Annotated in this window: 95 protein-coding genes, 4 pseudogenes and 1 riboswitch; of the genes and pseudogenes, 52 read left to right on the top strand and 47 right to left on the bottom strand. The window is 60.4% G+C overall.

Features of this window, described 5'->3' with window-relative positions; translation table 11 throughout:
* On the bottom strand, positions 1-1,182 hold a 1,182-nt coding region (locus tag I6E42_RS08160; protein WP_235371421.1), incomplete at its 3' end, for a sugar phosphate nucleotidyltransferase.
* A gap of 142 nt (positions 1,183-1,324) precedes the next feature.
* Between I6E42_RS08160 and I6E42_RS08155 the strand changes: the two genes are divergently transcribed.
* The 6 genes from I6E42_RS08155 (at position 1,325) to I6E42_RS08135 (ending at position 5,130) form a co-directional block, all read left to right on the top strand.
* Entirely contained in the window at positions 1,325-1,543 is a 219-nt protein-coding gene (locus I6E42_RS08155; protein WP_235371420.1) for a DUF1653 domain-containing protein, read from the top strand.
* Entirely contained in the window at positions 1,540-1,872 is a 333-nt protein-coding gene (locus I6E42_RS08150; RefSeq protein ID WP_235371419.1) for an arsenate reductase family protein, read from the top strand. The genes I6E42_RS08155 and I6E42_RS08150 overlap by 4 nt, the downstream gene beginning before the upstream one ends.
* A 124-nt stretch (positions 1,873-1,996) precedes the next feature.
* Complete coding sequence (locus I6E42_RS08145; protein WP_235371418.1) at positions 1,997-2,629, top strand: TetR/AcrR family transcriptional regulator; 633 nt, start codon at positions 1,997-1,999, stop codon at positions 2,627-2,629.
* A complete protein-coding gene (locus I6E42_RS12910; protein ID WP_412761297.1) occupies positions 2,619-2,786 on the top strand; it encodes a hypothetical protein in 168 nt (55 codons plus the stop codon). The genes I6E42_RS08145 and I6E42_RS12910 overlap by 11 nt, the downstream gene beginning before the upstream one ends.
* Complete coding sequence (locus tag I6E42_RS08140) at positions 2,762-4,000, top strand: MATE family efflux transporter (RefSeq protein WP_412761296.1); 1,239 nt, start codon at positions 2,762-2,764, stop codon at positions 3,998-4,000. The genes I6E42_RS12910 and I6E42_RS08140 overlap by 25 nt, the downstream gene beginning before the upstream one ends.
* Positions 3,997-5,130, top strand: coding sequence for a transglutaminase domain-containing protein (locus I6E42_RS08135; RefSeq protein WP_235371417.1), 1,134 nt, complete (start codon positions 3,997-3,999; stop codon positions 5,128-5,130). The genes I6E42_RS08140 and I6E42_RS08135 overlap by 4 nt, the downstream gene beginning before the upstream one ends.
* A gap of 10 nt (positions 5,131-5,140) precedes the next feature.
* Here I6E42_RS08135 and I6E42_RS08130 read toward each other — a convergent pair whose 3' ends face one another.
* Positions 5,141-5,905: a tRNA 2-thiocytidine biosynthesis TtcA family protein gene (locus I6E42_RS08130; protein ID WP_235371416.1), complete on the bottom strand. Its 765-nt coding sequence runs from the start codon at positions 5,903-5,905 to the stop codon at positions 5,141-5,143.
* 344 nt (positions 5,906-6,249) lie between these two features.
* On the opposite strand from I6E42_RS08130, the gene rplM reads away from it, so the two are divergent.
* Complete coding sequence (gene rplM / locus I6E42_RS08125; protein WP_235371415.1) at positions 6,250-6,681, top strand: 50S ribosomal protein L13; 432 nt, start codon at positions 6,250-6,252, stop codon at positions 6,679-6,681.
* A 16-nt stretch (positions 6,682-6,697) separates the two neighbouring features.
* The gene (gene rpsI / locus I6E42_RS08120; protein WP_235371414.1) at positions 6,698-7,102 is read left to right on the top strand and encodes a 30S ribosomal protein S9; all 405 of its coding nucleotides are present in this window, start codon (positions 6,698-6,700) and stop codon (positions 7,100-7,102) included.
* 13 nt (positions 7,103-7,115) lie between these two features.
* On the opposite strand, the gene I6E42_RS08115 is transcribed toward rpsI, so the two are convergent.
* Positions 7,116-7,439, bottom strand: a complete 324-nt coding sequence (locus tag I6E42_RS08115) for a hypothetical protein (protein ID WP_235371413.1) — start codon at positions 7,437-7,439, stop codon at positions 7,116-7,118.
* 576 nt (positions 7,440-8,015) lie between these two features.
* Here I6E42_RS08115 and I6E42_RS08110 point away from each other — a divergent pair.
* Positions 8,016-9,992 carry a TRAP transporter fused permease subunit gene (locus I6E42_RS08110; protein WP_235371412.1) on the top strand — a complete coding sequence of 659 codons (1,977 nt, stop codon included), beginning with the start codon at positions 8,016-8,018 and terminating at the stop codon, positions 9,990-9,992.
* A gap of 738 nt (positions 9,993-10,730) precedes the next feature.
* Here the strand turns inward: I6E42_RS08110 and I6E42_RS08105 are convergent.
* The 3 genes from I6E42_RS08105 to I6E42_RS08095 all read right to left on the bottom strand — a co-directional run bounded on the left by I6E42_RS08105 (position 10,731) and on the right by I6E42_RS08095 (position 12,532).
* Complete coding sequence (locus tag I6E42_RS08105; protein WP_459559321.1) at positions 10,731-11,105, bottom strand: thioredoxin family protein; 375 nt, start codon at positions 11,103-11,105, stop codon at positions 10,731-10,733.
* A gap of 10 nt (positions 11,106-11,115) precedes the next feature.
* Positions 11,116-12,078: a permease gene (locus I6E42_RS08100; protein ID WP_235371411.1), complete on the bottom strand. Its 963-nt coding sequence runs from the start codon at positions 12,076-12,078 to the stop codon at positions 11,116-11,118.
* Between the two features lie 139 nt (positions 12,079-12,217).
* Positions 12,218-12,532: an ArsR/SmtB family transcription factor gene (locus I6E42_RS08095; protein ID WP_235371410.1), complete on the bottom strand. Its 315-nt coding sequence runs from the start codon at positions 12,530-12,532 to the stop codon at positions 12,218-12,220.
* 224 nt (positions 12,533-12,756) lie between these two features.
* On the opposite strand from I6E42_RS08095, the gene I6E42_RS08090 reads away from it, so the two are divergent.
* Positions 12,757-14,145: an NAD(P)/FAD-dependent oxidoreductase gene (locus I6E42_RS08090; protein WP_235371409.1), complete on the top strand. Its 1,389-nt coding sequence runs from the start codon at positions 12,757-12,759 to the stop codon at positions 14,143-14,145.
* A gap of 403 nt (positions 14,146-14,548) precedes the next feature.
* On the top strand, positions 14,549-15,922 hold the full coding sequence (mnmE, locus tag I6E42_RS08085; RefSeq protein WP_235371408.1) for a tRNA uridine-5-carboxymethylaminomethyl(34) synthesis GTPase MnmE: 1,374 nt from the start codon (positions 14,549-14,551) through the stop codon (positions 15,920-15,922).
* A gap of 344 nt (positions 15,923-16,266) precedes the next feature.
* Here mnmE and spoIID read toward each other — a convergent pair whose 3' ends face one another.
* The 21 genes from spoIID to I6E42_RS07980 form a co-directional block, all read right to left on the bottom strand.
* A complete protein-coding gene (gene spoIID / locus I6E42_RS08080) occupies positions 16,267-17,328 on the bottom strand; it encodes a stage II sporulation protein D (protein WP_235371407.1) in 1,062 nt (353 codons plus the stop codon).
* A 59-nt stretch (positions 17,329-17,387) separates the two neighbouring features.
* Positions 17,388-18,335 carry an L-lactate dehydrogenase gene (locus tag I6E42_RS08075; RefSeq protein WP_235371406.1) on the bottom strand — a complete coding sequence of 316 codons (948 nt, stop codon included), beginning with the start codon at positions 18,333-18,335 and terminating at the stop codon, positions 17,388-17,390.
* A 131-nt stretch (positions 18,336-18,466) separates the two neighbouring features.
* Positions 18,467-18,778, bottom strand: a complete 312-nt coding sequence (locus I6E42_RS08070; RefSeq protein ID WP_235371405.1) for a YbjQ family protein — start codon at positions 18,776-18,778, stop codon at positions 18,467-18,469.
* Complete coding sequence (locus I6E42_RS08065) at positions 18,759-19,025, bottom strand: hypothetical protein (RefSeq protein ID WP_235371404.1); 267 nt, start codon at positions 19,023-19,025, stop codon at positions 18,759-18,761. Before I6E42_RS08065 ends, I6E42_RS08070 begins: the two co-directional genes overlap by 20 nt.
* Positions 19,006-19,260, bottom strand: coding sequence for a hypothetical protein (locus tag I6E42_RS08060; RefSeq protein WP_235371403.1), 255 nt, complete (start codon positions 19,258-19,260; stop codon positions 19,006-19,008). The genes I6E42_RS08065 and I6E42_RS08060 overlap by 20 nt, the downstream gene beginning before the upstream one ends.
* Positions 19,244-19,897 (bottom strand): MerR family transcriptional regulator, encoded by a 654-nt coding sequence (locus I6E42_RS08055; RefSeq protein WP_235371402.1) that lies wholly within the window; start codon positions 19,895-19,897, stop codon positions 19,244-19,246. The genes I6E42_RS08060 and I6E42_RS08055 overlap by 17 nt, the downstream gene beginning before the upstream one ends.
* 165 nt (positions 19,898-20,062) lie before the next feature.
* Positions 20,063-20,779, bottom strand: a complete 717-nt coding sequence (locus I6E42_RS08050) for a sulfite exporter TauE/SafE family protein (protein ID WP_235371401.1) — start codon at positions 20,777-20,779, stop codon at positions 20,063-20,065.
* 21 nt (positions 20,780-20,800) lie between these two features.
* Positions 20,801-21,487, bottom strand: a complete 687-nt coding sequence (gene tsaA, locus I6E42_RS08045) for a tRNA (N6-threonylcarbamoyladenosine(37)-N6)-methyltransferase TrmO (protein ID WP_235371400.1) — start codon at positions 21,485-21,487, stop codon at positions 20,801-20,803.
* Between the two features lie 192 nt (positions 21,488-21,679).
* Positions 21,680-23,038, bottom strand: a complete 1,359-nt coding sequence (locus I6E42_RS08040; protein ID WP_235371399.1) for a penicillin-binding transpeptidase domain-containing protein — start codon at positions 23,036-23,038, stop codon at positions 21,680-21,682.
* The gene (locus tag I6E42_RS08035; RefSeq protein WP_235371398.1) at positions 23,025-24,788 is read right to left on the bottom strand and encodes an FtsW/RodA/SpoVE family cell cycle protein; all 1,764 of its coding nucleotides are present in this window, start codon (positions 24,786-24,788) and stop codon (positions 23,025-23,027) included. The genes I6E42_RS08040 and I6E42_RS08035 overlap by 14 nt, the downstream gene beginning before the upstream one ends.
* Before the next feature lie 224 nt (positions 24,789-25,012).
* On the bottom strand, positions 25,013-25,651 hold the full coding sequence (locus tag I6E42_RS08030; protein WP_235371397.1) for a sortase: 639 nt from the start codon (positions 25,649-25,651) through the stop codon (positions 25,013-25,015).
* Between the two features lies 1 nt (position 25,652).
* On the bottom strand, positions 25,653-26,612 hold the full coding sequence (locus I6E42_RS08025; RefSeq protein ID WP_235371396.1) for a pilin N-terminal domain-containing protein: 960 nt from the start codon (positions 26,610-26,612) through the stop codon (positions 25,653-25,655).
* A gap of 111 nt (positions 26,613-26,723) precedes the next feature.
* Positions 26,724-27,560 (bottom strand): class C sortase, encoded by an 837-nt coding sequence (locus I6E42_RS08020; protein ID WP_235371395.1) that lies wholly within the window; start codon positions 27,558-27,560, stop codon positions 26,724-26,726.
* 95 nt (positions 27,561-27,655) lie between these two features.
* A complete protein-coding gene (locus I6E42_RS08015; protein ID WP_235371394.1) occupies positions 27,656-29,278 on the bottom strand; it encodes a SpaH/EbpB family LPXTG-anchored major pilin in 1,623 nt (540 codons plus the stop codon).
* A gap of 85 nt (positions 29,279-29,363) precedes the next feature.
* Positions 29,364-34,754, bottom strand: coding sequence for a DUF7601 domain-containing protein (locus I6E42_RS08010; protein WP_235371393.1), 5,391 nt, complete (start codon positions 34,752-34,754; stop codon positions 29,364-29,366).
* A gap of 59 nt (positions 34,755-34,813) precedes the next feature.
* On the bottom strand, positions 34,814-35,413 hold the full coding sequence (gene lepB / locus I6E42_RS08005) for a signal peptidase I (RefSeq protein WP_235371392.1): 600 nt from the start codon (positions 35,411-35,413) through the stop codon (positions 34,814-34,816).
* Positions 35,413-35,703, bottom strand: a complete 291-nt coding sequence (locus tag I6E42_RS08000) for a DNA repair protein (protein WP_235371391.1) — start codon at positions 35,701-35,703, stop codon at positions 35,413-35,415. The genes lepB (I6E42_RS08005) and I6E42_RS08000 overlap by 1 nt, the downstream gene beginning before the upstream one ends.
* Before the next feature lie 93 nt (positions 35,704-35,796).
* Positions 35,797-35,883, bottom strand: a riboswitch (cyclic di-GMP riboswitch).
* A gap of 326 nt (positions 35,884-36,209) precedes the next feature.
* Positions 36,210-36,773 carry a pyridoxal 5'-phosphate synthase glutaminase subunit PdxT gene (gene pdxT, locus I6E42_RS07995; RefSeq protein ID WP_235371390.1) on the bottom strand — a complete coding sequence of 188 codons (564 nt, stop codon included), beginning with the start codon at positions 36,771-36,773 and terminating at the stop codon, positions 36,210-36,212.
* A 1-nt stretch (position 36,774) separates the two neighbouring features.
* Positions 36,775-37,650: a pyridoxal 5'-phosphate synthase lyase subunit PdxS gene (pdxS, locus tag I6E42_RS07990; RefSeq protein WP_235371389.1), complete on the bottom strand. Its 876-nt coding sequence runs from the start codon at positions 37,648-37,650 to the stop codon at positions 36,775-36,777.
* 166 nt (positions 37,651-37,816) lie between these two features.
* Positions 37,817-38,749, bottom strand: a complete 933-nt coding sequence (gene cysK / locus I6E42_RS07985; protein WP_235371388.1) for a cysteine synthase A — start codon at positions 38,747-38,749, stop codon at positions 37,817-37,819.
* Between the two features lie 286 nt (positions 38,750-39,035).
* On the bottom strand, positions 39,036-39,578 hold the full coding sequence (locus I6E42_RS07980) for a hypothetical protein (protein ID WP_235371387.1): 543 nt from the start codon (positions 39,576-39,578) through the stop codon (positions 39,036-39,038).
* A 72-nt stretch (positions 39,579-39,650) separates the two neighbouring features.
* Between I6E42_RS07980 and I6E42_RS07970 the strand changes: the two genes are divergently transcribed.
* The 3 genes and pseudogenes from I6E42_RS07970 to I6E42_RS07955 all read left to right on the top strand — a co-directional run.
* Positions 39,651-40,910: a VirB4-like conjugal transfer ATPase, CD1110 family gene (locus I6E42_RS07970; protein WP_459559322.1), complete on the top strand. Its 1,260-nt coding sequence runs from the start codon at positions 39,651-39,653 to the stop codon at positions 40,908-40,910.
* Positions 40,907-42,466: pseudogene (locus I6E42_RS12855) on the top strand (C40 family peptidase); the annotation flags it as partial. The gene I6E42_RS07970 and the pseudogene I6E42_RS12855, both read left to right, overlap by 4 nt.
* A gap of 550 nt (positions 42,467-43,016) precedes the next feature.
* Positions 43,017-43,214, top strand: a pseudogene (locus I6E42_RS07955) (TnpV protein); the annotation flags it as partial.
* A gap of 67 nt (positions 43,215-43,281) precedes the next feature.
* Here the strand turns inward: I6E42_RS07955 and I6E42_RS07950 are convergent.
* Positions 43,282-44,202 (bottom strand): annotated as a pseudogene (locus I6E42_RS07950) (SNF2-related protein); the annotation flags it as partial.
* Between the two features lie 293 nt (positions 44,203-44,495).
* Positions 44,496-44,621 (bottom strand): annotated as a pseudogene (locus I6E42_RS07945) (TnpV protein); the annotation flags it as partial.
* Positions 44,622-44,634: 13 nt separating this feature from the next.
* Between I6E42_RS07945 and I6E42_RS07940 the strand changes: the two are divergent.
* The 4 genes from I6E42_RS07940 (at position 44,635) to I6E42_RS07925 (ending at position 47,355) form a co-directional block, all read left to right on the top strand.
* Positions 44,635-45,123, top strand: a complete 489-nt coding sequence (locus I6E42_RS07940) for a DUF3849 domain-containing protein (protein ID WP_235371386.1) — start codon at positions 44,635-44,637, stop codon at positions 45,121-45,123.
* 2 nt (positions 45,124-45,125) lie between these two features.
* Positions 45,126-45,464, top strand: coding sequence for a plasmid mobilization protein (locus tag I6E42_RS07935; RefSeq protein WP_235371385.1), 339 nt, complete (start codon positions 45,126-45,128; stop codon positions 45,462-45,464).
* Between the two features lie 101 nt (positions 45,465-45,565).
* Positions 45,566-45,856: a CD1845 family protein gene (locus I6E42_RS07930; RefSeq protein WP_235371384.1), complete on the top strand. Its 291-nt coding sequence runs from the start codon at positions 45,566-45,568 to the stop codon at positions 45,854-45,856.
* A gap of 74 nt (positions 45,857-45,930) precedes the next feature.
* Positions 45,931-47,355, top strand: coding sequence for a relaxase/mobilization nuclease domain-containing protein (locus tag I6E42_RS07925; protein WP_235371383.1), 1,425 nt, complete (start codon positions 45,931-45,933; stop codon positions 47,353-47,355).
* 249 nt (positions 47,356-47,604) lie between these two features.
* Here the strand turns inward: I6E42_RS07925 and I6E42_RS07920 are convergent, their stop codons facing one another.
* Complete coding sequence (locus tag I6E42_RS07920) at positions 47,605-47,967, bottom strand: helix-turn-helix domain-containing protein (RefSeq protein WP_235371382.1); 363 nt, start codon at positions 47,965-47,967, stop codon at positions 47,605-47,607.
* 133 nt (positions 47,968-48,100) lie between these two features.
* Here I6E42_RS07920 and I6E42_RS07915 point away from each other — a divergent pair, with 133 nt between their 5' ends.
* From I6E42_RS07915 to I6E42_RS07885, 8 genes are all read left to right on the top strand, one after another.
* Positions 48,101-48,652, top strand: coding sequence for an SLOG family protein (locus tag I6E42_RS07915; protein ID WP_235371381.1), 552 nt, complete (start codon positions 48,101-48,103; stop codon positions 48,650-48,652).
* A gap of 257 nt (positions 48,653-48,909) precedes the next feature.
* A complete protein-coding gene (locus I6E42_RS12745; RefSeq protein WP_268841933.1) occupies positions 48,910-49,035 on the top strand; it encodes a hypothetical protein in 126 nt (41 codons plus the stop codon).
* Positions 49,036-49,182: 147 nt separating this feature from the next.
* Entirely contained in the window at positions 49,183-49,434 is a 252-nt protein-coding gene (locus I6E42_RS07910; RefSeq protein WP_235371380.1) for a DUF2442 domain-containing protein, read from the top strand.
* A gap of 73 nt (positions 49,435-49,507) precedes the next feature.
* On the top strand, positions 49,508-52,255 hold the full coding sequence (locus tag I6E42_RS07905) for an S-layer homology domain-containing protein (RefSeq protein WP_235371379.1): 2,748 nt from the start codon (positions 49,508-49,510) through the stop codon (positions 52,253-52,255).
* Positions 52,256-52,547: 292 nt separating this feature from the next.
* A complete protein-coding gene (locus tag I6E42_RS07900) occupies positions 52,548-55,022 on the top strand; it encodes a LuxR C-terminal-related transcriptional regulator (RefSeq protein WP_235371378.1) in 2,475 nt (824 codons plus the stop codon).
* A 147-nt stretch (positions 55,023-55,169) separates the two neighbouring features.
* Positions 55,170-55,424 carry a DUF2442 domain-containing protein gene (locus tag I6E42_RS07895; RefSeq protein ID WP_235371377.1) on the top strand — a complete coding sequence of 85 codons (255 nt, stop codon included), beginning with the start codon at positions 55,170-55,172 and terminating at the stop codon, positions 55,422-55,424.
* Positions 55,425-55,520: 96 nt separating this feature from the next.
* Positions 55,521-55,685, top strand: a complete 165-nt coding sequence (locus tag I6E42_RS07890) for a hypothetical protein (RefSeq protein ID WP_235371376.1) — start codon at positions 55,521-55,523, stop codon at positions 55,683-55,685.
* Position 55,686: 1 nt separating this feature from the next.
* Positions 55,687-59,556, top strand: a complete 3,870-nt coding sequence (locus I6E42_RS07885; RefSeq protein WP_235371375.1) for an S-layer homology domain-containing protein — start codon at positions 55,687-55,689, stop codon at positions 59,554-59,556.
* 238 nt (positions 59,557-59,794) lie between these two features.
* On the opposite strand, the gene I6E42_RS07880 is transcribed toward I6E42_RS07885, so the two are convergent.
* Positions 59,795-60,121, bottom strand: a complete 327-nt coding sequence (locus I6E42_RS07880) for a helix-turn-helix domain-containing protein (protein WP_235371374.1) — start codon at positions 60,119-60,121, stop codon at positions 59,795-59,797.
* Positions 60,122-60,582: 461 nt separating this feature from the next.
* Here I6E42_RS07880 and I6E42_RS07875 point away from each other — a divergent pair, with 461 nt between their 5' ends.
* From I6E42_RS07875 to I6E42_RS07855, 5 genes are all read left to right on the top strand, one after another.
* Positions 60,583-61,074, top strand: coding sequence for a hypothetical protein (locus tag I6E42_RS07875; protein ID WP_235371373.1), 492 nt, complete (start codon positions 60,583-60,585; stop codon positions 61,072-61,074).
* Positions 61,075-61,613: 539 nt separating this feature from the next.
* Positions 61,614-61,838 carry a DUF6870 family protein gene (locus tag I6E42_RS07870; protein ID WP_091131528.1) on the top strand — a complete coding sequence of 75 codons (225 nt, stop codon included), beginning with the start codon at positions 61,614-61,616 and terminating at the stop codon, positions 61,836-61,838.
* A 128-nt stretch (positions 61,839-61,966) separates the two neighbouring features.
* Positions 61,967-63,625, top strand: coding sequence for a recombinase family protein (locus I6E42_RS07865; protein ID WP_235371372.1), 1,659 nt, complete (start codon positions 61,967-61,969; stop codon positions 63,623-63,625).
* A 3-nt stretch (positions 63,626-63,628) separates the two neighbouring features.
* On the top strand, positions 63,629-65,290 hold the full coding sequence (locus I6E42_RS07860; protein ID WP_235371371.1) for a recombinase family protein: 1,662 nt from the start codon (positions 63,629-63,631) through the stop codon (positions 65,288-65,290).
* Positions 65,272-66,798 (top strand): recombinase family protein, encoded by a 1,527-nt coding sequence (locus I6E42_RS07855; RefSeq protein ID WP_235371370.1) that lies wholly within the window; start codon positions 65,272-65,274, stop codon positions 66,796-66,798. Before I6E42_RS07860 ends, I6E42_RS07855 begins: the two co-directional genes overlap by 19 nt.
* Before the next feature lie 105 nt (positions 66,799-66,903).
* Here the strand turns inward: I6E42_RS07855 and I6E42_RS12905 are convergent, their stop codons facing one another.
* The 7 genes from I6E42_RS12905 to I6E42_RS07825 form a co-directional block, all read right to left on the bottom strand.
* Positions 66,904-67,152: a hypothetical protein gene (locus I6E42_RS12905; protein ID WP_412761294.1), complete on the bottom strand. Its 249-nt coding sequence runs from the start codon at positions 67,150-67,152 to the stop codon at positions 66,904-66,906.
* A 17-nt stretch (positions 67,153-67,169) separates the two neighbouring features.
* Positions 67,170-68,036: a TAXI family TRAP transporter solute-binding subunit gene (locus tag I6E42_RS07850; protein WP_235371369.1), complete on the bottom strand. Its 867-nt coding sequence runs from the start codon at positions 68,034-68,036 to the stop codon at positions 67,170-67,172.
* Positions 67,984-69,015, bottom strand: coding sequence for a sulfatase (locus I6E42_RS07845; protein WP_235371368.1), 1,032 nt, complete (start codon positions 69,013-69,015; stop codon positions 67,984-67,986). The genes I6E42_RS07850 and I6E42_RS07845 overlap by 53 nt, the downstream gene beginning before the upstream one ends.
* Positions 69,016-69,205: 190 nt before the next feature.
* Positions 69,206-69,619, bottom strand: a complete 414-nt coding sequence (locus I6E42_RS07840; RefSeq protein WP_235371367.1) for a HutP family protein — start codon at positions 69,617-69,619, stop codon at positions 69,206-69,208.
* A 499-nt stretch (positions 69,620-70,118) separates the two neighbouring features.
* Positions 70,119-71,681: an HAL/PAL/TAL family ammonia-lyase gene (locus tag I6E42_RS07835; protein WP_235371366.1), complete on the bottom strand. Its 1,563-nt coding sequence runs from the start codon at positions 71,679-71,681 to the stop codon at positions 70,119-70,121.
* A gap of 312 nt (positions 71,682-71,993) precedes the next feature.
* Complete coding sequence (locus I6E42_RS07830) at positions 71,994-73,652, bottom strand: sigma-54 interaction domain-containing protein (protein WP_235371365.1); 1,659 nt, start codon at positions 73,650-73,652, stop codon at positions 71,994-71,996.
* Between the two features lie 93 nt (positions 73,653-73,745).
* Positions 73,746-74,630, bottom strand: a complete 885-nt coding sequence (locus I6E42_RS07825) for a LysR family transcriptional regulator (RefSeq protein WP_235371364.1) — start codon at positions 74,628-74,630, stop codon at positions 73,746-73,748.
* 169 nt (positions 74,631-74,799) lie between these two features.
* Here I6E42_RS07825 and I6E42_RS07820 point away from each other — a divergent pair, with 169 nt between their 5' ends.
* The 3 genes from I6E42_RS07820 (at position 74,800) to I6E42_RS07810 (ending at position 78,867) form a co-directional block, all read left to right on the top strand.
* Positions 74,800-75,984, top strand: a complete 1,185-nt coding sequence (locus I6E42_RS07820) for a Gfo/Idh/MocA family protein (RefSeq protein WP_235371363.1) — start codon at positions 74,800-74,802, stop codon at positions 75,982-75,984.
* 66 nt (positions 75,985-76,050) lie between these two features.
* On the top strand, positions 76,051-77,985 hold the full coding sequence (locus tag I6E42_RS07815; RefSeq protein WP_235371362.1) for an oxidoreductase: 1,935 nt from the start codon (positions 76,051-76,053) through the stop codon (positions 77,983-77,985).
* A gap of 48 nt (positions 77,986-78,033) precedes the next feature.
* Positions 78,034-78,867 (top strand): sugar phosphate isomerase/epimerase family protein, encoded by an 834-nt coding sequence (locus tag I6E42_RS07810; protein WP_235371361.1) that lies wholly within the window; start codon positions 78,034-78,036, stop codon positions 78,865-78,867.
* A gap of 203 nt (positions 78,868-79,070) precedes the next feature.
* On the opposite strand, the gene I6E42_RS12850 is transcribed toward I6E42_RS07810, so the two are convergent.
* Positions 79,071-79,907, bottom strand: coding sequence for a GGDEF domain-containing protein (locus tag I6E42_RS12850; RefSeq protein ID WP_235371360.1), 837 nt, complete (start codon positions 79,905-79,907; stop codon positions 79,071-79,073).
* A 242-nt stretch (positions 79,908-80,149) separates the two neighbouring features.
* On the opposite strand from I6E42_RS12850, the gene I6E42_RS07800 reads away from it, so the two are divergent.
* From I6E42_RS07800 to I6E42_RS07715, 18 genes are all read left to right on the top strand, one after another.
* Positions 80,150-81,178, top strand: coding sequence for an acyltransferase family protein (locus tag I6E42_RS07800; protein WP_235371359.1), 1,029 nt, complete (start codon positions 80,150-80,152; stop codon positions 81,176-81,178).
* Between the two features lie 121 nt (positions 81,179-81,299).
* Positions 81,300-82,076, top strand: coding sequence for a TIGR00282 family metallophosphoesterase (locus I6E42_RS07795; RefSeq protein ID WP_235371422.1), 777 nt, complete (start codon positions 81,300-81,302; stop codon positions 82,074-82,076).
* 34 nt (positions 82,077-82,110) lie between these two features.
* The gene (locus tag I6E42_RS07790; RefSeq protein WP_235371358.1) at positions 82,111-82,338 is read left to right on the top strand and encodes a PF20097 family protein; all 228 of its coding nucleotides are present in this window, start codon (positions 82,111-82,113) and stop codon (positions 82,336-82,338) included.
* 34 nt (positions 82,339-82,372) lie between these two features.
* Positions 82,373-83,461: a metallophosphoesterase family protein gene (locus I6E42_RS07785; RefSeq protein WP_235371357.1), complete on the top strand. Its 1,089-nt coding sequence runs from the start codon at positions 82,373-82,375 to the stop codon at positions 83,459-83,461.
* Positions 83,458-85,716, top strand: coding sequence for an AAA family ATPase (locus I6E42_RS07780; protein WP_235371356.1), 2,259 nt, complete (start codon positions 83,458-83,460; stop codon positions 85,714-85,716). The genes I6E42_RS07785 and I6E42_RS07780 overlap by 4 nt, the downstream gene beginning before the upstream one ends.
* 91 nt (positions 85,717-85,807) lie before the next feature.
* On the top strand, positions 85,808-86,461 hold the full coding sequence (gene lepB / locus I6E42_RS07775) for a signal peptidase I (protein WP_235371355.1): 654 nt from the start codon (positions 85,808-85,810) through the stop codon (positions 86,459-86,461).
* A 174-nt stretch (positions 86,462-86,635) separates the two neighbouring features.
* Positions 86,636-87,028 (top strand): zinc ribbon domain-containing protein, encoded by a 393-nt coding sequence (locus tag I6E42_RS07770; RefSeq protein WP_235371354.1) that lies wholly within the window; start codon positions 86,636-86,638, stop codon positions 87,026-87,028.
* Between the two features lie 10 nt (positions 87,029-87,038).
* Complete coding sequence (locus I6E42_RS07765; protein ID WP_235371353.1) at positions 87,039-87,863, top strand: purine-nucleoside phosphorylase; 825 nt, start codon at positions 87,039-87,041, stop codon at positions 87,861-87,863.
* A gap of 17 nt (positions 87,864-87,880) precedes the next feature.
* Complete coding sequence (locus tag I6E42_RS07760) at positions 87,881-89,194, top strand: amidohydrolase family protein (RefSeq protein ID WP_235371352.1); 1,314 nt, start codon at positions 87,881-87,883, stop codon at positions 89,192-89,194.
* A gap of 105 nt (positions 89,195-89,299) precedes the next feature.
* Positions 89,300-91,156 (top strand): putative polysaccharide biosynthesis protein, encoded by a 1,857-nt coding sequence (locus I6E42_RS07755; protein WP_235371351.1) that lies wholly within the window; start codon positions 89,300-89,302, stop codon positions 91,154-91,156.
* Between the two features lie 87 nt (positions 91,157-91,243).
* Positions 91,244-92,038, top strand: coding sequence for a nucleoside triphosphate pyrophosphohydrolase (mazG, locus tag I6E42_RS07750; RefSeq protein ID WP_235371350.1), 795 nt, complete (start codon positions 91,244-91,246; stop codon positions 92,036-92,038).
* 77 nt (positions 92,039-92,115) lie between these two features.
* Entirely contained in the window at positions 92,116-92,391 is a 276-nt protein-coding gene (locus I6E42_RS07745; RefSeq protein ID WP_235371349.1) for an HU family DNA-binding protein, read from the top strand.
* Positions 92,392-92,482: 91 nt separating this feature from the next.
* Complete coding sequence (locus tag I6E42_RS07740; RefSeq protein WP_235371348.1) at positions 92,483-92,710, top strand: hypothetical protein; 228 nt, start codon at positions 92,483-92,485, stop codon at positions 92,708-92,710.
* A complete protein-coding gene (locus I6E42_RS07735) occupies positions 92,689-92,931 on the top strand; it encodes an RNA-binding S4 domain-containing protein (protein WP_235371347.1) in 243 nt (80 codons plus the stop codon). The genes I6E42_RS07740 and I6E42_RS07735 overlap by 22 nt, the downstream gene beginning before the upstream one ends.
* 2 nt (positions 92,932-92,933) lie before the next feature.
* A complete protein-coding gene (locus tag I6E42_RS07730) occupies positions 92,934-94,016 on the top strand; it encodes an FAD:protein FMN transferase (RefSeq protein ID WP_235371346.1) in 1,083 nt (360 codons plus the stop codon).
* Positions 94,013-94,390: a NusG domain II-containing protein gene (locus I6E42_RS07725; RefSeq protein ID WP_235371345.1), complete on the top strand. Its 378-nt coding sequence runs from the start codon at positions 94,013-94,015 to the stop codon at positions 94,388-94,390. Before I6E42_RS07730 ends, I6E42_RS07725 begins: the two co-directional genes overlap by 4 nt.
* A complete protein-coding gene (locus I6E42_RS07720) occupies positions 94,371-94,886 on the top strand; it encodes a Gx transporter family protein (protein WP_235371344.1) in 516 nt (171 codons plus the stop codon). Before I6E42_RS07725 ends, I6E42_RS07720 begins: the two co-directional genes overlap by 20 nt.
* A gap of 263 nt (positions 94,887-95,149) precedes the next feature.
* Entirely contained in the window at positions 95,150-96,505 is a 1,356-nt protein-coding gene (locus tag I6E42_RS07715; protein WP_235371343.1) for a C-GCAxxG-C-C family (seleno)protein, read from the top strand.
* A gap of 125 nt (positions 96,506-96,630) precedes the next feature.
* Here I6E42_RS07715 and I6E42_RS07710 read toward each other — a convergent pair whose 3' ends face one another.
* The 8 genes from I6E42_RS07710 to I6E42_RS07675 all read right to left on the bottom strand — a co-directional run.
* Positions 96,631-97,413 carry a helix-turn-helix domain-containing protein gene (locus tag I6E42_RS07710; protein WP_235371342.1) on the bottom strand — a complete coding sequence of 261 codons (783 nt, stop codon included), beginning with the start codon at positions 97,411-97,413 and terminating at the stop codon, positions 96,631-96,633.
* Positions 97,414-97,650: 237 nt separating this feature from the next.
* The gene (locus tag I6E42_RS07705) at positions 97,651-99,501 is read right to left on the bottom strand and encodes a glycoside hydrolase family 13 protein (protein WP_235371341.1); all 1,851 of its coding nucleotides are present in this window, start codon (positions 99,499-99,501) and stop codon (positions 97,651-97,653) included.
* 122 nt (positions 99,502-99,623) lie between these two features.
* Positions 99,624-100,562: a uridine kinase family protein gene (locus I6E42_RS07700; RefSeq protein WP_235371340.1), complete on the bottom strand. Its 939-nt coding sequence runs from the start codon at positions 100,560-100,562 to the stop codon at positions 99,624-99,626.
* 58 nt (positions 100,563-100,620) lie between these two features.
* Positions 100,621-102,129 carry a coproporphyrinogen dehydrogenase HemZ gene (hemZ, locus tag I6E42_RS07695; RefSeq protein WP_235371339.1) on the bottom strand — a complete coding sequence of 503 codons (1,509 nt, stop codon included), beginning with the start codon at positions 102,127-102,129 and terminating at the stop codon, positions 100,621-100,623.
* A gap of 69 nt (positions 102,130-102,198) precedes the next feature.
* Positions 102,199-102,813: an MBL fold metallo-hydrolase gene (locus I6E42_RS07690; protein ID WP_235371338.1), complete on the bottom strand. Its 615-nt coding sequence runs from the start codon at positions 102,811-102,813 to the stop codon at positions 102,199-102,201.
* Between the two features lie 38 nt (positions 102,814-102,851).
* Positions 102,852-103,298: a D-aminoacyl-tRNA deacylase gene (dtd, locus tag I6E42_RS07685; protein ID WP_235371337.1), complete on the bottom strand. Its 447-nt coding sequence runs from the start codon at positions 103,296-103,298 to the stop codon at positions 102,852-102,854.
* 75 nt (positions 103,299-103,373) lie between these two features.
* Positions 103,374-105,614: a RelA/SpoT family protein gene (locus tag I6E42_RS07680; protein WP_235371336.1), complete on the bottom strand. Its 2,241-nt coding sequence runs from the start codon at positions 105,612-105,614 to the stop codon at positions 103,374-103,376.
* A 103-nt stretch (positions 105,615-105,717) separates the two neighbouring features.
* A partial coding sequence (locus tag I6E42_RS07675; protein ID WP_235371335.1) for a single-stranded-DNA-specific exonuclease RecJ occupies positions 105,718-107,252 on the bottom strand: 1,535 nt, incomplete at its 5' end.

Here is a 107,252-nt window from a genome sequence, read left to right as displayed (position 1 = left end):
CCCCAGCACCCCCCGGATCACCCCGCCGTCTCCGAAGCGGAGGACGCCCATCTGGCTTCCGCAGGTGACGGATCGGAACAGGCGGCATCCCGCCGGGGCGGTCTGGCCGGGCCACAGCCGCACCCGCTCCAGCAAAACGGCCCCCTCCTCCGCCAGAGCGTGTTCCCCCAGCACTGTGCCGGGGCGCAGCTCCGCCCCTTTGCGGACGGAGGCTCCCCGGCACAGGATGGCCCCGTCCAGGCGCGTCCCGGGCCCCACACAGGCCTCCTCCAGCAAAACGGACCGGCGGAGAACGCTTTTCTCCTCCGCCTTGGCTCCCCGGTCCAACACGGCGCAGGGCCCCAGTTCTGCCCCCGGTCCCACAGACACCCCCGGTCCCAGCCAGCAGGGAGGCGTCAGGACAGCGTCTTCCGGCACCGGCCCGGCGGACCAGATCCCCTCTCCCCGCCGGGGCAGGCCCAGGTCCAGCTCCACCTTGCCGGCCAGGGCGTCCCCCACACAGCTCAGGTAGGCCCCGCAGTCCCCCATGTCGCACCAGTAGCCCTCCAGAGGGCAGCCGTAGAGGGGCGCGCCTTCCTTTAACAATGTGGGAAACAGGTCCTTCCCGAAGTCGAAGGATTTCCCTTCCGGGACCCGGTCCATGGCGGCGGGGGAGAGGAGGTAGATCCCCGTGTTCACCTGGTTGGTGACCACCTGGCCCCATGCGGGCTTTTCCACAAAGCGCTCCACCTTTCCCGCCGGCCCGGTGACCACCAGGCCGTACTCCAGGGGGGTGCTGTGGGCGTACAGGGCCAGGGTGGCTGCCGCGCCCCGCTCCCGGTGGAAGGAGGCCAGCCGGCCCAGGTCCAGGTCACAGACACAGTCCCCGCTGATGACCAAAAAATCCTCACGGCCCAGATGGGACATGCAGTTTTTCACGCTGCCCGCCGTGCCCAGGGGTTCCTCCTCCACAAAATAGGTAAGCCGGACCCCAAAGCGCTCCCCGTCCCCAAAATAGTCCGTCACCGCCTGGGGCTTGTAGCACAGGGTGACGCAGATGTCGGTGATCCCGTGCCGCTTCAGCAGGGAGAGGATGTGCTCCATCACCGGCCTGCCGAACAGGGGCGTCATGGGCTTGGGCATGCCCAGGGACAGGGGGCGCAGGCGGGTGCCCTCTCCGCCGGCCATGATGACAGCTTTCATGTGTGCGACCGTCCTCCCATCGTTGTGGCTTATGACGGTTAGTATGGCTGTTTCCCGGCCTTTCATCCCGTTCGAAACAGCCCTTTTCAGCAGCGGTCAACCATGGTATACTATTTTAAAAATCGCAGGGGAGGCGGAGCGGATGGAGCTCAAACCGGGCCGTTACCGGCACTTCAAGGGGAAAGAATACCAGCTGCTGGGGGTGGCTACCCACTCGGAGACAGGGGAGCCCATGGCGGTGTACCGCGCCCTGTACGGGGAGGGCGGCCTGTGGGTCCGGCCCGCGGCCATGTGGAGCGAAACCGTCACGCGGGAGGGCTATTCCGGCCCCCGGTTCGTTTTGATGGAGGAAACAACATGAACATCCAAATTTTCGGCAAAAGCAAGTGCTTCGACACCAAAAAGGCAGAGCGGTGGTTCAAGGAGCGGCGGATCAAATTCCAGGCCGTGGACCTGAAAAAATTCGGCATGAGCCGGGGAGAGCTGGCCAGCGTGAAAAACGCGGTGGGCCTGGAGGCCATGATCGACCCCGGCCACCCCGACGCCGCCCTGCTGTCCTACCTGGCCTCCGACCAGGCCAAGCTGGACCACCTCTTTGAAGACCCCTCCCTGCTGCGCACCCCCATCGTCCGCAACGGCAAGCAGGCCACCGTGGGGTACCGCCCCGAGGTCTGGGAGAGCTGGCAATAGGGGAGTCCCATTCCGGACACAAAAAGTTTACAACTGCCCAAGGGCAAAAGAATTGACCACCCGGTCTGTTTGTGGTATCACTCCTAAACAGGCCGGGTGGTCTATTTTTATAAGGGAGGCTTTTATGAAGCGGGAAGAAAAAAACGCCCTGTCCCGGCAGCGCATTCTGGACGCCGCCATGGAGGAGTTTTCCGCCAAGGGGTACGATGGGGCGTCCTTAAATACGGTCTGCGGAGAAAAGGGCATCTCCAAAGGCATCATTTACCACTATTTTAAAGACAAGGATGAGCTGTACCTGCTGTGCGTGGAGGCCTGCTTCGACGCCTTCACCGCCTATTTAAAGGATGCGGCCGCCAGCCTGTCCGGCCCGGCCCGGGAGCGGCTGCGGGCCTATTTTGACGCCCGTCTGCGCTTCTTCGCCGACCATCCCCGGTATCTCGGCATCTTCGCGGACGCGGCCCTCGATCCCCCCGCCGGCCTGTGGGACCAGATCGCGGACCGCCGCCGGGCTTTTGACGAACTGAACATCTCCGTCCTCACCGGCCTGCTGGACAGCGCTCCGCTGCGGGCGGGCCTCTCTGTGGAGGCCGTGGTGGAGGACTTCCGGCTGTATCTGGACTATTTCAACATCCACTACCGGGCCGCTTTCCGGGGCAAGGCCTCCCCGCAAGAGGCCCTGTTGAAACACGAAGAAAGGTGTCACCGTCAGATCGATATTCTGCTCTACGGTGTAATGGGTGAACCACATGAAACGTGATCCTTCTGAATCCAAAGAGTCCCTGCTCGCCTCCGCCGCCCCCTCCAAGGCCATCGTCAAGCTGGCCATTCCCGCCACCCTGGCCCTGCTGGCCAAGGCGGTGTACAACATCGTGGACACCGCCTATATCGCATGCTTGACAACGACATCGCCCTGACGGCGGTGGGAGTCACCGTCCCCCTGCTGCTCATTATGGTGTCCATCGAAAACATCTTTGCCGCCGGCGCCGCCGTTCTGGCCGGCCGCCAGCTGGGCGCCCAGGACAGGGAGGGCGCCAGCCGCACCGTCACCACCATCATCGGCCTGTCCATCGGGCTGGGTATTTTGCTGTGCGTGGGCGGCATCGTCTTTATTGATCCCCTGATGCGGGCCTTCGGCGCCTCGGAGGCCTCCCTGCCTCTGGCCAAGGACTATGCCTTCTGGATGTTCGTGGCCGCCCTGGCCAACCTGCCCGCCCAGAGCATGAACTGCGCGGCCCGGGCGGAATCCTCGGTGAAGATCTCCTCCATCGCCGTCATCACCGGCGCTGTGATGAACATCATCCTGGACCCTGTCTTTATGTTTGACTGGGGGCTGAATATGGGGGTGGAGGGCGCCTCCCTGGCCACCACCGTCTCCCAGTTCATCACCTTCTTTATCCTGATCTGGTTCTACGCCAGTGGCCGCTCCATCATCAGGATCAAGGTCCAGGCCTTCCGGCCCAGCTGGGCGCTGATCAAGACGGTGACGCTGATCGGTATTCCCACGGCGGTCATTCAGATCTGCCTGTCTGTGGCTTCCTCCCTCACCAATATCGCCGCCTCCTCTCTGCCCCAGTCCGACGAGATCATCGCCGCTTACGGCGTGGTCCAGCGGCTGGTCCTCATCGGCTGCTATGTGGTCATGGGCTTCATGCAGGGCTACCAGCCCGTGGCCTCCTACGCCTTCGGTGCCAAGGAGGAGGACCGGTTCCACCAGTCGGTGCGTTTTGCCCTGAAGGGCGCCCTGCTGCTCACCGTCCTGGTGGCCGCCGCCTATATTCTCCTGTCCAAGCCCCTGATCCTGCTGTTCAACCGCAATCCCGTCATTGTGGACTTCGGCCGGCAGCTGCTGGCCTCCCAGGTGGCCCTGTATCCCGCCTTCGGCCTGTGCTATATGATGACCATCACCTTCCAGACCATCGGCTCCTCCCGGATGGGGCTGTTCCTCTCCCTGCTCCGCCAGGGTCTGTTCTATGTGCCCTTCATTCTGACCCTGCCCAAGGCCCTGGGGGTTACTGGCATCTACTTCTCCCAGCCCGCCGCCGACGTACTCACCATCCTGGTCTGCCTTTGCCTGATCCGGCCCATGAAGCGCATGGCCTCAAAGAACATGGGGGAACAGGTCCTATGACGAAAGATCCCCGCGCCGCCCTCTGCCTCCTGGTTCTGCTGTGCCTGGGAACTTTGGCCGGATGCGGTGCGCAGACCGGAGCCGCCGCTTCCTCCCCTGACCCAGATGGGCTTTCCGCCTCCTCCCAGCCCCCGGCGGAGAGTTCCCAGCCAGAGCCGGAATTGCCCGGCCCCGGGGAGATCCTGCCCGTCTCCGGCCCGGAGGCCATCCAGGAGGAGCTGACCCAAGCCATCCGCCAGCTGCGCCAGCCCCGGACCATGGACATCTCAGCCGCCGGTCTGAAACAGCCGGAGCTGGATGTCAAAAACCTCTACTATCAGGTCACGGCCCAGGCCCCCGGACTGAAATACGCCTACGACCTGACCGTCCAGGTCCGTGAAAGCCGACTGTCCTGCACCCTGCACTACATGCCCTATAAGGCCGGCATCTTCCCAGAGGGCTTTGACGGGGCAGAGGTATCCTCTCTCAAGGAACTGATCGACACCGCGAAGGCCCACATGGGGCCGGACCCGGTGCCCGTCCGCATCACAGACACAGCCCTGGACCCCGATGCCATGAACCGGGCCCTGCAGCAGGTGGGCGGCGGTTACCTCTACTGCGCCCTGAGTCCGGACGGCTCCGAGCTGCGGTACAGCGCCCCCATGGGCATGACGACGGAGGACTGTCTGGAGGCTTTGAACCAGGTCGGGGAACTGGCTGACCAGGTGATCGCCCAGGTGGTCACGCCGGACATGACCCAGCGGGAGCAGGCCCAGGCCCTCTACTCCTATGTGACAACCAATGTGACATACGACCAGAGGTATGTCTCCGGCAAGGACGGTATGCCCTATGAATCCCAAACCGCCCTAGGCGCCCTGCGGGACAAGACCGCCATCTGCGGCGGGTACTCCAACGCGGTGAAGCTGCTGTTTGAGCGGGCGGGCATCCCCTGCTTCAATGTGACCGGAAGTTATTTCGGGGAAAATCACATGTGGAACATCGCCAAACTGGATGGGGAATGGCTGTGGTTCGACGCCACTGCCGACCGGGGCAGCACCGGAGAATTCGGTTTCCTCCGGTTCGCCTTGGCTGAGCTGGACCCCACCAAATACCGCTGGAACGAAAACGAGGTCAGTCCTCTTTTGGACTGACCTCGTTTTATCACTCTTCCAATTCCTCCGGCAGGGGCCTTCTCCGGTGCTCCACCGGCCCCCATTCGGGCAGGGGCAGCCGCTGCATGGCCCCGAAGGCCCGGGCCTTCAGGCCGGGGTAGCGGCCCTGGAGCTCGTAGACCAGCTCCTTGATCTCCTGACGCTTGGTGTTGCCGTCGGCGGGACAGGGGTTGAATACCACCGGGAAATTCAGCCGCTGGGCCGTGTGGCGGATCAGGTTCTCCCCGCAGTACAGCAGGGGCCGGATCTGGGTGATCCCCGTCCGGTCCAGGTAGGTAACTGGCTGGAAGCAGGACAGCCGCCCCTCAAAGATCAGGGACATAAAAAAGGTCTCGATGGCGTCGTCGTAGTGGTGGCCCAGGGCGATCTTGGTGATCCCCCGCTCCAGCATGGCATTGTGGAGGGCTCCCCGGCGCATTTTCGCGCACATGGAGCAGGGGTTCTTCTCACGGCGCAAATCGAAGATCACGTGGTGGATCTCGCTGTCCAGCAGGGTATAGGGCACGTCCAGCTCCCGGCAGAACCGGGCCACCTCCGTGAAGTCCATTCCCGGCCGGCCGTCGGCGTGGCCCATGTCCAGGGTGAAGGCCTCCACCGTATAGGGCACGGGGTAAAATTCCCGCAGCTTGGCCAGGGCCGCCAGCAGGGTCAGGGAGTCCTTGCCTCCCGACACTCCCACAGCGATCCGGTCGCCGGGCTGGATCATATCGTAGTCCTCCACGCACCGGCGGGTCAGAGATAAGATCTTGTTCATGGACTGCCTCCTGTTCCGTGTAAAATATCACACATATCGGGCAAAACCGGGAGAAAAGCGGGAAAACTCCGGACTTTTCTTTTGGTTTTTCCCTGTTCTCCCCATTTCTTCGAGAGAAAAAACAAAAATCGAAAGCGAGATTTCAAGAGATTTTAAGAGTATTTGAAAGAAAACGGGAGATTTCAACGTGGTAAATCAAAATTTTCTCAAAAATCCGTTGACACCCGGATACCTCCGTACTATAATACAAAACGCTCCGCTTGTACAGTGCCGGGGCGAACTATTTTTTCACAAACCAAGTGGTTGAGATAAGTTATCAGTAGAGGAAAATGGAGGTTTCACCTATGTCCACTTTCATGGCAAACAAGGGGAACATCGTGCGGAACTGGTATGTCCTGGACGCCGCCGGTAAGCCCATGGGTAAGACCGCTGCCCTCGCCGCCGACCTGCTGCGCGGCAAGCGGAAGCCCGAGTACACCCCCCACGCCGACTGCGGCGATTACGTCATCATCGTCAACGCCGAGAAGGCCGTTCTGACCGGCAAGAAGCTGGATCAGAAGTACTACCGCACCCACTCCGGTTGGGTGGGCGGTCTGAAGGAGACTAAGTACCGCACCCTGATGCAGACCAAGCCCGAGCTGGCCATGAAGCTGGCCATCCGCGGCATGATGCCCCGCAACATCATCACCAAGGACTCCCTGACTCGCCTGCACATCTACCGCGGCGGCGAGCACGAGCACGCTGCCCAGAAGCCCCAGGTCTGGGACGCCGAGTAAGAGGAGGATTTAGATCATGTATAAGAGCAAGAAGCCTTATTTCTATGGCACCGGCCGCCGGAAGTCCTCCGTGGCCCGCGTCCATCTGTTCCAGAACGGCACTGGCGCTATCACCATCAACGGCCGTGACATCGACGAGTATTTCGGCCTGGAGACCCTGAAGCTGCTGGTCCGCCAGCCCCTGGTCGCCACCGAGCAGCTGAGTAAGGTGGACATTGTCGCCACCGTCACCGGCGGCGGCGTCACCGGCCAGGCCGGCGCCATCCGCCACGGCATCGCCCGTGCCCTGCTGCTGGTCAACGAAGAGTACCGCCCCATCCTGAAGGCCGCCGGCCTGCTGACCCGCGACCCCAGAATGAAGGAGCGCAAGAAGTACGGTCTGAAGGCCGCCCGTCGCGCTCCCCAGTTCTCCAAGCGCTGAGTTTTCCTTTGCATTACCGAGAGTGCCGCCCATGTGGGCGGCACTCTTTTTGCTTCCGCTCATATGCCTTCAGGCCGTACTTCTCCCCGCCGATGAGCTTTTCCACGATGGCCACGCCCAGGGCGCAGAACTCGGCGCGGATGATGGCCTGGGTACAACTGGACTGGAACTGCTGGGGCACAACGCCCAGGTCAATGGCATTGCCCACAACGTTCTTGGCCCAGGAGGAGGGAGTCTCGCCGGTAAACTGGCGGGTCTTCTCACGGCCTGGGATGATGTAGTGGTGGCCGTCCTGGTAGTAATGGCGCTCGATGTCGCCGAACTCATCCTCGTACATGGCACGGGTGCAGCCGCTGTCAGCGACCTGAGTGGCTTCGGCGGGGATCTCAATTCCGGCGATGTTGGCATCGCCGTGGTCCCCATATAGGCCATGTCCTCCCAGAAATCATTGAGATAGAATCTACCGCCGCCGCGAAGTCCGTCACGGTCCTGGATAGGCAGATGGCAAGGCGAGAACCAAACGTGGGATCATTTCATTTCAGTAATGGTGCGGTCATCTAAAATGTAAACCAAGGACATCCTTGAGCCATTAGTCAGTACCCGCAAAATCGTCTTGACGGATATTTCAACATATAGAGTCCATTCAGCCGTTGGGGGCGCATATGTTGCGGAAGAGCGAAAAACGAAAGTTACAAAAAGATGTCGCCCCCGTTTTCTCTCTTTTTTGCTCAAATAAGCAGATGTGCTGCAGCAAGAAAATATCCAAAACAAACGAAAAATTGTGAATAAAGTGTGAAGGATTCGGTTGACAAAATTTACATTAACTGCTAAAGCATCTTCATGGTTTTAATTTATTAGTGTGATAAAAATTCTTTATGGAGCGACTCAGGAATACGGCGAAGGGAGAAATTTTATGAGTGAAAAGCCTGTAAAAGAAATTGATGTGGAATCTCTTGATGCTGAACTAGCTGCTGCCCGAGAAATTGAGAAGAACAAGAACACATTCTGGAGCAAACTCACCGCGCTGTTCGCGCTGGCCATGGCCATCTTCCACATAGTTACCGTTTTCTACCCCTTGGGCGTTATCCCCCAGCGCGGCATCCATACCGCATTTGCTTTTACGATCCTTTTCCTGAGTATGCCCATTTCCGATCATCTAGGCCAGAAGCTCAAGGCCAATGCCGGGTTCAAAAAGGTGGGCCGTGTCATCGATGTTGGCCGTGTCATCGCCTTCTGGGCCGCCATTTACATGTGCTGCTATGAGTACGACCACCTGGCCGACCACCTGGGCATCCCCACCATGACTGCCGCCGTGGCAGGCGCCATCCTGCTGGTGCTGGTTCTGGAGGGCACCCGCCGCTGTCTGGGCAGCATCATGCCCATTCTGGCCTCCCTCTTTGTCGTCTACGCCCTCGTAGGCCAGTATATCCCCGGCCGTCTGGGCCACCGCGGTTACAGCTTTGTCAAGATCTGCCAGTACCTGGCTGTTGACCTGGACGGTATCTTCGGTACCACCATTTCTGTTTCCGCAGGCACCATCTTCATGTTCGTCATGTTCGGCGCCTTCCTGGAGGCTTCCGGCTGCTCCCAGTTCATCAACGACCTGGCTCTGTCCCTCACCGGCAAGCTCCGCTGCGGCCCCGCTCTGGCGGCCGTTGTCGCTTCCGCTCTGATGGGTTGTATCAACGGTTCCGCCGTGGCCAACGTTGTCGGCACCGGTACCTTCACCATTCCTCTGATGAAGAGCCGCGGCTACTCCAGCGAGTTTGCCTCCGGCGTTGAGTCCGTCGCCTCCACCGGCGGCCAGATCCTGCCTCCCGTCATGGGTTCCGGCGCCTTCCTGATGGTTGTGTTTACGCTGGTTCCCTACTCTCAGATTGTTGTGGCCGCTCTGGTGCCCGCCATTCTCTACTTCCTCGGCGCCGGCATTGCCGTGTACGCCCAGGGTGAGATCGGCGACGTGCAGCTCCTGCCCGAAGATCAGATTCCCAAGACCGGCAAGGTTCTGCGCGAGGGCTGGTTCTATCTGGTTATCATCGCCGTGCTGGTCTACTGTCTGCTGATCGCCCAGTTCAGCCCCGCCCGTTCTGCTCTGTATGCCTGCGTTTCCGTGCCTGTCGTCATGATTCTCGACAAGAAGAAGCGCTTCCCCATCAGCAAGATCCCCGCGGCCCTGGTCAAGAGCGGTTACAGCGCTCTGTCCGTGGTCTCCGGCTGTGCCTGCGCCGGTATCGTGGTGGCCATGGTCTCCCGCACCGGTCTGGGTGTTGTCTTCGGTAATGCCATGATCAGCGCCGCACGCGGCAACCTGTTCCTGAGCCTCCTCTTCACGGCTATGGCCTGCATTATCCTCGGCATGGGCCTGCCTACCACCTCCGCTTACGTTATCGCAGCCGCCATTCTGGCCCCCGCCCTGGTCAAGCTGGGCCTGAGCCTGCTGACTGCCCACCTGTTCGTCTTCTACTTCGCCTGCCTGTCCGCCATTACGCCGCCTGTGGCACTCGCTGCCTACGCCGGCGCTCCCGTCGGTACCCACCTGACCGCTTCCGTCACCAAGGACTGCGTATGGCTGGCCCTGGACGACAGTGAGATCGATTGGCTGATCGAGAAGAACTCCGCCTACACCAAGAGCTTTATCCAGGCTGGCACCTACACCGGCCAGACTGAGCCCGTTCAGACCATCGGCGTTAAGGCCGGCGTAATCTGCAACGAGTCTCTGGACGAAGAGGCCGCTTACCAGATGGCCAAGTGCCTGTACGAGCAGGCTGCCGAGATGGTCAAGGGCTACGCCTTCTTCGCCGATATGGCCGATGTCAACTTCCTCGTTGACTACACTATTCCTGTCCACCCCGGCGCAGAGCGCTTCTACAAGGAAGTTGGTCTGATGTAATTTCGCGGGCGAAAACCTGCAAAGCTGCTTAGCTGAACAAAAACGTGGTGCCCGGGCCTGATTGCCCGGGCACCTCTTTTGTCTGTGCGGCTTGCGGACTCCAGCGCCCGGTGCTATACTCATGGCAGAGAACGATTCGCAGAAAGGGAGGCTCTTTATGTCCAAAAGTCTCGACCGCAAGCGCAAAAACGGTGACCCCAACAACATCAACCTCATCAAGGCCGCTCTTCTGGGCTTGGGCGCGGCAGTCTATTTTATGAAATTGAGCTGTTTGGCAAGAGCACAGTGCTGGCGGCCCTCGGCTACATCTTTATTATGTTCGCTTCCATGTACCTGGTCCGCTACCTGAATAACCGCAGAAAATGAACCATTTCCTACTAATGCAAAACTACAGCGCAGAGCCATGACTTCGCCCCTCAAGCGGCCCATTGTTCGGGCCGCTTTTAATCTTCATCCGGCAATTGTCTGCGCACCAGGCCCAGCGGAGCGGCCCCGGCGGGGAGAGGAGGCGCAAGGAAGCGGAGCTGGCGGACTTCGCGCCGGCGAAAGGCCGCCCTCCACGTTCCCCGGCTCCGCAAGCGCAACCTCTATCAAAGCCCATGAAAAGCCCCGGAAATCCAGGATTTCCGGGGTCTTTTCCATCCTTTGAGACGGGCCCCGCCTTGTTTTCGCCGGGGCTTCATGGGGGCAATCAAAGAGAAAACAATGCCGCTTTTGACCCTGCAGGGAACCTTCGCCTCAGCATTCCGGCTTGCGCAGCAGCTTCTCCACATCGGCGGCTTTCAGGACCTTGCCCATGGAGACCACCTGTTCATTGACCACAATGGCGGGCATGGACATGACGCCGTATTCCATGACCTTTTCCATGTCGGTAATATACTCCACCTCCACCGGAAGGTCCAGCGCTTTTACGGCGGCCTTTGCATTCTCATATTGCTCATGGCAGGATTTGCAGCCCGCCCCCAGAACCTTCACGCAGCAGATGCCATCTGTGGGCGCGCCGCAGCAGGATGCGGAGACCTCTCCATCCGCCTGCGTGCCCCCGCCGCCGCAGCAGCAGGCGGGCGCCTTCTTTTCTTCTTTCTTTTTCCCGAAATTGAACAGTGCCATCATGATACCTCCATTACAGAATCAAATTTTGAATGGCGTTGAAGAAATAACCCACGGCAATGATCCCTGCCGTGCAGATCGCCGCGAAGATGCCCAGCAGCTTCGGCTTTACCGCCTTGCGGAGCATGATCATGGAGGGCAGAGACAGCGTTGTCACACCCATCATGAAGGACAGCACTACACCCAGCCGCGCCCCCTTGGCCAACAGCGCCTCCGCGATGGGGATGGTGCCGAAGATGTCGGCGTACATGGGCACTCCTGCAAGTGCGGCGATGATCACGCCGAAGGGATTTCCGGTCCCAAGGACTTTCACGATCCACGCTTCGGGGATCCAGTTGTGGATCAAGGCGCCGATGCCCACCCCAACGAGCACATAGGGCGCCACCTTTTTGGCTGTGGACACCACCTGCGTCCAGGCGTAACCCATCCGGTCCCGGAAGCCCAATTCCTCCTGAGGCAGCTCCACGGCGTGGCCGCGGCGGATAAACTCCTCCACCTGGTCCTCCAGATGCAGCGTCTCGATCAGGGTGCCGCCCGCCACAGCGATCACCAGCCCCAGCACCACATAGACCACCGCTACCTTCCACCCAAAAATGCTCATCAGCAGCACCAGACTGCCCAGGTCCACCATGGGGGAGGAGATCAGAAAGGAGAAGGTCACGCCCAGGGGCAGGCCCGCGCCGGTGAATCCGATAAACAGCGGGATGGAGGAGCAGGAACAGAAGGGCGTCACCGTCCCCAGGAGGGCCGCCGCGCAGTTGGCCCCCAGCCCCCGGAAGCGGCCCAGGATCTTTTTCGTCCGCTCCGGCGGGAAATAGCTCTGGATGTAGGAAATGATCCAGATCAGAACCCCCAGCAGGACCATGATTTTGATCACATCATAGAAAAAGAAACGGATGCTGCCGCCGATCCGGCTTGCCGCATCCAGGCCGGCCGCCTCCACTATCCCGCCGATCCACCGGTCCAGCCATTTCATGCCCAGGACTTCATTTTGAAAAAAACTCCATCCCGCTTCCCATGCCCGTATCATTGTTTTCCCGCCTCCTGATAAAATCAAAAAAAATTGATTTGACTTGTCCGGAAAAAGCCATCGCCGCACCGGGATGGCTTCTCCTTTATTTGCAGCAGATTTTCCCACCGTCCTTTTCCTCCGTGACCGCCGTAATTTCTTTCAGCAGACGGATAGCCTGTTGGCTACCCTGTTGGCTGATCTGATAGTGGGTCCACTTTCCCTCCTCCCGGCTGGCGACAATGCCGGAATCGCAGAGGATCTTCATATGGTAGGAGAGGGAGGACTGGGGCATCTCCATTTCCTCGATCAGCACACAGGCGCATTTTTCCCCGCCGTGCAGCAGCTCCAGGATCCGCTGCCGCCGCGGGTCACAGAGGGCCTTGAACACCTTGGCCCGTTCCTCATATACGCTTGCCATACGCCGCCACCTCAAATCAACTTTTTTTGATTTATAATGCCCCTCAAATTCAAAAATGTCAATATGAATTTTGGGGAGCCAAACGGGTCTGAATTGCCGCCTTCCTGTCAATTCCAAGGCGGATCCCCCCTTTTCTTTTCTCTTGTTTCATGGTATACTAAAGTGTATTGTTGTGGGCTTCTGTCCCAACAACTTTGATTATTACAACTGAGAGGAGTTCCCCCATGAACGCCAACTACGACGTCGTCATCCTGGGCTGCGGCGAGGCCGGCATCTTTGCCGCCTATGAGCTGGCCCGTCTCCAACCCGGCCTGAAGGTGCTGGCCCTGGACCAGGGCCAGGACATCTATCACCGCAGCTGTCCCATTGTGGCCGGCAAGGTGAAGGAGTGCATCCACTGTCCTGTCTGCCATACCATGTGCGGCTTCGGCGGCGCCGGGGCCTTCTCCGACGGCAAGTTCAACTTCACCACCCAGTTCGGCGGCTGGCTCACCGACTTCATGGACCCCGGCAAGGTGATGGAACTCATTGACTATGTGGACTCCATCAATGTGGCCCACGGGGCTACCACCCAGTGCTTCTCCACCTCCACCCCCGAGGCCAAAGCTCTGGAGCGCCGCGCCCTGGCCTATGACCTGCACCTGCTTCAGGCCCGGTGCAAACACCTGGGCACTGAGAACAACCTGCGCATCCTCACCAACATTTACGAGGGGCTGAAGGACAAACTGGAGTTCCGGTTCAACACCGAGGTGACCACCATCGCCCAGGCCGACGGCGGCTACCGCCTCACCCTGGCCAAGGGCGGCGAGGTGTCCTGCCGCTATCTCATCGCCGCACCCGGCCGCTCCGGCGCGGAGTGGTTCTCCAACCAGTGCAAGGACCTGGGGCTGGAGCTGCTGAACAACCAGGTGGACATTGGCGTCCGGGTGGAGCTGCCCGCCACCGTCTTCGAGCACATTACCGACGTGGTCTACGAGTCCAAGTTCGTCTACCGCACCAAGCAGTACGGCGACCAGGTGCGCACCTTCTGCATGAACCCCTACGGCCACGTGGTGGCGGAGAACGTGGAGGGCATCAACACCGTCAATGGCCACTCCTACGCCGACCCCGCCCTGCGCAGCGAGAACACCAACTTCGCCCTGCTGGTGTCCAACCGCTTCACCAAGCCCTTCAACGAGCCCTACCGCTACGGCAAGCACGTGGCCTCTCTGAGCAACATGCTGGCCGGCGGCGTGCTGGTCCAGCGCTTCGGCGACCTGGTGGGCGGCCGGCGCACCAACGAGCACCGGATGGGCAAGTCCTTCGTCCGTCCCACCCTGACCGCCGCCGTCCCCGGAGACCTGTCCCTGGCCCTGCCCAAGCGGCAGCTGGACAACATCATCGAGATGATCTACCAGCTGGACAAGATCGCCCCGGGCACCGCCAACTACGACACCCTGCTCTACGGCGCGGAGGTGAAGTTCTACTCCGCCCGGCTCCAGCTCTCCGAGGAGCTGGAGACCGCCCTGCCCAACTTCTTTGCCGCCGGCGACGGCGCCGGCGTTACCCGCGGGCTGGCCCAGGCCGGTGCCTCCGGCGTTCAGGCTGCCAGAGCCATCTGCAAGCGGCTGTAACGGCGCAGCGCCCGCGGCCCCGGAACACCCATGCGCTCCACCGCCCTGTCTGTCCTTCAGGCGGGGCGGTTTCCCTTCATTTTGCGGGCGGTTCCTTCATTCCTGCCGCCCGCTTCCCGCTCTTAACTTTTATTTTTTGACACTCCCTTTTACAACTCCGTGGATGTGCCCAATCCCGTTATGCGGCGGCACTTTCCCCCGTTTCCCAAGGGTTGTCCACATTTTCCACAGGGTTTTCCACACATAGTTATGTCAACTCAAATACAACTCTCTCTCATTTTTAGTTACCATAACGCCTGTCAAGGGTAAATATTCGCCAAAAAGAAAGCAGGACACATTTTGCAGGAACTGATTCCAAATCCGTCGAAATTTGTTTCCTGAGTAAACCGGGAGGTCTTTACCGTTGGAACGTGACACCATCGCCGCCATCTCCACCGCCCCTGTTCCCAGCGCCATCGGGATCCTCCGCCTGTCCGGACCCCGGGCGGCGGAAATTGCGCAGAAATGCTTCAAACCCTTGGGGCACAAGGGTTTGACCGATTATCCGGTCCGTTATCTGGTCTACGGCGACCTGCTGGACAGCGGCGGTCAGCCCATTGACCGGGTACTGTGTACCTACAGCCGGGGGCCAGCCAGCTACACCGGGGAGGACACAGCGGAGTTTCAGTGCCACGGCTCCCCCATGGTCCTGTCTCTGGGGCTGGAGGCCCTCTTTGCTCAAGGCGCCCGCCAGGCCGGACCGGGAGAATTCACCCGCCGCGCCTTTTTAAACGGCAAGCTGGATCTGGCCCAGGCCGAGGCGGTGGGCGACCTGCTGGAAGCCCGGAGCCGGGAGGGGGCCCGGCACGCCGCGGGGCAGCTCACCGGAGCCCTGTCCCGGAAGATTGGGGACATCTACTCCGCACTGGTGGACGTGATGGCCCATTTCCACGCGGTGCTGGACTACCCCGACGAGGACATCGACCCCTTCCGCATGGAGGAGCTGTCCGAACTATTGGAGCAGCAGGCCGGGGAGCTGCGCCGTCTGCTGGCCTCCTGCCGTCGGGGCAAACAGTTGACCCAGGGGGTCCCCTGCGCCATTGTGGGACGGCCCAACGCGGGCAAGTCCTCTCTCCTCAACGCCCTGGCAGGCTATGAGCGGGCCATCGTCACCGACGTCCCCGGCACCACCCGGGACACGGTGGAGGTCAATGTAGAACTGGGCGGCTTGCCCGTCCGCCTCATCGACACCGCCGGACTGCGGGACTCCGACGACCCGGTGGAACAGCTGGGGGTGGCCCGGAGCCGGGCGGCCATGGAGTCCTCCATGCTGCTGATGGTGGTGTGTGACGGCTCCGTCCCCTTCACCCGGGAGGACGCCGCCCTGCTGGAGCAGGCCATGGCGCTGGCCCCCACCATTCTTGTCTGGTCCAAGTCCGACCTGCCCTCCGCCCCCGCTCCCTTTTTAAACCTGCCCGAAGAGTTCCCCGCCGTGTCCCTGAGCGCCCAGGAAGGGACCGGGCTGGAGGCGCTGGAGGAGGCGGTGGCCGCCCTGTTTCCCCGGGACCAGGAGGCGCCCTACGGCCAGCTGCTGACCAACCAGCGCCAGGAGGAGGCCGCCCGCCGGGCCCTGGAGGCGGTGGTCCGGGCCCGTGAGGCCCTGGAGGCGGGAGTCACCCCCGACGCCCTCCTCACCGACGCGGAGGAGGCCCTGGCCGCCCTGGGGGAGCTCACCGGCCAGTCCGTCCGGGAGGACGTCACCGACCGCATCTTCTCCAAATTCTGCGTGGGGAAATGACGACGTTGTGGATTCTTTTCTTGCAAGAACAGAATTAAAAGAACTTAATACAGTGTGCCCTGTCAGTCATGTGAAAAGTGCCGGCCAAACAGGCCGGCACTTCAACTTGTCAATAAACCCTGATTCTTCAAGGGTTCGGAGGGAAGGATAGTTTGAAAGGGAACCGTCAGGGTTCCCTTTCTTTTCAATCAGTACAAATTTGGAAACATTTTTTAATGTTTTCAAATTTGCTCAGGCTGTCGAAAAAGCTTTTTCGACAGCCTGAAGTGCCGGCCAAGCAGGCCGGCACTTGGTTTTTACGCTTAAGCCCTGACCGCATACTGCCGCCAGGAGCGGAGCAACCCTTACCACAGCTCCTCCACCGTGGTCCCGGTATAGTACCAGGTCAAAATATCCCGAAAACTTTTGCCCTCCTTTGCCATGGCGTTGGCCCCGTACTGACTCATGCCCACTCCGTGGCCGTAGCCGGTGACGTCAAATGTAAAGTTGGTCCCGTCCCAGGTGACGGTAAAGGCGGCGGACCGGAGGAAAAAGAGGGTCCGGACCTGCCCTCCGGTGAGGGTGACGCCCCCCAGGAGGAGGGAAGACACGGTGCCTCCCTCATTGCGGAAGGCCTCCCCGAACCAGGTCCCCGGGTCTCCGGACAGGTCAGCTCCGGGGTAGGCGGCCAGAGTCAGGCCCTTCACCTCCTGGGCGGACAGCACCACCTGGCTGTGGTAGTTGGGCACCTCCTCCCCCTCGGGGCTGTCCACGCTGGTAAGGTAGTCCACTCTGCGGCCCCACACCTCCACCGCGTCCACCGTCTTCCCCGGAGTGGAGGAGAAAAACAGCGCCTGGATGGGTTCGCCCTGGTAGAGGATGCCCAACCCGTCGGTCTCGGCCACCGCCCGGTCAATTTTCTCTCCATACTCCACGGCGTTCAGTCCCCACCGGGCCTCTGCCGCCGTCCGCTCCACATAGGCCTGGCAGCAGGTGCTGTCCTCGCAGATGTCCGCCCCCGGATGCTTTTCCGAGCCGGACTCCTGCTTGAGCACGGTGTAGGTGCGGGCGGCGCAGGCCTGGGCCTTCAAGGCCTCCTCCTCAAAGGAGGCGGGCATCTCCGCCGCCACCACCCCCCACAGGTAGTCTGCCATTGTCAGTTCCTCAATGGTCCCGTCGGTCTTTTGCAGCCGCACCGCCCGTCCCCTGTCCCGTGGGGAGGTCAAACGCTCCGCCTGGCCGGGGGAGGATTGACCTCCCCCGGTATCCGCGGTAGGCAGTCCCTCCGCCTGCTGGTAGATGGGTTCCCCCGACAGGATGGACACTGGCAGGAGAAACAGCAGCGCCACCATGGCCAGCGCCGCGGCCGCCACCTGCCGTCCGCCCAGCACGCCGAAAAAGCCCACCCGTGTCTTGCTCAGTTTCATGTGCCCGTCCCCCTTGTCCAGATACCACCAGCTTATGGCCGGCGGGCGGGGGATATGCCTCACAGCTTCAGGGCGGCGATGGCCTCCTTCAGCTGCCGGGCGGAGGCGTCCAGGGCCAGGCGCTCCCCCTGGCTCATGGGGACCTCCAGGATCTCCTCCAGCCCGTTGCGGCCCACGATGGCGGGCAGACTCAGGGCCAGCCCCTCCTGGCCGTACTGGCCCTCCAGCACCACAGAGATGGGGAGGACCGCGTGTTCATCCCGGACAATGGCCTCGGCAATGCGGCCCACCGCCATGGCGATGCCGTAGTAGGTGGCTCCCTTGCGCTGGATGATCTCATAGGCGCTGTCCCGGACGCTCCGGTACAGCCGCTCCATGTCTTCGGTGCGGAGACCGTCCCCCCGGAGGCAGCAGAAGTGCTCCAGGTCCACGCCGGACACATTGGCCCCGCTCCAGACCGCCAGCTCGCTGTCCCCGTGCTCCCCCACGATGAAGGCGTGGACGTTCCGGCTGTCCACCCGCAGTTCCTCTCCCAGCAGCTGCTTGAGCCGCCCGGTGTCCAGGACGGTGCCCGAACCGATGACCCGCTGGCGGGGATAGCCCGACAGACGCCAGGCCGCGTAGGTCAGCACGTCCACCGGGTTGGACACCACCAGCAGAATGCCCCCGAAGTCCCGGGCGGTGATCTCCCCGATGATAGAGCGGAGGATGGCAATGTTTTTTCCCATCAGGTCCAGCCGTGTCTCCCCCGGCTTCTGGTTGGCTCCGGCGGTGATGACCACCAGGGCGCAGTCGGCAATGTCGTCATAGTTGCCGGCAGTGATCTCCACCGGCGAGGCATAGGGCAGGCCGTCGCTCAAGTCCATGGCCTCCCCCTCCGCCTTCTCCCGGTTCACATCCAGCAGCACCAGCTTGGAGAACAGCCCCTGCTGCAAAAAGCGGAAGGCGATGGAGGCCCCCACAAAGCCGCAGCCCACAATGGCCGCTTTTCTGGGATTGACGCGCATAGTTGTGCTCCTTTCCGGTCCGGCCCTGCCAGCCGGACGCTTTCGCCTTAATTTGCCTCCCTTCCGGCGGATTATACACCAAAAAAGGACGGACCGCCTCAGGGCGGTCCGTCCTTTTTTGTAATTTTGGCTCAGCGGTACTTCACGGCGGTGCCGTAGGCGATGACCTCGGCAGCCCCCTGCATCACGGCGGAGGAGCCGTAGCGGATGTTCACCACCGCATCGGCCCCCAGGCCCTCGGCCTCGTCCACCATGCGCTTGACGGCGATCTGGCGGGCCTCGTTGAGCATCTCGGTGTAGCCGGTGATCTCGCCGCCCACCAGAGTCTTCATGCCGGCCATAAAGTCCTTGCCGAAGTTCTTGGACTGGACCACCGTGCCCTTTACCACGCCCAGGGCCTCAAATTCCTTCCCGGGGATGTAATCAATATTTACCAGCAGCATCTAATTCTCCTCCTTCAATCTCTTGAAAACGCACTTTTAGTACCAGCACAGCGGGCAGGATCAGCACCAGACACAGTACCGCCAGCACGCCAAACAGGGCCACAAACCACCAGGGCATATCCGGAATGAAGCACAGGGCGCCGAAACAGGCGGCGCTGGCCAGCTGGAGCAGGGCAAACAGCAGCACGCCCCGGACCGCCGAACGCTTGCGCGCCCTTCTGCGTTCCTCAATACTTTCTGGCTTCATCTTCCTCCCCCTTTTCGATCTCTTTCCAGCGCTGGGCCAGGGCCAGGGCGATCCCCCCGGCGATCAGGAAGAAGATCCCGGCGCACACCACAATGATCACTGTCTCTCCCCAGGTCCCGCCGCCGCCGAAGTAGTCGGCCAGCATGCACAGGGCGGTCAGCACCAGGAATCCCCCTACAACCAGGGCGGACAGGGCGGCGCCCAGCCGCTTTTTACTCTTAGTAGTTTTTTGCATCGTCGATCTCTCCTTTCCCGATCTCCCGCACCCGCTGGACCAGGGCCAGCACCACCCCCAGAATGACCGCCGCGGGAATGGCCACCAGCACCACCATCAGCGGCAGGGGCGGCGCGCCCGCCGGGTTCCGGGCAAAGGCCCAGAGCATCAGGGCCATCACCGCCGCCATCAGGGCGGTCATCAGCACCGTCACCACCACCGGGGCTACATACCGGATGGGCTTTCGGTCCCCGACCTGCTTGTTCAGGAAGGTGGTGCCGGAGCGCTCCAGCTCCTCCATCTCCGCCAGCAGGGCAGCGGCGTCCAGGTCGGCCAGCCGCACTTCCCGGTCTTTCAGTCCCCTGCACAGCTCCATGGACTGCTCCAGGTTCCGCCGCTCCCGCTCCAAAGTGACCAGGTGGCGGCGCATCCCGTCGGCCACGGTGCTGCTTCCCGCCTGCATCCGGCGGATCTCCTCCAGGGGCACACCCAGCTTCCGCAGCAGCTTGATCTGCCGCAGCACAGCCACCTCCTCCGGGCCGTAGTCCCGGTAGCCGTTCTCGCTGTTGCGCCGGGGCGACAGCAGGCCCTGTTCCTCATAGAAGCGGATATTCTTTTTTGTGATGCCCACCTGGGCCTCCACTTCGTTGATTTTCATGGGCTCATCCCCTTTTCTGGCCCTACTGTATACCTTCCACAAGGGGGAAGGTCAAGTCTTTTTTGAAAAAACAGAAAAAATAACACATTCCCGGAGACTGTACAAAAAAAGCGGCGCTTGCGCCGCCGCTTTTTTCCGGTTCTCCCGTGTCTGTCCCTGCTTCAGTTACCGCAGGATGGTCAGCACTCCGGAGATGCCCACAAAAATATAGATGATCTTTTTCAGCACATCCGTGTTCAGCCGCTCCAGGATCCGCAGGCCGCCCAGCTTGCCCAGGGTGATGGCTACCATGCCCAGCATGGTCATGGGGACCATGTCCAGGGTGTAGATACCCATGTGGAGCCGCATCAGCAGATTGACCACGGAGGTGGAGGAAAACACAAACTGGCTGCACCCCACATACTCCTCTTTTCCCTCGGTGGCCGCCAGGAAATAGATCGCCATCAACGGTCCCCCGATCCCAAACAGGCCGCTGCAGATCCCGGAGACCAGGGCGCAGACCGACGCGCTCACCGGCGTGGCCTTGACGCTCACACGCTTGGAGAAGGCGGTGAAGTAGACGGACAGGCACACCAGGAAAATGCCGAAGGCCAGTTCCAGTATGTCCAGATTCAGGCCCCCCACCATGCGGATGGTGGTCACGCTGGCCACCGTGTACACCAGCGCGGGGAGCAAAACCAGATTCCACCGGATATACCGGCGGAACCGGAAGGCCAGCGAGCTGTTCAGCGCCAGGGCAATGGCGGAGGAGAGGGCCGGCGCGGTGATCAGGCCGAAGAAATGGGGCAGCACCAGCATCATAACAATGCCCGCGCCGAAACCGGTGACCGCCTGGACCGCTCCGCCCAGCACCGCGATCAGAAATACTGCAATGAACATCATCTGTATCTTCTCTCCTTCTGTTTATCCCTCGATCCGGCACACCGTCAGCAGGTCTCCGTCCACCCGGAACCCCACCTCCAGACCGCCGAAGGACATGCCATAGACCCGCGCCGGGTCGTCCTGATACTGGGGCCGGGGGTCCTGGGCCAGCACCCCCAGCAGCGCCGCCCGTTTCTGTTCCGGCACCCGGGCCAGCAGTTCCTCCGGGCAGGCCACTTTTAAGCTGGCCTCCTTGGGCTGGGCGGCGAATCCGCCCAGGGCCTGGGGCTTACAGTCGGCGTAGGGCAGGTAGGGCTTGATGTCATAGATGGGGGTCCCGTCCATCAGGTCCGCCCCCGCCACCCGGATCACCGGGCCCTCCGGGGTATGGAGGTCCACCCCCAACAGCCGCACGCAGCTCAGGCCGATAGGATTGGGCCGGAAGGGGGAGCGGGTGGCGAACACCCCCAGGCGCCGGTTGCCCCCTAACCGGGGCGGACGCACCGTGGGGGACCAGCTCTCCCGCTTCGCCTGGGAAAACTCCCAAATGAGCCACAGGTGGGAAAATCCCTCCAGCCCACGCAGGGCGTCAGGGTTCCGGTATTCCGGTTCAAAGACCACCGCCGCCTCCAGCTCCTCCACCAGACCGCTCTGCCGTGGGATGCCGAACTTGGTGGAAAAGTCGCTGCGGATGCGGGCGATAATATTCACTTGGGCCGTCTGGGTCATGGCGTTTCCTCCCGGGCTGCAGGCGTCCGGCGCCGTCATGCCGGGCGTCTTATGTGACCTTTTATCCTTCGTAATACATTATACATAGGGCGGCAAGCAATTGCAACTGCCATTCCGGCCCTGCCGCGATCATATTCCGCCCTTTTGCCGTCATTTCGTGATAAAAGGGGCGGCTCCTGCCGCCCCTTGACCTTATTGTACCGCCGCCTTCAGCACCTTGGAGGCCACGGTCCCGGCCACCTCCGCGCCGCTTCCGCCGTTCTCCACCAGGACCACAAAGGCGTAGGGGTGTTCCTCGTCCCGGAGGAAGCCGGCGAACCAGGCGTGAGGCTTCTGGTCCGCCCCCACCTGTGCCGTTCCGGACTTGGCCCCCAGGTCCATGTCTGGGAACCGTTTAGTGCCATAGGCGGCGGAGACGTTGTTCACCATCATGTCCGCGATCTTGTCCGCCGTCTCCCGGTTCAGCAGCCGCCCGGTGGAGCGGGTGAATTGGGGGAGATCCGGCAGGCCGGGCCGGTCCACCTTCTGGATGAGGCAGGGGACCGCGGCCTTGCCGCCGTTGGCGATGGCCCCCATGTACACCATCAGGGAACAGGGGTTGACGCTGTCGTGGTACTGGCCCACTCCGGCCCAGGCCAGGTCGTTGTCCGCCACCCCCTTCAAGTCAAAAGAGCCCTTGGCGGTGGAAATGCCGCTGACGGAATAGGAATCGGTCAGCCCCGCCTTCTCCACGTACCGGTTCAGGGTATCGCCCCCCAGCTCCGCCGCCAGCTGGCCGAAAACCACGTTGCAGGAATTGGCCAGGGCCTCCGAGATGGTCTGCTCCCCGTGGGCGGCGGTACAGGTCACCATGCCGCCGCCGATCTGGGCCGAGCCCTCACAGGTCCAGGTCCGCTCCTCCAGGTCCGGGAGCTGCTCCAGGGCGGCGGCCAGGGTCACTGTTTTGAACACAGACCCCGGGGGGAAGGTGGAGGAGAGGAAGCGGTTAAGGTAGGCTCCTTCGTACTTTTCATTGGTCTCCAGGTCTTGGGGGATGCTCCGGGGGTCGTAGGAGGGGGCGGAGACCAGGCATAAAACCTCCCCTGTCTTGTAGTTGTATACCGCCACTGTGCCCTTTTTCCCGTTCAATGCCTCATAGGCCGTCTCATTCAGGCCTGCGTCAATGGTCAGATACAGGTCGCTGCCCTTCTCCGCGCCGTAGGCCCCGCCCAGCAGGGTATAGCCCGTCAGCTCCTGGGCGAAGGCACTGAGCGCCCCGGTGCTGATGTTGCCGTAGGGGTCCCCCACCACGTGGAGGGTGGCTTTCCGCCGGGTCTTGCCGTTGGTGTAGACCCGCTTGCCGTCCTGCACCGTGGACAGCATGTCTCCGTTCCGGTCCAGCACCGTGCCGCTGATGAGGGCGCCCTCGCTGTTGTACAGGTGCCGGTTGAAAGGGGAGGAGGCCCAGTGGCTCCCGTCCGCCGCGAACCGGAACAGGAACAGAGCCAACCCAGCCGCCAGAAAACCGGCCAGCACCAGGCACAGGGCCGCCCGTTTTTCAATCTTCTTCATGGCCGGAGGCCTCCTTTTTTCCGTTCTTCACCCTTCGGATGGCGAAGCTGGCCCCCTCCCGGGTGTCGGTAGCTTTCAAAAAGGCCAGCAGCCCCCAGGAGGCCATCATGGCCGAGCCGCCGTTGGACAGGAAGGGGAAGGTCACCCCGGTGAGGGGCAGCAGGTCCATGGCCCCGAACACATTCAGCCCCGTCTGGACCACCAGCAGGGAGCCGGCGGCGCAGGCCGCGATGGTGGGGAAGGCCGAGCGGCCCACCCGGCAGGACCGGGCGGCAAAAACCGCCAGGGTGAGGATAGACAGCACCGCCAGTACCGCGATGAGCAGCCCCCACTCCTCACAGAGCATCCCGAACACCAGGTCGGTGTCCGCCGCGGGGAGCTTGTAAAGCCATCCCCGCCCGGCGCCAACGCCCACCAGGCCCCCGGAGGCGGCGGCGGACATGGCCCGGGTCTGCTGGTAGCCGGTGGTGGAGGCCGCCTCCCAGGCGTGCCCCCAGGAGGCAAACCGCCGCAGGATGTAGGGCTTGAAATGCAGCACCAGCACCCCGGCAAACAGGGCCCCGCCGCAGACAAGGGACAGGGTGGCGAAGTCTCCGGAGCGCAGGTAGGCGATTACCAGGAAGGTGGCAAAAAAGATGCAGGCCGTCCCAAAGTCGCTCATCAGGGCCAGACACAACAGACAGGCTCCGGTCATGACCATGAACAGCCCCAGATTCCGCTTCTGGAATAGCCGCTCCAATCCGGCGGCCCCGGCGAAGATATAACATATCTTGGCCACCTCCGAGGGCTGGAAGGAGAAGGGCCCCAGAATGATCCAGTTGGCCGCGCCGAACTTGGTCCGGCCAATGACCAGCGTGACCGACAACAGTCCCAGGGCCAGGGCCGCCATGAGCCAGCGCATCTTCTGGATCCGGGCGGTGTCCCGCATCCAGACCCCCAGCGCCACCATCAGGACCAGTCCCAGCACCACGGCTGCCAGCTGCTTCACCATGGCTCCCGGCGCCGAGGAACCGGTGACAGCCAGGGAGAGGGTGGACAGGAAAAAGGCGATGGTCTCCATCTCAAAGCCTTTGACCCCTGCCCCCCGCAGGATCAAACAGTACAGCCACATCACCAGGGACAGGGCCAGAAACACCAGGGGGCACAGCACGTTGGGTTTCTCCCGGCTCAAAGTCAGCTGGACCGCGGCCAGAACCTGAAACAGCGTGAGCCACAGCAGGGAAGGCCACATGGAAAGGGGCCGCTCCCCACGCCGCCGGGCGGCCAGCTCCTCCTCTTCCTCCCGGGACAGGGGGAGGAACAGCAGCTCCACCCCGCCCACGGACAGGGAATCCCCCATCCGGATGGGGATGGGCTCCGTCACCGGACGCCCGTTGACCAGCGTGCCCCCTTTGGACCCCAGGTCGGTGACCTTCCACAGGCCCCGGTCATCCCGCAGCAGAGCGGCATGCTGCCGGGAGACGGTGGGCAGGTCCAGCCGCACGTCCGCCGAGGGGGAACGCCCTAAAATATTTTCCCAGTGGAGGATGGGGATGGACCCGCCTCCAGGCAGCGCCAGCTGGCCCCAGCACTCGGCGGCGTGGGGCACCCGGAGCAATCCCCGGATGGCCCGTGTCAAGATCAGCAGAGCCAGCACCGGAAAGAGGAACCGGACCAGGGCGGTATACCACTCCGCCGCCTGGGAGTGGCGCCCCAAAAGCTCCAGCAGGCGGTCCATCCCCTCCTGGGCCGGAGCGAGTATCTGATCCATAAAGTTTCCTCCTTTCAAGGGATCCCGGGGGCCTTCTTGCTTGTCACTCTCTTTGCTTAAGTCCCATTTCAGCTTTGTTGACTATATCACATCAACCTCTGAAAATCTATGGACATATTGAAAACAAATCCCCGCTTTTCCTTCCAAAAGCCCGGATTTCCCACAAAAAACACCCCCGCGGCTTGGCCGCGAGGGTGTTTCGCCTTTTCTGCTTTGGGTCTGACTTATCCCTCTGCCCGCTGACAGCGCACCGTGACCCTGGCCTGGCCGTCGTAGTTGCAGGTAAACAGAGTCAGGTCGTAGCCGCTGTGGGTCATACCTTCGACATCGGTGGCCTCGGTGGTGCAGACCTCCCGTACCTCGTAGAAATACTGTCTTCCCTCCAGGTCGGTGAACACCACGCTGTCCCCCTGGGACAGCCGGGTCATTCCGCCGAAGTGTTTCCGGTAGTTGTGGGCGGCGATCACCAGCTCTTGGTTCAGGCTGCCGGAGTAACGGCAGGGGGAACGCTTCAGCTTGGCCATGGACCAGTCGCTCTGAACGGGCAGCACCCGGTCCAGCTTCGGAATGGTCAGGACCCCCATGTAGTAGGCCCCGTCCAGCTCCGCCGCCTTGACCACTTCGGTTTCCGCTTCCCCGCCGGGTTCCTGGGGCTCCTGGTACACTGGGACCTTCCGCACCTCCACCTCCCGGCTCTGGATCTCCTGGGCCAGCGTCACTGCCGCCGATTCGCTCACCTGCCCGGCCCGGTAGTCATCCCACTGGTTATAGGCCAGCAGGCCCCCGGCACACAGCAGCAGGACCAGCCCCAGCGCCATCAGCACCTTGCCCGGGGCAATGCCGTGTTTCTTCCGTTCTCCCATCTCAGTCTTTGCCGTCAGCCTTCCGGGCCTTCTGCTCCTTCATCCAGCCCAGACTGAACAGGAACAGGCCGGCGATCGCCAGCAGAGGGATGGGCCACTGCAGCATGCCCGTCTGGGGCAGGCCGGTGGTGGGCGTCTCAGGGTCGGGGACGTCAATGGGAACTTCCGGTTCCACGGGCTGCTCCGGCTCGATGGGAGGTTCCGGCTCAAGCGGCGGCTTGGGGTCTGGAATATCGATGGGCGGAATGGGGGGCACGCCGCCTCCACCGCCACCTCCGCCGCCGGAGGGGCGCGCCTCCAGCTTGGGGTCCACTTCCATGTTGTAGTCCCAATCGGCGCCGTTTTCACTGGTCATTGGAAGATACACCAGGAAAGAGGTAATGGTATAGTAGAAATAGCTTTCCGAAGTCTGGACCACCAAATAGACGCCCACAGGCAGGTCCTCAAAATGGGCCACGCCCTTCTCATCGGTCAGGGTGGTCCAGGCCAGTATCTGGGTCGCGGGGTCAAAGGTGACCACCGGGCCGGCCGGATTCTCCGGGTCTTTGGGCTGTCCGACCTTGGCTCCGTCCACGATCTGCTTCTTGTCCAGCTTGCTGAGCCTCTCCTGGAGCTTAAGGGCCGTTTTTGTGTTCTGAGCGGCGGTCAGGCCGTTCAATTCCACCTTCCCGCCTTCGGAGGATCCAGTGGACCAGAGGGGCAGCACCAGGTCGTAGTACAGGTTGCCGTCCTCGATCCGGCCTTGGCCCACCCGATAGACGGTGATCTGGATCCCGCTCAGCTGGGCGTTGGTGGCCTTGAGCACCACGTCGATGGAGCCCCTGTCGTGTTCCAGGTCCACCGACTGGCTGGCCGAGCTGCTGCCTGAGTTACCCTCCGCAGCCGCCGCTCCGGGGATCATTGCCGCCGTCATCGCCGCGATCAGCAGCAGGGCGGTCAGCAGGTTCCACTTCTTTTTCATAAGCCTCTTCCTTTCGGTCCCGATGGCGTATCGTTTTTTAAATGGCAAGCGCGTTCCGCGCGTACAATTCCAAGTTTCCCCGGCAGGGCGTCTGAATGCAGCCCTTGCGGCTCACTTTTTGCCTTTTCCGGGCTTTTTCCTGCCGCCCCGGGTCATCAAGAGCACCAGCAGCACCAGCAGCATGGGCGCCGCCACCACGGGGGTCACCAGCAGGGTGTCCACCTGGATCGCATCAGCGGTAACCCGGGCGGAGACAGTATCCGCCTCAATGTTGTCGATCCGGTGTCCTCTCACCAGCATCCGGTGGGTGTTGATGCCGTAGGGGGTGCAGGTGACCAGCGTGCAGTAGTCCTTGCCCTCCTCGATGGCCAAATCATCCAGTTCCTCCGGCAGAACGATACGGATCTGGTCCACCTCATAGGTAAGTACCTCGTTGAGCACAAAGAGGACGAAGGTGTCCCCCGGAGCCAGCTGGTCCAGATCGGTAAACAGCCGGGAGGAGGGCAGCCCCCGGTGTCCCGTGAGGACGGTATGGGTGCTCTCGCCGCCGATGGGTAGGGAGGACCCTGGCATGACCCCAGCTCCGGCCTGGAGCACCGACTCCTCGGTGCCCAGATACAGGGGCAGGTCTACCCGGATGGCCGGGATCTCAATGTAGCCGATGGCGGTATTATTCGCTCCCAGCATATGGTGGAAGGCCTCCAACTCCGCCTCGTCGGGGGCAAAGCGGGCGGAATCGTTCCGGATGGCTCGGTTGTAGGCCCGGGCCTCCTCCAGTTCGGCGTCAAACTGGGCCGGGTCGGTATTGGCCAGGGCCGCCACATACTCCGCGATGGCTCTGGACTGGTGCTTGGAGTTGACATAGTTGGCCAGGGTGGGGTAGAGCAGCACGGAGAGGCCTATGAAGAAGATCGAAACAAGTAAGATGGTGGAAAAATGCTTTTTCATCGGTCTCTCCCTGTTGCTCCGGGGGGACCGGGGGCGGAAGCCCCCGGTCCCGGGAGGTATTTCTCTGGTATGGCGGGGCCGAAGCCCCGGGGATATTACTGGTCGTCAGACATCTTCTTCTTGGTGATCAGCAGGATAGCAGCGCCGGCCATCAGCACGCCGCCCACCACGTAGAAGATGGTGGTGCCCATGCCGCCGGTGGAGGGCAGCTCAGCGCCGGACTTGTTCTCGACCTCGATTCGGGTAGCATATTCCTCTTCGTCGATCGCGCCATTCCCATTTGTATCCTTGGCATCCGCCGGATTCAGGTGGCCAGCCTCGTCGATCACGATGGTAACCGGAGAAGCCAGCTTGTTGTAGCCGTCGGGGGCCTCAGTCTCAACCAGGTAATAAGTATCGGCGTCCAGGCCGTGGATCGTGAACTGGCCGTCATCGGGGGATGTAAAGATCGTGGCAGAATTTACCGTTTCAGTCCACTCAGTCAGCGTGTAAACATCCTCGTCTGCGGCTTTAGGAGCTACGGCATAGTATGTCTTCTTGCCATCGCTTGTTTCCACTTCTTTGTACAGCTTGAACTCCGCATTAGCCAGGCCCATCTGAGTGGTTCCATCTTGATAGAACTTGAACACATTCACATCAAAGGTCTTGGTGGAAGTGGTGGTAGCAGGGGTCTGAGTCTGCTTATCGCCGTAGGTCAGCCAAGCGCTGTTTTTATATTCCTGTTTGGCAGTAATCTTCTTGGCACCGTCAAACTTGGCGGTATAGCTGACGACCACTTCGTCGTCTTTCTCCAGGCCGGCACAGAAAGCCTCACCAAAGACAACTTCAAAGTCGCAGTTGTCGGTCAAATCATTCGTCTTTACATCGTAATTATCCGTAGCAACTGCCACGCCGTTCAAAGTGATGCCGGTTACGCTGCCAAAGGTGAGTCCTTCATCCATCACATCGTGCAGGATATAGTCCTGAGCGCCGGGGTTGGTCGTGTCCTGAACGCTGTCATCTGTGTTGCCAGTGGTCTTGCCGCCGGGAATCGTGATGGTCACCTGATAATTGATGGTATCGATGATGTCGGCAGTATTGCTGGCGCCGTAGGTGCTGGTGGAATCTTCCTGAACTTTCTTTTCGGAAGTGGGCGCGCCGTTCTTCTCGTACACGGTCACTTCGTTATTGGTGGTGTCCAGAGCGCACAGGGTACCCATAGAGGAGTCGATCAGATAGTAGCCCAGGGGCAGATTCGTAAATACAATTTTCTCAACCTTATTGGTGACAAAATCATACATGGGAGACACGGGCCCCTCAACGGCACCGATGCGATTCTCCTTGGCGTAGGCAATGGCCAACGCCGCAAAGTCAGCAGCGTTTGCGCCGTCCTTCCAGGTCACATAGCCTTGGCCATCAATGACTACATAGCCGGTATCGACAGGATCAGTTTCATCCAAAACAATCGCATCCTGCTCAAAGAAACCTGCCCACGTGGTATTCACCTTGTAGGAAAAGGCCCCGGTGGTGTTGTTATAGCTCTCCAGGTCCAGGAGGCGATAGATGGCATAGTCTTCACCCAATACCGGGTTGTCGATGGTGATGGTACCAGTCTGATAGTTCACATCCGTACTGTTATTCGTGCCATTGTTGGCTTCGACCGCGAAGGCGGGGACCATGAGGGCCATAGCCATGATGAAGGCCAGGGCCAGGGAGAACAGCTTCTTTGTGTGTTTCATTTAGGATAACTCCTTTCAGTTTCAAATACAATGTGTAATCTTGACGGATTTGCCCGCGGGGGAAGGGGTCTGCGGATGCCTGGGTTCAGCCGGCGTCAGGTCCCTCCCTTCTGCGCCGCTGAAGCATCAGCAGCACGCCCGCACCGAGCATCATCGTCATGCCCAGGAGCGTGAAAATGTGGGTGCCCGCGCCGCCCGTGCTGGGCAGCGCCGCGCCGGTGGTATTGGTAAAGTAGATGTGTGCGATCTTTTCAGCCTCGGTCTCCGCGTTCACGGTGGCCTGCGCTGTCGCGCCGTGATGTACCGTCGCGTTCTGATCCGTCTCCGGATCGGTCAGCGACCAACTGGGTGCGTAGCCGTCATAATGGGTCTCGGTCACGTTCACTGTCACCCCAACGGGGAGCCCCTGAATGGTAACCGTGGCCCCTGCGGGAAGCTGGAGATCCGTGGCGACGCCGTTCCGGAAGGTAATTGTCTCCATCGGCGGATTGGCCATCGCGGTCCCGTCGGCATTCTGATAGGCCAGTTCGTAGGTGCCCTTCAGTCCCTTGGCGGAGAGGTCAAAGGTAAAGGTGCCCGTACCGCTGCCGCCGCCGTTCAGCTTCACCGTCTTGGTGAGGGCCAGGTCTCCCGTGTGGATGGTATTGCTCAGCCCCGCGTCAATGTTCACATCGGTAAAGTTGAATTCGCCGTACCAGAACATGGTCCAGGTCGACTGCGCACGGAAGTCAATGGTAACTCCACCATCCTCCAGCGGTGTAATGGTCACATCATTGGAGAATCCACCTATCGCCGAATCAGACAGCCAATAGAAATCGCTTTCCTTGAAATTGAAACGGTTGCCTCCCGAAGCGGCTTCGCCGATCTTGAAAATCCGTGCTTTTACTTCCTGTTTTTCTTCCGCTGTCATTTCGTTCTCATAGGGCATCCAGAGATAAGCATTACCGTCACCGGAGGAACCGCCCGTACTGGAGACCACAACATAACCAGTTCCAGACAGCGTAAAGACTGCGTTGCTCTTCTTCGGATACTTGATAACGGTGGCTACGGCCTCCCCGTAATTCCGGTCGATGGTCAGATCGCCGCCGGCATTCCAGGTGAAGCCCGTGCCGGACGTCAGGATGGGTTTGCACTCGGCGGTACAGATCCCGCCCGGAGAAACCGTTTTGCAGTCCGCGCTGCACAGCTTCTCTGCCAGGATTTCAAACTGGGTGAAGTACTTCACGCCGGACAGCGTGCCGGTAAAGGCGCTGCTGTCCTCATCCCAATCCAACCGCACGGTTCTCGGGCTGCCTACCAGCGTCTTCTCCGTGCTGCCGTAGGGAATGTAGTATTCCTGCAGGGTCAGGCAGATATGGTCCGGATTGACAGGCAGGTCCACCAAGACATTCCCGTCGGCGTCCTTGAACTTCTTGGTGATGGTCACGCTGCCTGTGCTACTCCAGAAGGTATTGGTGACCTCTACCGTAACTTCGCTAGCCACCTGGCTGATCACGCCAGCCGCCGCATCACTGTTAGCGCCCGCGCCGTCCACCTCATAGGTCGGGACAAAGCCCTTCGCCCCGCTGCCGGGAATCGCATTGCCGTCGGCGTCCGTCTCTATCACGTAGAACTCGGTACCGGCCAGAATGTTCAGCTTCGCCACCTGGCCCTCCTGTAGGGCGATCAGGCCGTCCGCGCCAACCGTTTTGGTCTCCGCCGACCCGGCCGCGCTGCTCTCGTACAGCTGGTAAGTGGTTCCGGTGGGAAGGGCCGAACCCTCCGCCCCAGTCTCGTCACCCAGCAGGACCTTGAAATAGTAGGTATCAGAACTGCCTTCCGCCGGCGTTCCCCTCACCGTCTTGGTCAGAGACAGCAGACTGATCTTGCTCCAGTCGATCTTGTTGGTGAAGTCCACATAAGCTGTACCATCTCTGGCATTGATGGTTTCGCTCTCATGGCCTTCAAAAGAGACGCCATCCAGCAAGATGTCTCCCGTTTTCACTGCCTGGGTCCCGCCGTTTCCGCTGACCGTGTAGATAACGTCGCCATATTGGGTCGAGTAGTCCTTCTCGATCACTTCCTGAACGTAATATTCGCCGCTGTTTTCACTGATGTCTGAGAATACAGCGTTTTCACCGGCCTTCACCTTGAACGTTCCATCTGCGGCAACCACTCCGTCCCGTCCGGTATCTACGCCGTTGGCATAAATATCATATGAGGTCCCCGGCTTGATAAAGAGGTCGCTCGCCGCGGTCGTATCCGTCGGTGCATCTTTTTTCAGGACGCGGAAGTTAAACTCGATGTTGTTCAAATAAGCCTGGACAGGCTCCGGCACCTCTCCGCCAACGTCATAAGATTCCAGATTCTTGCCCACATAGAGCGCGTTCTTCTGCAGGTTATACATGTTGAACTCGATCCGGCAGTTAGAACCGGAACCGCCGCGCTCCAAATAGAACATATTAAAGGTATGCTTGGAGAATTCCGTGCCGTCCCAGGTTTTCTCGGCGTCTGCAAAGAGCTGGGCCAAGGTCGTATCATCTTTGCCGTCCACTTGTACCGTGCCTGTCGTGAAATTGATGGAGCCATTCAGGTTGTCATGGATGCCGCCCATGTCCAAAACAAGCACGTCGTCAATGTACACCCAGACGTCATCATCACCGGCAAAATTGAACACCATGTCTTCGCCATCGACCTGGCAGTTCTTCGGCATCATGAATTCCGTTGACACAGTCATACCAAAGTGGAAGTTGGTCGTGCTTGCGTTCTGGGCGCCGTATTGATCCAAGGGAAGGAAGTTGGGGTCAGACGCCGCTTCACCGGGATTGGCTTTGTTATAAACATTGAAATTTTGATTGGTCCCAATCACGTCTTCACCGTCGGGGATCAGCGTCGCAAAGTTCTCCGCGCTGTCATAGCGGTAATAGCTTCCATCCTGGATAAACAGGTGGTTCAGTCCCAGGTACTTGTTGACCACTCCGCCGTCTGTCGTATCCGGCGAGAACAAATAGGACAGGCTTTCCTGATTGCCAACTTTTAACTGTGGATAGCCGTCGACCAATGTCGAACTGACAAGTTTCTGCTGCAGTCCTGTGGTCCCACTATAATATACGTTGTAGGATTGGGACGTATCTCGATAATAAATCGTGTACTTGCTCGCTGTAAACGACAGTGTATGCCCATAGTTAATGTTCTTCGTGGGGTCATCGTCTCTCGCGTCATAGTCAAACAGGTTAATCGTTGCAAATTTGGAGGTGTCCGCAGTTTGGATCAAGCTCGGGTTATTGGATTCGTACACCATATAGACATGCACTGTGCCGTCTTGATTGCTTTTATCCGGCCAGTTGAGCCATTCATTGGCATAGTAGTACCAATCTCCTATTCGCTGTTTACCATAATCGTAATCATCACTAGGCTGATTGGAGTTGAAGGAAACATCAGTAGCAATTATGCCGTCATAAGTATCCAGGTGGGCGGCTGAATAGTAATAACCACTAATCGGTTTCGCATAATCCTTCAGCGCAACAGAACCATTGCCGGAGACCGGCACATCTGTTTGTGTGATATTTTCAATCTCAGTTCCGTCTTCATACACATAGTGAATGATCGCTTTTTTGCCGTTCGAATCGACCCATGTCACAGTAAAGGTCGAGAAGCTGTCCACCGTGAACTCGGCGGTGACGTCTACCATTCCGTCGGACTGGTCATCGGGTTCCTCGTCCGCGGGTTCTCCTGCGTTAGGCTCCTCATTGGGTTCCTCCACCACAGGCTCCTCGGTGGCGGGCTCCTCGGGTTCCTCCACCACAGGCTCCTCAGCGGCGGGCTCCTTGGGCTCCTCCACCACGGGCACTTCGGGCGCAGGCTCCTTGGGTTCCTCCACCACGGGCACTTCGGGCGCAGGCTCCTTGGGCTCCTCCACCGGCTCCTTGATGGGTTCTTCCTTCACCGGTTCTTCCTTAATAATAGGTTCTTCCTTCACCGGGGGCTCTTTCACCGGCTCCTCTTTGATTGGCTTTTCCTTGATCTCTTCCTTCGGGGGCTTCTCCGGCTTGATGGGGGTCACGGCGATCTTGCCGGTCTCCTTGTTCTGATCGGCCACGGTCTCCATGACCATCTCCTTGCCCACAGGGATGAAGCCCAGAATGGTGCGTTCCTCCTCCTTATGGTGCTGGACCGCCAGAGAACTCTCGTCGGCAGTGTCGGGGAGCAGGGCCTTGGCCTCGATCTTCACATAGACCCGGCCCGCATTGGGATCAGGCTCCACCTCGGCGGTGGGGTCGGCGGCGCTGGGGTCCACAAAGCGGATGTCCAGAGCCACAAAGCCGTCATACTCCAGATCCTCTTCCTGCTCCAGGCCTTCCTCGGCCTCAGCGTACCCGTCGCTGCCCTCGGCCAGCTGCTGGGCAAAAAGGACCACCTCAGTCTTAAACGCGTCTTCAGGGGCGTAGGCCAGGATGGATAGACCGTCCTCGTTTTCAAACTCATAGGCGCGGTAGCCTTCGGGCAGTTCCTCCGGGAACTGCTCCTCCAGGACCTCGTCCTCCGTCCGGATGGAGCCGGAGGACCCGGAAGATCCGGTCTCCGCGTAGCAGTTGGAGGAGTGGGTGTGCTCCGTCTTCCCGCAGGTGAGCACCTCGGCGTAGCAGGCGTCGGTATGGACGTGGCCGACGGTACAGACCAGCACGTCCTCCAGTTCATAACAGTCTTCGGTGTGCTGGTGGCCCTCGGTCTCCTCCTGGCCGCAGATGTAGCCGTAGCAGCTGTCATCGTGGACATGGCCAGGGCCCTCCTGGGCGCCGCAGGTCAGTTCGGTGCGGGATACGAGGCAGCTCTCGTCGTGGGTGTGGCCGGGGCCCTCCTCCAGGCCGCAGGTCAGCTCGGCAGTCTCCTCATAGCAGCTGTCGTCATGCTGGTGGCCCTCGTACTCGTCCTGGTCGCAGATCAACTCGCCGTTCTCATCGTAACAGCTGTCATCGTGCCAGTGGCCTTCGCACTCGTCCTGACCGCACGCCAGTTCCCGATAGGTGGTGTAACAGGCGTCGGAGTGCTCATGGCCTTCACACTCCTCCTGACCGCAGCCGTACTCCTCCACGGTGATGTAACAGCTGCCATCGTGGGTGTGGGCCTCGTACTCGTCCTGGCCGCAGATCAGGCCCCAGCAGCTGTCATCGTGGGTGTGGGAGGGCGTCTCCTCCTGGCCGCAGACCAGCTTCTCCACCTGCTCATAGCAGGAGGCGTCGTGGACGTGGGCCTCCGCCTCCTCTGCGGACTGCTCCTCGATCCCACAGATCAGCTGCCTGGCGTAGCAGTCAGCGGTGTGGACATGTTCTTCCAGTCCGCAGACCGGCTCCGCCGCCAGGGTGGCCGCCGGCTGGGACAGGGTGTACATCGTGGTGATGGACACCAGGATCGCCAATGTGGTAAATGCCGCGTATGCTCTGCGCCTCTGCTTGCGCTGTTTCGTGAAACTCCGGATCATCTGCTTCACGCTCTGCATACGCCACACCTCCTTCCCCATATATGGTAAATTTTATATGTTACAAATTTGATGGATGACTACTCCACTGTGCCCAGGACATTCAGCGGCCAGACCCGGAATACCACCCGGCCCAGCACCTGTTCCTTGCTCACCGGGCCCACCGCCGTGGTCCGGCTGTCCAGAGACACCGCCCGGTCGTCTCCCATGACGAAGACCTTTCCGTCGGGGACCTGGTAGGGCAGTTCGATATTGCACTCGCCCAGGGCTTTTTCCTTGATGTAGGGCTCCTCCAGCAGGACGCCGTTGACATAGACGTCGCCCTCCTGGCTGATGTCCACCCAATCTCCTGCGGAGGCGATGACCCGCTTGATGAGGATCTTATTATTATAGTAGAAGGCCGTGATGTCTCCCGGCTCAAACTCACTGGTCTTGACCGCCACCACGAACTGGCCGTCCACCAGCGTGGGGGTCATGCTGGCGCCGGTGATCTGGAGGACCGGCATCCAGAGGGTGGCGATCAGGATGGCCACAGCGGCCACCACTGCCAGGGAATAGACCGTCCCCCGCAGGGCCCGCCCGTACCGCTTCCGGTATTTCAGCCGGGCGATCTCCTCCTCCATCTGCTCCAGGGTGGGGTATTCCAGCGGCGCTTTGTTCGCGCGTTTTCTTCCCGGCATCACTGCGCCTCCTCATCCGTGGGCGGGACCGTCCTGGCTTTTACATTCTCCAGATACTGGTCGGCCGCCTGCTGGGCCGCCTCAAAGATGCCGCTGAGCTTCAGCGCCGCCTCCGCCAGGGAGCCGCACTCCCGGATCTTCAGTTCCCGGTCCGCCAGCCGCGCCTCCTTCTCCGCCAACTCAGCGCGGAGGCTCTGGAGCTCCCGCTCCTGTTGCGCCAGCAGTTCCAGCAGTTCCAGCTTGCTCAGCTTCCTCAGGGGATTCTTTGCCGCCTGTCGGGTCCTTCCCATGGTCCATATCCTCCAAAAAATAAAAGAGCCTGACAGCCACACTGGCCGCCGGCCCCTCTCCGTCCCAGAAAAGAGTCCCGCACCACGGGCAGCACAGGCAGCTGAACCGGCATGGCGGAACTCCGCTTTAGCCTTCGGGCTTTGCGTCCCGCGCTTTCGCGCGGTTTGCTCTTTTCTGTTCGTATTTTTCGCCGCCAGCCCTCCTCGTCCCGTATTTTACGAAACGAAAGGCGGGTATCCGCCTGGTTTTCGGGGCGGCGCTCTTTAGTTGGGTGTATTATATCATGCACTGGTTACAAAATCGGTTACATTTTGTGTTTTCTTGTTCACAGTTTTTTAAAAATTATGTACAAAAACAATCTTAAATTTTTGGTGTTTTATCTGAATTTTAAAGTTTTCCCTCCGGCGTCCCCACAGTGGCCCTGAGAAAAGCCGGGCCGGCGCAGGCTGTTTATCTCCCGCGCCGGCTCTTGTCCGCGATTTGTCCCCATGTGTGAAGTTCCCGGTCAACCGCCCACCATAGTCAGGAAATAGCGATGCACCGACAGGTCATCACTCAATTCCGGATGGAACGCTGCCACCAACTGGTTCTCCTGCCGGGCAGCCACGATATTGCCGTCCACAGTGGCCAGCACCTGGGCGCCGCCGGAGACAGATTCAATATACGGGGCTCGGATAAAGGTCAGGGGAATGGTGCCTACTCCTTTGCAGTCCGCCTCGGTATAGAAGCTGCCCAGCTGCCGGCCATAGGCGTTGCGCCGAACCGCGATGTCCATGGTCCCGAAACAGGGAATGCCTCCTTCTACCTCCTTGGCCAGCAGGATCAAACCGGCGCATGTCCCGAAAACCGGCAGCCCCGCCTGAATACGCTGCCGCAGCGGCTCAAACAGCTCCAGATCCCGCAGAAGCTTCCCCATGACGGTGCTCTCACCTCCGGGGAGGATCAGGCCGTCGAAGGGCCGCTCCAAATCCCGGGGCTGGCGAATTTCAAAATGGTCCACCCCCAGCCGGTCCAGCGTGGCGGCGTGCTCTGCAAAGGCCCCCTGGAGGGCCAGAATGGCAATGGTCATCTCATTTCCCCCGCTCCGCCATCAGCAGGGCGATCTCGCTTTCGTTGATCCCCACCATGGCCTCGCCCAGATCGGTGGACAGCTCCGCGATGCGCTTGGCGTCGGTGTAGTTGGTGACAGCCTGAACGATGGCGGCGGCGCGCTTGGCCGGGTCGCCGGATTTGAAGATGCCGGAGCCCACAAACACGCCCTCGGCTCCCAGCTGCATCATCAGGGCCGCGTCGGCGGGGGTGGCCACTCCGCCGGCAGCGAAGTTGACCACCGGCAGCTTCCCGTTTTCATGGACGTAGCGCAGCAGGTCCAGAGGCACCTGGAGTTGCTTGGCCGCCTCAAAAAGTTCGTCTTCCTGGAGGTTCTGCACCCGGCGGATCTCCGCATTCATAGCGCGCATATGGCGCACCGCCTGGACCACGTCGCCGGTGCCCGGCTCGCCCTTGGTGTGGATCATGGAAGCACCCTCGGCAATACGCCGCAGCGCCTCTCCCAAGTCCCTGGCGCCGCAGACGAAGGGTACCTTGAACTTGGTCTTGTCGATATGGTACACGTCATCGGCGGGAGACAGGACCTCGCTCTCGTCGATATAGTCGATCTCAATGGCCTCCAGAATCTGGGCTTCCACAAAATGGCCGATACGGCACTTGGCCATGACGGGGATGGTGACGGCCTCCTGAATGCCCCGGATCATCTTGGGGTCGCTCATGCGGGACACGCCCCCGGCTGCCCGGATGTCGGCGGGGATGCGCTCCAGGGCCATGACGGCGCAGGCGCCGGCGGCCTCGGCGATCTTTGCCTGCTCCGGCGTGGTCACGTCCATGATGACGCCGCCCTTCAACATCTGGGCCAGCTCCTTATTCAACTCATATCTCGTCTTTTCCATTTTATATATACCCACAAGGTTGATTGGTAAATCAATCATATCACAAATTGGTATCTTGAAAAGGTCCAGTTTCCTTTATTTTAATAAGATCAGTTCGGGCGTTGAAGCACTTGTGCGGATAAAAAACGAGACTGCCATTTCTGGCAGTCTCGCACATGCTTTTGCCTCAATCCGCGAACAGCGGGGTGGACAGGTAGCGGTCGCCGGTATCGGGCAGCAGAGCCACAATGGTCTTGCCCTTGTTCTCCGGCCGCTTGGCCAGCTGGATAGCGGCCCACACAGCGGCGCCGGAGGAGATACCCACCAGCACGCCCTCGGACTTGCCAATCAGCTTGCCGGTGGCAAAGGCGTCGTCGTTCTCCACGGCGATGACCTCGTCATAGATCTTGGTATCCAGCACATCAGGGACGAAGCCCGCGCCGATGCCCTGGATCTTGTGGGCGCCGAGGGTGCCTTTGCTCAGCACCGGGGACCCGGCGGGCTCCACCGCCACCACCTTCACATTGGGATTCTGGCTCTTCAGGTACTCGCCGGTGCCAGTGACAGTGCCGCCGGTCCCCACGCCGGCCACGAAAATATCCACCTTGCCGTCGGTGTCCTCCCAGATCTCGGGTCCGGTAGTGGCCTTGTGGACGGCGGGGTTGGCGGGATTCACAAACTGGCCGGGGATGAAGCTGTTGGGGATCTCCTTGGCCAGCTCATCGGCCTTGGCGATGGCGCCCTTCATACCCTTGGCGCCCTCGGTGAGCACCAGCTCCGCGCCGTAGGCCTTCATCAGTTGGCGGCGCTCCACGCTCATGGTTTCAGGCATAACAATGATAATACGGTAGCCACGGGCAGCGGCCACAGAAGCTAAGCCGATACCGGTGTTGCCGGAGGTGGGCTCGATGATGACGGAGCCGGGCTTCAGAAGGCCCTTGGCCTCGGCGTCATCGATCATGGCCTTGGCGATACGGTCCTTGACGCTGCCGGCAGGGTTGAAATACTCCAGCTTGCCCAGAACGCGGGCCTCCAGCCCCTCCGCTTTTTCGATGTGTACCAGTTCCAGCAGGGGCGTTTTCCCGATCAGCTGGTCAGCGGATGTATAAATTTTGCTCATGATCAATTCCTCCCGATATTGTTGAAATTTCATCCGGTTTTATGTTTTTCAGCAATACCGGCGACATCGAAAGTATGGCAGGTGACTCCTCATTTCAATACCAACCTTTCAAGTATGTTAATATGGATTATAAGCAGTGCCGCCGTTTTTGTCAAGAGTGATCTTCAAAAAATTTTGTCCGTATCAAAAAAGGGAGGCGTCTCTTTACGAAACGCCTCCCTTTTGTCTTCTCCGCTCCGTTCTTTCGGCGCAGACTTCCTAACTTATTTTTACCATGCTGCCTTCATCAATCAACAAAGCGGTTTGGGGTGTTCATGATTTCCCGCACCACTTCCGGCCGCATTAGCCCGGACAAATCGCCATCGCCGGAGGTAAAGAATCTGCGGATTTTGGTCCCGCTGAAATCAACATGATCGCATCGCGGATGAGGACATGTCTTCTCGTTTGCCATTGCTTCGCACTTTTTGCAGAAAAAGAAGGAGTTCAAAATGATCGGCTGGATCTCAAGATCTGGGAATTCCCGGAAGATTTCCTGGGCGGCATAGGGCGAATAAAAATTCCCTACGCCGGCATGGTCCCGGCCAATGATCATATGCGTGCAGCCGAAATTTTTACGCATAATGGCGTGATGAATGGCTTCTTTCGGTCCCGCATATTCCATTTCGTATTCCAGAACTGATAAGAGCGTATTGTCCTTTCGGTAGTAATGATCGATCAACGTCTGATAGGACCGTACAATTGCCTCATCTGTAAAATCCCCAGCTTTTTTCTTCCCCAAAACCGGTTGAATGAATAGCCCATCGCTGAACGTCAACGCACTCTTCTGCACATATTCGTGTCCCAAATCCGCATTGAGAAATATGTGGATGAGCTGCGGCAGATCACCCTCGCGGACGGCTCCATGTTCCGCTGCACCGGTACCCATTTGATTCTGGACGCCAACGGCAACTATGTGGAGGCAGCCAACATCCGGGCAGGCCAACAGCTCAGCGGCGGCCACACCGTTATCCGGGCGGAAACGCTGGAGCTGCCCGAGAAAATCCCGGTTTATGACATGAGCGTCCCGCACCGGCTCAACTTCGTGCTGGAGAACGGCATCATCGCCCACAACAGCGGCAAGTCCTTCAGCGCAAAGCGCGAGATCTCCAATGCGTTCCTTGTCACCCATGATGACATCATCATCTGCGACCCGGAGGGCGAATATGCGCCCCTGGTGGAGCGGCTGGGCGGACAGGTCATCAAAATCTCGCCCACTTCTCCGCACCACATCAACCCCATGGACCTGAACCTCAATTACAGCGACGATGATAATCCGCTGTCTTTGAAGTCCGACTTCATTCTCAGCCTGTGTGAGCTGATCGTGGGCGGTAAGGAGGGCCTTGCCCCGGTTGAGAAAACCATCATCGACCGCTGTGTGCGGCTGGTCTACCGGGACTACCTGAACGACCCAAGCCCGGAGAATATGCCCATCCTGGGAGACTTGTATCAGGCCCTGCGGGAACAGGAGGAAAAAGAGGCGCAGTATATCGCCACGGCGCTGGAAATCTACGTTTCCGGCTCTCTGTCCGTGTTCAACCACCGGACCGACGTGAACATCCGCAACCGCATCGTCTGCTACGACATCCGGGAGCTGGGCAAGCAGCTCAAAAAAATCGGTATGCACATCGTTCAGGATCAGGTCTGGAACCGCGTCACGGAAAACCGATTCTCCAAGTCCAACCGCGACGGCGAGAGCGGTCCTGCGGATGTGCCGTATCAGAAAGCCACCCGCTACTACATGGACGAGTTCCACCTGCTGCTGAAAGAGGAACAGACTGCGGCGTATTCCGTCGAGATTTGGAAAAGATTCCGTAAATGGGGCGGCATCCCCACCGGCATCACCCAGAATGTCAAAGACCTGCTTTCCTCCCGTGAGGTGGAGAACATCTTTGAAAACAGCGACTTCATCTATATGCTCAACCAGGCAGCAGGCGACCGGCAGATTCTCGCCAAGCAGCTGAACATTTCGCCCCACCAGCTCTCCTATGTGACCCACTCCGGCGAGGGTGAGGGGCTGCTGTTTTACGGCAACACCATTCTGCCGTTCATCGACCACTTCCCCAAGGACACCGAGCTGTATAAGGTGATGACCACCAAACCCCAAGAGGTGTCGGGCGCATGAAACGGGAACCGCGTTTACAGTTCTCCGACGTAGATCGCGCCGAGCCGAAGCTGAAAAAACCTATCCGCAAGGCTGAAAAAGCTGCGGCCAAGGCAGACAAGGCCCAGGCGAGAATCCCCAAAACCACCGCTGTCAAAAAGGAGCGCGGTTTTGACCCTGCCACCGGTAAGGTCAAAACCAGCCTCCGCTTTGAGGAAGTGGACAAGAAAAAGCCCCCCTCCAAGCTCACCCATGCGGTGCAGGATGCTCCCGGCAACACAGTTCTCACGCAATTCCACCGGGAGGTGCGTGAGAGTGAGGATGACAATGTGGGTGTGGAATCCGCGCATAAGCTGGAGGAAACCGTCGAGAACGGCGGGCGGATGGTACAGTCCGCCCACCGTTCCCATCAGCTCAAACCTTACCGCGCTGCGGCAACTGCGGAATCCAAACTGGAAAAGGCAAACCTGGATGCGCTGTATCAAAAGGCACAGATGGAATCTCCGACCAGCAACCCGATCTCCAAGTGGCAGCAGAAGCAGGCCATCAAGCGGCAGTACGCCGCTGCCAAGTCCGCCAAAACTGCTGACACGGCCCAAAAGACGGCGGAAAACACCGCCAGCGCCGCTGAGAAAGCGACCGAAAAAGTCAAGGAGGCCGGACAGTTTGTGTGGCGGCACCGGCGGGGCTTCGGTATCGTGGCCGCTCTCTTTCTGATGTTGTCCTTTTTCCTCAATGGCCTGTCCTCCTGCTCCGTACTGATGGATGGCGTCGGCTCCGGTATTGCTGCCAGCACCTATCCCTCCCGGGATGAGGATATGTTGGGTGCAGAGGCCGCCTATTGTGCCATGGAGGAGGAACTGCGGGACTACCTGGATAGCTATGAAAGTACCCACGACTACGACGAGTACCATTTCGACCTGGATGACATTGAGCATGACCCCTATGTGCTGATCTCCATTCTCACGGCGCTGCATCAGGGCGAGTGGACGCTGGCCGAAGTACAAGGTACGCTTCAGATGCTCTTTGACCGCCAGTACATTCTCACCGAGGATGTGGTAGTGGAGGAACGGTACTACACGGAAACGGACACCTGGACGGATGACGAGGGCAACACCCATACCGACACCTACCGGGTGTACTACGACTACTACATCTGCACAGTCACGCTGGATAATTTCAACTTGTCCCATCTGCCCGTCTATATCATGGGCGAGGAACAGTTGGGGATGTACGCCGTCTACATGGCGACCCTGGGCAACCGGCCGGACCTGTTCCCGTACTCCGATTATATCGACAAGTATGTCAACAACAGCTACACCGACTATGAAATTCCCCCGGAGGCCCTGGAGGATGAAGTCTTTGCAGCCATGATCGAAGAAGCGGAGAAGTATTTGGGCTACCCCTATGTGTGGGGCGGCAGCAGCCCGTCCACCTCCTTTGACTGCTCCGGTTTTGTCAGCTGGGTCATCAATCACTCCGGCTGGGATGTGGGCAGGCTTGGCGCGCAGGGACTGTGCAATATCTGTACGCCGGTTTCCGCTTCCAATGCCAAACCGGGCGACCTGGTATTGTGGAACAATCAGATGCGCCGGTATGTGCGGCAAGGCAGTAAGGGAATTGCCCTCATTGACACTACCGGCGACCGGCCCAGACTGAAATATGTATTTGATGTATCGGACACAGGCGGCGGCGAGAACTCTCGCCGCCCTTTCCTTTGGGAGTACCGGCCAGAACATCGGGACGCGGTGACGGCGGCATTGGAGCGCCGCTTTGAAGTTACCGGAGAGAACGGGCTGGCGGACCAGCTGGAGTGCATAGCGGCACAGTTGGTGGACGAGTTCTGGAACGCCCATCAACGGGACATCCTCAACATCGTTGAAGATTCCTTTTTGGAGGAATATGATGATTTCAACATCGGAGTGGCCTTCCGGAACGCTGCGGTGGTCAGCACCACCTACGTTCTCCTTTCCCGCTGCGGTATGGAGCCGGGAGACTACTTTGAGCATGAGGATTTCCTGAACGTCTTTGATTTCAACACACCTCAGACCGTCGCCGCCCTGGGCACAGCCATCAGCCAGTCCAGTGAGCAGGTCCTGCGTCAAATCGAAGTCACCATCAAGAACTATGAGCGCCAGAAGCTGGCGGAAAGGAGCGAAAGCCATGAGCGAACTGATTTACGCGAAGAACGGGGATTATCTGATTCCCGGCCTGAGACTGTCCGAGCAGGGGGCGCAGCCCCTGGGCAAGTACGGCAGGATGCGGAAGAACTACCTGAAGGAGCATCGCCCGGTGCTGTGGAACAGCCTGCTGTTGTCCGAGAAGCTGTACCCGCACCTGCGGGAGATCGACGAGGCAGCGAACCGGCGTCTGGAGCTGATGATGCCCGGGCTTATCGTACCTCCATTTCTTTCTTATGGGGCTTGTCGGGTGCGCTGTGAACCGGCAGCGTTTTCAGCTTATCCAGCACGGAGGGGCGGTTTGCTTTTGCGATTGCCTGCTCCGGCTGGTTCCGCCCTTTACTGTCCAGGTTGAGAATCAAATCCAGCTCCACCAGCCGCGCGGTCTTTTCTGCCAGCTCCTGTTCCTGGGGAAACGGTTTGCCGACCTCGGCCTTTGCTGCCTCCTGCTGGTTGTAGAGGTTTTCAAGCTGGGCCTGCACAGCGCGCAGCCGGTCCGGTGTTCTGTCCAGCGCATTTTCAATGCGGAGCAAATTGCCCTTGGCATCCGTGCCCAAATCAACCTCATGGGTCATCTGCCCTTTCAGGGTCAGGGTGTACCGTTGCCAAATCGGGTCAAAGGCGATGGACATGGAAAAGCCGCGATAGCTGCCGATCTGCACCGGCTCTTTGCCCTTGAACTCCTTGCAGGCGTCCAGCAGCGCGGCACCGGCGTTCTCCTTGTCGGTGAGCTTGTCGCCCCGAATCTCCATGCCGACAAATCCCTCCTTGGGGAGCGGATGTGCAGCGAGGGTCTGCAAGTCGGCTTCCAGCCCACGGATGAAGCCTGTGTTTTCCTTGATCTGCTCCGGAAAGTATTTCAGCAGATTGTCCTCCAATTGGAACTGCTTGCTTTGATGGGCCGCTTTCAGAATCTTCAGCTTGGAAACCTCCACATCCAAATCCATGCGCTCTTTGATACGGGGATCACCGGCACACAGCGCCTTGATTTCCGCAAAGGACAGCGCCGTGGCATCCACATCCTCACAGGAGCGGACCGGGGATTTGGAGGTCATGATTTGGGAAATGAAACGCTGCTTATTCTCAACGGTCTGCCAAAGGTAGGCGTCGAAAGTACCCTCCGTGACATAACGGCAGGACGATATGCTCCCGTTGCCGGTCTTGAGGCCGTAACCGTCGTGATAGGTTTGCTTCACAAAGGCCGCCAGCTCGGAAAAAGGCTTTTGTTTCATAAACTCGTTCACGATCTTCAAGCGGGCTTGCTCGGTGTTGCTGCCCAGCCGCAGAAGGTGGTCTATATCCTCCTGGGGCAAAGAAAAAGCGAAGGGCGCAGCTTGTGCGCTCTCCGCTTCTATAATGGATTGGATTTGTTCCGCCTCTGTGGGGAACATACTGAGCTGTGCCCCGGCCGGGGCATCAAAAAGGTTTAGCTGAACACCAGTTCCGCCAGGATGGTTTCCTCCGCCTGCGCTTTCAGTGTGTTCATCAGGCCCACCCACTTCATCGGGTCGCTGGCTTTCAATTCCTCCGTCACGCCCGCCGACTTCATAATGAAAGAGATTTCTGTGTATCAGCATACCGGCACCTATGCCCGTGAGCATGGGGAGCTGGAGCAGTTCCGTAATTCCTTCCGGGCGAATATCGCCTGCAAAGAGGCGATTGAGGCGGCCATCAGAGAACACTACCGGAACAACTGCCTTGACAGCGAAGCGCCGAAACAGGTGGTGGACCAGTTCGGCTATGATCGCGTTTTCCATGTCCTCGCCAATACGGTCAAGCAGATGGATTGGGACGGACGCATCTCCAATGACAACAAGGCGTGGGCCAAAACCGTCCCCGTTTGTGATAACAAGGATGGACTTGGCGGCGACCGTAACTGCTACTTTGTCGTGAACAGCCACCCCGGCCTAACGGACCTGTTTCTGACACAGACGCGGAAAGAATTTGCCCTTGCCCAGCAGCAGGAGAAGCCCTCCGTCCGGCAGAAGCTGAAAGCCCCGCCGGAAAGAAATGCGCCGAAAAATTCGGCGCATTTCAAGTCCCAGGAGCGTTGACCATGGCAAAGCGGAAACGGGAGATACAGTTAAAGTTCCGCGTCACGCCCCAGGAGCGGGAGATGATCGAGACGAAGATGGCCCAGCTCGGCACCACCAACATGGCCGCTTATCTGCGGAAAATGGCGATTGACGGATATGTGGTGAAGCTGGAACTGCCGGAGCTGCGGGAGCTGGTTTCTCTGCTCCGTTATTCCAGCAACAATCTTAATCAGCTGACCAAGCGCGCCCATGAAACCGGGCGCGTCTATGATGCCGACCTGGAGGACATCCGGCAGAATCAGGAGCGGCTTTGGACGGCTGCGGAAAAGATCGTCGCTGAACTGGCGGCTCTGAAATGAATGTGAGGGGCGGCACAAGCAGCCGCCCCTCTTTTCTCATATCCTTGCAGAACGCGGCAAGATACGATACGCTTATGTCAGGAAGGAAAGGAGTGTTGAAAATGAAGTCGATTTTGAAGTTTGCCGCTGCCCCCATTACCATGGCCCTGTCCATTTTCATCTGGCTGTGTGCGGGCCTTATCTCTTGTTCCGCTTTTATATTCAAGCTGGCGAGTGTGCTGCTCTCCATTCTGGCCCTGGCCGTCTTGATAACCTATTCCATCCAGAACGGAATCATTCTCCTGGTGTTCGCATTCCTGGTCAGCCCCATGGGACTTCCGATGCTGGCGGTGTGGGTGCTGGGAAAGCTGCAAGGCGTCAACGCAGCTATGAAAGGATTCATAAGAAGTTAAGGACATCTGAATCAGGATACGCGGTTCGCATCGTTATGCGGGCCGCTTTTCTTTTGGAAGGAGGGTAATCTCAGGTGGCGACCACGCGCATCATGCCGCTGCACACTGGCAAAGACCGCACGGTCGGACAGGCCATCAGCGACATACTGGACTATTCCAAGAATCCGCAAAAGACGGATAACGGCCAGCTCATTACCAGCTGGCAGTGCGACAGCAGAATCGCAGATGCGGAGTTCCTGTTCACCAAGCGGCAGTATATCCAAAAGACTGGCAGAGTGCGCAGCGAGGACGATGTGATTGCCTATCATCTCCGCCAGTCTTTTCGTCCCGGCGAGATCACCCCGGAAGAAGCAAATCGCCTGGGCTGTGAGCTGGCACGGCGATTCACCAAGGGCAACCATGCCTTTATCGTCTGTACCCACATTGACAAATCCCACATTCACAATCACATCATCTGGAACTCGACTGCCCTCAGTCAGACCCGGAAGTTCCGTAACTTTTGGGGCAGCACCCGCGCCGTGCGGCGGCTCAGCGACACCATCTGTATTGAGAATGGCTACTCCATCGTGGAGGACCCGAAGCGCCACGGAAAGAGCTACAACAAATGGCTGGGAGATCAGAAAAAGCCCTCTCACCGGGAGCGTATCTGCTTTGCCATTGACGATGCGCTGGCACAGAAGCCGGAATCCTTTGAAGCTCTGCTGACGCTGCTGCGGGAGGCCGGGTATGAAGTCAAAGGAAAGAAAGTGCCGTCCCTTATGGGCGGCGAACAGAAGAAGTTTATCCGCATGGACACCCTCGGTCCCGGCTACACCCCGGCAGATCTCCGCGCAGTCATCGCCGGTGAAATGGAGCATACGCCCCGGCAGCGCATTACTCCCAGCGCCGCACCGGAGAAGCGAAGTGGGAATCTGCTGGTAGACATTCAGGCAAAACTCCGGGCCGGAAAGGGGGCCGGTTATGCGCGCTGGGCCACGCTGTTCAACCTGAAGCAGATGGCACAGACGGTAGCCTATCTGCAAGAGAACGAGCTGCTGGACTACGACACATTGGCAGAGAAAGCCTCCGCTGCCTCTGCCCGGTATCACGACATATCCGGGAGAATCAAGGCGGCAGAAAAGCGCATGGCGGAGATCGCCGTCATGCGTACGCACATCATCAACTATGCCAAGACCCGCGACACCTATATCGCCTACCGTAAGGCCGGATACTCCAAGAAGTTTCTTTCGGAGCATGAGAGCGACATCACGCTGCATAAGGCCGCAAAGCAGTATTTCGATGCCCAGGGCGTTAAGAAGTTGCCCACCGTCAAGAGCCTGAACGCCGAGTACGCCGCGCTGATGGCTGAGAAAAAAGCGGCCTACTCCGAATACCGCAAGGCACGGGAGGACATGAAGGAGCTGCTGACCGCCAAGGCCAATATTGACCGTTTCCTTGGCACGGAGGAAGTCCATGAAGAACCGGATGCCACAAAAGAAAAAAAGGCGGAACAGCGTTGAGCTGACCGCCATAAAGCGATTTGAAAAATCGCGCAGCCGCAGGATAAGTCCTGCGTTTCAGAACACGGAAACCGTGTTCTGCGGGGATTGGGGCGGAGCCTCAACAAGCATGAAACCGTGGGTTTCCGCGAAAGCGGAAATCTGCGGTTTTCGCAAAGTGGGTCCCGCTTTGCATTGCTTGCCGCTTTCCCGTACCCTGCGTTTCCGTGTACCGGAGGAAAACAAAAGGACGGCCTGGGTAGGCCGTCATCATTTGCCCTTATTCTGCCGGTTCGCTTTCATCTGCAATTCGATATACTCACGGACACTCTCCCGGCCCTTGCGGTCCAGCGTCAGAACATCCGCCAGTAACTCGTCTGCCGTGTACCCAGCGACGATTGGCTTTTGATATTCCTCTAGGCGTACCCGGCAGGCCGTGCGCCCCAGGAGATAGTCCACAGATACCCCATAGAAGTCTGCAAGGGGCACAACATAGTGGATCGGCATTTCATATTTGCCCGTTTCGTACTTGGAATAGTATTGCTGCGAAGTGCCGAGAAGATTTGCAACATCGGCCTGGGTCATATCCCGATCCTCCCGCAGTTCCCGAAGAATCTCACAAAACGATTTCATGCGACGCACCTCCTTCTTAATGATGCGTAAAATATTATACCGTACATCATTTTCGGCTTATTGACGGCAAAATGTATTTGGCTTATAATGATTTTACTCACATTATATTTTGCTTATTCACGAAGGCGGTATTATGGAAGATTTGACTTGTGCATTTACCGGACACAGACCGTCCAGCTACAAATTCGGCTACGATGAAGAACACCCGGACTGCTGTAAACTCAAGGCCCTGATGACGATTCAGATCGTATCGCTCATTGAAAACGGCGTAACAACTTTTCTCTCCGGCATGGCGCTGGGTGCAGACATCTGGGGCGCGGAGATCGTTCTTGCCTGTAAGAAGCAGTATCCACAAAAGGGTATCAGGCTCATAGCAGTGCTGCCCTGCGAAAGTCAGGCGGACCGCTGGAGCGTGGAGCAGCGGGAACGCTATTTCAACATCCTGGCGGAGTGTGACGAAACCGTCTATATCAGCCGCCACTACACACGCGACTGTATGTTCCGGCGCAATCGCTGGCTGATCGACCATGCCAATTTCGTCCTTGCCGTCTACAATGGTTCCACCAAAGGAGGTACGGCATACACTATTAACTACGCATACGAAAAGAAACGGGCAGTCATCATCATCGACCCGGACACGCTGACTGTCCTGCCGTATACCATCCGCGTGAACAATGAGTCGTAAGAGCGCGGGACAATGCCCGCAGCTGTTTACATGGTCGCATGACATCTGCTTCGCAGCACCGCCGTACTACATAACCCCGACATGAAAGACGCCTTTGCAAATCTATTCGTCATGCTCATTGATACTGGCAAAAAGCAAGCTCTAATTTTTCTCAAATTGGGGCTTGACTTATATTACGGGTTTGCCGCTTTCTTGTGTATGGTGTCCGATCTCTTGAAATTTAAGGCATTTTCCAGCATAGTGAAATAGAATATGTAATGAGCGAGATTTCCATGAAGTCCGCCAACAACCGCTTGAACGCCGTCTATGGGAAGCTGAGTCCGGGCGGCGAGGGACGGAACAAACGTCAGGCGCTGGTCAGGCTCATCAATCACTTACAATAAAAAAATTCCATAAAAAATCTCGTAAATTTTCAAATTGGGGTATTGATTACCCTATCAAATTAAAAAATGCCATTGTATAGTGAAACTATACAATGGCATTTTTGTATGGATCGAGCAAATTGGCTTTGGAAAGGAAGGTGGTTACAGATGACAGGACCCCCCATCAAGTCTGTGGCGGCGCAAAAAGGTCACATTTTACGGGTGAACTGGGCCAACGGCAGCGCCACACTGCTGAATATGCGGCCCGTACTGCAAAGCCCACGCTTTGCAGCGGTGCGGGACAAGACGGTCTGGCGCTCTGCCGTGACGGACGGCCACACCATCCGCTGGACGGATACCGAGGGCTACACCTACGACATGGCGGAGTATGAGGTCAATCAATTTGCCAGCGGACTGTAACGCAAATCATGAAGGAGGAAAATTGATAACAGAAGCGGGAACCATGCATACAAGAAGAAATGGAGGAAACTTTATGAAACACAATGGAACCCTGCGGCGGGGACTGGGCATATTGCTGTCCCTGGTGATGTGCCTGGGCCTGCTGCCGGCCACCGCGCTGGCGGAGGAAACAGAAACAGGCAAAGCAATTCAAATTGGCACTTTGCAAATTAAGGGTGGGCAGGCCAGCAGCGTATATTTGGGGAATTACCGGCAGAGCAGCGACGGCATCAACGGCTACAACACCGATCCCATCAAGTGGCGGGTGCTGTCCAACGCAGACGGGAAGTTGTTCCTGCTTGCAGGCCAAAATCTGGACGCGCAGCAATACAACAGCAGCCATACAAGCATTACATGGGAAAAGAGTACAATCCGTTCATGGCTCAATGGTTATGGGGAAAATGAAAATACCTACAAAACGGATTACAGCAGTGATAATTTTATAGACGCCGCTTTTTCCAAGGAGGAGCAGGGCGCGATTGCGGAAACGTTTGTCTATAACGCCACGCAGTCAGATGGAAGCAGCAGCCCCAATCCCAAATACGACATACCGGGCGGAAACAATACGACGGATAAAATCTTTCTGTTATCCATAGAAGAGGCAAATAACAGCAGTTATTTCCCGAATGGAAATGACAGCCGCAAATCGATCAACACCGCTTATGTCGCAAGTCGTCATACCAATATGCATGGTGCCGGCGAGGCCGACTTTTGGCGGCTGCGTTCCCCCGGCTTCAATGATAAGATGGCAGCTCTTGTGACCGATAAAGGCGGCGTTTACTACGATGGAGGCGACGTAGATTTCACTTACGACGCGGTTCGTCCCGCTTTTAACTTAAATCTGAACTCTGTCCTCTTTACATCTGCCGCCGAGGGCGGAAAGAGCGCAAGCGGTATGGGCAGCGGTCTGGCTTCCGTTGGCGATTATACCGGCAATGAATGGAAGCTGACGCTGTTGGACAGCGACCGCAGCGGATTTACCGCAAGCACAGAGACCGTTGCCGACAATAAGGTAACGATTGCGTATTCCAATGCAACAACCGGCTCTAACGAGTACATTTCCGCCATCGTCCAGGATGCGGACGGCAGCGTTCCCTACTACGGGCGCATCGCGCAGCTGGACGGCACGACGAACACCGCCAGCGGCACGGTGGAGATCGACCTCTCCGGTATCAACATGACCGGCAAGACGCTCTGCGTGTTCAACGAGCAGTACAACGGCGATAAAATGACCGACTACGCCAGCGCTCTCTGCACGCTTTCCCTCTCCAAACCCATTTCCGGCTGCACGGTTGATCCGATTTCCAATCAGACCTATAACGGCACGCCGCAGACCCCCGCTGTGACGGTCAGGGACGGCGACGTGCCGCTGACCAAGGACACGGATTACACCGTTTTCTACAAAGACAACGTGAACGCGGGCACTGCGACTGTCACCATCACCGGCATGGGAGACTACACCGGAAAGACCACCGCGACGTTCACCATCCTTCAGGCGGACCCCATCCCCCCCACCGACCTGACCGGCATCAAGGGCAAAACCGTTAGCACCGTGCGGCTGCCCAGTGGCTGGTGGTGGGATGACCCGGCTGCCATTCTGAACGCCAGTGGGTTCTTCAAGGTCAGATACAGGGACGAAACCGGCAACTATAACGACGTGTCCGACGTGAATGTGAAGGTTACGCTGGTCGAAGGGTACACCGTCACGGCATACGGCCTTTACGGAACAACCATGGGGATCGAACCCGGTGAGACCTATACCGAGATCTTTGCCGCCGGGGAAATGGTCGGACTGCAGATCGGCAAGCGGGACGGCTACAAACTGAAAGACGTGACGCTTGTCGGGATCACGGAAGATGATCTGAGCTGGTCGGCCAAAGACCAGGAGATCAATGATCGCGGATTCCACTTCTCCATGCCCGAAAACGATGTGACGGTCACCGTCAACTGGGAGAAAACCAGCGGCAGCAGCTCCGGCGGCTCCGGCGGCGGCAGCAGCTCGCCCAGCTATTCCGTCACCGTGGATAAGACCGTGAACGGAACGGTCACCGTTTCGCCCAAGAGCGCGAGCAAGGGCAGCACCGTCACCCTGACGGTCACCCCCGACAAGGGCTACACCCTGGAGACCCTGACTGTCACCAACGCCAGCGGCAAGGAAGTCAAGCTCACGGAGAAGAATGGCAAGTACACCTTCACCATGCCCGGGAGCAAAGTTACCGTCAAGGCCACCTTCATGGAGGATAACTCCATGCTGAACTTCTTCGTGGACGTCCCGGCCGACGCTTACTACTACGACGCGGTGCTGTGGGCCGCTGAGAACGGCATCACCGGCGGCGTGGATGATACCCACTTCGCCCCCAACGCTCCCTGCACCCGCGCCCAGATCGTCACCTTCTTGTGGCGGGCGGCTGGTTCCCCCGAGCCGGAGAGCGTGAGCAGCTTCGCGGATGTGCCCGCGGACAGCTACTACGCCAAGGCGGTAGCCTGGGCCGTTGAAAACGGCATCACCACCGGCACCGGCGACGGTATGTTCAGTCCCAACGCCACCTGCACCCGGGCCCAGGCCATGGCCTTTATCTGGCGCAGCCAGAAGTCTGTCGCTGCCGACGGCGTGAATCCCTTCACCGACGTGGCGGCTGACGCCTACTACGCCGACGCGGTGCTGTGGGCCGTGGAAAACGGCGTCACCAATGGCACCAGCGACACCACCTTCAGCCCCAACAACGACTGCACCCGCGCCCAGATCGTGACCTTCCTGTTCCGCTGCCTGGGTGAGGAATAAGGCACAAAGAATCCCGTGGGAATAAAGGCGCACTTCCGTGCGTTCTGCGAGGCAAACAGCCCGGACATTTGTCCGGGCTGTTTCGCGTCACAGCAGACTCCACTCCGGCAAAGCGTGAAGCCGCGGTTTCCCGGCAATTGAAATCGCTGCATCAGCGGGCGAGCGAAGGATATGCAATCTGCAAGGACGATCCTACACTGCCGCCGCCTTGTGTATGGCTTTCAATCTCTTGCAATTCAAGGCATTTCCCAGTATAATAATATTGAGTATGTAATGAGCGGGGTGACTCGCAATGCCTTTCAAGCTGAATACAACGTATATCTCCAGCACGCTGGCTTTTAAGCTGTCCAAAATTTCCGAATATCCGGTCACTTCCATCGTGGCCCCCATTGGATACGGAAAAACCAGAGCCATCAGCTGGTGGGTAGATGATTGCCAAAAGATGAGATCGGATGCGCTGATCCTGCGGCAGACCATCGTCACGGACTCCCTGGCGGATTTCTGGCGGGGCTTTTGCCGGAACCTCCGGGAATGGCCGGAACTGGAAAAGGAAATGTCCGCTCTTGGATTCCCCGCAGACCCCCAGACGCGGCAGCTGATGATGGAACTGCTGACCGATGCGCTGGCCGGGAAATCCCACGATATTTTTTACATCATTGATGACCTGCACTTCCTGCCGAATCCCGCGTTTACATCCCTGATCCTGTTTTTGAGCGACCACCTGCCGGAGCGGACCCACATCATTCTGCTCTCCCGCAACGTCATCTTTGAACGGGCGGCACAGATGAAGCTGGGCCCCCGCCTGTGGGAACTGAATGTGGACGATCTGCGGCTGGGCGAAGCGGACATCCGGGAATACGCGCGCCGGAGCGGACAGTTTCTGAACATCCGGGATGTGAAGATGCTGGCCAGCAGTACCGAGGGCTGGTTCTCCATGGTCTATCTGAAGCTGCGGTCCTATGCGCAGACCGGCAAATGGCCGGAAAACACCGCCAATATCTATCCCCTCATCGACGAGGTGCTGTTCTGCCCCCTGGAGGCCCGCCAGCGGGAGTTTCTGGTGCGGCTGAGTGTGCCGGACGATTTCACACTGGAAGAAGCGGAGTTCCTGTGGCCGGAGGATGACACGGCGGCGCTGCTGAGCCAGCTGACAGAACAAAACGCCTTTATCACCTGTACCGACGGTGTGTACCGCTATCACAATATGCTGCGCTCCTGCGCCCGGAAGAAGTTCTTGCTGCTGCCGGAAACGGAGCAGAATGCCACCCTGCTCCGCCTGGGGCAGTGGTATGAGAAGATGGGAGAATGCTGCTTTGCCGCGGAGAGCTATGAAAAGGCCGGCAGCTGGGATGATCTCCTGCGGACGGTGGGCCAGGACCGGGGCCTGAGCTTCGGCCCCGAGCGGCTGCCGCTGATGCGCCGCTGGATGGCCAATTGCCCGGAGGAATGTCAGCTGCGCCATCCGCGGGCGCTGCTGGTATTCATGCTGCTGCTCTTTTACGGCCGGGACATTCCGGAGATGCGGCGGTATCACGGACTGTTTCAGCGCAGCATGGCACTTTGCACCGATCTTTCCCAGCAGGAGCGGGACCAGCTGGAGGGAGAGGCCCTGCTGCGCCTGTCCTTCCTGTGCTTCAACGACATCTCCGCCATGAGCGCCTATCACCGGCAGATCCGCGCCCTGATCCCCGCGGACCGCAACCCATGGACCCAGGGCTCCCCTTCCGTTCTGATGCTCTATCACAGCAAGAGCGGCAGCCTTGACCGGGAGAACGATGAGATGCGGGAATGTATGCCCATTTACAGCCGCATTGCCAGCGGGCATGGCAGCGGCGCGGCCACCATCATGCAGGCCGAAACGGAATTTGTACGGGGGAACCTGACCGACGCCGACATTCTCTGCCGCCAGGCGGAGGAGCAGGCGCTGGAGGCGGGAGAGTACAGCATTTATACCGCCGCCGCCTTTCTCTCCGCCCGGCTGGCGCTGTATGACCAGCCGCCCCGGAACGGCTTTCCCCTGCTGGACCGGGCGGCGGACACCCTGCGCCGTGCCCATCAGTACCGTTTGCTGACCACCGTGGAGCTGGGCCGGGGATGGCTCAGCGCCCTGCTGGGGCAGACAGAGCAGCTGCCCGCGTGGCTGACGGCGGAAGGCGCCAGCATGATGCAGGTGTTCCCGCTGATCGAGCCGGTCTTTCAGGTGATCGTGGGCCGCGTGCTGCTGGCGCAGAGCCAGTGGGCGCAGGTTGCGGCCCGGACGCCCCGGCTGCTCCGGGCCAGCGCTGATGCCCGGTTCGTCCTGTGCAGCATCTATGCCCACCTGCAAAACGCCGTGGCGCTGATACATCTCGGGAAGGAAGCGGCCGCACGGCAAGCGCTGCAAGAGGCGTGGTCCCTGGCGCAGCCGGACGGCATCCTGCTGCCCTTCGCCGAGAGCGATCCCTGTCTGGACACGCTGCTGGACGAGCTGGCGGAGGGGGAAACCCGGGAGCGCCTGCATACCCTCGCTGCCCGGTTCCGCGCCGGACGGGAGGCCACCCGGCAGGAACAGAACCTTCTGGAGCGGTGCGGCCTGACGGAGCGGGAGCTGGAGATCGCCTGCCTGGCGGCGCAGGGCAAGAGCAGCCGGGACATCGCCGAGATGCTGGGCGTCTCCGTGAAATCCGTCAACAACCGCCTGAACGGCGTCTATGAGAAGCTGGGTCTGGGCGGCGAGGGACGGAACAAACGTCAGGCGATGGTCAGGCTCATCAATCACTTACAATAAAAAAATTCCATAAAAAATCTCGTAAATTTTCAAATTGGGGTATTGATTACCCTATCAAATTAAAAAATGCCATTGTATAGTGAAACTATACAATGGCATTTTTGTATGGATCGAGCAAATCGACTTTGGAAAGGAAGGTGGTTACAGATGGCAGGCCCTCCACCCATCAAGTCTGTGGCGGCACACAGGGGCTATATTCTGCGGGTGGAATGGCGTAACGGCAGCGTCACACTGCTGAATATGCGGCCCGTGTTGCAAAGCCCCCGCTTTGCGGCGGTACAGGACAAGGCGGTCTGGTGCTCTGTCGTGACGGACGGCTATACCATCCGCTGGACGGACGCTGAGGGCTACACCTACGACATGGCGGAGTATGAGGTCAACCGCTTCGCCGACGGACTGTAACGCAAACGCAAATCCCCGGAAAAGCAAGAAAGGGGGAGTTCTCTGGAACGAAGGGAACTGACCGCTGTCGCGCCGCTGCCGGACCACAGATTGCGGATGGATTTCGTATCCGGGGTCCGTCTGCTGCCGAATGACCCGGCGGTCTGGAACAGCGCCGTGATGGGCGGCATCTTTGTCCGCTTCGGCCATGCGGAGATCAGCCACGATGAGCTGCTCGCCATGGCGGAGCGGGAACATTCATTACAGAAATGGAGGAAATGACATGAAACACAAGCAAACCCTGCGGCGGGGACTGGGCATACTGCTTTCCCTGGTACTGTGCCTGAGCCTGCTGCCCGCGGTGACATTGACGGCAGCAGCGGCTGATGAACACACGCACTGCATCTGCGGCAGCAAAGTGGCGGAGTGCGGTGATAAGGAAGACAGCATATGGACAGCGTGGGAACAAAGTGACTCTTTGCCCGATACTGCTGGGTACTACTACCTGACGAAGGATGTGACGCTGACAGAAACCTGGAAGCCTAAGAATAATACTTACCTCTGTCTGAACGGCAAAACCATCACGGCCAACTTTGAAGGCTCCGTCATTACGATTTCGAGCTGGAAGGACTTTTACCTGACGGACTGCGCAGATGCGGCTAACCCGGGCGTTGTGACCCATGGGATGAAAGATGATGAAACCAAGTACACCGGCTGCGGCGTAGAAATAGAGAGTAACGAGTATGCAGGAACCTTCCATATGTACGGTGGCTCCATCAGCGGCAATATCATCACGGGCGAATCAAACCAGCAGGGCGCCGGTGTGATGGTTGGGTACCAAGGCTCATTCCGGATGTACGGTGGCGTCATCTGTGACAACAAAGCTGTCTGTACCGCCGATTCCGGCTCGGCGCAGGGCGGCGGCGTGTATTCGGCCTACAAATTCTATATGTACGGCGGCAAGATCACCGGCAACGATGTCTCAGCCAGTAACCCTCAGGGCGGCGGCGTGTTTGTCAGCGGGCCGGCCTCTATGGGCGGAACACCTGTGATCGACGGAAATACCGCGACTGTGCCGGGCCAGCCGAGCAAACCCAATAACTATCTGGTATCTGATTATAGTGGCCAAGATAGCGGACTCAATATCAGATTGAGTTTGAAGGATGGCGCGCATATCGGTGTCACCAGGGATTCTGATTCCGAAGCGGACTTCGCAAGAGGCAATGGGTACACCATTAATGCTACTGACGCCAGCAAATTCGTTCCCGATGACGAAAACTATATTGTTCTGATGGGAGATTACCTATACGGTTCCCTCAAGCTGCTCGAGCGCAGCGCGGCAAATGTCGCTTCCGCGACCATCGGCAGCGAAACGACCGAGTATATGGACCTGCAGGAGGCCCTCCAGGCTGTGATTGACAGCTCCGAAAAGACCGGCACGGTCAAGCTGCTGAAAGATGTGATGCTGGCTAACAGCATCACGCTTGAGCAAGGTGTGGATCTCACCCTGGACATGAATGGACATAACCTCATCGCCAAGAAAGTGAACGCCGATAGTTTCATCACCATTGACCAAAGCAAGCTGAACATCACGGGCAAAGGTACGATAGAAACGAGCTCAACTTATAGCACGAAAGTTAATAATACGATACATGTGAAGGACGGCTCAGTCTGCACCGTAGGCAAGGATGTCTCCATCTCGAACACTTATGCCAGGGTACTTTACATGTCCGGAAATTCGGAATGCACCGTCAGCGGAACGCTGGAAGGCAGAACCGTTGCCATTGAGATTCGTGCGGGCAAGCTGACCATCGATGAACCGGCAGAACTCAATGCGTTTGGAGAATACGATGCACCCACGGAAAACGGTGTGGGAGATAGCAATATTGAGCTGGGCTGTATTGCCCTGGCTGTCTCCCCGCTTGAGAACGACCTGCCCATCACCGTGGACATCAAGGGCGGTACGTTCATCGCAGACAATATCTTTATGGAAGAAGTTGGAATGTCGCTCTATGAGGTGGACCTCTATCATTCGGAGAATCCATCCGAGAATGTGAGCATCAACATCAGCGGCGGCGAGTTTAAACACCCTGTGCAGTCGCTGAACGACAAGCTGACCCTCTCCGGCGGCAGCTTCGCCAAGCTTACAGCCAGTGAAACTCTTAGTGCGCTGCTGGCAAAGGACTATGGGTTCAAGTCCATTGACGGAAATAATATCATATTGACCGAGGGGCAGAAGGAAGTCGAAAATGTAACAGTGGACAAACTATACACCGTCAGCTTCGACGCCAACGGCGGCAGTAGCTCCATGGATGCTGTGAAAGTCGTTTCCGGTAGCTATACTTTGCCTGAATGTGGCTTCGATGCACCTCAGGGTCTGCAGTTCGTTGGCTGGGCAACCAGTGCCAACGACGAAGTAATTTCAGGCGCCACCATCACTGTGACCCAGGACACCACCCTGTATGCGATCTGGGGCATCAATTACGGTGTCACTGTCAACGGCGTGAAAGTCACCAGTCTCAATAAAGATAATGTGCTTGGCAACGACAAGGTTCAGTATGACCCGGCTACCAAGACCCTTTATGCCAAAAACCTTTATGCCGCAGACCTCACCGTCGCCGGCAACGGTTCGACGATTGTCGACATCAGCAGTACATCGAGCGCACCCGCTGTCGGTACCTTGACGGTCACCGGCGCGAAGGATGCCACCGTCACGGCGAATTCCGGTACCATGGCCACCTCTAGCAATGCGAATATCACCTGCTCCGGCAATGTGACTATCACCGGGGCTGTGACCGGTGCGCTGACCGTGACCGGTGCGGAGGACGTTACCATCACCGCGGGCTCCTGCAGCCAGTTGATCGCCGGAAAAACGGATATCTCCTGCTCCGGCAATGTGACTATCACCTGCGAATCCGGTACGGCTGTGACCGGTGCGCTGACCGTGACCGGAGCGAAGGATATTACCGTTACAGCTAACTCCAGTAACCCGACCATTACCGACACTGCGGATATCACCTGCTCCGGCGATGTGATCATCTCCAACAGCACCGGTAAGGCTGTGTACAGCAGCCTTACATACCAGAGAGCCGGCGACCACGGATACACTGTAAAAACCGGCATCAGCTTGGATGAACTGGCTGATTATGAAGTCAAAAAAGCAGGTCAGGTCTTTACCGCGACCCTCGATGCTTCTGCGGTGAAGATCAGTGTCGGTCATACCGCCGACGAATGGAAGAGCAGCAGCACCCAGCACTGGCAGGTCTGCACCGTTTGCGGAGCCGAGTTGAACCGGGCGGACCACACCTTCAGCGGCCGCACCTGCACCGTGTGCGGCTACATCAAGCCTTCCAGCGGCAGCAGCTCCGGCAGCAGCTCACCCAGCTATTCCGTCACCGTGGATAAGACCGTGAACGGAACGGTCACCGTTTCGCCCAAGAGCGCTGCCAAGGGCGACACCGTCACCCTGACCGTTACCCCCGACAAGGGCCACACCCTGGAGACCCTGACTGTCACCGACGCCAGCGGCAAGGAAGTCAAGCTCACGGAGAAGAACGGCAAGTACAACTTTACCATGCCCGCCGGCAAGGTCACGGTGGAGGCCACCTTCATGGAGGATAACTCCATGCTGAACTTCTTCGTGGACGTTCCCGCTGACGCTTACTACTACGACGCGGTCCTGTGGGCCGCCGAGAACGGCATCACCGGCGGCGTGGACGATACCCACTTCGCCCCCGACGCTCCCTGCACCCGCGCCCAGATCGTCACCTTCCTGTGGCGGGCGGCTGGTTCCCCCGAGCCGGAGAGCGTGAGCAGCTTCGCGGATGTGCCCGCGGACAGCTACTATGCCAAGGCTGTGGCCTGGGCCGTGGAGCAGGGTATTACCACCGGCACCGGCGATGGAAAGTTCTCGCCCAATGCTCCCTGCACCCGTGCGCAGAGCGTCACCTTCCTGTGGCGTGCTCAGAAGTCTCCCTCCTCCGATAGCGTGAATCCTTTCGCCGACGTGGCGGCTGACGCCTACTACAACAACGCAGTTCTGTGGGCTGCTGAAAACGGCATCACTGGCGGCACCAGTGCTACCACCTTCAGCCCCAACAACGACTGCACTCGTGCCCAGATCGTGACCTTCCTGTATCGCTGCCTGGGCTAAATCGGGAAACAACAAAAGACTTAGCCGCTGATTAACAACGGCAAAAGGAATTGAGGCGGCAAGAATAGATGTTCTTGCCGCCTCTTTCTGTATTTACACAGTGCTTCCCATGTGCTCCCGGTATCCCCCATGCAGAGCATTGGTTTCTGCATAGGTCAATGAACGAAATGCTTTCCGTTCTGCCTCAAAAATACAGCGGCGGTCAGCATTTCACTACGCTGACCGCCGCTCATTTTTCCTATTTTTTTGTTCGTATCTTCTCAGCATCCTCGCAGAGCCGGATATATCCTGCTGCTTCTTCCTCGCTCATCCCGGCAAAAAATTGCTTGACGCAGAATGGAACATCGCCTTGCGGCGTGTCGTGGATAACTGCGTCTACGCTGATTCCCAGTCTGCGCGCAAATAACGCGACAGTATCCAGCTTGGGAGTTGTTTTTCCGTTTTCCATATCAGAAATAGACCGGTCTGTTTTTCCGAGTTCTTCGGCAAGGCCGACCTGTGTTAGACCAAGTTTGCGCCGAGCCTCAGATACGGCAGCGCCAAAGTCTTTGTTCAAGTCTCGCATAGATTCACCCTTTACTATTCTAATTTGAATCAGACTTCTAAAGAATGCCGTTTCAGTTCTAATAATTAGAAGCGCAATTCAAATTATTAGCAGAGAAAGGAAGATTACTCGATGAAAAGTGAGGTATGGAATAAGGAGGACGGATAAAATAAGGTTCCTGCACCTGATCTCTATATTCTGTACGTTCCGGCGCGCAGATGGAGTGGTTCAGGGGTAGGAACGGACTGCGGGAAACCGTTAGAAGTCGGCTTCTATGACGGGGAAGTAAAAAAAGAGGGGCTTGTTGGACTCCAGCCAACAGACGCCTACACCCGAACTGGAGAAATCAAAGGCGCACAGCCGAAGCTGTGCGCCTTTGGTTTCTTCAGTCGAATTAAGTTGAAAAAAGTATATCACTGCCGGAATCCTCCCATTTCTGAAAATTTGCTTTACCACAAATTTTCAGAAATGGAGGAACGACAATGTTCAACAGAAAGAGCGACTATGCCCTTAACAAGAAGGACATCTCCGCCATTGTTTACATAGATGCGGATAAGCATATCATCCGGCTGACCCGCGAGGACTTTTCCAGCGAGGATGAGTTTCTGCGCTGGAAAAACTGGTCCGATGCGAACTATCACGAAACTGAGAAGCGGGACCACGTTCACGCCAACCACACCGTATCCATCGAGGGCCTTGCTGGTGATGGCATTTCCACTCAGGGCGTCGATGCTGTCCTGGAGGCCATCTATGACCGACAGGAGCAGGAGCGGTTGAACGCCGAGGCGGTTGCCCGCATCAAGTGCTGCCTGAGTGAAACCCAGTTCCGCAGATTGTGGCTGTTCCGCGTGGAGGGGCTGACCGTCCGGGAGATCGCCAAGCAGGAACACATCAGCTTTCAGTGCGTCCACAAATCTGTCTGCGCGGCGGAAAAGAAAATTATGAAGCTGCTTGCCAAATGGGGTGACAAATAGGTTTGAAAACGGCGAAGGGTGAAGGGACATTTTCCACGAGCCTTTCACTGATCGTTGAAAAGTGAATAGACCATGATGCAGGCACAGACCCCGCGTGATAGCGGTATAGGGCGCGCCGCCAGGACGGCAGCTTCAGGAGGTGATCTTGAACAAGCTGCCCGAGCGATCTACACAGCCTTTGACCCGGCGTGGCACACCGGGCGCGATGACAGCGCGGGCGAAATGCAACTCCAGCTACGGCCTCCCACTGACTTGAGGGGGAACGCGGCGGCACACGTTTTGTACGATGCTGCGGTGTTGGGACAGCCTCGCCAAAGGCGGCCTGCATCATGCCTCCCGTCAGGGGCGCGTGGCGAATGTGACGGATGAACAAACAGTAACTGATTGGGAGGCTGCGCCGGTGATTGCCTATGTTGTATGGCTCCACACTTTCGGCGCAGCCCTTCCTCAAAGTCAGATACCATGCGCTGGCAACATTGTCCGCCAGCGCATTCATGTGATTTTGAAGAAGCAACCCACGCTGCGGAAAGGAGATCGCCATGAATCAATTTCCCAACCATGAAACGGAAAGTGACGTCGAGGAGCTGGTTGACATCCGGGATGTCTCTGTGGACAAGACCCTGCCCAGGGAAGAACGCATTGCGTCCTTTGTCCGGCAAATTAAGAATCCGTACCGCTTTCGCTGCGGCGAGTTCGTGGTGAACGCCAGATTTACCGACAACGGCAAGACGCTGGAGGACTGTCTGCAAGGGATTCTGCGGTAAGCGACAAACTCGCGCTTTTCCGATAAAGATGCTACGATGGGTATGGAAAAGGATGCCCCCCCCTGATAACAACCTCCATACCCACTCTTTTCTTACGGCAGGCACCGGGACGAAAGGAGTACTTTTTTATGCCAAAGTACAAGGCAACGGCATATATCCGACTTTCCTATACCGATGACCGTTCCAGCGAAAGCGACAGCGTTGCCAACCAGCGCAAGCTCATTGAGAACTTCGTGGAGCGCAACCCGGATATTGAAGTCATCTCTGAGAAGATCGACGATGGTTACAGCGGCATCATCTTTGACCGCCCTGCGTTCAAGGAAATGATGCAGGATGTGACGGACGGTGTAATCAACTGTGTCATCGTCAAGGACCTGTCCCGCCTGGGGCGTGAGTACATCGAAACCGGCCGCTACCTGCGTCGGGTGTTCCCGGCCTATGGGGTGCGCTTCATTGCCATCACGGATAACATCGACACCGCCCATGAGAACAGCGGCGACGATTTGGCCGTGTCGGTGAAGAACATTATGAACGAGGCGTACTGCCGGGATATTTCCATCAAGACCCGGACTTCCCTGGATGTGAAACGGCGCAACGGCGATTTTGTCGGTGCGTTTACCGTCTACGGGTATATCAAGTCCGAGGAAAACAAAAACCGACTCATTCCAGACCCTTACGCCTCCCGCGTGGTCAAGGACATTTTCCGTATGCGGCTGGAGGGTACAAGCGCCCTGGCGATTGCCAATGAGCTGAACAGAATGGGCATCCTCTCCCCGCTGGCCTATAAGAAGAACAATGGCCTGCCCTATGCGAAAAAGGGCTATACAGACAAAGCGGACTGCAAGTGGTCGGCTACCACCATTCTGCGTATTTTGCAAGATGAGACATACGCTGGAACGCTGGTTCAGGGCAAGCAGAGTACATCCAACTACAAGATCAAGCAGAAAGAGCAGCGCCCAGCTTCCGAGTGGGTCCGTATCCCGGACGCACATGAGGCGTTGATCCCCAAGCAGGATTTTGACCTTGTGCAGCGCATCCGGGGCATGGAAACCCGTACCTCTCCGCATAAGAGTACCGTCCACCTGTTCTCCGGCGTCCTGGTCTGCGGATGCTGCGGCAGTCGCATGACCCGGAAAACCAACCATGCAAACGGCAAGGAGTACCACTATTACTACTGTCCCACCGGCAAAAAGCATGGCTGTACTTCTCCGGCCATGGTCAAGGAGAGCGATTTGACCGCCTGCGTTCAGCAGAGTTTGAAAGCCTATATTGACAATGTGGCGTCCTTGGAAACGCTGCTGGCAAAAGTGGACGAGCAGAGCATCAACCGGGCGTTGGTCAAAGAGTACAGTGACCACATCACCAGCAACGAGCGCCGCTTGCAGCAGGCGATGGAGTTCAAGGCCCGCCTGTACGAAAACCTCGTCAGCGGCACCATTACGAAAGATGAATACGCCTACTACAAGGTCAAATACACAAAGCAGGCCGACAGCGCCAAAGAGAGCATCAAGGTCTTAAAAGAGAAGATTCAGAAAGTGTTGGAGAACCAGAGTGAGCGCAATTACTGGATTTCCCACTTCACGCAGTTTTCCACGATGGAAACCCTGGACCGTAAGGCCCTCGTCCACATGGTCAAGACCATTAAGGTCATCAGCAAGACAGAACTGGACATTGACTTCACCTACAAGGATGAGTATGAACGGGCGCTGAAGGTTATCAAGATGGCCGGTTTTACCATGCAGCCGGAGGAACAGGAAGAAATGACCGAACAGAGAAAGGCAGGATAAGCCATGGCAAGAAAGAGCAGAAAAGCAGCTGCGGTCGTTGCTGCACCCGAAATCGACGTGACCTGTCACGCCGCCGTTTATGTCCGCCTCTCCGTGGAGAGCAAGTATTCCCACAGTGAATCTATCAACACGCAGCAGATGATTATTGCTCAGTATCTGGAGAAGAATCCCGAGATCAGCGTCTATGACACCTACATCGACAACGGCGCGACCGGCACTAACTTTCACCGTCCCGCTTTTCAGCAGATGCTTTCCGACATCGAGGCCGGTTGCGTCAACTGCGTCATTGTTAAGGACCTCTCCCGCCTGGGCCGGAACAGCATCGACACCGGCTATTACATTGAGCATTACTTCCGCAGCAGAAATGTCCGGTTTATCGCTATCAACGAGCAGTACGATACCGCTGACCCTGACGATGCACACTCCGGCATTATGATTCCTCTGCGGAACATGATAAATGAAGCCTACGCACTGGACATTGGCCGGAAAATCAAAGCGCAGCAGCGGCAGGCGATGAAGGACGGAAAGTTTGTCGGCGGCAGGGCACCTTATGGCTATTTGAAAGCGCCGGATGACTGCCACCAGCTCATCGTTGACCCTGTTGCAGCTCCCGTGGTCCGTCAGATATTCCAGTGGGCCTCCGAGGGAGAGGGCTTGAACACCATCGTCCTGCGTCTGAATAAGGCCGGGTACTTGGCCCCCAGCTACTATAAGAAGTCCCAGGGGACAATCTCCAACGAAAAGCTCCTGGGTAACGGCAACTGGCAGACTTGGACCGTCAAGAAAATTCTCCGGTCCGAGGTCTACACCGGAGATCTCGTTCAGGGGCAGACAAAAATCATCGACCATAGACAGGTCAAAGCTGCCAGGGACGAGTGGACAGTGGTGCGCGGGACCCATGAGGCAATCATCAGCAGGGAGCTGTTCGACACCGTGCAGAAGAATCTTGACCATGCCGCCGAAAAGCGGGAGCAAACCGAGGTCCGGCCCTATACGCCGAATATCCTCCGGGGCAAAGTGTTTTGCGCCAAATGCGGCGGGAATCTCCACCGGATGCGCTGCCCCCGGAAAAAGGATGCTGACCGCTATGCCTTCCACTGTATCAGCAACAGCCGGGTTGGAAAAGAAAAATGTCCCGGCGTATTTATCTATGAGGAATCGCTGTTGACCAGCCTTGCCGACATGATTCAGGAAGAACTCAACACGGCCCTGGGCCAGTATTCGCTCTCTCTGGCACAGACTGCCCACTTGGCATCTGAACGGGCAAAACTGAAAGAGAAGATCGCCAGCCGCAGACGCGACACCCATCGGCTGCGCGAGTCCATTCGTGGCCTTTATGAGCATCTTGTTGAGGGAATTTTGTCAAAGGATGAATACTTCTCCCTCAAAGGCAGCTATGAAGCTAAGATCGAGCAGCTTGCCGCCGAGATCGGCCAGCTGGAATCAGGGGTCACAGCCATTGACCGGCAGATCGAGGAGTACCGGACTTTGGAGAAAGATGCAAAGGACATCCGGGAAAACCGGGAGCTGACGGCAGAGCTTATCGACCGGCTGATCGACCGCATTGAAGTTTCCAAAGATAAGAAGCTCACCGTCCGTTTTAAGTTCCGCAGCGAGTTTGAGAGCTGTGAGGAGGTTTTGGAACAGTGCAGAAATATGAAATAGCCCTCTACATCCGACTGTCCATCGAGGACTACAAATACGACAGTCTGAGCATTGAAAATCAAAGCCTTGTCCTGCATGAGTTTGTCGCCTCCATGCCCGAATCTGAAAACGCTGAGGTCACGGAGTATATCGACAACGGTTACAGCGGCACGAACTTTGAGCGGCCCCAGGTACAAAAGCTGCTTGAGCTGGTGCGGGAAAACAAGATCGACTGCATCATAGTGAAGGACCTCTCCCGCTTTGGCCGCAACAGTATTGAGACAGGGTACTTCATCGAGCGCGTTTTCCCTCTGTTCCACACCCGCTTTATCTCTGTCAGCGACGATTTCGACACCAATAATTTCCGGGGCGACACCGGGGGCATGGACGTAGCTTTCAAATATCTCATCAACGAGTATTACAGCCGCGATATGTCGCTGAAAACCAAGAGCGCCAAACATGCCAAAATGCAGCGCGGCGAGTATCAGAGCAAAATCTGTCCCTATGGCTACCGCAAGAGCGATGACGGCAGAATGGAGCCTGACCCGGAGGCCGCTGCCGTTGTGCAGCTCATCTATGAACTTGCTGCCAGCGGCACCAGCGCCGCCGAGATTGCCAGGGAACTGTTTCGCAGGGGCATCCCGACCCCTGGCGAGTACAAGGCGGCCCATGGCAACCATACCCACGATATTTCCCGCACTCATGGGATATGGTGCAGCTCCACCGTTCTGCGGATTCTGGAGGACGAACGGTATATTGGGTCCTATGTCATCGGCAAAAGAGCTGTCATTGAAGTAGGCGGTTCCCGGAGCCGCATGAAAGACCGGGAGAAGTGGCATATCATTCCTGACCATCATCCTGCAATCATTGATAAGGCTCTGTTCGAGCAGGTGCAGGCCACCCAGCGCCGGTTTTCCCAGCCCCACAAAGTAAAGCATGACTATCCCCTGAAAGGCATTGTGTTCTGTGGCTGCTGCGGCCATGCGTTGTCCCGTACATTTCAGAAAACAGCGCGCTATATTTGCCGCCATTCCCAGGCAGACAAATCCCTCGACTGCTATCATGCGGCATACGACGCCGCCAAACTGGAACAGGGCGTTCTCCTGCTGATGAAGAAGCAGCTGGAGGTCACGCTGCCAGTCAATCCCGATGGCACGATTCAGCTGAAAGCAGTTGTAGAGGAACGCTCCGCATACGAACAGCAGATGGACGAACTGCTGGACTGCAAGCAGAATCTCTTTGAACAGTATCTTATGGGTGAGATTACCCTGGAATCCTATCAGGCACAAAAGGCCATATATGACGAGAGGCTGCTGCTAATAAAAAGCGCCTATGCCGCAGTCGTAGCACAGGCAAAGAAGAAGCAAGAAGAACTGGAACGGCGCAGCAACCGCCAGAACGCGGCAAAACTGCTGGAGGACGCCGACGAACTGACAACGGCTATGGTCAGTCTCCTGATTGAAAAAGTGCGTGTGTTCCCGAACAAGAAAATTGAGATTGAGTACAAGGTCCGGGATATTTTTGAATGAGGTAAAGAGTATGAGAGCTGCCTTTTATTGCAGGATCGGAGGACAGGGATACGGATTCCTCCTTCCCGAAGAAGCTGATAAGCTCCGCGAGTTTTTCGCAGAGCATCAGGATAAGCCTGCGCTTGAAAAGCCTTCAAGCGCAAGCAAAATTTTTTGTCGTGAGCTTGACATACGGGTGCCAGAGGTCATGAAACCGCATAAGGGACTGTACACACCCGTGGAAATATTTTCTACCGTCTTGGCTTGTTCCAACGTCAACCGGATCTTAGGAAACGCACGTGTATCCGTCCCTCTCTCATGGGACTCACTGTCCGCATGCCGGTTGACCAGTTTCCCGCCGTGGGGTGCAATCATAGTCCTGCCTCCCAGCCTCAGTCAATTAAACCGACTTCCTGATAGTACCGCTCAGCTCCGGGATGCAGTTCCGCCACCATGCTGCGGCACGCCCCGTCCAGGGTCATTTCTTTGGCAATCGTGGCGTGAATAGCGGTAATATCAGAAATATTTTCCCACATGGACTTGGTGATTTCATATACAACATCTTCGTCCAAATCAGCACGGCACAGGATCATATGGACAACAGAAACCGTCTCCACGTCCTTGTCCTGTCCCTTATATGTCCCCGCAGGGACCACATACTTCTGATATTCCGGATGCTCCGCACGGAACTGCTCCATGACATCCGGGTCCAGCTCCAATACGTGCATGGGGATCGAGGTCTCCACCTCCACGATCTGAGAGGCGGGCACTGCGGTCATATAAGTGGCCACATCCAACAAACGGTCCTGAAGCAGCATTGTCTGCTCGTCATAACCCACGTAGCTGATTGTGCCGCCGCCGGCGGTAATATCGTCATAGGTAATGCCATGGGCGTTCAGTAATTTTTCAACCGTTACCTGCAGCGTTCCGCCAACAATAAAGGTATTGAAATCAGCGCCTACCACGTCGTAGATGCTGTCGATCCCAGAATCGGCGGGAGCTGCAATTTCAATCGGAGACTCATAGGCGCAGGCGATCAGCCGAACATTATTCAGCGGCGTGGTAAAGGGTTCCCGGGCCCCCGCCAAAGCCGCGACCACGCCATCGTTTGTACACCAGGCAATGTCAACGCTGCCGTCCTCCAGGTTCAGCAAGTTGGTATCAGCGGCGCCAACCGTGGCGGTCAGGACCAAATCGCTGTAGGCGTCATTCACAATCTCGCCGATTGACGCCGCAATGGTAAACCATCGCCTCGCCATAGACGCCTTCAGAAGGATCATACGCCTCCAGAGGGAACAGGCTCCTCCCCTGCCAAGAGGGGTCTTGCTCCGCGCCGGCAAGCCATGCAATGGTAGGAGAGACGTCCAGCGTAGATACCAACGTATCCACTACTTTGCCTTCTGCCAGGTCAGACTGGTAAATACAGAGCGGGACATGGACCAGTTCATCAAACATCTTTCCGTCATGGGACAGGCCCCCATGTTCCCCAAACTCCTCTCCGTGGTCGGCGGTCACGATCACCGTACTGTTGTCCAAAAAACCATAGTCATCCAGCATGCCAAACAGTTCTCTGGCGGCGTCATCCACCTCCAGCGTGTGCGCGTCATACAGTTTCTTGGCCAAAGCCACTTTTTGGGGATCGCTGACATCTCGTTTGAGCACGACCTGTTTGAAGACGGCAAACATTTCATCCTCGGTAATGTCGAACGCAGGATCGATTCTCTTCCGGTACTTTTCTTCCGGCATGTAGGGCTCATGTACATCCATGTAGTGGACCCACAGGAAAAACGGCCGGTCACCGCTCTGCCTTCTTAAAAAGCTGGCGGCTTTCCGGTTGATCTCTCTGGCACGGGTGTAGGGTACCCGCTCCGTGACCTTCGCCTCCATGGAATCGTAAAACACGTCCCACCCTTTGTTCCATCCGAAAAAGCCGCACAAATAGGCGTTGGAGTGGAACGCGCCGGTGGCAAAGCCCGCTTTCTGCAACACTTCGGACACCAAAACTCTTTGTGCCGGACATTTTCCCCTGGTTTTCCCATACTCCAGATAATGCGAAGAGGACAAAATGCCCGGAAAGGCGGCCTGCGTATAGGGCCCGCCGGAATAAGCCCGGGTGAAGCGGATACTGTGCCCTTGAATCTCATCCAAAAACGGGGTGTAAGACACCGGTTTTCCATTGTAGCTTCCCCACGAATCCCGCCGCATGGTGTCAATCGTCAATAAAACAATATTTTTCATAAGGTTCTCCTTCTTAAAACCCAAATAAAACGCAAAAAGAGAAGACCTCACCACAATGGTTTAAGGCTTCTCTTCCTCACTAAAACACTTGATAAACGCTCGACGTTTACCAGCCTATTTGATTGTCTGATCTTCACTGAAACGCTGCTATCCAGCCTGCTGTCTTCTAACCTGTTGTTCGCCCTCGCGTTTACCGCGCCATGGTCCCAATTCCGACCTTTCCATGGGTGTAAGACGGATGGAACGAAGTTCGCGCGTACAGTGCAACGCAAATCCATTCCTTGTCGCTTACAATACCCGCCTTGATTTTCAAATTGGGTTTCGGTGCATTGGGTGCAGTCACGATACCGCCAAAGGCTTCCACCATGGCATGGGTAACGGAGTGAATCTGCGTGGGCACATTATCAATCACTTTTGTATTGACCGCCGCAGCTACTACATTTTTTACAATATTCTGCCGGATGCTGAGCAATGGACCGCTAACTTCTGTTGCAACGCACTGATAGCCCATGGTATTCAACTGGGTCCGCACTTCGCTCTCCTGCTCCCGCGTCTCTGACATGGCTAACCACAGTGCCGCTCTTCCAATGGTTAATTTATCCACCAATACCTCCTCCAAATTGTATTTTTTAACTGATTCACTTTAGTACATTAATATCACAGTTCAGTAATATCGTCAACTACATTTTTTGTGCGCATCGTTCATGCTTTTTGTCTATTTTGCATTATTGCCTTTCAGATATTGCATTTTCGGGAGATATCCTTCCCAGCATACACATTTTTCTTCCTGATCTCCGATCCTCCCCTGCGGCGGGCGCTTCACTCAAGCCCACAATTCCGGCCATTTCCGCGGGTATCAGTCGGAATTCCATCCATTCGGCTCCTCCTATTTTTTCTTTCCCCAGCGAAAAGAACACGGAAACATATATTCGACAAACCCAATGGCACCGCCCTGAAAATCTTCTCCCCCGAACATCCCATGTTCCCCATTCCGCCGTGGGAGCCAGCCATCCCGGATACCGGCTTCCACGGCGCAAAATGGCCAGCCGTTTACAACGGCCGGCCATTTTATGCGATAAACTTCCTTTTTCCGCGGCTGACGCTCAGAACTCCAGTTCTCCCACGGACTCCTCCACCAGATCCACCAGGGTGCAGTCCCGGACCAGGCCGAAGATGTACTCGATGTCGGGGTACAGATAGCGGTCATTGTCCACAAAGGGGACCTTCTCCCGGATCAGGTCGCGGACCTTGGCCAGAGCGGGGGAGGGCTCCATGGGCTTCAGGAAATCGACGGCCTGGAGGGCCACATAGATCTCGATGGCGGTCATGTACTGCAGCTTGTGGACGCAGTCGCAGGCCTTCTTGGAGGCGTAGTAGGCCATGGAGACAGGGTCCTCCTGGTTGGCGCAGGTGGGGATGCTGTCGATGGAGGCGGGGATGGCCAGATGCTTGACCTCGTTCATCAGACCGGCGGAGGTGTACTGGGGGATCATGAAGCCGCTGTTCAGGCCGGGGTTGGAGACCAGGAAGGCGGGCAGGCCGTCGTTCAGATTGCGGTTGACCATGCGGTCGGTGCCCCGCTCCACCTGGTTGCCCACGATGGCGCAGGCCATGGCGATCATGTCGGCGTGTTCGCCCACGAAGGTGCCGTCGAAGTTGCCAGACATGAGGGCCACGCCGCCCTGCTCCTCGTCCTCAAAGATCTCGGGGTTGTCGCTGACGGAGTGCATCTCCTCCACGATGGCCACGTTGGCCTCCTTGATGAGGCGCTTGGCGGCGGCGTGGACGTGGGGCATGCAGCGCATGACATAGGCGTCCTGCACCTTGTCGTTGACATGGGCCTCACAGATCTGGCTGCCCTCCAGCATGCGGCGCAGGTTGGAGGCGGCGGCGCTCTGCTCCTCGTGCTTCTTGTTGGCGTGGATGCGGGGGTCCAGGGCCTTGGTGGTCCCGCGCAGGGCCTCGAAGCACAGGGCGCCGGCGATCTCCACGTTCTCCATGGTGGTGATGGACTCATACAGGGCCAGCAGACCCAGGGCTGTCACGATGGTGCTGCCGTTGAGCATGGACAGGCCCTCTTTATAGCTCAGCTTCAGCGGAGTCAGGCCGTTGGCCTCCAGCACATCCTTGGCCGGAACGGGGATACCGTTCTGATAGATCTTGCCCTCGCCGATATAGGCCATGACCAGGTGGCCCTCCACGCCCAGATAGCCCACGGAGCCCTCGCCGGGGGCGAAGGGGATCAGATCCTTGTTCAGCATCTGGCGGATCAACTCCAGCGTCTCCAGGCGGATGCCCGAGTGCCCCTTGCCGGTGTTCAGAAGGGTCATCAGCATGGAGGCCCGGGTCTGCTCCCGGGTCAGGGGCTCGCCCACGGCCACAGAGTGGGTGCGCACGATGTTTTCCTGCAGGGTGCTGGCGTCCTCGGGGGAGATGGTGTAGCGGACGTTCTCTCCGAAGCCGGTGGTCACGCCGTAGATGATGCGGCCCTCCTCCAGAAATTTGTCCAGCAGGCGGCGGTTGGTCCGGACCCGCTCCTGCATCTCCTGGGAGAATTCCACTTTGGCGCCGAACTTGGCCACGGCGATAAATTCCTCCAGGGAGGGCTTGCAGTCGGTGAGGGTCACCACAGAGATGGTTCGCGCACTTTTAACAGAAAGATTCATGACGTTTCTCCTTTCATCCCGGTCCAAATATCCACTTCCCCATATACCCGCGTCCCTGCTTGGACGGCGGCATCGGGAGCGCATTCCTGTAGATTCTAAACGATATACAAGCAATCGCCGTGCCAGCTTTTCTCCCTCTGCCGGCCGCCCCTGTTTCCCTTCTGTTTTCGGCTATTTCCCGTTCCAGCAGCCCGAAACACAGAAGAATTTTTACTGTTTTTAAACGAGTCCGCCAGTGTGGACAAAAAATTTTGCACTCCTGAGCGTGCAAAATTTTTTGACTGTCAGATTTTTTGGCGCAAAATATTTTTTCTATCTGTTCAGCCCATATTTTTTCATGTAGTATTGGCAGCTCTGCCGGCTGATCCCCAGCAACTCCGCCGTTTTGGTGGCGTTTTCCCCGCAGGCCGCATAGGCCTCCCGCAGCACATGCTGTTCATAGTCCCGCACCAGGGCGTTCAGCCCCTTGCGGAGGTCCAGTCCGGTGTCCGGCTCCGCCCTCCGGGGCGCCCGTCCGCCTTCCTTTCTGCCCAGGAAGTAGGCGGGGAAATCCTCCTCCCGCAGCACGCCGTCCTCCGAGGCATTGACCGCATAGCTCAGGATGTGGAACAACTCCCGCACGTTTCCCGGCCAATCGTGTTCTCTCAGCTTCTGCCAAAAGGCGGGCTCGATCCGCTCAATGGGCCGGGCGGCGGGCTGGTTTTCCCCAATGTAATGCCAGGTCAGTTCCTCCAGGTCTTCGATCCGTTCCCGCAGGGGTGGAATCTCCACAATGACCGAGGCCACCCGGTAAAACAGGTCCTTTCTCAGCTTTCCCTGTTCGATCAGCTTGAAGGCGTCCTCGTTGGTGGAGGCGATCAGCCGGACGTCGATGGGGATGTCGGCCGTACTGCCCACCCTCCGGAGGGTCCGCTCCTGAAGGACCCGGAGCAGCTTGGCCTGCATGGCCAGACTCATGGAATTGATCTCGTCCAGAAACAGGGTCCCGTGGTTGGCCGCCTCGATGAGTCCCACCCGGTCCACACTGCCGGTAAAGGCCCCCTTGGCCGTTCCAAACAGCATTCCTTCGATCAATGACTCCGGAAAGGCGGCACAGTTGACGGCCACAAATTTTTCCTTTCTCCGGGGGCTCAAGGCGTGGATACCCTGGGCGAAGATCTCCTTGCCGGTCCCCGTCTCCCCCTGGATCAGAACGCTGTTCTCCTTGGGGGCCATCCGGGAGGCCAGTTCGATGGCGGACAGCAGTCCCGGGCTGGACCCTACCAGGTCCTGCAGGGTGTAACGGGTGTCCCGGGGCGTCTTCAGCGGCGATGGCAGGCGGCGGATGAGAATCTGCTGGATGCCGTCCAGCTCCCGCATTTTCGTTTGGACCATACCCATGTCCCACTCGAAGGAAACACAGCCCAGCAGACGCCCCTCCTCCACCACCGGGTAGGCATAATTCACCGTGGTCAGGGTCTTGCCCGTAGTGGATTTATAGGAGTCAAACCGGCCCCGCACCGGCGCGCGGGTGCGCATAGCGGTGAGATTGGTGCTGTACTCCGCGGGCACCTCAAAGATGTCCAGCAGCTTCTGCCCCTCAATGTCCCGCTCCGCCGGAATGTCCAGCATCTGCTTGCAGGCCCGGTTGGCAAACCGGAACGCGGAGTCCGCGCTGTAGAGCTCCACGCTCTCTCCCAGCTGGTCCAGCACCGCCTCCATCAGCTTTTCCCGCACATTCTCCCGGCGGAGCGCCACACATTGGAGGGACGCCGTCACGGGAAACAGGTCAAATTCAAAATAGCAGTTCTTCCAGCGCATCCGCTTGGCCCCGAAGTCCCACTCGGTCTCCGGAATCTCCCGCAGGGCAAGCCCTTTCCAGCGCTCCGACGCCTCCCGCAGCACGGCATCCCGCGGATCTCCCCGGTATTCCACGGATTGTACCACGGACTCCTGGTCCAACAACAGCAATATATCAATGACTGAGGGCATGTCCATCCTCCTCTGCCGCAAAGATCACCTGCCCGGTCCGCGCGCCCCGCCCACTCACGGATGGCGCGTTCAGGGCGCCGGCCTTTTCCCGTTTCACCACTGGTCCATCTCTTCCAGCAGGAATTTTCGGAAGGTCTGCACCGCGGGGGAGAGCCACCGGTTTTTCACCTGTCCCAAATAGAGGGGGAAATTATACTCCTCCAGCTCGTCGATGGCCAGAGCCTTCACATCCAGGTCCTCATAGTTGACCGCCGTGTTCAGGATGGCCACGCCATAATTGACGTCCACCAGGCCGGCGGCGGCGCACTCCCCCTGGATCTCGGAAAGGATGTTCAGCGGCAGTCCGCGGCTGTTGAAGATCCGGCGCAGGCTGGTGATCTGCTCGGTGGACACCACCAGGGGGTACCGGGAAATCTCCTCCAGAGAGATATGGTCCCGGGTGGACAGGGGGTGGCTGGATGACACCAGGACGATAAATTTCCGGGGCAGGATCTCCACCAGTTCCAGATTTGGGTCCGGCTGCTCCGGGGGAGAGCACAGGATGAGGTCGCACTGCCCCTCCTCCAGCATCTGGACCAGCCCGGTGGTGGAGGCCTGGGAGAGACGGATGCGGAAGCGCTGGTTTTCCGGATGGGAGGTAAAGCGGCGGATCATGTCCGGCATGATTTTCGGTCCCAGGGAGTAGATCAGCCCCAGATTGATCTCGCCGCAGCGGGGATCGGCCATGTCCCGCACATACTTCTCCCCGGTCTCCAGAGTGCCCAGTCCCTCCCGGACATAGCGGTAGTACGCCTCGCCATATTTGGTCAGCCGGATGTTGCGGCCCTGCTTTTCAAACAGGAACACCCCCAATTCCTCCTCCAGGGCGGAGATGGAACGGCTGAGGGAGGACTGGGCCACGCCCAGCCGTTCGGCGGTGGAAGCGTAGTGCTGGGACTGTGCCAGTTCCCGAAAATACAAAAGCTGCGTCAGATTCATGGTGCGTCCTCCCCTGTCCATTGGATAAGAAAAGTATAGCACAGGCCGGGAATAATAGCAATTTTGTAATGGATCTTTGTTTTCGGCGCGCTTGATTGCCGGGAGCCGGCCCGGTATGATAACACCATAATCCAAACTTGTTTGAGCTGCGAAAGGGAGCGAATTCGGTATGAACGAGTCAACCAACACCTTGACCATCGCCGTGATCGGCGCGGGCTACGCGGCCCGGCTCCACGGGGACGCCTACCGGCGGGTCTATGGGGCCACGCCGCGTCTGAAATGGATCATCGACCCGGATATGGAACGGGCGGAGAAGCTGAAGGCAGCCTACGGCTATGAATTTGCCGCCCCGGACTTCTCGTCGGCCCTGGCGGACGGCGAGGTGGACGTCATCGACATCTGCACGCCCCCCGTCTGCCACCGGGATATGATCCTGGCCGCCCTGGAGGCGGGCAAGCACGTCATCTGTGAAAAGCCCCTGCTGGGCTATTTCGGCGAGGAGGGCGACCCGGAGCCTGTGGGGCTGAAGGTGCCCAAGGCGAAGATGTACGCCAAGGTGCTCTCCGACATGGACCGGCTGGACCAGGCTCTGGCGCGGTCGGGCAAGGTGTTCTGTTACGCGGAGAATTACGTGTACGCCGCGGCGGTCCAGCGGGCGGCCCAGCTCATCGGCTTCAAAAAGAGCAAGCTGCTCTTTTTGAAGGGGGAGGAGAGCCTGAAAGGCTCCCAGGCCCGGGCCAGCGGCGAGTGGAGGAACATCGGCGGCGGTTCCCTGATCCGGGCGGGGGTCCATCCCCTGTCCAGCCTGCTGATGCTCAAGCAGACCGAGGCCAGGGCCCGGGGCGAACAGATCGGGATCGCCAGCGTGGTGGCAGACATGGGCATGGCCACCCGCAGTCTGAACCAGTACGACCACCGCTACATCGCCGCCGATCCCACCGACGTGGAGGACTACGCCTCCCTCAGCATCACCTTTACCGACGGGACCAAAGCCCAGGTCAACACCTCCGATCTGCTGCTGGGCGGCACCCGGGGCTTTATCGAGGCCTACTCCAGCGACGGCGTGCTCTACGGCAAGATCTCTCCCGTGGACGTGGTGAAGAGCTACTACCTGGACGAGGAGGGGCTGGAGGACGTGGAGTTGTCCGAAATGCTGCTGACTAAGACCGGCTGGAACCAGCCCTTTGTGGCGGACGAGACCATCCGCGGCTTCCTGGGGGAGCTTCAGGACTTTGTGGAGTGCATCCTGACCGGACGGGAGCCCATCTCCAATTTTGCCCTGGCCCGGGACACCACGAAGGTGGTCTACGCGGCCTACCAGTCGGCGGAAGAGGGCCGGCGGATCGACCTGTGACCCCTTCTCCCCGGGGCAGCTGTCCCCTGCGTTTGATGAAGTGAACTTGAAAAGGAGTTTTCTGCCATGTATGAAGCCTTGTTTCAACCGCTGAAGATCGGCGGTATGCAGTTAAAAAACCGTGTGGCCATGGCGCCCATGGCCACCGTGGCCGACCCCGACGGGGGCTTTTCCCAGGTAGTCAGCGACTACTTCACCGCCCGGGCCAAGGGCGGCGCCGGCCTCATTATGAGCGGCGCCCTGGCCGTCACCGACCGCTACGGTGCCCCGGCCAGCGGCTGGGTGGGCAGCCCCATGCACACCGCCCGCCTGACCCGCCTGGCCGACCGCATCCACCTCTACGGGGCCAAGTTCTGCCTGGAGCTGACCTACGGAAACGGCCGTTGCGGCTGCAATGACCCCAGCAAGCCCCCCTTCTCCGCCTCCGCAGTCCCCACCCTCCAGTTCCCCGACGTCCTGTGCCGGGAGATGCCTAAGGAGGACATCCGCTTCCTGGTCCGGCAGGCCGGGAAAGCCGCGGCCCAGGCCAAGCTGGCCGGCGTGGACGGCGTGGTAGTCCACGCCTACGCCGGGTACCTGCTGGACCAGTTCCAGTCCTCTGAGTGGAACCACCGCACCGACGAATACGGCGGCAGCCTGGAGAACCGGATGCGCTTTACCGCCGAGACCATCGCCGCCATCCGGGAGGCCTGCGGCCCCCAGTTCGCCGTCATCGTGAAATTCTCCGTGGAGCACCACGCCGAGGGGGGCCGGGAGCTTTCCGAGGGGCTGGAGATGTGCCGGATGCTGGAGAAGATGGGCGCCGACGCCATCATGGTGGACGGCGGTTCCTTCCCTACCCGCTGGAACCGCTGCATCCCCACGGTCTACGAGGAGGACGGCTTCTCCATCGACCTGGCCCGCCAGGTGCGGGAGGCGGTGTCCATCCCAGTCATCGGCCAGAACAAGATGAATGACCCGGCCCGGGCGGCCAAGGCCCTGGAAGAGGGCTTGTGCGACCTGGTGGCTCTGGGCCACGGCCTGCTGGCCGACCCCGAGTGGGTCAATAAGGTCCGCCGGGGGCAGTCTGATACCATCCGGCCCTGTATCGGCTGCAACGAGTGCTTCCTGGCCATCTGCTCCGGCCAGAACTTCCGGTGCACCGTCAACCCCTACGTCTCCCACGAGGCAGACCCCCATTTCCAGGTCCCCAAGGCAGAGGAACCCAAGAAGATTTTGGTTGTCGGCGGCGGTCCCGCCGGGATCGCGGCGGCGGTGCTCTCCGCCCAAGCAGGCCACCAGGTGGAACTGTGGGAGAAGGAGCGGGAGCTGGGCGGCAACCTGAACGCCGCCGGCGCGCCCTCCTTTAAGCAGGACCTGCGCAGCTACCGGGATTACCTGCTTCGCCGCCTTGCGGGCAGCAGCGTCACCGTTCGTCTGGAGCGGGAAGCCACGGTGGAGCTGGTGAAGCAGGGCGGCTTTGACCAGGTAATCTACGCCGCCGGCGCCGACGCCCGGAAACTGGACCTGCCCGGCGCGGACCAGCCCCATGTGAAGACCGCCCTGGAGATACTGCACCGAAAAGAGAAGCCGGCCGGCCACGTGGTGGTGATCGGCGGCGGACTGGTGGGCTGCGAGACTGCCCTGATGGCCGCCGAAACCGCCCAGAGCGTCACCGTCCTGGAATACATGCCCTCCCTGCCCCTCCTCCGAACCGAGGCCCGCAACAACCAGCTGGCCCTGCGGCAGATGATCGAGGCACGGAAGGTGCGTGTCGAGTGCGGCGTGGAGACCCAGTTCATCGGCGGGGACACCATCACCTACCGCCAGAACGGGGTGGAGCAGACGATTCCGGCGGACGCCGTCATCCTGTCCGTGGGCTTCCGGTCCCGCCAGGAGCTGGCCCGGGAGCTGACAGACGCCGGTATTCCGGTACAGGTGATCGGCGACGCCCAGGCCCCCCGGAAGATCCTGCATGCGGTGCGGGAAGGTCTCTCCGCCGCCATCGGTCTTTCCCTGTAAAACCCGTGACCAGCCGGACCACATAATTTTTCGAGAGGAGGCCCGCAGATGGCACGAAAATACTCCATGGCCCACCTGGGCTGTCTGAACTGGACCCCTGCGGAGATGGTCTATCACGCCAAAGAGATCGGCTATGACTACGTCAGCATCCGGACCATCAACCAGGGCATTAAGGGAGAAGCGGATTATGACTTCCGGCGCCATCCGGAACTGTTCCGTCTGACAAAACAGGCAATGGCCGAGACGGGCGTGGGCATCCACGACATTGAACTGGCCAAGATCGACGGCTGCTCGGACATCGCAAGTTATGAGCACGCCTTCGCCGCCGCCCGGGAACTGGGTGTCACCAACGTCATCAGCAGTATCTGGACCGATGACAAACCCAGGTACCTGAAGCAGTTTGAGCAGCTGTGCGGCCTGGCCGCCAAATATGACCTGCTGGTGGCCCTGGAATTTGTCACCTGGGCGTCGGTCTGGAACCTCCAGCAGGCGAAGGAAGTACTGGAAACTGTGGACTGTCCCAACGCCGGGCTGCTGGTGGATACCCTGCACGCCCACCGCTCCGGGGTGTCGGCGGCGGAGATCGCCGCCTGCCCCCGGGCATGGTTTGAATTCGCCCACATCTGCGGCGGCCCCCAGGAGGTCCCGGACCGGACCGACAAGGGGGCGCTGATCCACACCGGACGGGAGGCCCGGTACTACCTGACCGAGCCGGATAACGGGATCGACGCGGCCAGCATGATCCGGGCCATGAACGAGGACACGGTGCTCTCCCTGGAGCTGCCCCACTGGGAACGTGCGGCGGAGCTTGGGACCTTCGAGCACCAACGGCGGGTACTGGAGACCACCAAGGCGTACCTGCGGACAAACGGGATCGAATAGGCCGGCTGTCCACTGTGCGTTTCCATGGAGCCAAGGATGCTTTTTCATGCCCTGTACGTACGCCGTTCCAAGGCCCTGTCAAGGGATTCCAGACGTGTTCCCCGCTTCTCAAGGAACCCAAAACCGCACCGGGCGGGAGGCAAAGCCTCCCGCCCGGTGCGGTTGAACTATACTCATATACAGCAAGGGCAAGGACTGCACCCTCATTCCCAGCGGACGGCGTTTTTCTCCTTTTTGGCCTGGTACAGCAGTTCATCCGCCCGCCGGAGTATTTTCTGGCCCATTCCGGCCTGGCAGACTCCGCCGATGCTCACCGACAGGCGCAGCTCCGGGCACTCCTCCAGCACGATGCCCCGGACGCTCTGCCGGATGGTCTCCAGCCGCGCCCCAAAGATGTCCCGGGGAATATTGTGAAAGAGGATCAAAAACTCGTCCCCGCCGTACCGGACCACCGTGTCGGTACTGCGCACGCAGGACAGCGCGGCCCGGACGATGGCCTTCAGGGCCAGGTCCCCCACGGGGTGTCCGTAAGTATCGTTGATGCCTTTGAAATCGTCCACATCCATGATGGCCGCCGACCAGTCCTGCTCCAGCGCCACTAGCTGGTCCTCATAGTACCGCCGGTTGTAGGCCCCGGTGAGGGGATCCACATAGAGACGGCGGTTATAGCTGTTGATGGTCTCCGCGAACTCGCTCTGCCCGTAGGCCCCGAACAGGGCCTCGTCGGTGATGTGGGACACCATCTCCAGCACGAAGGGGACGTCCTCCACCTCCAGGTACATGGCCACCACATGATATACCTCATGGCCGATAAATTCAAACTTGGTCAGCTTGCCCTTCTGGGCGAAGGCCTTGGCGGAGATGCAGTTTTCACACCGGCTGGTCTTGTTCCACACGGCGTAGCAGCGGTAAGGCTCGGGGATCAGCTCTCCCTGCCCGTCCAGGGCGTACTGGGTGGTCACGGTCACATCCACCAGCCGCACAATGTCAAAGACGATCTTCAGCTGGCCCATCAGTTCCTTGACTTCGGTTTTTGTCACGCCCCCGCCTCCTTCCCGTGTTTTTTGACCTGTCTCGTGCTTACCTTATCATAAACCCTCCCCAAATTCAAGGACTTCCCCGGTTCAGCAAAGTTTTTTCCTGGTTTTCGCTGTTTTTTCCCCTCTTTTTTCCATAACGATTGCCAACCGGCCTCCTATCTTTTATAATGGACCGTGTCCGCCGGTCCGCGCGGTAAAACAGGGCGGACACACGGGATGTTTTTCCCGGAAAGGAGGCCGCCATGGGCTACTCCCTTTTAAGCAAATACCGCTCTGAGCTGATGGGCGCGGCTATGCTGTGGGTCATGCTGTTCCACGCCTTCGACCTGGACCTGGGCCATCCACTGCTCAACGGCATCCGGGCGGCGGGTTTTGGCGGAGTGGACATCTTCATCCTGCTGTCCTCCATGGGACTTGCCATGTCCCTGGCCCGCCGGGAACAGGACTACTCCGCCTTTATGGCCCGGCGTGCCGCCCGGATCCTGCCCGCCTACTACCTGGTCATGGTCCCTTACACCCTGTACCTCATCCTGGCCCAGGGCAAGCACTGGTCGGCCCTGCTGTGGAACAGCACCCTGCTCTACTACTGGATGCGCTCCTCCGGGGCCTTCAACTGGTATGTGGCCGGGGCCATGACCTTCTATGCCGTCACGCCCCTCTGCTTTCGCCGGCTGCGCCGTTCGGCCCACCGGGAAGGGCTGACCGCCCTGGCTGTTCTGGCGGGGCTGGCGGTATGCCAGGTCCTCACCCACGAGGGCTACTGGTACGCCACCGACTTTTTCTACCGGGTCCCCGTCTTTTTTCTGGGGCTGCTCATGGGCCTCTGGGTGCTGGAAGACCGGAAGCTCACCGGCCGCTCCCTGGCCTTTTGGGCCGCTGCGCTGGTCGCCGGCCTGTGCTACGGAGGGGTGAGCCTCACCGCTCCCTGGATCGACTGGCCGGTCCACTTCCCCCTGTGCCACCTGTTTTTGCTCACCACGGTACCTATGTGTCTGGTCCTGTCCTTCTGTCTGGAGCTGCTGCCCCTGGGTTGGCTGCGCCGCTTTTTGAGTCTGGTGGGTCGAAACAGTCTGGAGATCTATCTGCTCAACGTCAGCCTTTTTTCCCAGACGGAGCTGCTGCGGAAGCTGGTCTGCTTCGGCCCCAGCAACCGGCTCTATTTTCTGGTCATGTTCGCCGCCAATATCGCCCTGGGCTGCCTGCTCCGCGCCCTGGTGGAGGGCCTGCGGCAGCGGCGGACGGCCCGCCCGGCGGTGGGCGGCGCTGCATAAGGCAAGAGGGACGGCAAACGCCGTCCCTCTGTTTTTTACTCAGTTGCTTATTTTGTGGGAATCCTTTATAATGAGATGTTCAAACAAGACTTACGGAGACATCTCCGGGGAGGATAAGATCATGCTGCTGAAAATTTTAGCCGTGGGCGACGTGGTAGGGGAGGGGGGCCAGGACATTCTGGCCCGGCGCCTGCCCGGATTACAGCAGGAGCTGGGGGTCCACTTCACCGTGGTCAACGGGGAGAACGCCTCCGGGGTGGGCATCACCCCCCGGCAGGCCCGGGGCATCCTGGACGCCGGAGCGGACGTCATCACCCTGGGCAACCACACCTGGAACCGCATCCAGATCGGAGAATTTCTGGACAAGGAGCCCCGCATCCTCCGTCCCGCCAACTATGCCGGGCGGGTGCCGGGCCGGGGCATGGGGGTCTACCCCTGCAAGGGGCTGCGCATCGCCGTGCTCAACCTCATGGGGCGCATCGAGCTCAACCCCAACCTGGACAGCCCCTTCAAGACCGCCAACGCCCTGCTCCGGGAGGGCAGCTGGGACCTGGCCCTGGTGGACTTCCACGCCGAGGCCACCAGCGAGAAGGGGGCCATGGCCTGGCATCTGGACGGCCGGGTCCAGGCGGTCTGGGGCACCCACACCCATGTGCCCACCGCCGACGGCCAGATCCTGCCCAAAGGCACCGGCTTCATCACCGACCTGGGCATGACCGGCCCCAGCCGCTCGGTGCTGGGCATCAAACCGGAGCACTCCCTCAACCTGTTCCTGGGGGGCCTCCCCCGGCGGTATGAGGAGGCGGAGGGCCCCTGCAAGCTCAACGCCTGCCTGTTCACCATCGACACGGAGAAAAAGCGCTGCGTGGACGTCTGCCGAACGGACCTTGCGGAATAAAACATCTGCCTCGAACCATGAAAGGAGGATCATCATGAATTGTCCCTTCTGTGGAAAAGAGCTTCAAAAAGGAGGCATAATCGCCGGTGGACCGGTGGCCTGGTTTCCCGAGCGGGAATTCAACCGCGATTTGTTGAGCAAGCTGGGTTTCTACGGCCATGGAAAAACCTTTGGTAAGTTTGTTCCCATTGTCAACCAGATCAAAATCCCCAATGCTTATTACTGTGATACCTGCGGCAAGGTGATGGGGGCATTTGACTGACTTTTCTAATGGTAGAAAGGCAAGGAATTGACCTATGTTAAAACTAATCCACGGGGCTGACTTCCATCTGGACAGCCCCTTTTCCGGCCTGACCCCCGAGCAGGCCGCCCGGCGGCGGGAGGAGCAGCGGGAGCTGCTGGACCGCCTGGCCCGGCTGGCCCGGGACAAGGGGGCCGACCTGGTGCTGCTGGCCGGGGACCTGCTGGACTCCCAGCGCTGTTACCGGGAGACCGCCCAGGCCCTGGCCCGGGCGCTGGGGGACATCCCCTGCCCGGTGTTCATCGCCCCGGGTAACCACGATTTTTACGCGCCCCAGTCGGTGTACGCCACCCTGGACTGGCCGGACAACGTACATATTTTCCGGGACCCGGACATGGAGCGGGTGGACCTGCCGGGGCTGAACTGCGCGGTATACGGCCGCGCCTTCACTGCCCCCCACCAGGAGTCCGGCCCCCTCTGGGGCTTCCGGGCCGACCGGAGGGAGGGCGCGCTCCAGCTCATGTGCCTCCACGGCGACCTCACCCCCCAGAGCCGCTACGGCCCCCTTCTCCCGGAGGACATTGCCGCCAGCGGCCTGGACTACCTGGCCCTGGGCCATATCCACCAGGGCACCGGCCTGCGCCGGGAGGGGGACGTCTTCTGGGCCTACCCCGGCTGTCCCGAGGGGCGTGGGTTTGACGAGCTGGGGGAGAAGGGGGTCCTCTATGTGGAGGCGGAGCCGGGAAACGTGTCAGCCCAGTTTGTCCCCCTGTGCCGCCGCCGCTATGAGATCCTGACGGTGGACGTCACCGGGGCGGAGAGCGCCCTGGCCGCCGCTGCCGCCGCCCTGCCCCAGGACACCCAGAACGACATCTGCCGGCTGATCCTCACCGGGGAGGGGCCGGCCCCCGATCTGGCCGCCCTGGAGGCCGCCCTGGCCCCCCGGTTCTACGGCCTGACCCTGACGGACCGGACCCGCCTGCCCCAGGACCTGTGGGCACGCCGGGAGGAGGACACCCTCACCGGGCTGTTCCTCCGGGCCATGTGGGACAAGTGCCAAGCGGCGCCCGACGATCAGACCTGCCAGTTGGCGGCCCGGTTCGGCCTGGCCGCTCTGGAGAATGGGGAGGACCTGGCCCTATGAAGATCAAATCCATGACCGCCACCTTCGGCAAGCTGGACCATGCCCGGCTGGAGCCGGCGGCTGGCCTCAATCTCATCCACGCCCCCAACGAGGGGGGCAAGTCCACCTGGGCCGCCTTCTGGAAGGCCATGCTCTACGGCATCGACACCCGGGACCGGGACAAGAAGGGCTATCTGGCTGACAAGAACCGCTACCAGCCCTGGTCGGGCGCCCCCATGGAGGGGGAGCTGACCCTGGAGTTCCAGGGGCGGGACATCACCATCCGCCGCGGGCCCAAAGGGAACACCCCCTTCGGCGCCTTCTCCGCCGTCTACACCGGGACGGAGGAGCCCGTCCCCGGCCTCACCGCCGGCAACTGCGGCCAGCTCCTCACCGGGGTGGGCCGGGAGGTCTTTGAGCGCTCCGCCTTCATCGGTTCCGGCGGCTCCCTGGCCGTCACCGCCGCCCCGGAGCTGGAAAAGCGCATCGCCGCCCTGGTGTCCTCCGGGGAGGAGGACGTGTCCTTCTCCCAGACCGAGGCCCGTCTGAAGGAGTGGCTCAACCGCCGGAAGGTGAACCGGAGCGTGGGCCTCATCCCCAAGCTGGAGGGGGAGCTGGACCAGGTCCAGAACACCCTGGCGCAGTTGGACGAGGCGGGCAGCCGCATCGCCCGGCTGGAGGCGGAACGGACCGCCCTGGAGGGGGAGCGGACCGAGCTGGCCGCCGAGCAGGAGACCCACCGCCGCCTGGCCCGGAAGGAGCTGAACCGCCGCTTCGCCCAGGCCGGGGAGGAGCTGAACGCCGCCCAGGCCCAGCTGGCTGCCCTGGAGGAGGAGGCGTCCAAGTACGGCGCGCTCCCTGACAAGGAGGCCCTGAAGCGGGCCCAGGGGGAGCTGCAATACTTAAAGGTGCTGGACGAGGAGATCAAACAGGGGGAGGAGGCCCTGAAAGAGGCCGACGAGGCCTACGTCCAGGCCCAGATCGCCGCCCAGGATGAGCATTTCACCGGACTGTCCGGGGAGGAAGCGGCGGAACAGGTCGCCCGCCAGTTGAGGGCCGCCGAACAGAACCGTATCCAGGCCGCCGCATGGAAGCGCCGGGGCTGGCTGTCTCTGGCCCTCACCGCTGTGCTCCTTCTGTCCCTCCAGTTCATCTTTGCCTCGTTGGGCGGCTGGCGTCCCGCCGCCTGGTGGTTTGCCTATGGCCTGCCCCTGCTGGCGGTGGCCCTGTTCCTTCTGGGGGTCTATTGCCTGTCCCGGGGGAAGCGGAGCGTACAGGACGGCCGGGCCGTCTTTGCCCGTTACCAAGTCCAGTCCCAGGAGGAGCTGGACGCCCTGGTCCGGGACTACCGGGCCCGCTGCGAGGCGGCAGAGGAGGCCGCCCGGCAGTCCAAAAACCTCCGGGGCACCCTCAATGACCGGAAGGCCCGCCGGGACAACAGCCGCGCCGATCTGCTCAGCTTTGTCCACACCTTCGCCCCCCAGGCCTCCGGGCTGTTCGGCTGCTCCGCCGCCCTGTCCCGGGCGCTGAATCTGGACCACGACCTGGCCCTGGCCCGGGAGCGGGTGGAGGAGCGCCGCCGCCGCCGGGAGGACCTGGCCGCCCAGGGGGGCCGGGACTACGACACCCTGGAGCTGATCTGCCCGCCCCAGCGCTCCCCCCAGGAGACCGACCGGGCCCTGGCCGCTGTCGCCGCCCGGCTGGACCAGACCAACCAGGCCCTGCACCAGGCCCTGGGCCGCCGGAAGGCCCTGGGCGATCCCGCCGCCCTGGCCGCCCGCCGGGAGGCGCTGGAGGAGGAGCTGGCCCGCCGCCAGCAGGAGTATGAGGCCCTGACCTTAGCCATGGACACCCTGCGGGAGGCCAACGCCCGGCTCCAGGAGCGGTTCTCCCCGGAGCTGAACAAGCTGGCCGGGGAATACATGGCCCGGCTCACCGGGGACCGCTACGCCGCCGTCACCCTGAACCGGGAGCTGGAGGGGGCCGCCGCCCGGCCCGGAGATGTGCTGCCCCACAGCGCCCTCTGCCTGTCCCGGGGGACCGCCGACCAGCTCTATCTGGCGGTGCGGCTGTCGGTGTGCCGCCTGTGCCTGCCCGACCAGCCCCCCATCTTCCTGGACGACGCCCTGGCCGCCTTTGACGACCAGCGGCTGGCCCTGGCCCTGGGCCTGCTGCGGGAGCTGGCTCAGGAGCAGCAGATCCTGCTGTTCACCTGCCAAAAACGGGAGGGCGAGGCCCTGTCCGGGGCACAAAACGTCACCTATCTGACCCTGTAACAGTTGCTTTTTGCCGGAAAAAGGCATATACTATCTCTCACGAACGCCGGCCCCGGCCGGCCAGCCCCTGGAGGGGAAGGAGGACATACCCTTGGCAGAAGAATTTGACGACCTGTTCCCCAACGGGGAGGGTACCCCGGAGGTCCGGCCGGAGGGGCGTCCCACCCAGTCCCCCGCAGCGGAAGCTCCCGGCGGGGAGGAGCCCCGCCGGCCCGGCGCCGACCTGTTTGAATGGCTCCAGATGATCATGGGCTGCGTGCTGGCGGCGGTGGTGCTGTTCAACTGCTTCGCCCGGCTCACCCGGGTGGACGGGAACTCCATGGACAACACCCTGAAAGACGGCGAGCTGATGTGGGTCTGGTCCCTGGGCTACCAGCCCAAGCAGGGGGACATTGTGGTACTGAACAAAAAGACCGCCTCCTTCCTGCGCGAACGGGCCATCGTCAAGCGGGTCATCGCCGTGGGCGGCCAGACGGTGGACGTCGACTATAACACCGGCACCGTCTATGTGGACGGCCAGCCCCTGGACGAGCCCTACATCAAGGAGACCATGTACAACACCGGCGACCCCAATATGCAGGGCACCCACTGGGAGGTCCCCGAGGGCTCCGTCTTCGTCATGGGGGACAACCGGAACCGCTCCACCGACAGCCGGGACCAGCGCCTGGGCACGGTGGACGAGGACTATATCCTGGGCAAGGCGGTCTTCGCCTTCTGGCCCCTGTCCCGCTTCGGGGCGCTTTAAGCCCGCGTGTGCTCCGGCTCCCGCCGTCTTCTCCGGAAGGCGGCGGGGCTTTTTTCGCCCTTCTGGCCCCTTCCCGCTCCCATACGCCCCCTTTTTATTGCAATCCCCACGGCTTTGGTGTAAAATATATGATGCCTAAATTTTGGAGCCTCTAGCATGGAAAGGAGCGGTCCCATGGACGAGAAGGTAAAAGACCTGCTGGACAAGATCCGGGGCGCGGCCGACGTGGCCGCCGACGCCTGCGCCGACACCGCCCGGGTGGCGGGCCGGAAGGCGGGACAGATGGTGGACGTGGCCAAGCTGAACGTCCAGCTCTTTGATTTGAACGGAGAGTTCAACGACACCCTGCGCCAGCTGGGCCAGGTGATGTACGACACCCACCTGGGCCGGGAGGCCGAAAGCGGCACGGTGACCGGCCTGCTGGACCAGGCCGACCAGACCGCCGCCAGGATCGCCGAGGTGAAGGACCGCATCGCCGCCCTGCGCCAGACCCAGACCTGCCCCGCCTGCGGGGCTCCCTGCGGAAAAGAGGATAAATTCTGCCGCCGCTGCGGCGGCGCCCTATAAGGAGTTTGGGATGGATTATACGATGGAACAATACCGGGAGAGCGCCCAGGCCATCCGCTCCCGGCTGGGGGATTTTGTCCCCAAGGTGGCCATGGTCCTGGGCTCCGGCCTGGGCTTTTTGGGGGACGAGGTAGAGGACCCCATCGCCGTGGATTACAAGGACATCCCCCACTTTAAGGCCTCCACCGCCCCCGGCCATAAGGGGCGGCTGGTCTTCGGCACCCTGGAGGGCCGGAAGGTGGCCGTGATGCAAGGGCGGATGCACCACTATGAGGGCTACTCCTACGAGGAAGTTTCCTACGCCGTCCGGGTGCTGCGGCTGCTGGGCTGCGACACCCTCATCGTCACCAACGCCGCCGGCTGCGTCCGCACCGACTGGCAGGCCGGGGACCTGATGCTCATTACCGACCAGATCAAGATGTTCTCCGAGTCCCCCCTCAGGGGAGAGAACCTGCCCGAGTTCGGCGTCCGGTTCCCCGACGCCTCCCACCTGTATACCCCCCGGCTCCGGGAGCTGGCCCGGGAGACCGCCCGGGAGCTGTCCATCCCCCTGCGGGAAGGGGTGTACTTCTACTGCTACGGCCCCCAGTATGAGACCCCCGCCGAGATCCGTGCCGCCCGCCTTCTGGGGGGCGACGCGGTGGGCATGTCCACCGCCCCCGAGGTCATTGTGGCCGGCCACTGCGGCATGGAGGTGCTGGGGCTGACCCTGCTCTCCAATATGGCCGCCGGCATTCTGGACCAGCCCCTCTCCGAGCAGGAGGTGCTGGACGCCGCCGAGGCCGCCCGGGAGAAGTTCTCCGCCCTGGTGCGGGCCTGTCTGAGAAAACTATAACCATTGGGAGGCGCCCTATGTCCATCCTCTTTACCAACGTCACCGCCGTCACCATGGACCCGGCCCAGCCCCTGCTGAACAGCGCCTATGTGTCCGTGGAGGGGACGAAGATCGCTTCCGTGGGTACGGAACGCCCCGCGGGGACTTTTGACCGGGTCGTCGACTGCGCCGGCAAGGTGATGATGCCCGGCTTTGTCAACACCCACACCCACATCCCCATGACCCTGCTCCGGGGCTACGGCGGGGGGCACAACCTGCAAAGCTGGCTCAACGACTATATCTTCCCCGCCGAGGCCAAGCTGGACGACCGCTGCGTGGCGGCGGGCACCGGCCTGGGGTTGGCGGAGATGATCGCCTCCGGAGTCACCTGCATCGCCGACATGTATATGCGCACCGGGGTCATCGCCCAACAGGTGCTGGAGGCGGGCATCAGCGCCAACCTGTCCTGCGGCGGGGTGTACTTCGGGGACCCCAAGGACTTCAGCGAGGACACCTGCGGCGACTGCCGCAACCAGCGCGCCCTCACCGAGGAGTGGCACAACGCCGGGGAGGGCCAGATCCGTGTGGACGCCTCCATCCACGCCGAGTACACCTCCAGCGCCCCCCTGTGGCGGTGGATGGCCGATTACGCCCAGGCCCACGGCCTGCGGATGCACGTCCACATCTCTGAGACCCAGTCGGAGCACGCCGACAGCCTGGCCCGCCACGGCCTGACCCCCATCCAGGCCCTGGACCGATACGGCGTGTGGGAGAACGGCGGCATCGCCGCCCACTGCGTCTACACCACCCCCGGGGACTGGGCCCTCATGGCCGCCAAGGGCGTCTCCGCCGCCCACAACCCCTACTCCAACCTGAAGCTGGGCTCGGGCATCGCCCCCGTCCCCGCCATGCTCCGGGCCGGGGTCAACGTGTCCCTGGGCACCGACGGGGTCAGCTCCCACAACAGCACCGACCCCTTCGCCGACCTGAAGCTGGCCGCCATCCTCCACAACGGGGTGGCCCGGGACCCGCTGGCCGTCACCGCCCGCCAGGCCCTGGAGATGGCCACCGTCAACGGCGCCCGGGCCCTGGGCCGGACGGACACCGGGGTCATCGCCGCCGGCAAGACCGCCGACCTCATTCTGGTGGACTTTACCGCCCCCAACCTGATCCCCTGCCACGACGTGGAGGAGAATCTTGTCTTTTCCGCCCACGGCAGCAACGTGGTCATGAATATGGCCCGGGGCAAGGTCATATATGAAAACGGGACCTTCCTCACCCTGGACCTGGAGAAGATCCGGGCCGAGGTGGAGGGCTACGCCCTGCCCCACATGTTCGGAGGCAAGGCGTAGGGGCGCATCATGATGCGCCCGCAGGCGGCAAAGGCCGCCCCTGCGCAATGCCGCCGCAGGCGGCACCATAACTCTGAACTCCTAACTCACCCAAGGAGGATGCCTATGCCTCAGCGTGACACCGCTCCCCGCCGGTCCGGCGGGCCAAAACAGAACACCTTTTTCGGCGGCGCGGCCATTCTGGCCGCGGGCATTCTGATTGTCAAGCTCATCGGAATGTTTTACAAGATCCCCCTCATCAACATCATCGGGGACCAGGGCACCGCCGACTTCAACAATGCCTACAACATCTACGCGGTGCTGCTGACCATCTCCACCGCCGGCCTGCCCGTGGCGGTGTCCAAGCTGGTATCCGAGGCCAACGCCCTGAACCGCCGGGCCCAGGTGCGGCGGATCTTCCGGGTGGCGCTGCTGCTGTTCCTCATTCTGGGCACCCTGTCCTTCCTGGTGATGTACTTCCGGGCCGACTGGCTGGCCGGACTGATGAACGACTCCAAGGCCGCCGCCGGCATCCAGGCCCTGGCCCCCGCCGTCATCTGCGTGGGCTGCCTGGCCGCCTTCCGGGGCTACACCCAGGGTCACAGCAACATGACCCCCACCTCCGTCTCCCAGATCATCGAGGCCCTGTGCAAGCTGGTGGTGGGCCTGGGACTGGCCTGGTGGCTGGTCAAAGCGGGACAGCCCGCCGAGGTGGCCGCCGCCGGCGCCATCACCGGCGTCACCGTGGGCACCATCGTGGCTCTGGCCTATATGATCCTCAGCTTCACCTTTTTCCGCAGCCAGGAGCCCCGGCTGGCCGATGACGTGCCCGACGCCGCCGGCTCCATCTTGAAGGACATCCTGCGCATCGCCATCCCCATCACCCTCAGCTCCTCCATGGTGGGCATCGTCACCGTCATCGACTCCTCCCTGGTCCAGGGCCAGCTTCAGCGGGTGCTGCTGGAGAAGCCCGACTGCTGGGCCCTCTACGCGGAGTTTGTGGACTTCGCCCCCCTGGAACAGGCCATCTCCGCCTGGCGGGACTCCCTGGCCGCCGGGACTGCCGGGACCATGGCCGCTCTGAACCAACAGGTGGAACCCCTGCTGGCCCAGCTGCAGAAGGACCCCCAGGCTGTGCTCTCCGCCGGGGACCAGGCCGCCCTGGCCCTCCGGGACGCCCTGGAGTCCATCAGCCGCGCCCTCTACGGCAATTACAGCGGCGCGCTGAACATCTACAACCTGCCCACCTCCCTCATGGCAGCTATCACCGCCTCCGTCATCCCCGCCGTCTCCGGCGCCCTGGCCCGCCGGGACCGCCGGGGAGCCGCCGGGATCTCCGGCTCCGCCCTGCGGATCACCGCCCTGCTGGCCTTCCCCATGGGGGTGGGCCTGTTCGTCCTGGGCACCCCCATCATGCGTCTGCTGTTCCCCAGCCTCACCACTCAGCTGGCCGGCCCCCTGCTGTCCACCCTGGGCCTGGCCACGGTGTTCGTGTGTATGATGCTGGTGTGCAACTCCATTCTCCAGGCCCACGGCTTTGTCAACCTGCCCGTGATGGTGATGGTGCTGGGGGGCGCGGTGAAGATTTTTACCAACTACAACGTGGTGGCCATCTCCAAGGTGGGTATCTTCGGCGTACCCATGGGCAACATCCTGTGCTTCGGCCTGTGCCTGGCGCTGGACCTGATCGTCATTTCCCGGGTCATCCCCAAGCGGCCCCAGTACCTGCCCATTTTCCTGAAGCCTCTGGCCGCCTCCGCGCTCATGGGCGGCGGGGCCTGGGCGGTGTACGGCCTGCTGTCCCGGCTGCTGGCCCGGGGCGGTGAGCTGAGCCGCACCGGAAACGCCGCGGCCACCCTGACCGCCATCCTGGTGGCGGTGGTCATCTACGGCGTTCTGATCATCGCCCTGCACGCCATCTCCCGGGAGGACCTGTCCCTGATGCCCAAGGGCGACAAGCTGGCCCGGCTGCTCCGGCTGTGATTTTCTCCTACTTTTTGGAAGAAACCGGGGGTTTTCTCCCCGAAACCGCATCATTCCCAAAAAACATCTTGATAAGGAAGCGAAACTGTGGTAAATTTTCAACGTATGGACCGTTACGGCATGGATGACCTGATCCGGATCATGGAACTGCTGCGCGCCCCCGGGGGCTGTCCCTGGGACCGGGAGCAGACCCACCAGTCCATCCGCCGCAACATGCTGGAGGAGGCCTACGAGGTGGCCGAGGCCATCGACCAGGAGGACCCCGCCCACCTGAAGGAGGAGCTGGGGGACGTGCTGCTCCAGGTGGTGTTCCATTCCCGCATGGCCCAGGAGGCCGAACAGTTCACCTTTGACGACGTAGTGGACGGCATCTGCCAAAAGCTGGTCTTCCGCCACCCCCATGTGTTCGGCACCGTGGACGCCCAGGACAGCGACAAGGCCCTCACCACCTGGGAGGCCCAGAAGCGGGAGGAGAAGGGGCAGAAAACCGCCTCCGACACCCTGGACGCCGTGGCCCGGTCCCTGCCCGCCCTGATGCGGGCGGAGAAGATCCAGGACAAGGCCCGGAAGGCGGGCTTTGACTGGAACGCGGTGGGTCCGGTGCTGGACAAGATCTCCGAGGAGACGGAGGAGCTGAAGCAGGCCGTCCGGGACAACACCAATATTGAGGAGGAGCTGGGCGACCTGCTCTTTGTCACCGTGAAGGCCGGGCGTTTCCTGGGGCTGGACAGCGAGCTGGCCCTCCACGCCGCCTGCGAAAAGTTCATCCGCCGGTTCCGCCGGGTGGAGGCGCTGGCGGACAAGCCCATGGACCAGCTGGACCTCCCCGCTCTGGAGGAGCTCTGGCGCCAGGCCAAGGCCATGGAACGGGAAGAAACTTAAAATCCCTGCCAGGGATTTAAGTATATTTTTGACATGCGCCCGCAGGCGCGATCCCACTTCACAGGAGGAAAACGATAATGAACAAAACCGAACTCATCGCCGCTGTCGCTGAGAAGGCCGACCTGTCCAAGAAGGACGCCGAGGCCGCCGTTACCGCCGCCATCGACGCCATCACCGCCGCTCTGAGCCAGCAGGAAAAGGTGCAGTTGGTCGGCTTTGGTTCTTTTGAGGTCAAGACCCGCGCCGAGCGGGTGGGCCGCAATCCCAAGACCAAGGAGACCATTAAGATCCCTGCCTCCAAGACCCCCGTGTTCAAGGCCGGCAAGGCTCTGAAGGACGCCGTGGCCCAGTAAGATTCATAGAGCAACAAAAAGCGGGGACGCTGTGTGACAGCGTCCCCGTTTGGATTCACCGGCGCGTATCTTTGAAACAAAGGAGTTTTCCATGCGACTGGACAAATGGCTGAAGGTCTCCCGGCTCATCAAGCGCCGCACCGTGTTCCCACAAACGCGGGGCGTTTGTGGGGGCCCTTGGCCATTTCAATTGCGGCGGCCGGAAATGAATTCCGTCCGCCTGCGCCGCAAAGGCGGCGGCTCGCTTCCGCTCGCGTTGGCCACGGCGCGTATCTTTGAAACAAAGGAGTTTTTTCCATGCGACTGGACAAATGGCTGAAGGTCTCCCGGCTCATCAAACGCCGCACCGTGGCCAACGAGGCCTGCGACAACGCCCGGGTCACCGCCAACGGCCGGCCGGTAAAGGCCAGCTACGACGTGAAGGTGGGCGACCTGCTGGAGCTGAAATTCGGGGAGCGGACCCTGAAGGTAGAGGTACTGGTGGTGGCGGACAACGTGGGCAAAAACGACGCCGCCGCCATGTACAAAGAGGTGCTTTGACCATGGGCCTCCTCCCACACAAGAAGGCCCTTTGCCGCCCTCTGGCCCTGGTCCTGACCTGCGCCCTGATGTGCGCTCTGGGGGCGGGCTGTCAGCAAACGGACGAAAAGCATGAAACCACCATTTTTGCCATGGATACTGTCATGACCTTGACGGTATACGGCGATGGGGAGCGGATTGGCGGCCAAGAGGCTCTGGATGAAATGGTAGAGACCATCTATCTGCTGGAGAGCCGGCAGGATGCCACCCGGGAAGACAGCGAAATCGCCCGCCTGAATCAGAGCGGCGGAGAGACGGTGCCGCTCAGCGGAGAGACGGCCGATCTGCTCGGTCAGGCGCTGGAGCTGTGCGCCCTCACCGGCGGAGCGCTGGATATCACAGCCTATCCCGCCGCGGAGACTTGGGGGTTCACCACGGGGGAGTACCGGGTACCGTCTGACGCGGAGCTGGAAGAACTGGCCGGGCGCATTGACTATACCCAGGTGCAACTTGGGAGCAGCGGCGAGCTTCTCCCCACCGCCACCCTCGCCTCTGACGTCGAACTGGATCTTGGCGCGGTGGCCAAGGGCTATGCCGGAGAGCAGCTGGGTGCGTATTTGAAGCGGGTGGGCATCACCTCCGCCCTTCTGGACCTGGGGCAGAGCACCATCCAGGCGGTGGGAGGCAAGCCCGACGGCTCCCCCTGGCGCATCGGCATCCAGGACCCGGCGGGGGAGGGCTACCTGGGGGTGCTGGAGCTGGAGGATCAGGCCATGGGCACCTCCGGGGGGTACCAGCGGTACTTTGAGGAGGACGGGGTGCACTACTGGCACATCATCGACCCGGCCACCGCCGCCCCCGCCCGCTCCGGTCTGGCCTCGGTGACGGTGGTGGGCCCCTCGGGGCTGACCTGCGACGGCCTGTCCACCGCCCTGTTCGTCATGGGGCTGGAGGAGGGGACCGCCTTCTGGCGCGCCCACCGGTCGCTGGACTTTGACGTCATCTTTATCTCCGACGACGGCTCCGTTTCGATCACGCCGGGGCTGGAGGGCTCCTTCTCTCTGGCCGATGGGTATCAGGACCGGGAGGTGACCGTCCTGTCATGAACAGAACCGCCAAGCTGATCCTGGCCCTTCTGGCCCTGCTGACCGCCGGCTCCGCCGCCTTTCTGGTCCTCCGCCCCTCCGGGGAGGACCACCCGGTGGCCTCCATCACCCTGGACGGCAGGTTGGTGGAGGAGATCGACCTGACAAAAGTACAGGAGGCCTATTCCTTCACCCTGGAGGGGGAGAGCGGCCTGACCAACACCATTCTGGTGGAGCCGGGCCGCATCCGGGTGGACCACGCCGACTGCCCCGACCAGATCTGCGTCAACCAGGGCTTTATCTCCGACGGCACCGAACCCATCGTCTGCCTGCCCAACAAGCTCATCATTCAAATCACGGGAGGAGGGGAGGCCCTTGACGCCGCCGCCGGTTAAAGGGACCAGACGCATCACCCTGCTGGCCCTGCTCACCGCCATCGCCCTGACCATTTTTATGATCGAGGCCCAGCTCCCCGTTCTGGTCCCCATCCAGGGGGTCAAGCTGGGGCTGGCCAATATCATCACCGTCTATGCCGTCTTTGTCCTGGGGCCGGGGGACGCCCTACTGATCCTCTGCGCCCGGGTGTTTCTGGGGGCGGTGTTTTCCGGGCAGATGATGACCCTGCTCTACTCCATGGGGGGCGGCCTGCTGGCCTGGCTGGTCATGGTCCTTCTGCGCCGCCTCCTGACCCGGGACCAGATCTGGCTGTGCAGCCCCGTGGCCGCCATCTTCCACAACCTGGGCCAGCTGCTGGTGGCCGCCGGGGTGATGAAGACCTGGGCCGTCATGGCCTACCTGCCCTACCTGCTCCTGTCCGGCATTATTACCGGCCTGTTCACCGGCCTGTGCGCCCAGTTCCTCATCAGCCGCCTGGACCGGCTGGGTCGCTGACGGGGAGGGCCGCCGGTAAGCACAGTAACCCTGTTTTTGTGCCAGAACGCTCATTCATTCCCAAAACAGCCATTTTTATAAATGGCTGTTTCTTTTTACCTCCTTTTCCACAAAAAATCCGGCTGTCCCGGCGGCCACACATTGCATTTCCCCTCCGCCCGTGATAGAATGTCCTCACAACATATGGGCCTGGAGGGGCCCTTCCTATGAGGACGCGCCGCCGCCGGGTTCTCCAGTGGCCGGCCACAAGGGGAGGAGATCACATGTCGCTGAAAGAGAGAGCGGGGTACTACTACTTTACCCTGGATAAAAGCTGCGCCGAGGCTGTGCTGCTGGCCGCCAACGAGGTCTACAGCCTGGGTCTGACTGAGGCCGAGATCGGCCTGTTCGCCGGCTTCCGCACCGGCATGGGCTGCGGCAGCACCTGCGGCGGCCTGTCCGGCGCCATCGGCGTTCTGAGCAAGAAGTACGGCCAGCGGGAGGATTTCAAGGAGCTGTGCGCCAGGTTCGTGGACGCTTTCCAGACCAAGCTGGCCTGCGGCTCCATCGACTGCGCCACCCTGGCCGCCCGGTACAAGACGGAGGCTGGCCGCTGCCGCGCCGCCGTGGAGCTGACCGCCGAGGCCCTGGAGGAGTTTATCGACGGCCTGGAGGGCAAGCCCGCCGCCGGAGGCGAGGACTGCACCCTGCGCCCCGAGGACATCAAGCGGGTCAAGGGGCTGGGCTTCCTCCAGCACAAGGGCACCAACAAATTCAACGGCCGGATCATCACCCGGAACGGCCGCATCACCGACGAGGAGTGCCGCGTCATCGCCGAGGCCGCCAAGCTGTACGGCGACGGCCACATGATGTTCACCACCCGTCTGACGGTGGAGGTTTCCGGCATCGACTATCAGGACATCGACGCCTTCCGGGCCTATGTGGGCAAGGTGGGGCTGGAGACCGGCGGCACTGGCAGCAAGGTCCGCCCGGTGGTCTCCTGCAAGGGCACCACCTGCCAGTACGGCCTGTACGATACTTACGCCCTGAGCAACGAGATCCACGACCGGTTCTACAAGGGTTACCGGGACGTATCTCTGCCCCACAAGTTCAAGATCGCCGTGGGCGGCTGTCCCAACAACTGCGTCAAGCCCGACCTGAACGACCTGGGCATCGTGGGCGCCCGGGTGCCCGGCTACGACGCGGACCAGTGCCGTGGCTGCAAGATCTGCCAGCTGGAGAAGTCCTGCCCCATCCACGCCGCCAAGCTGGTGGACGGCAAGCTGGTCATCGACCCCAACCTGTGCAACAGCTGCGGCCGCTGCGTGGGCAAGTGTCCCTTCCACTGCAACGACGAGGGCGCTTACGGCTGGAAGATCTTCGTGGGCGGCCGTTGGGGTAAGAAGGTGGCCCACGGCAAGATGCTGAACAAGATCTTCACCGACAAGGAGGAGGTCATGGCCGTGGTGGAGAAGGCCATTCTCCTGTTCCGGGACCAGGGCAAGTCCGGCGAGCGCTTCGCCGACACCATCGACCGCATCGGTTTCGAGAATGCCCAGGAACAGCTGCTGGGCGACGGGCTGCTGAAACGGAAGGCCGAAATTTTGGGTCTGAACGTGGTGGGCGGCGCCAGCTGCTGAACGATGATACGAATAAGGGACTGTCCTGCCGGACAGTCCCTTTCTGTGTTATCTGCGTAAATCATGATCCGGCAGCCGGTTTTGGCAACCAGCCGCCGGGTTCTTTTGTCAACTGTAAGTTGTGGTCATTGGGGCTCTAGAAGTTCGGGGTTTTCAGTTTGAATGATGCCCTCCGTATCAATAGGATCAATAGGGCATACCTCCCATCGGATCCCGGGGCCGGTGGGTTCGGCTGAAAACAGCGGCTGGGCGCTGCTTACTTTGCCCTTGGAATAGGTAAAGATAATATTTACCAGTCCATGGTAGGAAAAAGGGATATCCTCCAGACAGAAAGTGGCGGCGCCTCGTCTCAGCGTCACAGGGGTTTCGACGTCATAAAGCGTCGGAACCGTTCCGCTGAGCCGCTCATAGGAGCGGGTCCTGACGCTGATCTCCCACCCCTTCAGCTCCTCGACATCCGCCAAAGAAAAGGCCACATCCACCGTCATACTCTCGTAATCGGGAAGAAAGGCATATTCAATGTCGGAAGCAGGCCAAACAGGCGCCTGGGGCGGATCTAAAATATCCATCACCTGGCGGCGGAAGTGGATGGTAAACCCCAGAGATACCACCGACACCAAAATCAGCGCCGCGCACAGCCCGGCCAGCCAGCGGATCAGCTCCCGGTCCCGCTGGGACCGGTCGTCCTGGGGCAGGGCCTCCTCCTTCGGCACCTCCACCTGAAGCAGTTCGTCGAGAGACACCCCGAACAATTTGGACAGGGCGATGAGCTTGTCCACCTCGGGGACCGCGCCGTCCATCTCCCAGCGGGAGATAGCCTGGCGGGACACCCCCAGTTTTTCCCCCAGGGCCTCCTGGGACAAGCCCTGCTTTTTCCGCAGCTCCTGAATGCGCTGGCCCAGGGTCATGGGATCACGTCCTTTCTTGTATGGGGTAATTTTACCTGTGCATGCGGGCGGACGCAGGCCGCCCCTACGGAGCATGGGGCCATAGGGTAGGGCGGGGGCTTGCTCCGCCGCTTTCCGTGGGGCGACCCTCTATTTTCATGCTCCAGTGTAGCACAAAAGGGACGGGCTGTCTGCCGCCCGTCCCTTCCGGTTTGTCAATCTGTGGTTGCGTTCCTTGGGGCCCAACGGTTCTCGGGCTCACTTCACCTGGAAGGCCGCGCCCGACTGGGGCGGGACCGTCATCACGGCGCCGCCCTCCTCCACATCCACATGGGCCCGGCCCAGCAGAGGCTCCAACGCGCCCAGGCATCCCAGCTCCAGCCGCTGGGGCTCCTCACTGTTGTTGAAAGCGCACAGCACCGTCTCCTGCTTGTCCCCCCGGGTGAAGGCCAGCACCGGGCCGCGCCCGGCCACATACCGGATGTCTCCGTCCCTCAGGGCGGAGTGGTCCCGGCGCAGGGCGCCCAGGGCCCGGAACCAGTCGATGAGTTCCCGGTCCTCATGGCCCCAGGGGTAGGTCTGGCGGTTGAAGGGGTCCTCAAAGCCCTCCATCCCCGCCTCGTCCCCATAGTACACCGTGGGGGAGCCGGGGAAGCAGAACAGCAGGAGGGAGGCCGCCCGCAGCAGGTCCTTGCCCCGGCGGCGCTGCCGGGGGGACAGGCGGAAATTGGCCCGCCATTCCCGGGACTGGTCCCGGTACTCGCCCCCGGCCCCCAGCAGGGTGAGGATGCGGGGGGTGTCGTGGGTGCCCAGGGAGTTCATAGCAGAGTAGAAGGCGAAGGGGGGGTAGTTCTCCCGGATGGTCTCCATGGCGGAGACGAAGTCCTCTCCTCCGCCCCCCTGGAAGAAGGCCAGGATGGCGTTGCGCAGGGGGTAATTCATCAGGCCGTCACAGTGGCCCCCCAGGATATGCTTGCGGCGCACCCCGTAGGCCACCTTGGTGGAGCCGTCCTCCCACACCTCGCCGATGACCACCGCGTCGGATTTTTCCGCCCGGGCGGCCTCATGGATGCCGTGGACAAAGTCGTCGGGCAGCTCGTCGGCCACGTCCAGCCGCCAGCCGTCCGCCCCCGCCCGGAGCCAGCGGCGGACCACCGAGTCCTCCGCGTCAAAGATGAAGCGGCGGTAGTCGGGGTTGCCCTCGTTGACGGCGGGCAGGGTGTAGATGCCCCACCAGCTCTCGTACTTTTTGGGCCACTCGATAAAGTTGAACCAGGGGCGGTAGGGGGAGTCCCAGCTCTGGCTGGCCCCCACGTCGGGGTAGAAGCCGTCCCCGTTGAAATAGCGGCTGACATAGCCGGTGTGGTTGAACACCCCGTCCAGCATCACCCGCATCCCCCGCTTGTGGGCCTCGTCACACAGGCGGGAGAAATCCTCGTTGGTGCCCAGCATGGGGTCCACCCGGCTGTAGTCGGCGGTGCCGTAGCGGTGGTTCTCCGCCGCCTCGAAGATGGGGTTGAAATAGATGGTATCCACCCCGAGCTCTTTCAGGTAATCCAGCTTTTCCATGACCCCCCGGAAATCGCCGCCGAAAAAGTCTCGGTTGCGGATCTCTCCCCGCTGGTCGGGGCGGTACTCGGGAAACTCCTCCCAGCTCTGGTGGACCCAGCGCCCCCCCACCATGCCCTGGGGGTCGGGGATACGGCTGCGGCAGAAGCGGTCGGGGAAGAGCTGATAGGTGACCCCTCTGCCGAACCACTGGGGCGGCTGGTCCGTCCCGTCGTAAACGGTGAGCTGGTAGGGGCCCAGCTCCTGCTTCCGGCCGTCGGCCCCCTCCAGAACGAAGGAGTACCACACCAGGCCCAGATAGTCCCCGGTGTCCAGTTCGGCCTGAAACAGGTCCTGGCCCAGCTCCATCCCCGTCCAGGGCATGGGAATGACGGCGGTCCAGTCCTCCCGGCTCTCAAAGCGGGCCTCCAGCCGCGCCCGGGAAAAGCCCATGGTCCGGGGCGGACGCAGGGTGAATCGCACCACGGTCCCCGAGGCCACCGCCCCGTAAGGGGTTTTATACCGGGCGTCCCGGGAATCGTAGATGGGTTGACAGGTCATTGGGATCACTCCAAGTTTGAGATAAAAGAGATGAGATAAGAGAGATTGGATCAGGATGGCCCCGGAAGGGGGGCGGACACAGCCGCCTCACCTTTATCCCTTATCTTCCCTGAGCCAAAGGCTCAGTGATAGTGATAGCTCCCGCCGCCGATAAACTCCCGGATCAGGGAGTCCCTGGCCACCAGGGCGGGGTCGATGGGTTCAAACCACTCAAAAGCCCGGATCAGCTCCAGCAGCTCATCGTGGCGCTCGTTGTGCTCGGGAACGCTCTGGAGCAGGGGGACGGCGTAATTGCGCATCACCGACACCTCATAGGGCAGGGAGGAGTCGAAAATGATGTCCGCCCGGTTCTTGAAGGGGGAGATATACAGCTTCTCTCCCCGGCGGACGTTGGCCCACATCTCCAGCGTCTCGTCCACCCCGGTGCCCCGGAAGTTGTAGTCCCGGACCGCCCGGCGGGTCAGCCGCATCCAGGTGCCCTTGAACCGGAGGACGGAGCCCTCGTTCACGTTGGACCGGGCGGAGATATAGAGCTTGGTGGCCTCGGGGTGGCGGCCGGCAATGTCGTCATTCAGGGCGTGGATGCCCTCGAAAATGGCGATCTCATTCTTTTCCAGCTTCAGGGGGGTGCCCAGGGAGTCGTTGCGCATCTGGCGGGCAAACTCAAACTTCGGGACCAGGATCTCCTCCCCTCTAGACAGGGCGGTAAAGTGCCGGTCCAGCAGCTCCATGTCCAGGCACAGGGGGGACTCATAGTCGATGTCCCCCTCGGGGGTGCGGGGGGCGGTGCGGCGGTTGGGGGTCTTGAAGTAATTGTCCATGGCCACGGCGTGGGAGTTGACCCCCCGGCGCTGGAGCTCCTCGGCGATCTTCATGGCCGTGGTGGTCTTGCCCGACCCGGAGGGGCCGGACAGCAGCACAATGGGGCTGTGCTCCAGGTTGGACAGGATCTTATCCGCCGCCAGGGACACCCGCTCGGCGTAGCTGCGGTCGCACTCGGCCAGAAACTCCTGGACGTCGCTCTGGATGCGTCTGTTGATCTCCTGCAATTGATAGGCCATAAAAGCTCCTTTCCTGCGGCAGCAGACGGAATAGGCTTCCCCCCCTCCGGGGAGGCTGTTATTTGGAATAGAATGTTACGATCTCTCCCTTTTGGGCGAGCACTTTCTCCTGCATGGCCAGGTAGTCGTGGGGATATTTGGGGTTGGGCAGGCGGAGGATCTTCCCAGCGGCCGGGTCCACCAGCTTGGTGACGCCCCCGCCCCCGATGGACACCACGGTCTGCAGCTCCTCCATCATGACGATGTTGTAGAGGCTCTCCTGTCCCGGCTTGGCCCAGCCCACGTTTTCCAGAGAGCCGGACATATACTTCTGCCGGTACAGGTAGTAGGGAGCATAGCCCCGGCCCCGCAGAGCCTCCAGCGAGAAGTCCAGCATTTGGGCCACCTCCTCCCCGGTGGGGAGGACGCCCCCCTGCTCCATGAGGGTGGAGCCCTTTTTCAGCGCCAGGGTGTGGACGGTGACGTTCTCCGGTCCCATGTCCAGCACCCCCTCCAGAGAGCGGCAAAAGCCCGTGAAGGAGTCCCGGGGCAGGCCGGCGATCAGGTCCATGTTGACGCAGCCGAAGCCCACCTCCCGGGCCAGGTCATAGGCCCTTCGGATGTCCCCGGCGGAGTGCTTCCGCCCGATGGCGGCCAGTACATGGTCCTCCAGGGTCTGGGGGTTGATGGAGATGCGGCCGACGCGGTGCTTTGCCAGCACCTCCAGCTTTTCCCGGGTGATGGTGTCGGGCCGTCCGGCCTCCACGGTGTACTCGGTGCAGCCCTCCAGGGGGAGTTTTTCCTCACACCGGGCCAGCAGCCGGTCCATCTGGTCCGCCGTCAGGGTGGTGGGGGTGCCGCCTCCCATGTAGAAGGAGCGCACCGTGAGCCCCACCTCCCGCAAGGCCCGGGCGGTGGCGTCGATCTCGGTGAACACCGCCTCCAGATAGGGCTCCACCAGCTTCAGGGTACGGCCCACGTCGGCGGAGACAAAGGAGCAGTAGGCGCAGCGGGTGGGGCAGAAGGGGACGCCCACATACACCGACACCTCGTCGGCCTTTAAAGACCGGTCCGCCGCCAGACTGGCCCGGGCGCAGTCCAGGGCCAGCTGGGCCCGGACGGGGGAGACCCGGTACTCCCGCTCCAGTTCCGCTTTCGCCTCCTCCGGAGAGGCCCCCGCCTTCATGGCCCGGGTGGGCAGCTTCACGGGCCGCACCCCGGTGAGGGCGCCCCAGGGGGGCTCATGGCCCAGCAGCTCCACCCCCGCCCGGTAAAAGGCCATTTTCAGGGCGTGCTGAATGGTGTGGTACACCGCCTCGGGGGCCTGGTCCAGCTCCCCGGCGGGGAAGGGGAAGACGGCATGGGCCGTTTTTCCTCCCCGGACCACCCGGGCAGCAAGAAGGGCCCGGTCCCCCTCCCGGCTGAGGGTGAACCGGGCGGCGCTGTCCGTGTGCTCCAGTGTACGGGGCGGCTCCTCCGGATATTCCGGCCGCTCCCCGGGGAACAGGGTCAGCATCATCTGCTCGGCGGCGTAGCGGTAGCGCTCCGGCTGCCAGGGGACATTCGGTTGTTCAAAGTAAAGCTTCATAGGGAGATACCTTTCGGTAGGACGGGGGCTGGCCCCGCCGCAGAGTGGGTCCGGGCCGGCGCTTGACCGTTAATGGGCCATGGCCTCCCGGAGGAAGGGGTTGCTCCGGCGCTCCCGCTCCAGGGTAGAGGTGACGTCGTGGCCGGGGCAGACATAGAAGTCCCCCTCCAACTGGCCCAGCCGCTTGAGGGAGGCCATGATCTCCGTGTAGCTGCCCCCCGCCAGGTCGGTGCGGCCGCAGGACCCGGCGAACAGGGTATCTCCGCAGAACAGCACGTCGGCCACCTTCAGGGTGACGCCCCCCTTGGAGTGTCCGGGGGTGTGGAGGACCTGGATGGTCAGGCTCCCCAGGGTCAGGGTGTCTCCCTCGTCGTAGTATTTCAGCCCCTCCACCTGGCCCGCCAGGGGGAACAGGTGGCTGCCCGCCCCGTTGGCGTCGGCCTTGTGGATATAGATCTCCGCCTGGGGTAGCACCGCGTGGAGGGCGGGCACCCCGGTGGTGTGGTCGTAGTGGCCATGGGTCAGGAGAATATATTGGGTGGTCACCCCGTCCTCCTTCAAAACCTCCAGGATCTTGTCCGCCTCGTCTCCCGGGTCGATGACGGCGGCCGCCTTGGCTCCCTCGTCCTCCAGAATGTAGCAGTTGGTCCCGATGGGGCCCACGCATAATACTTTGACTTTCATAACACAGTTCCTTTCATAGGGGCGGCCTTCGGCCGCACTTACAAATTTCCCTCGGTGTCGTAGAGAATGGTCACCGGGCCGTCGTTGACCGAGGCCACCTGCATGTCCGCCCCAAACCGGCCGTGCTCCACCCGGAAGCCTCGGGCCCGGCACTGGTCCATAAAGCGCTCGTACAGGGGGACGGCCAGGTCGGGCTTGGCGGCGCGGGAGAAGCCGGGACGGCGGCTGGAGGTGTCGGCGTAGAGGGTGAACTGGGACACCACCAGTATGGCGCCCCCCACCTGCTCCAGGTTCCGGTTCATCTTACCGTTCTCGTCCTCAAAGACCCGCAGGTTGCAGATCTTCTCGGCCAGCTTGTCACAGACGGCCTCGGTATCGTTGGGGCCCACCCCCAGCAGGATCAGATAACCCCTGCCGATGGCCCCCGCCGTCTCGCCGCCGATGGTGACGGAGGCGGAGGAGACCCGGGTCACAACTGCACGCATAAGAACACCTCCAGGATAAAAATGGAATGGGCGCGGCGGGCAGAGACATTCTGCATTCCTGCCTTCTGCATTCCGTCACTTGCCAGAGGCCCGGGCCACATAGTACACCCCCTGGATATTGTTCAGCTTATTGATGACGGAGTTCAACTCGTCCTTATCCTTGACCTCCACCACGATGTTGATGGTGGCGTGGCCGTCGGGCAGGGAGCGGGCGGACAGGGCGGTGACCTTCACCTTGGCGGCGGAGAGGGCCATGGCGATGTCCAGAGTCAGGCCGTCCCGGTCCTTGGCGGACACCTCCAGGGCGGTCTTGTAGTCGGGCAGCCTGCTGTTCACCCAGGACACCTTGACCCAGCGGTCGGCCTCCTCGGGCTTGCGCTTCTCGGGGGCGGCGTTGGGGCAGTCGGCCCGGTGGACGGAGACCCCGTAGCCCCGGGTGATAAAGCCGATGACCGGGTCGCCTGGGACGGGGGTACAGCACTTGGCGAACTTCACCAGGCAGTTGCCCAGCCCCTCCACGATGATGCCCGAGTCGGTGTGCTTGTTGGAGCCCTTCAGCTGCCCCGGGTCCACCGTGGTGCTCATGCCGGGGACGATGACGCTCTCGGCGGTGGTCTTGGCGGCGGCGGCCGCCTTCTCCGCCTGGAGCCGGCCCAGCCGCAGCAGCTCGTCCTTCACCCGGGCCACCGCCTTGGCGGCGGTAGTGCCGCCGTAGCCGATGGCTGCGTACAGCTCGTCCAGGGTGCCGAAGCGCACCTTGCGCAGGATATAGGGCAAGGCCTCCTCCGCCGTCACAGCGGACAGGGGGATCTTCACATGCTTCAGCTCCGCCTCGAAGGCGGCCCGTCCGGTGGCGATGTTCTCCTCCCGGCGCTCCTTCTTGAACCACTGGCGGATCTTGTTCCGGGCTTCGTTGGACTTGCAGATGGTCAGCCAGTCCCGGCTGGGGCCCTTGGCGGATTTGGAGGTGATGACCTCCACGATGTCGCCGTTTTTCAGCTGGGTCTCATAGGGGACCATCCGGCCATTGACCCGGGCGCCGATCATGTGATTGCCCACAGCGGAATGGATGTTGTAGGCGAAGTCGATGGGGGTGGCTCCGGCGGGGAGGTTGACCACGTCGCCGTTGGGGGTGAACACGAAGACCTCGTCGGCGAACATGTCCACCTTCAGGGTGCGGACAAACTCCTCGGCGTCGGTGTCCTGCTGGTTCTCCAGCAGCTTGCGCACCCATTCAAAGTCCTGCTCGGTGCCCAGCTTCTTGTTGGCCAGTCCCTGCTTGTACTTCCAGTGGGCGGCAATGCCGTACTCCGCCGTCTGGTGCATCTCCCAGGTCCGGATCTGCACCTCAAAGGGGATGCCCTCCCGGCCGATGACGGTGGTGTGGAGGGACTGGTACATGTTGGGCTTGGGGGTTCCGATATAGTCCTTAAACCGGCCCAGCACCGGCTTGAACATGTCGTGGATGCAGCCCAGCACGTTATAACACTCGGGGATGTCGTCCACGATGACCCGGAAGGCGTACAGGTCGAAGATCTCGTCCAGGGTCTTGTTCTGGGCGTACATCTTCCGGTAGATGGAGTAGATGTGCTTCACCCGGCCGTAGACGGTGCAGTGGATGCCCTCCTGGTTGAGCCGCTGCTGGATCCGGTGCTGAATGGAGGCCAGGAATTCCTCATGGGCGGAGGAGCGCTCGGCCAGCTGCTCCTCGATCTCCTTGTAGCCCACGGGGTCCAGATAGCGCAGGGATAGGTCCTCCAGCTCCCACTTCAGCTTCTGCATACCTAAGCGGTGGGCGATGGGGGCGTAAATCTCCATGGTCTCCAGGGACTTCTCCCGCTGCTTCCGGGGGGACTGGTACTCCATGGTCCGCATGTTGTGGAGCCGGTCGCAGATCTTGATGAGGATGACCCGGATGTCCTGGGCCATGGCCATGAACATCTTGCGCAGGTTCTCCGACTGCTCCTCCTCCTTGGAGGTCCACTGCACCCTGGTCAGCTTGGTGACCCCCTCCACCAGGGCGGCCACCGGCTCGCCGAACCGCTTGGCGATGTCCTGATGGGTGGCCTGGGTGTCCTCAATGCAGTCGTGGAGTAGGGCGGCGATGACACTGTCCACGTCCAGCTCCAGGTCGGCCACGATCTCCGCCACCGCCAGGGGGTGGATGATATAGGGCTCGCCGCTCTTGCGCAGCTGCCCCTTGTGGGCGGAGTCCGCGAAGGTAAAGGCGTCAAACAGCCGCTGGGTGTCCAGATTGGGGGTGTACACCCCCACCTTGTCCTCCAGGGCATGGTATCGTTCCAAAATTGGGTCCATGGTATCACCTCGAAATGAGATAAGAGACAGGAGATAAAAGAGAAGAGCCACGAAGCCGGAGGCAGAGGCCGTCCGCCTCATACCTCTTATCCTTTACCCCATATCATTCCCCCAGGCTCTCCCGCAGCCGCCTGAGCAGCTCGGAGGCCTCCAGGTCCACCTTGTGTTCCAGCCGGTGGATGACGATCTGGATGCGGTCGGTGCGGCGGTTCAGATCGATCAGCCCCCGCTCCTCCAGCACCTCCAGGCACAGCAGGGTCCGGGCGGGCACCTCCCGCTGGCCGCCCCAGCGGGACACCCCCCGGGCGATGCGCAGCAGGGTATCCTCCACCACGGTGCCGGAGGCGGACTGGCGCTCCAGCCACCGCCACAGGCCCACGAACTCCGCCCGGCTGGGCAGGAGAAAGCGGGCCTCCTCCGCCGTCAGCGTCTCGCCCCGGCGGAATTTTTCATAGATGGACCGCTCCATCTGGGCCCGGGAGGGGGCCAGCGCCAGATCGATGATCTGAAGCTGAACGGTCCGCAGCCCGCGAAATTCATTGATCTGGGGGTAGAAGGCCACATCCACCCGGCAGCCGGCGGTCAGCCCCAGCTCCCCGCCGTCGGCGGAGAAGTAGATGGCGTCCAGGGCCGCGCCCCGGGACTCCAGCCGCAGCTTCAGGTGCCGGCCCCGGCCCACCTGGCTCATGGCCTGGACCTGGGCCCCCCGGATCACCAAAACGGGGCGGGGATTGCCGGTGCCGCAGGGCTCCAGCAGGTCCAGAGACTCCACCGCCTCCACCGTCAACTCCCCGGGGGAGACCACGGCGTCGGCCTCCAGCCGGGAGGGCAGTTCCTCCCCCTGGCTGCGCCGTGCCACCGCCCGGCGCAGGGCCTGGGCCAGGGCGGGGATATTCTCCTCCCGGACCGTAAAGCCGGCGGCCATGGCGTGGCCTCCGAAATTTTCCAGCAGGGGAGCGCACTCCCCCAGCAGCTCAAACAGGTTCAGCCCGCCCCAAGAGCGGCAGGAGCCCTTGCCCATCCCCTGGTCCAGGCAGATCATAAAGGCGGGACAGCCGTATTTCTCCGTCAGGCGGGAGGCCACGATGCCCACCACCCCCTGGTGCCAGTTCTCATCCGCCAGGACGATGGCCCCGGTCTGGGGCGCCAGGTTCAGCCGGTGGACGCACTGTTGGAAGATGTCGCCCTCCACCAGCTGCCGCTCCCGGTTCAGGGCGCACAGCTCCCGGGCCAGCAGCTCCGCCCGCTCCGGGTCCCGGGTGAGCAGCAGCTCCACCGCCACCTCCGACCGGCCCATCCGCCCCGAGGCGTTGATCCGGGGCGCCAGGGTATAGCCCACCGACACCGAGGTCACCGGCTTGTCTCCCAGCCCGGCGCAGGCAATCAGCTTGGCCAGTCCCAGCCGCTTGGGCGGGTTCAGGTCCATCAATCCGGTGCTGACAATGGCCCGGTTCTCGCCCGTCATGGGCATCACGTCGGCCACCGTGCCCACGGCGGCCAGGTCCCGGTACTCCCGCAGCACGGCGGGGGCCTTCTCTGGCCCCGCCACCGCCATGGCCAGCTTCAGGGCCACCCCCACGCCGGCCAAGCCCTTGAAGGGGTAGGGGCAGTCGGGGCGGTGGGGGTCCACCACCGCCC

The organism is Pseudoflavonifractor phocaeensis (genome assembly GCF_021531815.1).
In the GTDB taxonomy this organism is placed as follows: Bacteria; Bacillota; Clostridia; order Oscillospirales; family Oscillospiraceae; genus Lawsonibacter; species Lawsonibacter phocaeensis_A.
This window is presented reverse-complemented; position numbering and strand designations above follow the sequence as displayed.

What these genes read in the sequence shown, in the direction of transcription:
- I6E42_RS08155 (WP_235371420.1), top strand. Translation starts at nt 1,325, where the DNA reads ATGGAGCTCAAACCGGGCCGTTACCGGCACTTCAAGGGGAAAGAATAC.
- I6E42_RS08150 (WP_235371419.1), top strand. Translation starts at nt 1,540, where the DNA reads ATGAACATCCAAATTTTCGGCAAAAGCAAGTGCTTCGACACCAAAAAG.
- I6E42_RS08145 (WP_235371418.1), top strand. Translation starts at nt 1,997, where the DNA reads ATGAAGCGGGAAGAAAAAAACGCCCTGTCCCGGCAGCGCATTCTGGAC.
- I6E42_RS12910 (WP_412761297.1), top strand. Translation starts at nt 2,619, where the DNA reads ATGAAACGTGATCCTTCTGAATCCAAAGAGTCCCTGCTCGCCTCCGCC.
- I6E42_RS08140 (WP_412761296.1), top strand. Translation starts at nt 2,762, where the DNA reads ATGCTTGACAACGACATCGCCCTGACGGCGGTGGGAGTCACCGTCCCC.
- I6E42_RS08135 (WP_235371417.1), top strand. Translation starts at nt 3,997, where the DNA reads ATGACGAAAGATCCCCGCGCCGCCCTCTGCCTCCTGGTTCTGCTGTGC.
- I6E42_RS08130 (WP_235371416.1), bottom strand. Translation starts at nt 5,905, where the DNA reads ATGAACAAGATCTTATCTCTGACCCGCCGGTGCGTGGAGGACTACGAT.
- rplM (WP_235371415.1), top strand. Translation starts at nt 6,250, where the DNA reads ATGTCCACTTTCATGGCAAACAAGGGGAACATCGTGCGGAACTGGTAT.
- rpsI (WP_235371414.1), top strand. Translation starts at nt 6,698, where the DNA reads ATGTATAAGAGCAAGAAGCCTTATTTCTATGGCACCGGCCGCCGGAAG.
- I6E42_RS08115 (WP_235371413.1), bottom strand. Translation starts at nt 7,439, where the DNA reads ATGTACGAGGATGAGTTCGGCGACATCGAGCGCCATTACTACCAGGAC.
- I6E42_RS08110 (WP_235371412.1), top strand. Translation starts at nt 8,016, where the DNA reads ATGAGTGAAAAGCCTGTAAAAGAAATTGATGTGGAATCTCTTGATGCT.
- I6E42_RS08105 (WP_459559321.1), bottom strand. Translation starts at nt 11,105, where the DNA reads ATGATGGCACTGTTCAATTTCGGGAAAAAGAAAGAAGAAAAGAAGGCG.
- I6E42_RS08100 (WP_235371411.1), bottom strand. Translation starts at nt 12,078, where the DNA reads ATGAAATGGCTGGACCGGTGGATCGGCGGGATAGTGGAGGCGGCCGGC.
- I6E42_RS08095 (WP_235371410.1), bottom strand. Translation starts at nt 12,532, where the DNA reads ATGGCAAGCGTATATGAGGAACGGGCCAAGGTGTTCAAGGCCCTCTGT.
- I6E42_RS08090 (WP_235371409.1), top strand. Translation starts at nt 12,757, where the DNA reads ATGAACGCCAACTACGACGTCGTCATCCTGGGCTGCGGCGAGGCCGGC.
- spoIID (WP_235371407.1), bottom strand. Translation starts at nt 17,328, where the DNA reads ATGAAACTGAGCAAGACACGGGTGGGCTTTTTCGGCGTGCTGGGCGGA.
- I6E42_RS08075 (WP_235371406.1), bottom strand. Translation starts at nt 18,335, where the DNA reads ATGCGCGTCAATCCCAGAAAAGCGGCCATTGTGGGCTGCGGCTTTGTG.
- I6E42_RS08070 (WP_235371405.1), bottom strand. Translation starts at nt 18,778, where the DNA reads ATGCTGCTGGTAAATATTGATTACATCCCCGGGAAGGAATTTGAGGCC.
- I6E42_RS08065 (WP_235371404.1), bottom strand. Translation starts at nt 19,025, where the DNA reads ATGAAGCCAGAAAGTATTGAGGAACGCAGAAGGGCGCGCAAGCGTTCG.
- I6E42_RS08060 (WP_235371403.1), bottom strand. Translation starts at nt 19,260, where the DNA reads ATGCAAAAAACTACTAAGAGTAAAAAGCGGCTGGGCGCCGCCCTGTCC.
- I6E42_RS08055 (WP_235371402.1), bottom strand. Translation starts at nt 19,897, where the DNA reads ATGAAAATCAACGAAGTGGAGGCCCAGGTGGGCATCACAAAAAAGAAT.
- I6E42_RS08050 (WP_235371401.1), bottom strand. Translation starts at nt 20,779, where the DNA reads ATGATGTTCATTGCAGTATTTCTGATCGCGGTGCTGGGCGGAGCGGTC.
- tsaA (WP_235371400.1), bottom strand. Translation starts at nt 21,487, where the DNA reads ATGACCCAGACGGCCCAAGTGAATATTATCGCCCGCATCCGCAGCGAC.
- I6E42_RS08040 (WP_235371399.1), bottom strand. Translation starts at nt 23,038, where the DNA reads ATGAAGAAGATTGAAAAACGGGCGGCCCTGTGCCTGGTGCTGGCCGGT.
- I6E42_RS08035 (WP_235371398.1), bottom strand. Translation starts at nt 24,788, where the DNA reads ATGGATCAGATACTCGCTCCGGCCCAGGAGGGGATGGACCGCCTGCTG.
- I6E42_RS08030 (WP_235371397.1), bottom strand. Translation starts at nt 25,651, where the DNA reads ATGGGAGAACGGAAGAAACACGGCATTGCCCCGGGCAAGGTGCTGATG.
- I6E42_RS08025 (WP_235371396.1), bottom strand. Translation starts at nt 26,612, where the DNA reads ATGAAAAAGAAGTGGAACCTGCTGACCGCCCTGCTGCTGATCGCGGCG.
- I6E42_RS08020 (WP_235371395.1), bottom strand. Translation starts at nt 27,560, where the DNA reads ATGAAAAAGCATTTTTCCACCATCTTACTTGTTTCGATCTTCTTCATA.
- I6E42_RS08015 (WP_235371394.1), bottom strand. Translation starts at nt 29,278, where the DNA reads ATGAAACACACAAAGAAGCTGTTCTCCCTGGCCCTGGCCTTCATCATG.
- I6E42_RS08010 (WP_235371393.1), bottom strand. Translation starts at nt 34,754, where the DNA reads ATGCAGAGCGTGAAGCAGATGATCCGGAGTTTCACGAAACAGCGCAAG.
- lepB (WP_235371392.1), bottom strand. Translation starts at nt 35,413, where the DNA reads ATGCCGGGAAGAAAACGCGCGAACAAAGCGCCGCTGGAATACCCCACC.
- I6E42_RS08000 (WP_235371391.1), bottom strand. Translation starts at nt 35,703, where the DNA reads ATGGGAAGGACCCGACAGGCGGCAAAGAATCCCCTGAGGAAGCTGAGC.
- pdxT (WP_235371390.1), bottom strand. Translation starts at nt 36,773, where the DNA reads ATGACCATTGCCATTCTGGCCCTCCAGGGGGCCTTTGCAGAGCACGCC.
- pdxS (WP_235371389.1), bottom strand. Translation starts at nt 37,650, where the DNA reads ATGGAAAAGACGAGATATGAGTTGAATAAGGAGCTGGCCCAGATGTTG.
- cysK (WP_235371388.1), bottom strand. Translation starts at nt 38,749, where the DNA reads ATGAGCAAAATTTATACATCCGCTGACCAGCTGATCGGGAAAACGCCC.
- I6E42_RS07970 (WP_459559322.1), top strand. Translation starts at nt 39,651, where the DNA reads ATGTTCCGCTGCACCGGTACCCATTTGATTCTGGACGCCAACGGCAAC.
- I6E42_RS07935 (WP_235371385.1), top strand. Translation starts at nt 45,126, where the DNA reads ATGGCAAAGCGGAAACGGGAGATACAGTTAAAGTTCCGCGTCACGCCC.
- I6E42_RS07930 (WP_235371384.1), top strand. Translation starts at nt 45,566, where the DNA reads ATGAAGTCGATTTTGAAGTTTGCCGCTGCCCCCATTACCATGGCCCTG.
- I6E42_RS07920 (WP_235371382.1), bottom strand. Translation starts at nt 47,967, where the DNA reads ATGAAATCGTTTTGTGAGATTCTTCGGGAACTGCGGGAGGATCGGGAT.
- I6E42_RS07915 (WP_235371381.1), top strand. Translation starts at nt 48,101, where the DNA reads ATGGAAGATTTGACTTGTGCATTTACCGGACACAGACCGTCCAGCTAC.
- I6E42_RS12745 (WP_268841933.1), top strand. Translation starts at nt 48,910, where the DNA reads ATGAGCGAGATTTCCATGAAGTCCGCCAACAACCGCTTGAACGCCGTC.
- I6E42_RS07910 (WP_235371380.1), top strand. Translation starts at nt 49,183, where the DNA reads ATGACAGGACCCCCCATCAAGTCTGTGGCGGCGCAAAAAGGTCACATT.
- I6E42_RS07905 (WP_235371379.1), top strand. Translation starts at nt 49,508, where the DNA reads ATGAAACACAATGGAACCCTGCGGCGGGGACTGGGCATATTGCTGTCC.
- I6E42_RS07900 (WP_235371378.1), top strand. Translation starts at nt 52,548, where the DNA reads ATGCCTTTCAAGCTGAATACAACGTATATCTCCAGCACGCTGGCTTTT.
- I6E42_RS07895 (WP_235371377.1), top strand. Translation starts at nt 55,170, where the DNA reads ATGGCAGGCCCTCCACCCATCAAGTCTGTGGCGGCACACAGGGGCTAT.
- I6E42_RS07890 (WP_235371376.1), top strand. Translation starts at nt 55,521, where the DNA reads ATGGATTTCGTATCCGGGGTCCGTCTGCTGCCGAATGACCCGGCGGTC.
- I6E42_RS07885 (WP_235371375.1), top strand. Translation starts at nt 55,687, where the DNA reads ATGAAACACAAGCAAACCCTGCGGCGGGGACTGGGCATACTGCTTTCC.
- I6E42_RS07880 (WP_235371374.1), bottom strand. Translation starts at nt 60,121, where the DNA reads ATGCGAGACTTGAACAAAGACTTTGGCGCTGCCGTATCTGAGGCTCGG.
- I6E42_RS07875 (WP_235371373.1), top strand. Translation starts at nt 60,583, where the DNA reads ATGTTCAACAGAAAGAGCGACTATGCCCTTAACAAGAAGGACATCTCC.
- I6E42_RS07870 (WP_091131528.1), top strand. Translation starts at nt 61,614, where the DNA reads ATGAATCAATTTCCCAACCATGAAACGGAAAGTGACGTCGAGGAGCTG.
- I6E42_RS07865 (WP_235371372.1), top strand. Translation starts at nt 61,967, where the DNA reads ATGCCAAAGTACAAGGCAACGGCATATATCCGACTTTCCTATACCGAT.
- I6E42_RS07860 (WP_235371371.1), top strand. Translation starts at nt 63,629, where the DNA reads ATGGCAAGAAAGAGCAGAAAAGCAGCTGCGGTCGTTGCTGCACCCGAA.
- I6E42_RS12905 (WP_412761294.1), bottom strand. Translation starts at nt 67,152, where the DNA reads ATGATTGCACCCCACGGCGGGAAACTGGTCAACCGGCATGCGGACAGT.
- I6E42_RS07850 (WP_235371369.1), bottom strand. Translation starts at nt 68,036, where the DNA reads ATGGCGAGGCGATGGTTTACCATTGCGGCGTCAATCGGCGAGATTGTG.
- I6E42_RS07845 (WP_235371368.1), bottom strand. Translation starts at nt 69,015, where the DNA reads ATGAAAAATATTGTTTTATTGACGATTGACACCATGCGGCGGGATTCG.
- I6E42_RS07835 (WP_235371366.1), bottom strand. Translation starts at nt 71,681, where the DNA reads ATGAATCTTTCTGTTAAAAGTGCGCGAACCATCTCTGTGGTGACCCTC.
- I6E42_RS07830 (WP_235371365.1), bottom strand. Translation starts at nt 73,652, where the DNA reads ATGCCCTCAGTCATTGATATATTGCTGTTGTTGGACCAGGAGTCCGTG.
- I6E42_RS07825 (WP_235371364.1), bottom strand. Translation starts at nt 74,630, where the DNA reads ATGAATCTGACGCAGCTTTTGTATTTTCGGGAACTGGCACAGTCCCAG.
- I6E42_RS07820 (WP_235371363.1), top strand. Translation starts at nt 74,800, where the DNA reads ATGAACGAGTCAACCAACACCTTGACCATCGCCGTGATCGGCGCGGGC.
- I6E42_RS07815 (WP_235371362.1), top strand. Translation starts at nt 76,051, where the DNA reads ATGTATGAAGCCTTGTTTCAACCGCTGAAGATCGGCGGTATGCAGTTA.
- I6E42_RS07810 (WP_235371361.1), top strand. Translation starts at nt 78,034, where the DNA reads ATGGCACGAAAATACTCCATGGCCCACCTGGGCTGTCTGAACTGGACC.
- I6E42_RS07800 (WP_235371359.1), top strand. Translation starts at nt 80,150, where the DNA reads ATGGGCTACTCCCTTTTAAGCAAATACCGCTCTGAGCTGATGGGCGCG.
- I6E42_RS07795 (WP_235371422.1), top strand. Translation starts at nt 81,300, where the DNA reads ATGCTGCTGAAAATTTTAGCCGTGGGCGACGTGGTAGGGGAGGGGGGC.
- I6E42_RS07790 (WP_235371358.1), top strand. Translation starts at nt 82,111, where the DNA reads ATGAATTGTCCCTTCTGTGGAAAAGAGCTTCAAAAAGGAGGCATAATC.
- I6E42_RS07785 (WP_235371357.1), top strand. Translation starts at nt 82,373, where the DNA reads ATGTTAAAACTAATCCACGGGGCTGACTTCCATCTGGACAGCCCCTTT.
- I6E42_RS07780 (WP_235371356.1), top strand. Translation starts at nt 83,458, where the DNA reads ATGAAGATCAAATCCATGACCGCCACCTTCGGCAAGCTGGACCATGCC.
- I6E42_RS07770 (WP_235371354.1), top strand. Translation starts at nt 86,636, where the DNA reads ATGGACGAGAAGGTAAAAGACCTGCTGGACAAGATCCGGGGCGCGGCC.
- I6E42_RS07765 (WP_235371353.1), top strand. Translation starts at nt 87,039, where the DNA reads ATGGATTATACGATGGAACAATACCGGGAGAGCGCCCAGGCCATCCGC.
- I6E42_RS07760 (WP_235371352.1), top strand. Translation starts at nt 87,881, where the DNA reads ATGTCCATCCTCTTTACCAACGTCACCGCCGTCACCATGGACCCGGCC.
- I6E42_RS07755 (WP_235371351.1), top strand. Translation starts at nt 89,300, where the DNA reads ATGCCTCAGCGTGACACCGCTCCCCGCCGGTCCGGCGGGCCAAAACAG.
- I6E42_RS07745 (WP_235371349.1), top strand. Translation starts at nt 92,116, where the DNA reads ATGAACAAAACCGAACTCATCGCCGCTGTCGCTGAGAAGGCCGACCTG.
- I6E42_RS07740 (WP_235371348.1), top strand. Translation starts at nt 92,483, where the DNA reads ATGCGACTGGACAAATGGCTGAAGGTCTCCCGGCTCATCAAGCGCCGC.
- I6E42_RS07735 (WP_235371347.1), top strand. Translation starts at nt 92,689, where the DNA reads ATGCGACTGGACAAATGGCTGAAGGTCTCCCGGCTCATCAAACGCCGC.
- I6E42_RS07730 (WP_235371346.1), top strand. Translation starts at nt 92,934, where the DNA reads ATGGGCCTCCTCCCACACAAGAAGGCCCTTTGCCGCCCTCTGGCCCTG.
- I6E42_RS07725 (WP_235371345.1), top strand. Translation starts at nt 94,013, where the DNA reads ATGAACAGAACCGCCAAGCTGATCCTGGCCCTTCTGGCCCTGCTGACC.
- I6E42_RS07715 (WP_235371343.1), top strand. Translation starts at nt 95,150, where the DNA reads ATGTCGCTGAAAGAGAGAGCGGGGTACTACTACTTTACCCTGGATAAA.
- I6E42_RS07710 (WP_235371342.1), bottom strand. Translation starts at nt 97,413, where the DNA reads ATGACCCTGGGCCAGCGCATTCAGGAGCTGCGGAAAAAGCAGGGCTTG.
- I6E42_RS07705 (WP_235371341.1), bottom strand. Translation starts at nt 99,501, where the DNA reads ATGACCTGTCAACCCATCTACGATTCCCGGGACGCCCGGTATAAAACC.
- I6E42_RS07700 (WP_235371340.1), bottom strand. Translation starts at nt 100,562, where the DNA reads ATGGCCTATCAATTGCAGGAGATCAACAGACGCATCCAGAGCGACGTC.
- hemZ (WP_235371339.1), bottom strand. Translation starts at nt 102,129, where the DNA reads ATGAAGCTTTACTTTGAACAACCGAATGTCCCCTGGCAGCCGGAGCGC.
- I6E42_RS07690 (WP_235371338.1), bottom strand. Translation starts at nt 102,813, where the DNA reads ATGAAAGTCAAAGTATTATGCGTGGGCCCCATCGGGACCAACTGCTAC.
- dtd (WP_235371337.1), bottom strand. Translation starts at nt 103,298, where the DNA reads ATGCGTGCAGTTGTGACCCGGGTCTCCTCCGCCTCCGTCACCATCGGC.
- I6E42_RS07680 (WP_235371336.1), bottom strand. Translation starts at nt 105,614, where the DNA reads ATGGACCCAATTTTGGAACGATACCATGCCCTGGAGGACAAGGTGGGG.